Raw genomic sequence first — 99,304 nt, forward strand, 5'->3', positions numbered from 1 at the left:
AACTGATTTTAATACGCTGATTCAGTATCACACTACGTTGCAACACTGAGTAAGATGGTGCATCCGGGAGGATTCGAACCTCCGACCGCTCGGTTCGTAGCCGAGTACTCTATCCAGCTGAGCTACGGATGCAAAATGGCGGTGAGGCGGGGATTCGAACCCCGGATGCAGCTTTTGACCGCATACTCCCTTAGCAGGGGAGCGCCTTCAGCCTCTCGGCCACCTCACCACACGCCTCTTACGAGTGCTTCGAAGAACTTGTTTAAGCTCATCGTCGCTGCGTGGCGCACATATTACTTTCTGAGACTTATAAGTCAAACAATTTTTCCGAACCTTTCATCGTTTGCACACTTCACGCGCAATTAGCCTGCAAAAACGGCAAAAAGGGTGTTTTATCAACAGCCAACCTGCGTCAGTACAGCTATGTCAGTGCGGCGGAATAAGGGGAAAAAACAATGAAAGACGGGGGTGAATAGTGGATTGCGTCTCACCACTTAGTGAGACGCAAGAACCTTAGTAACTGGACTGCTGGGATTTTTCAGCCTGGATACGCTGGTAGATTTCTTCACGATGAACAGAGACTTCTTTAGGGGCGTTTACGCCGATGCGTACCTGGTTACCCTTAACCCCTAAAACTGTCACAGTGACCTCATCTCCAATCATGAGGGTCTCACCAACTCGACGAGTCAGAATCAGCATTCTTTGCTCCTTGAAAGATTAAAAGAGTCGGGTCTCTCTGTATCCCGGCATTATCCATCATATAACGCCAAAAAGTAAGCGATGACAAACGCGCGGGCGCGTAAGCAGTCATGGCATCACATTCTGTTAAACGTAAGTTTAGCCGATATACACATTTTCAACCTGACTTTATCGTTATCGATACCGCATAGCAAGGCGCCATAACCCCTGAGTTTTGGCGCCTGCAAGCATTTATAGTTATTGCAGTTTTGTGCTCACCCAGTCTTTAACACTGGCCAGAGCTGCCGGGAGCGCAGCCGCGTCGGTACCACCGGCCTGAGCCATATCCGGACGTCCGCCCCCCTTCCCGCCTACCTGCTGAGCAACCATACCAATCAGTTCGCCTGCTTTGACACGGTCAGTAACATCTTTCGACACGCCCGCAATCAGAGAAACCTTACCCTCAGTCACTGTCGCCAGAACGATAATCGTGGAACCCAACTGATTTTTCAGGTCGTCAACCATCGTGCGCAGCATCTTAGGTTCAACGTCGGACAGCTCGCTAACCAGCAGCTTCACACCGTTGATATCGATGGCTTTGCTGGAGAGATTCGCACTCTCCTGCGCCGCAGCCTGATCCTTCATCTGCTGCAGCTCTTTTTCCAGCTGACGGGTGCGTTCCATGACGGTTCGTACTTTATCAGTCAGATTATGGCTGTCACCCTTCAGCAGTTGCGCGACTTCACTTAAAAGATCGCTTTCCGCATGCAGGTTAGCCATAGCCCCCTCACCGGTAACAGCCTCAATGCGTCGAACGCCAGCGGCAGTACCCGATTCGGAAGTGATTCGGAAAAGACCGATATCACCGGTACGGCTGGCATGAGTCCCGCCGCACAATTCTGTAGAGAAATCGCCCATGCTCAGAACGCGGACGCGCTCGTCATACTTCTCGCCAAACAGCGCCATCGCCCCTTTAGCTTTCGCAGCTTCAAGATCCATGATGTGGGTTTCGATTGGCAGGTTGCGGCGGATTTGAGCGTTGACCAGATCTTCCACACGACGAATCTCTTCCGGCTTCATGGCCTCGAAATGGGAGAAGTCAAAGCGCAGTGCTTTATCGTTAACCAGTGAACCTTTCTGCGCAACATGCGTACCCAGCACTTCGCGCAGCGCGGCGTGCATCAGGTGCGTTGCGGAGTGGTTCAGACGGATCCGTGCGCGACGCGCTTCATTAACATCGGCCTGTACCGCATCACCCACTTTCAGCGAACCGGTTTTCAGCGTACCAAGATGACCGATCGCCTGACCATATTTCTGTGTATCGCTCACAGTGAAGGTAAAGCTCGCTCCCTTCAGTTCGCCTTTATCGCCAACCTGGCCACCGGATTCCGCATAGAACGGCGTTTGATCCAGCACGACAACGGCGTCCTGGCCCGCGCTGACGCTATCAACGGCTTTGCCGTCGATAAACAGCGCAGTCACTTTACCGTTCAGTTCAAGGTGATCGTAACCTTTGAATTCTGACGCCCCGTCAACGCGAATCATCGCGTTATAGTCGGCGCCGAAACCGCTGGATTCACGGGCGCGACGGCGCTGTGCTTCCATCGCGGCTTCAAAGCCCGCTTCATCAACTTTGATATTGCGCTCGCGGCACACATCGGCGGTCAGATCCACCGGGAAACCGTAGGTGTCGTACAGACGGAAAGCGGTTTCGCCGTCCAGGGTATCACCCTTCAGTTTCGCCAGTTCTTCGTCGAGCAGCGCCAGTCCGCGTTCCAGCGTGCGGGCAAATTGCTCTTCTTCGGTTTTCAGCACCTGCTCAACCTGCGCCTGCTGGCGTTTCAGGTCTTCACCGGCAGAGCCCATAACCTCAATCAGCGGCGCAACCAGTTTGTAGAAGAAGGTGTCTTTCGCGCCCAGCATATTGCCGTGACGAATGGCGCGACGAATGATACGACGCAGCACGTAGCCGCGGTTTTCATTCGACGGAATAACGCCATCAGCAATCAGGAACGCACAGGAACGAATATGGTCAGCAATGACCCGCAGCGATTTATTGCTGAGATCGGTCGCCCCCGTCACGTGGGCAACGGCCTGGATTAGCTTGCTGAACAGATCGATTTCATAGTTGGAGTTCACATGCTGCAACACGGCCGCAATACGCTCCAGCCCCATCCCGGTATCAACGGACGGTTTCGGCAGCGGTTCCATGGTGCCGTCGGCCTGACGGTTGAACTGCATGAAGACGATGTTCCAGATTTCAATATAACGATCGCCGTCCTCTTCCGGGCTGCCCGGAGGCCCACCCCAGATATGGTCACCATGATCGAAGAAGATTTCGGTGCATGGACCGCACGGACCGGTATCACCCATCTGCCAGAAGTTGTCAGAAGCGTACGGCGCGCCTTTGTTGTCACCGATACGAATGATGCGTTCACGCGGAACACCGACCTCATTAGCCCAGATATCAAAGGCTTCATCGTCGGTTTCGTATACGGTCACCCACAAACGATCTTTCGGCAAGTTGAACCAGTTTTCGCCGGTTAACAGCTCCCATGCATAATTGATGGCGTCGTGTTTGAAGTAATCGCCGAAGCTGAAGTTACCCAGCATTTCGAAGAAAGTGTGGTGACGTGCAGTGTAACCGACGTTTTCCAGGTCGTTGTGTTTACCGCCCGCACGCACGCAACGCTGCGCCGTAGTCGCGCGGGAATAATTACGTTTGTCGAGACCAAGGAACACATCCTTGAACTGGTTCATCCCGGCGTTGGTAAACAGCAGGGTCGGATCGTTGTTCGGCACCAGGGAGCTGCTGGCAACAACCTGGTGTCCCTTGCTATGGAAAAAATCGAGAAACGCCTGACGGATCTCAGCGGTGCTCTTGCTCATAATTATCCTGAAATCAAGCTAACGAATTGCGCAGGTGCCGGTTGACCACTTTTTGAGCGGGTCAGCGTCCTGACGGAAAAAAGTGGGAATAAGATAAGTTTTCTTTAAAGGGAAGTAAAATCCCCGATGGGGTCAATCTGCAAAATTTCGCCATATTTCCTGGATATCTTCCATCAGATACCCCCGATAAAGCAAAAATCGCTGTACTTTTGCTTTTATCGCAAATTCCGTCGGCAATGGCTCGCCATATTTCCGCACAGCCTGCTCGCGCGCTTTTTCTGCCCAGTCCACGTCGCATTCATACAGGGCTAATTCGCTGATTTCGCGGGAAATCCCTTTTTGATTTAACTCCTGACGAATGCGTGACGGACCGTAACCTTTACGACTACGGCTGCTGATGAACTGGCGGGCAAAGCGCGCATCGTCAAGGTAATGGCTCTCTTTACACCAGTTAATGACATTTTCGATGTCGTCAGGTGTGGCATCCGTCTCTTCAGGGCCACTTTTTGTCATTATCGGTGCGGCAAGTTTGCGGCGAAGCTCTTGTTCACCATGATCGCGCATCGCCAGAATTCGTACGGCCCTGTCCAGCAGACGGGCATAAGCGGCGCGGCGTCCCGTAGATTCAGACATGATAAAACCCATCAGTGAGAAAAAACAAAAGGGCCGCATCAGCAGCCCTTTCTCTTTTTACAACGTTATCAGAAATCTTCGTTGGTTTCCTCTACACCTTCGCCGCTGTCATCAACAGCGAAGTCCGGCGTGGAAGACTGGTTGCCGAGCAGCAGCTCACGCACCTTTTTCTCGATCTCTTTCGCCGCCGCCGGGTTCTCTTTCAGCCAGCTAATTGCGTTAGCTTTACCCTGACCGATTTTGTCACCGTTGTAGCTGTACCATGCACCGGCTTTCTCGATGAGCTTCTCTTTCACGCCCAGGTCAACCAGCTCGCCGTAGAAGTTAATGCCTTCGCCGTAGAGGATCTGGAACTCGGCCTGTTTGAACGGTGCCGCGATTTTGTTTTTCACTACCTTCACGCGGGTTTCGCTACCAATGACGTTGTCGCCCTCTTTCACCGCACCGATACGGCGGATATCCAGACGCACGGAGGCGTAGAACTTTAGCGCGTTACCACCAGTGGTGGTTTCCGGGTTACCGAACATCACGCCAATTTTCATACGGATCTGGTTGATGAAGATCAGCAGCGTGTTGGACTGTTTCAGGTTACCGGCCAGCTTACGCATCGCCTGGCTCATCATACGTGCCGCGAGGCCCATGTGAGAGTCGCCGATTTCACCTTCGATTTCCGCTTTCGGCGTCAGCGCAGCAACGGAGTCCACAACGATAACGTCGACCGCACCGGAGCGCGCCAGCGCGTCACAGATTTCCAGCGCCTGCTCGCCGGTGTCCGGCTGGGAACACAGCAGGTTGTCGATATCAACACCCAGCTTGCGAGCGTAGATCGGGTCCAGCGCGTGTTCCGCATCAATGAAGGCACAAGTTTTGCCTTCACGCTGTGCGGCGGCAATGACCTGCAGCGTCAGGGTCGTCTTACCGGAAGATTCCGGCCCGTAGATTTCGACGATACGGCCCATCGGCAGACCGCCTGCACCCAGTGCGATATCCAGTGAAAGCGAACCGGTCGGGATGGTTTCTACATCCATAGAGCGGTCTTCACCCAGGCGCATGATGGAGCCTTTACCGAATTGTTTTTCGATCTGGCCCAGTGCTGCCGCCAACGCTTTCTGTTTGTTTTCGTCGATAGCCATTATTACTCCTGTCATGCTTTCATGCCGGGTGTTACCGGGTAAACTCTGTTTTGTTGAAGCAATTATACTGTACAATCATACAGTATCAAGTATTTTGTAGAAATTGTTGCCAGAGGGTATTTAGCGCGTAGGCAGTGGCCTGCCGGCGCACGGCATCGCGGTCACCGGCAAAGTGTTCACAACGCGTAATCCCCTGCCCGTTGGCGCAGGCGAAACCAAACCAGACGGTGCCCACCGGTTTCGCCTCGCTGCCGCCATCCGGCCCGGCAATCCCGCTGACAGACAGTGCGTAAGTGGCTCTCGCCGCCCGTAGTGCGCCGATGGACATTTCAACCACTACCGGTTCGCTGACCGCGCCATGCGCCTCCAGCGTTGCGCCGCGTACGCCAATCATCTGCTCTTTGGCTTCATTACTGTAGGTGACAAAGCTGCGCTCAAACCAGGCGGAGCTTCCTGCGATATCGGTGATCACTTTCGCAATCCAGCCGCCGGTGCAGGATTCCGCCGTAGTGACCGTTGCCCCCTGCGCCTTCAGCGCCAGCCCAATCTGTTCGCTCAGTTGCTTCAATTCTTGATCGGTCATGCATCACCCCGAATAGCCAAAAATGAGGAGCCTCACGATACCACTTTCCACACGAAGATGGGGATGAGGTGAAGATTTTACGAGGAGGCTTCAGAAAAATCGTCCGCAACGCCCTTTCCACCTGCAGAAAGGGCGCATGAGGATTACTGTACGCGCGCCAGCGCTACGGCCTGGCCCAGTTGCCAGACAGCCATCGCATAGTGCGTACTGTGGTTATAGCGGGTGATGGTGTAGAAGTTCGGCAAGCCGTACCAGTACTCATAACCGGTGCCGACATCCAGACGCAGCAGGCTCGCCTGCTGATGATTCCCCAGCGACTGTGTGGGCGACAGCCCCACCGCCGCCAGTTGCGAAATTCTGTAGTTGGTTTTGAAGCCGTTCGCAAGGCCCGGCGCCTGGCCCATCGCCGGTACGGCCACGGTGTCGCCCGCCACCCAGCCGTGCTGTTTGAAATAGTTAGCCACACTGCCAATGGCGTCTTCCGGGTCCCACAGGTTGATGTGACCGTCACCGTTGAAGTCAACCGCATACTGTTTATAAGAGGACGGCATGAACTGACCGTAGCCCATCGCCCCGGCAAATGACCCTTTCAGATCAAGCGGATCATCCTGTTCGTCACGCGCCATCAGCAGGAACGTTTCCAGCTCGCCGGAGAAGTACTCCGCGCGGCGCGGGTAGTTAAAGGAGAGCGTCGCCAGCGCGTCGAGAATACGGGTTTTGCCCATGATGCGCCCCCAGCGGGTTTCGACGCCGATAATGCCGACGATGATTTCCGGCGGCACGCCGTAGACCTGCCAGGCGCGGTTCAGCGCGTCCTGATACTGGTTCCAGAACGCCACACCGTTTTGTACGTTATCCGGGGTGATGAACTGCTTACGGTAACGCAGCCACGCGCCATTAGGCCCGGTCGGAAGCTGTGCGGTGGGTGCCTGTCGGTCCATCAGACGCAGCACGTAATCCAGTCGTTTGGCCTGTGACAAAATGTCGTGCAACTGTTCCCGGTTGAAACCATGCTTACTCACCATCTTATCGATGAACTGTTCCGCCGCCGGGTTGTTCGCGAAATCGCCGCTCATCACCATCACATTGTGCTGTGGCTCCAGCAAAAATCTGCCAGAAGACCCGGGGGCATTTGCCGTTTGCGGGGCGGTGGTTTTCGGTGAGCTGCTGCAGGCAGCGATCAGAACGGCAAGGGGGAGCAAAACCAGGAAACGACGCTTCAACATGGGATATCCATTCAACAAATTTCGGCAAGAAATGAGTATGGTAAAGCATCCCACCGCCGACAAGGAAGCAGTACTCTCCCCGACCCGCCATTATTTCTTCCCTCCTAACAATCTTTCAAATTAAAAGATTTATCTTTCATTTTGAGATCGCAATAACACTTTTAAATCTTTCAAAATGATTAAAATGACTCGCGAGATGAAAAATAAAACCTCTGAAGGAGATAATAATGATAGAAACCATTACCCATGGTGCCGAATGGTTCATCGGGCTGTTTCAGAAAGGCGGGGAGGTGTTTACCGGGATGGTGACCGGCATCCTGCCGCTGCTGATCAGTCTGCTGGTGATCATGAACGCATTGATCAACTTTATCGGTCAACACCGAATCGAAAAGCTGGCGCAAAAGTGTGCGGGAAATCCAATTAGCCGTTACCTGTTATTGCCTTGCATCGGCACCTTTGTGTTCTGTAACCCAATGACGCTGAGCCTCGGCCGCTTTATGCCAGAAAAATACAAGCCCAGCTACTACGCCGCAGCCTCCTACAGCTGCCACTCCATGAACGGTCTGTTCCCGCACATCAACCCCGGCGAGTTGTTTGTCTATCTCGGCATCGCCAGCGGTCTGACCACGCTCGGTTTACCCCTCGGCCCGCTGGCCGTCAGCTATCTGCTGGTCGGTCTGGTGACGAACTTCTTCCGCGGCTGGGTCACCGACCTGACTACCTCAATTTTTGAGAAAAAGATGGCCATTGAGCTTGAGCAGAAAGTGCATTTAACAGGGGCAACATCATGACGCGCATTCGTATAGAAAAAGGCACAAGCGGCTGGGGCGGCCCGCTGGAACTGGACATAACCAACGGGAAAAAGATTGTCTATATCACGGCGGGAACGCGTCCGGCCATTGTTGACCGACTGGCTGAGCTGACCGGCTGGCAAGCGGTTGATGGCTTTAAAGAGGGTGAACCGCCGGAAAATGAAATCGGCGTGGCGATCATCGACTGCGGCGGTACGCTGCGCTGCGGGCTCTATCCGAAGCGTCGTATTCCTACTATCAATATCCACGCCACGGGTAAATCCGGCCCGCTGGCGCAGTACATCACCGAAGATATTTATGTCTCCGGGGTGAAAGAAGAGAACATTCGTCTCACCGGCGACGCCCCACAGCAGGCACCGCAGCCCGCTGCCAAAGCTGCGCCGCGCGAATACGACACCAGCAAAAAAATCACTGAACAGAGCGATGGTTTGCTGGCCAAAGTCGGGATGGGAATGGGCTCTGCGGTGGCAGTACTGTTCCAGGCCGGACGCGACACCATCGATACGGTGCTGAAAACCATTCTTCCTTTTATGGCCTTCGTGTCGGCGCTTATCGGGATCATCATGGCGTCGGGTCTTGGCGACTGGATTGCGCACGGACTCGCACCGCTTGCAAGCCATCCGCTGGGTCTGGTGACGCTGGCGCTCATTTGTTCCTTCCCGTTGCTGTCGCCTTTCCTCGGGCCAGGCGCGGTCATAGCGCAGGTTATCGGCGTATTGATTGGCGTGCAGATTGGTCAGGGCAACATTCCGCCGCATCTGGCGCTGCCCGCTCTGTTTGCCATTAACGCTCAGGCGGCGTGTGATTTTATTCCGGTTGGACTGTCGCTGGCGGAAGCGCGCCAGGAAACTGTGCGTGTGGGTGTGCCCTCCGTGCTGGTCAGCCGCTTCCTGACCGGGGCACCAACCGTACTGATTGCCTGGTTTGTCTCTGGATTTATTTATCAATAAGAGGTTCCGAAATGACTGTCATTTACCAGACCACGATTACCCAAATTGGCGCCAGCGCATGTCTGGCGCTGGAAGACAGCATGTTAATCACCTTTCGCGAGGGAGCGCCTGCCGATATCGAGGAGTACTGCTTTATTCACTGTCATGGCGAGCTGTCCGGCTCGCTACATGCCGGGGCAGCACTGGAACTGGGTGAGCATTGCTATCCGGTAACCGCGGTCGGTGACGTCGCGGAACAAAACCTGCGCGAGCTTGGCCACATCACGCTGCGCTTTGACGGGCAAACCACGGCGGAGTTCCCGGGCACCGTTCATGTTGCCGGTCCGGTTCCGGTTGCAATCGCACCGGGCTGCATTCTGAAATTTTTAGCTTAAGTTGTAAGGAGAAAGAGATGAGTCAGGTTGCCGTTGTCATCGGTGGAGGACAAACGTTAGGCGCATTTTTGTGCCACGGGCTTGCTGCTGAAGGGTATCGTGTGGCGGTGGTAGATATTCAAAGTGAAAAAGCCAACCACGTCGCACAAGAAATTAACGCTCAATATGGCGAGGGAATGGCGTATGGTTTTGGTTCGGATGCCACCAGCGAAGCCAGCGTTCAGGCGCTCTCCCGGGGAGTTGATGAAGTTTTCGGCCGCGTTGATTTACTTATCTACAGCGCAGGGATCGCGAAAGCCGCGTTTATTAGCGACTTTACGTTAGGGGATTTTGATCGGTCGTTGCAGGTTAATCTGGTGGGCTACTTCCTGTGCGCCCGCGAGTTTTCCCGACTGATGATCCGCGACGGCATCGCCGGGAGGATCATTCAGATCAACTCGAAATCCGGCAAAGTAGGCAGTAAACACAACTCCGGGTATAGCGCCGCGAAATTTGGCGGCGTCGGGCTGACGCAGTCGCTGGCGCTCGATTTGGCGGAATACGGCATTACTGTGCATTCGCTGATGCTGGGTAATCTGCTGAAGTCACCGATGTTCCAGTCACTGCTGCCACAGTATGCGGAGAAACTGGGTATCGCGCCGGATGAAGTCGAGCAGTATTACATCGACAAGGTTCCGCTAAAACGCGGTTGCGACTATCAGGATGTACTGAACGTGTTGCTGTTCTACGCAAGCCCGGGGGCCGCGTATTGCACCGGACAGTCGATCAATATCACCGGCGGACAAGTGATGTTCTGATAAAATCGGCCCCGCTATGGGGCCGATATTACAAGGAGGGCAGCATGGTTTCTGCATTAATCACGGTGGCTGTTATCGCCTGGCTTTTACAGATGGCGTTAGGCGGCTGGCAGATCCACCGGTTTAATCACGCATTCGACACGCTCTGCCAGCAAGGCCGCGTAGGCGTGGGGCGTTCGGGTGGGCGCTTCAAACCTCGTGTTGTGGTGGCGATAGCGCTGGATAATAACGATAACGTCGTCGATACGTTGATGATGAGAGGCCTGACTGTTTTTGCCAGACCGAAAAAAATTGCCGGTCTGGAAGGAAAACCCCTCAAGGAATTGCAGCCTGATGTGATCTTTCCCCATGATCCGCTCTGTCAGAATGCACTATCATTAGCGCTTAAATTGAAACATGGATAATTTCGTTTCGAACGTTTATATCTTGCGAAATTATCATTGTGAAATCTGAACGCAGGATACTAACGCCTATGAAACCACGTCAGCGCCAGGCAGCGATCATCGAATATCTGCAGGCGCACGGAAAAGGTTCGGTTGAAGAGCTGGCACAGCACTTTGACACAACCGGCACAACCATTCGAAAGGATCTGGTGGCTCTCGAACATGCAGGCACGGTCATTCGCACCTACGGCGGTGTCGTGCTGAATAAAGATGAAGCGGATCCACCTATCGATCATAAGACGCTGATCAACACCCACAAAAAAGCGCTGATTGCTGACGCGGCAGTCCGTTTCATCCACGATGGTGATTCGATCATCCTCGATGCGGGCAGCACCGTGCTGCAAATGGTCCCGCTTCTCAACCGCTTCAGCAATATCACCGTCATGACCAATAGCCTGCATATTGTCAATGCGCTTGCAGAGTTTGATAACGAGCAGACAATCCTGATGCCGGGCGGCACCTTCCGCAAAAAATCAGCGTCGTTTCACGGCCAGCTGGCGGAAAACGCCTTTGAGCAGTTCAGCTTCGACAAACTGTTCATGGGCACCGATGGTCTTGATTTAAACGCAGGCGTCACCACCTTTAACGAGGTGTATACGGTCAGCAAAGCGATGTGCAACGCGGCTCGCGAAGTGATCCTGATGGCCGACTCGTCGAAGTTTGGCCGCAAAAGCCCGAACATTGTCTGCGGTCTGGAGACCGTCGACAAAATTATTACCGACGCCGGTATCGAGCCGGCATTCCGCGAAGCCCTCGAAGCGAAGGGCATTGAAGTCATTATTACCGGAGAACCTCATGAGTAATGTTCTGCTGAACACCGGGCGTCAGACGTTGTTACTGGAACTACAGGAAGCCAGCCGACTCCCGGATCGCCTCGACGAAAGCTTCGTGCGCGCGGCGGAAACCATCATTAACTGCAAGGGCAAGCTGATTGTCTCCGGCATTGGTAAATCCGGGCACATCGGGAAAAAACTGGCCGCCACCTTCGCCAGTACCGGCACGCCCGCGTTTTTTGTTCACCCGGCGGAAGCGCTGCACGGCGATCTGGGGATGATCGACAGTCGCGACGTGATGCTGTTTATCTCCTACTCAGGCAGCGCAAAAGAGCTGGAGCTGATTATTCCCCGCCTCGAAGAACGCAACGTGACACTGCTGGCGATGACCGGCAAATCGCAGTCGCCGCTGGCGCTGGCCGCCGCCGCGGTGCTGGATATCTCCGTCGGGCGGGAAGCCTGCCCGATGCATCTCGCGCCGACCTCAAGCACCGTCAATACCCTGATGCTGGGTGATGCCCTGGCAATGGCGGTCATGCAGGCGCGCGGTTTCAGTGAAGAAGATTTCGCCCGTTCGCACCCGGCGGGGGCGCTGGGCGCACGTTTGTTGAATCATGTGCATCATCTGATGCGTAAGGATGAAGCCGTACCGCAGGTCCACAACAGCGCCAGCGTGATGGACGCGATGCTCGAGCTGAGCCGTACCGGGCTGGGTCTGGTGGCGGTCTGCAATGAAAACGGCGGCGTGGACGGCGTCTTCACCGACGGCGATCTGCGTCGCTGGCTGGTCAAAGGCGGCTCGCTCAATGATGCCGTGAACACGGCAATGACCCGTGGCGGCGTGACATTGCAGGCGCAGGAGCGCGCCATTGACGCCAAAGAAATCCTGATGCGCCACAAAATCAGCGCCGCGCCGGTGGTTGATGAACAGGGTCGGCTGTGCGGTGCCATCAACCTGCAAAATTTCTATCAGGCCGGTATTCTCTAAGGCTTCATCCCCAGACGTTTCGCCAGCCGGTGCAGGTTGGCGACGTCCATCTCCAGTGCACGAGCGGCTGCCGACCACGTCTGTTGGTTTGCCGCCAGCGCCCGCGCAATCGCTTCACGCTGAAATGCCTCCGTCGCCTCGCGCAGATTCTGCGGCTCCGACAGCACAGCTAATTTGATGTCAGCAACGCCGCTCTCATCGCTCAGCTGGAAATGGTGCGGCTCCAGCACCACCTCATTCCCGGCCCGTGTGGCGCGTGCCAGTACCACAGCGCGATGAATCGCATGTTCCAGCTCGCGCACGTTGCCCGGCCAGCCATACGCCAGCAGTCGCGCCCGCGCTCCAGGGCTAAGCACCACCTGCGACAGACTGAACCGCAACCGGCACTGCTCGCAAAAATAGCCCGCCAGCAGCAACACGTCATCACCGCGCTCGCGCAGCGGCGGCACGGACAACGGAAACACGCTCAGACGATGAAACAGATCGGCACGAAAACGGCCTGTAAGTACCTCTTCACGCAGATCACGGTTAGTGGCGGCCAGCACACGCACGTTTACGCGCAGGCTGCGATCGTCACCAACACGCTGAATATCGCCATATTGCAGGACACGCAGCAGCTTGGCCTGTAGTGCCAGCGACAGCTCGCCAATTTCGTCAAGGAACAACGTACCATTATCAGCCGTCTCAAACTTGCCGCTGCGGTTGCTGATAGCGCCGGTGAATGCCCCTTTAACATGACCAAACAACTCACTCTCGGCGACGCTCTCAGGCAGCGCGGCGCAGTTGAGATAAACCAGCGGATTCGCTGCTCGCGGCGAACCTTCGTGGATCGCTTTCGCCACCAGTTCCTTCCCGGTACCGGTTTCGCCGCTAATCAGCACGTTAAGATCGGATGCCGCCACAATCTCTATCTCTTTTTTCAGCTGTAGCATGCGATCGGAAAGGCCAATTATTTCCTGTGCTGCTGGCTCGCTGTAGCTGATGGAGGTGACCGGCAGCACGTTCTGGCTTTCGAGACGGGCTATCAGCAGCGCATTATTCAGCGCACCTGATACCAGCGCCGCGATCAATCGCAGTTCTTCATCGCTGAAACTGTCGAACTGATCCGCCGACATGCCGTCCAGCGTCAGCGCGCCAATCAGATTTTGCCCGGCAAACAGGGGCAGTCCGAGACAAGCGTGAACTTTCAGGCTTTCATGACCTGGGATCAACCCGTCGTAGGGATCGGGCAGCGCGCTGTCAGCAGGAAAACGCACCACATCCCCTGCCCGCGCGATGGCTTCGAGGCGCGGATGACCGGCAAGGGTAAAGCGTCTTCCCAGCACGTCTTTCGCCAGACCGTCGATAGCCAACGGAATAAACTGGTGCGCCTCGTAGCGCAACAGCGCCGAGGCATCGCAGCCCAGCACTTCACGCAGCGTGGTGATAAGCCGTGCAAAACGATCCGGATGACCGATATCACTCTGTAAATCGATGGCGATTTTCGCCAGTACGTCAACGGAAAAACTCATAGCCGCCTCGTTGTCATTTTGACTATTCATATTGTCATATTGACGAAATCAATAATAGTCGTTTTGACTGTCACAACATCTCACAGAACAGCTTAGTCTTTTAAAATCAACAAAATAAAAACTGGCACGCCATTTGATAATAGACATTTATCTTTTTCAACGATACAGAGAACACTGAGATTGTCATGGCTATTCATGTAAAAAATAACATTCATTGGGTTGGACAACGTGACTGGGAGGTGCGCGACTTCCACGGGACGGAATACAAAACGCTCAGAGGCAGCAGCTATAACAGCTATTTGATCCGCGAAGAAAAAAACGTGCTGATCGACACTGTCGACCACAAATTCAGTCGTGATTTCGTCCGGAACCTGCGTGCGGAAATCGACCTCGCTGATATCGACTACATCATCATCAATCATGCTGAAGAGGACCATGCCGGGGCACTGACCGAGCTGATGGCATGTATTCCTGATACGCCGATTTACTGTACTGCCAACGCTATTGATTCCATTACCGGTCACCACCACCACCCGGAATGGCACTTTAACATCATCAAAACGGGCGACAGCCTGGATATTGGCAACGGCAAGCAGCTGATCTTCGTGGAAACGCCGATGCTGCACTGGCCGGACAGCATGATGACTTACCTGACCGGTGACGCGGTGCTGTTCAGCAACGACGCCTTCGGCCAGCACTACTGCGATGAACGCCTGTTCAATGATGAAGTGGATCAGACGGAACTGTATGAGCAGTGCCTGCGTTATTACGCCAACATCCTGACGCCGTTCAGCCGCCTGGTGACACCGAAAATCAGCGAAATCCTCGGTTTCAACCTGCCAGTTGATATGATTGCCACCTCGCACGGCGTGGTGTGGCGCGACAACCCGACGCAAATCGTTGAGCAGTACCTGAAGTGGGCCGCGGATTACCAGGAAGACAGGATCACGATTTTCTATGACACCATGTCCAACAACACCCGCATGATGGCCGATGCTATCGCTCAGGGGATTAATGACGTCGATCCTCGCGTGGCAGTGAAAATCTTTAACGTCTCCCGCAGCGATAAAAACGACATTCTGACCAACGTTTTCCGCTCTAAAGGCGTGCTGGTCGGCACCTCAACCATGAACAATGTGATGATGCCGAAGGTTGCCGGTCTGGTGGAAGAGATGACCGGCCTGCGTTTTCGTAATAAACACGCCAGCGCGTTTGGTTCGCACGGCTGGAGCGGCGGCGCGGTTGACCGTCTGTCGACCCGCCTGCAGGATGCCGGTTTTGAGATGTCACTGAGCCTGAAAGCTAAATGGCGTCCGGATCAGTATGCGCTGGAAGTCTGCCGCGAGCATGGTCGTGACATCGCCCGTCAGTGGGCGCTCGCTCCGCTACCTGTTGATGAGAAAGCCACAACGACAGAAGTTTGTGCCTGTGCCGCTGCGACCATCGCCGACCTGGGTCCATCCATGCAATGTAGCGTGTGTCAGTGGGTTTACGATCCTGCGAAAGGCGAGCCCAATCAGAATGTGGAGCCAGGCACACCATGGAATGACGTGCCGGACAGCTTCCTGTGTCCGGAATGTTCGCTGGGCAAAGAGGTCTTTGACGTGCTGGCTACGGAGGCAAAATGAGCCACGGTATCGTGATAATTGGTTCAGGCTTCGCCGCCCGCCAGCTGGTAAAAAATATTCGTAAACAGGATGCTGCGATCCCCCTCACCCTGATTGCGGCTGACAGTGTGGACGAATACAACAAACCGGACATCAGCCACGTGATCAGTCGCGGCATGCAGGCCACCGATCTCACACTACAATCCGCCGGGGATTTCGCCGAACAGTATAACCTGCGTCTGTTTCCGCACACCTGGATAACCGACATCGACGCCGACGCCCATGTGGTGAAATGCCGCGATAAGCAGTGGCATTTCGACAAACTGGTACTGGCGACAGGGGCCACGCCGTTTATTCCGCCCGTTCCTGGCCGTGAGCTGATGCTGACGCTCAACAGCCAGCAGGAGTATGCAGCTTCGCAAACGCAACTGCATGACGCGAAGCGCGTGCTGATCGTCGGTGGTGGTCTGATTGGCACTGAACTGGCGATGGATTTCAGCCACGCGGGGAAAGCGGTCACGGTGGTGGACAACGCTGCCAGCCTGCTCGCCTCGCTGATGCCGCCGGAAGTCAGTAGCCGGTTGCAGCACCGTCTGACTGACATGGGCGTCCAGCTGCTGTTGAAAAGCCAGTTGCAGGCGCTGGAGAAGTCGGCCAGCGGCATTCTTGTCATGCTCGATCGTCAGCGGATCATTGAAGTCGATGCGGTGGTTGCCGCCGCGGGTCTGCGCCCGGAAACCACCCTCGCCCGCCGCGCCGGTTTACAGACTCGTCACGGCGTCAAGGTCAACGACATATTGCAGACCAGTCACCCGGACATTTATGCACTGGGCGACTGCGCGGAGATCAACGGTCAGGTACTGCCGTTCCTGCAACCGATTCTGCTGAGCGCCATGACGCTTGCCCGCAACCTGCTGGGCCAGCCAGGCGCACTGAAACTGTCGCCAATGCTGGTAAAGGTCAAAACGCCGGACGTACCGCTGCACCTGGCAGGAGATACCCGTCGCGCCGATCTGACCTGGCATATCGTCAGAAACTCGCAGGGTATGGTGGCGAAAGGTGTCGATACCCAAGAAAAACTGCGCGCTTTCGTGGTCAGTGAAGGTCACATGAAAGAGGGTTTTGCGCTGCTGAAGGCACTATCGCTGTAATCCTTATTACCCTCAGACACAGGGACGTGCAGCAGCAATCACTGCCTGACCGAAAGCAATCGCGCCATCACCTGCCGGTAAACGAGACGGGAAAAGCAGCGTGAAATCGCTAAGGTAAGCCGACAGTTGCGCGCATAGCAGGCGGTTGTGCATCACGCCGCCGCTGAACACCAGCGTCTGAATGCCACGAGACTGCGCATGGTGGCGCATCAGCACGGCAAATCCCTGCGCCAGCGCATCATGAAACGCCCAGGCTTTTTGTGCGGGCGTCGCCTGCCAGTGCAGCCACTGCTGCCAGAACGTGGCGAGATCCAGTACGCCTTCCCGGCAGGGCAATGTCACCGGGTGCTCGCGGTCCTCACAGGATGCGGCCAGCGCTTCCAGCAGACAGGCAGCCTCGCCTTCGTAACTCAGAGTCTCGGGCGCGCAATCCAGCGCACAGGCGACAGCATCAAACAGTCGCCCACAGGAAGACGCCTTCGGCGCATTAATGCCTTTTTCAATCGCCCGTGCCACCACCGGCCAGTTATAGCCCCGCAACTTCTGCAACGTCGGTTCCTGCTGCCAGTCAGGAATGAACGCCAGACTCTGCGCCAGCAGGTTTCGCCACGGTTGACGCGCGGCCAAATCGCCCCCCGGCAGTGCCACCGCAGGGAGTCCGCCGAGACGTTCACATTCGCAATAATTAACGCGCAGACACTCTCCGCCCCACAATGTGTCGTGTTCCCCCATCCCGGTGCCGTCGAGCGTCAGGGCGATCACATCACCACCCGCGAGCGGCCAGCCGTGTTCGGCAAGACAGGCAGCGGCATGGGCATGATGATGTAATACGGTCTGCACCGGCAGCGCCATTGATGCCGCCCATTGCGATGAACAATAACCAGGGTGCGCATCTGCCACAACCATCTGTGGCGTGAAATCGTAGATGTCCTGCATCAGCGTCAGCGCATCGCGCCACTGCTTTTCAACACCCTCATCGCTCAAATCGCCGAGATGCTGGCTCAGTACTGCCTGGTCACCACGCACCAGGCAAAAGGTATTTTTCAGATCGGCACCCAGACACAGTATTGGCGGAACATCGGCAAACCCTGGTGGCAACGGCAGCGCATCCGGCACGTAACCTCGCGAACGGCGCAGCATTTCGCCACTGGCGCGGATAACCGAATCATCCATGCGCTGCACGATATCGCGGTTATGCATTAAAAACCCGTCAGCGATCCCGTGTAAATCGGCCAGCGCCTGTTCGTTAGTTATGGCGGGCGGTTTGCCGCTCAGGTTACCAGAGGTCATCACCAGCGGGCGCCGGAGCGCCTGCATCAGTAAATGCTGTAACGGATTCGCCGCCAGCATCACGCCCACTTCATCCAGCCCCGGCGCAATGGCATCGCTGAGATCAGGCACGCAGGATTTCGCCACCAGCACAATGGGCGCGGCAGGCGTCGTCAACAACTGGCGCGCTTCAGGCGGAACGGTACCGGCATCCGGGATCATCACCGCCAGTGGTTTGGCCGGACGATGTTTGCGGGTGCGCAGCAACGCGACCGCAGCATCGTTACCGGCATCACAGGCGAGATGAAAACCACCGATACCTTTGACAGCAACAATGCCGCCTGCGCGCAGCAGGTCAATCGCGGCCTGCAATGCGGCTTCTTTATGTTGCGTCTGCATTCCCTGTTGCCACATTAGCTGCGGCCCACAGACAGGGCATGCCACTGGTTGAGCATGGAAACGGCGATCTGCCGGATTACGGTATTCGGCGTCGCAGTCGGCGCACAACGGAAACACCGCCATTACCGTAAAGGGGCGGTCATAGGGCATAGCGTTGATGATGGTAAAGCGCGGACCGCAGTGGGTGCAGTTGATAAAGGGGTAACGGTAGCGGCGATCTCGCGGGTCATTCATTTCGGCGACGCATTCCGCACAGGTAGCCGCGTCCGGGACAATCTGCGTCGCCATGCTGCCGGCGCCACTTTCGCGGATCGTAAAATCAGTGGGGATCGGCGACCAGTCAAACGGCGAACGTTCCACGCTGTCGATTTTCGCCAGCGGCGGACAGTGCGCCTGCAACCGAGTGATGAAATCCCCTTCTTCGCCCAGCAGGCGGATCAACACGCCCTCGCCATCATTACAGACATCGCCCACACGCTGAGACTGACAGGCCAGTTGCCAGACAAAAGGTCGAAAACCGACTCCCTGCACTTTGCCGCGAATGCGCAGCTGTACGCCGTTACTGTTCATGTGCCTCGCTTATGTCGTCGCTACCTGCCCTTTCACGCCGACATTAGCGCGGTTGAGGGAAATTTAAAAGGGGAGCGACACACGGGTGTCGAGCGCCGCACGGCGTCGTTTTTCCGCACTAAGCTGTTCGAGTTTATTGCGGTCGACACACACCAGCGCATGCGTCGGGCACGCCGCCATACAGGCAGGACCATCGACACGATGGAAGCAGAGATCGCACTTGTTGGCTTCGGCTTTTTCCGCCCGTATTTTAAGCCCCGCACCGCTGTTGCGGATCACCGGGCGAACCACGACTTCCATCGCGCCATACGGACAGGCAACTACGCAGGTTTTGCAGCCGATGCAGCGTTCCTGCATCACATGTACAAAGCCCTGATCGCGACTGATAGCACCGTTCGGGCAGACATTCGCGCAGGGTGCGTCTTCGCACTGACGGCAGGCGGTCGCCGTAGAAATATTCACGCCTTTAATCACATGAATTCGTGGCAGGAAGGTTTGTGGCGTCAGGGCCGCACAGTCCTGATTTTCCTGATGGGAAACCACGCAGGCCACTTCACAGGTGCGGCAGCCAATACATCTGCTCGCATCAGCGATGATGAAACGGTTCATCCAGTTCTCCAGCATTAACAGTTAATGCCGGGAGAATGCATAAATCACGCCATCTTTTAACTTATTGATTTATTAAAGAATTGCAATGTGGAGGCGCTGTCATCGACACAAGTGTCGATGACAGCTGACGACATCAGGCGTATGGACCGTTAGCGACGGAATCGCGTGGGATCAGTTCCCCGGTAAAGCGCTGTTGTATTTTAAACTCGCCACCGTCGAGCATAAAAATCACCCGGCCAATCGTCTCTTTGATCATCTCGGTGACGGGAATTCGGACGCTCGCCAGCGACGGGATCATATAAGGCGCCAGTGCGATGTCATCAAAACCGATCACCGACACCTGCTGCGGTATCCGGATGCCGTGGTGATGCAACTGCCTGAGGACGCCGACGGCCATATCGTCGTTGCTGGCGACAATCGCGCTGAACGTCTCCTGCCGCGCCAGCAGTGTATCCACGGCCTCCGTACCGCTGGCGGGGGTCCATTTACCTGAGACAATCAATGACTCACGCAGCGGGATGTTATGCCGGGAGAGCGCCTCTTTGTAACCCGAAAGACGTTCAACGCCAGTCGGTGAATCGAGCGACCCCGTCACGAAAGCAATGTCACGGTGCCCCAGCGCAATCAGCTGCTCGACCGCCACCTGGCTGGTGGCTTTGTGATCGCAGAATACGCTGTGGCTACTGTTATGCCGCAGGCGGCGGTTCAGCACTACAATCGGCCGCGAGTGGCTCTCAACGATCTCATCCATTTCTTCGACGCTGAGAAAACGGGGATAAATCACGATCGCGTCGCAGCGCATATCAAGCAGATACTGGATAGCCTCGCGCTCTTCTTCAGCACTGTGCTTACCGTCCGCCAGAATCAACTGACGTCCCTGGTCTTCCGTCATCCGCGCGGCATGAAACAGCAGCTCACTGAAATAGACGCCGTGATAAAGCGTGTTGGTGACCACCAGCCCGAGGGTCTGGGTTTTTTGCGTTGCCAGATTACGCGCCAGCAAATTCGGGCGATAACCGCTCTCTTCGATGGCATGAAAAACGCGATCTTTGGTCTCCTGGCTGACATAGCCATTCCCCGAAAGCACCCGGGAAACCGTGGCCTTCGAGACCCCGGCACGCTTTGCCACTTCCAGCATCGTTGCCATGTTGCGTATCCCTATGAAATTAATCTTCGCAGTGTACTTCAGCCGTTGTGCTTTTTCAGCACCCTGCTGCAATTGACGATCTGAATCACAAAACGAAAAAATGATTTTGCAGATCTCTTGCCACAAAAACTGAAACTCATCATGATTTTGTGGAACCGGTTTCCTACGTGATATTCGTACCCTTAAAACAGGATGACAATCCGATGTCCAAAAATTATCCGGCTCTGGCCCGCGCCGTCATCGATGCTCTCGGTGGCGTCGATAACATTACCGCAGTTACCCACTGCATGACCCGCCTGCGCTTCGTGGTGAAAGATAACGACCGCGTCGACAGCGCAACGCTGAAAGGCCTCAACGGCGTGCTGGGTGTGGTGCGCAGCGACAATCAATGCCAGGTGATTATCGGCAACACGGTTTCCCAGGCTTATCAGGAAGTGGTCGCTCTGCTGCCGGGGGATCTGAAACCTGCGGAGTCGACGGAAAAACCGAAACTGACATTACGGCGCATCGGCGCCGGGATCCTCGACGCGCTGATCGGCACCATGTCGCCGCTGATCCCGGCCATTATCGGCGGCTCGATGATCAAGCTGCTGGCGATGGTGCTGGAAATGTCCGGTGCGCTGCCAAAAGCGTCGCCCACGCTGACCATTCTGACGGTGATCGGCGATGGTGCATTCTTCTTCCTGCCGCTGATGGTCGCCGCCTCAGCTGCACTGAAATTCAAAACTAACATGTCGCTGGCGATTGCCATTGCCGGCGTACTGGTGCATCCGGCGTTTATCGACCTGATGGCGAAAGCCGCTCAGGGTGAACAGGTTCAGTTCGCGCTGATTCCAGTCACTGCAGTGAAATACACCTATACGGTTATCCCGGCGCTGGTGATGACCTGGTGCCTCTCGTATATCGAACGCTGGGTCGATAAAATCACCCCTGCGGTGACTAAAAACTTCCTCAAACCGATGCTGATTGTGCTGATTGCCGCACCGCTGGCTATCCTGTTAATTGGGCCGATTGGCATCTGGATCGGGAGCGCGATCTCTGCGCTGGTGTACACCATTCACGGCTATCTCGGCTGGCTGTCGGTGGCCATTATGGGCGCCCTTTGGCCATTACTGGTAATGACCGGTATGCACCGTGTGTTTACTCCGACGATTATTCAGACCATTGCCGAAACCGGTAAAGAAGGCATGGTTATGCCGTCTGAAATCGGCGCAAACCTGTCGCTCGGCGGCTCTTCGCTGGCGGTGGCATGGAAAACCAAAAACCCGGAACTGCGCCAGACGGCCCTGGCTGCGGCGGCATCCGCCATTCTGGCGGGGATTTCTGAACCGGCGCTGTACGGGGTAGCGGTTCGCCTGAAACGCCCGCTTATCGCCAGCCTGATCAGCGGTTTTGTCTGCGGCGCGGTCGCCGGTGTCGCCGGGCTTGCCAGCCATTCGATGGCGGCGCCGGGCCTGTTCACCAGCGTCCAGTTCTTTGATCCGGCCAACCCGATTTCCATCGTCTGGGTGTTTGCCGTGATGGCGCTGGCGGTTGTGCTGTCCTTTGTCCTGACGCTGCTGCTTGGCTTTGAGGATATCCCGGTTGAAGAAGATGCAGCGAAAGCCCGGGCGCTGCATGCGGCGGATGCAAAAGCGGCAAAAGCCTGAATTAACACAGTAAAGAGGTAACGGATGTCGAGTTTTCCGCAAGGATTTTTATGGGGCGGCGCACTGGCCGCCAACCAGTCTGAAGGCGCGTATCAGGAAGGCGGTAAGGGATTGACCACCGTCGATATGATCCCGCACGGCGCAGGCAGAATGCCGGTTAAGCTGGGTCTGGAAAAGCGTTTTCAGTTGCGTGACGACGAATTTTACCCAAGCCACGTGGCGATCGATTTTTACCATCGCTACAAAGAGGATATCGCCCTGATGGCGGAGATGGGGTTCAGCGTGTTTCGCACCTCCATCGCCTGGAGCCGACTGTACCCGAACGGTGACGAGCCGTTTCCCTGTGAAGCGGGGATCGCCTTTTACCGTTCGGTGTTCGAAGAGTGCAAAAAGTACAACATCGAACCGCTGGTTACGCTGTGCCATTTTGACGTACCGATGCATCTGGTAACGGAATATGGCTCGTGGCGCAACCGCAAGATGATCGACTTCTTCACTCGCTATGCGCGCACCTGTTTTGAAGCCTTTGACGGTCTGGTGAAATACTGGCTGACCTTCAATGAAATCAATATCATGCTGCACAGCCCCTTCTCCGGTGCCGGACTGGTGTTTGAAGCCGGTGAAAATCAGGATCAGGTGAAGTATCAGGCGGCACATCACGAGCTGGTGGCGAGCGCGCTGGCGACGAAAATCGCCCATGAGGTCAATCCGGCCAACCAGGTCGGCTGCATGCTGGCTGGCGGCAACTTTTACCCGTACTCCTGCAAGCCGGAAGATGTCTGGACGGCGCTGGAGAAAGATCGCGAAAACCTGTTCTTTATTGATGTACAGGCGCGCGGTGCTTATCCGGCCTATTCCGCGCGAGTGTTTCGTGAAAAAGGGGTGGTGATTGTTAAAGATCCGGGCGACGACGAAGTACTGAAAAACACCGTCGATTTCGTCTCCTTCAGCTATTACGCCTCCCGCTGTGCGTCAGCAGAAATGAATAGCAATAACACCAGTGCGGCGAACGTCGTTAAGTCGCTGAAAAACCCCTATCTCGAAGCCAGCGACTGGGGCTGGGGCATTGATCCGCTGGGGCTGCGCATCACCATGAACATGATGTACGACCGCTACCAGAAGCCGCTGTTTCTGGTGGAGAACGGGCTCGGCGCGCGTGACGAGCCTGATGCCAACGGAGAGATCAACGACGACTACCGCATTAATTACCTGCGCGAGCATATCAAAGCGATGCGCGACGCCATTGATGACGGGATCCCGCTGATGGGGTACACCACCTGGGGATGCATTGATCTGGTGGCCGCTTCGACCGGAGAAATGAGCAAGCGTTACGGTTTTGTCTATGTTGATCGCGATGACGAAGGCAACGGCACGCTGGCGCGTACACGCAAGAAATCGTTCTGGTGGTATAAGAAAGTGATTGCCAGTAACGGCGCGGATTTAGCGTAGTGTTTTACGCCCGGTAAGCGCAGCGCCACCGGGCTAAAACTTAAAGCGGAAGAAATCCGCCGCTCCCTTCCCACCCTGCCAGCCGTGAATAAATCGTTTCCACTGCCGCTTTAATGTTCGGCGTCATTGGGTAGTAAAAACCGACAATATCCGGTTGAATACCGACAAAAATCACGTCGCCAATGTCTTCTTTCAGTTGATCCACCAGGTAGTTCAGCGGCATGTTGTGCGTGGTCATCAGGAACATTTCCGCGATATCGTCCGGGTCGATAATGCGAATTTCGCCGGGATCGAGCCCCATATCAGTAGCATCGACGATCATCAGTCGCTGCGGCCGGAGTTCACGAATCGCCGCCACGTCTCGTTCCGGCGCGCTCCCCCCGTCGAAAACAATCCACTCTCCCTGCGGTGCGGCGGCACACATTTCCGCCAGCAGCGGACCGGCACCGTCGTCACCCATCATGCTATTGCCGACACACAGTAATACGCTGGTCACATTCACTCCCCACCTGTATCCATCTTAATTGAAGAAACCCCTACTGATATCAACGAAACATCAGCGCTGAATATCTTATATTGCACGCTGCGCATGAGTAATGATCTTAAATAGTATTGCCGAATCATTGCTACTATCAGACGATACCAATCGAACAGGCTGAACAGATGAATGATGTAAAGAAGCTGTCAGGCAAGAAAATAAGAACGATTCCCATTTCGAATGAAGAGTGGAATAAGCATCTGATAGCGATGATTAATTCCGGCGTTGAACCGGAACTACTGGAATTCTTTCATCAGTTAAAAGACGAACGTGACGAATATCGTATTCTGGTGGATATCACCAACTCGGTGCTCGCGCATCTCGACCGGGACGGAATGGTTGCCGCCATCTCAGAAGATATTCACCGTTACTTCGCCATTCCTTCAGTTTCAATCGCTTTTCTGGACGGCGGCAACGCTGTCCACTTTCCGGTCATCCACTGCCTGTGGAAAGAGGGTAAAGGCAACTATTGCGAGCAGAAAAATTATCCACTCGCGGAGAGCGATATACAAAACCGGCTTCAGCACCCGCAAGCCGTTGCCCTGAACGCAGAAACCACCGAACCGCTGCTGCACGATCTTTATTCCGTCGGCATGCAGGTCGCGTTGCTGTTACCGCTGACCTTTAATTCTCACTCACCGGGTATTCTGATCCTTGCCCACACTGATATTGGCGCTTTTACCCCTGCCGTCTGTTCGTTGTTAGGGCAAATCGCTTCACGAATCAGCATTGGCGTGGATAATTCCAACGCATGGAATGAAATAACCCGACTTAAAGATGCGTTAAAACAGGAAAATACCTGGCTTAACGAACAAATTCAAAATGCCGAAAGCCTGAACGACATTATTTTCCAGAGTACGGCGATGAAAAACTTGCTCCGTCAGGTGGAAATTGTCGCCACCAGCGACAGCACGGTGTTACTTCTCGGGGAAACGGGCACCGGCAAGGAACTTATCGCCCGTGCGATCCATAAACTCAGCCCGCGTTCTGCCGGGCCGCTGGTGAAAATTAACTGTGCGGCGATCCCCGCAAGCCTGCTCGAAAGTGATCTGTTCGGCCATGAGAAAGGGGCGTTTACAGGCGCCACCAGTACTCATATCGGACGGTTTGAAATGGCGAAAGGCGGGACACTGTTTCTCGACGAGATTGGCGACATGCCGCTTGAGCTACAGCCAAAATTGCTGCGGGTTTTGCAGGAGCGTGAAATTGAGCGCGTGGGCGGACACCAGGTGATCCCGGTAAACGTGCGCGTAGTGGCTGCCACTAACCGCAACCTGAAGCAGATGGTTGAAGAAAAAACGTTCCGCAGCGATCTCTTTTACCGCCTGAACGTCTTTCCGGTGGAAGTGCCGCCGCTGCGCGATCGCCCGGAGGATATTCCGCCACTGGTGACCAGCTTTACCCGCAAACTGGCAGCGCGCATGAATAAAACCATCGATACCGTTCCTGCTGCCGGAATTCAGGCGCTGTGCCGCTACCCGTGGCCGGGCAACGCGCGGGAACTGCAGAATGTCATTGAACGCGCAGTGATCCTCACCGAAGGCAGTACGCTGAATCTGCAGCTCAATGAGCTGAAAATACCGCCTGCAGCGGCACCGATAGCGACTGTCCACGTTACGCCCCGTAAATTACCCGCCATGTTCAATCCGCAGACGCCGGAAAACGACGATGACGAACGAGCACGTATTTTGCAGGCGTTGCGTGAAACCAACGGAATTGTCGCCGGGCCAAAAGGGGCTGCCAACAAGCTGGGGCTGAAGCGCACCACGCTGCTGTCGAGGATGCAGCGGCTGGGAATTAACACGCGGGAGCTGTAACGGCTCCCGCGCAGAGCGGTTTTAGTGGCGCTTCGCGATGAGGTAGATTGCCGGTTCGCGCTCAATTTCTCCCAGCAGTTCAATCAGGCGCCGGCTCCAGCTTCTGAAAGGCTCCGCGCCGGTTTTACTCAGCGCATCAACGGTATAAGCCAGAAGCGAGGTGTGTGTCGAATCAATGGTGATTTCGCCGAACTTCAGCAGTCCGCTCAACTTGCGACGCCCTTCTCCTTCCGGCAGTAACGCCAGCCACTCGTTGTACCCTTCCAGCGGGCATTGCAGTTCCGTTTTCAGACAATCAATCATGCCGACGTGGTGACCAATCGCCAGCGAGTAATACATCACCTGCTGGCTTTCGGCGGGAATATCGTCATCGCTGTCGACAAACTTCTGGCGCAGCGACCAAAAGGTCACTTTTCCTGATTCACTCATGCCACCACCTGCCCGGCCACAATGCCCGTCAACCGTTGCACAATCTCCGCCAGCCGGGGATCATTTTCCTGCTTAAGCCAGGCTTCAACACCTGCAGTCTCCTGATGTTGCAGGAGTTCAAGGAAACGGTGGCTTATTATTTTCCCCTGTCGGTAGCCCGCCATTCGCCGCGCTTCGCGCTCAACCGAAACGCGCAGGCTCAACGGAATATCAGGCAGGATCAGCGCCGGTTTTTCGTCCTCCCCCTGAACGTGCTCAACACCTTTGAGTTTTTGCTCCAGCAGACCGAGCGCCACGGCAAAGCCATGAATAGTGGCTGCAGGCGTCGGCGGGCAGCCCGGGATCCATACATCCACTGGCACGATGGTGTCACTGCCACCCCAGACGCAGTAGAGATCGTGGAAGATCCCGCCACCAACGCCGCAGGCGCCGTAAGAGATGCAGATTTTCGGATCCGGTGCCGACTCGTACGCCCGCAGCGCAGGCATGCGCATAGCGCGGGTGACGGCGCCGGTAAACAGCAGAATATCGGCATGGCGCGGTGAAGCCACCACTTTGATGCCAAAGCGTTCGGCATCAAAGACTGGCGTAATCGCGGAAAAGATCTCGATTTCACAGCCGTTGCAACCGCCGCAGTCGACGCGGTAAACGTAGGCTGAACGCTTAATATCTTTCAGCAGCGTTTGCTTCATCCGCGCGACATCGTCGGTCAGCGTAATCGGCTGACTGACGTGATGATTAAATTCACTCATGGCGCTCCTCCGCAACGGTAAAACTGATGGGTTGCTGATCGTGGCTGGCGAGCGTCTGTTTGCGTTTACACGCCGGACAGGTACTCAACTGTGTACTCATGCCTGCCAGCGCCTCATCGCTGACCCCGGACTGACGTAACAGCTCCACAGCATACTGCGCCGATTTTTCCGGCGTAAAGGGCTGATGGCACGCCACACAGTGCTGCAGACGAAACACCGCTTTTACATATAAATCAGCTTTGTTAGTCACCGCCAGTTCGAAGTCCTCCGACAGCCGAATAGCGCCTGTCGGGCATACTTCTTCGCAGCGGCCGCAGAAAATGCAGCGGCCGATAAACAGCTGCCAGATGCGCTCGTTACTTTCCGGATGAGTTTCCATGGTCAACGCATTGGCCGGGCACGCCATGGTACAGGCCGCGCAGGCGATGCACTGCTGTGGATCCAGCTCTGGTTTGCCACGAAAGCCCGGGCACACCTCCAGCGGTTTGAACGGGTATTTCACCGTCGGTTCACCCGCTTTCAGAATGGTTTTAAACAGTTTCAGCATCGTTCAATCCTTACTTAAGCGGTGACTGTGAACGCTCAATGCCATACCGTTCAATCTCCTTGTAAGGCACAGTGGTGGACTTGCGTTTACGCACATCCACTAAGGTCACGCGATCGGTACAGGAGTAGCATGGGTCGAGGCTCCCGATGATCAACGGCGCATCGGAAACCGTATTGCCGCGCAGCATGTAGCGCAGCACCGGCCAGTTCGCGTAGGTTGCCGCACGGCAGCGCCAGCGGAACAGCTTCTGGTTGTCGCCAAGCATGCTCCAGTGAACATCTTCGCCTCGCGGCGCTTCGACATACCCCAGCGCAAACTTGTGCGGCTGGTAGGTAAAGCCCTCGGTCAGCAATGGCCCTTCCCCCATAGTTTCCAGCGCGTATTCGATCATCGCCAGTGAGTCGAAGGTTTCTTTCACTCGAACCATCACGCGGGAGAACACATCGCCGCCATCAAAGGAGAACAGGGTCTTCGGCAGGTTGCCGTAATCGGCATACGGGTGGTCGAAGCGCATATCGCGTTTAAAACCACTACCGCGGATCAGCGGGCCGACCGGGCTGTAATCCCGCGCTACTTTGCGATCGAGGATCCCGACGCCCTGAGTACGCTGTTCAATGTTTGGCGTCGCCAACAGCATCTCAACCAGGTCGCTGACCTCGGCCCGCATCTCGCGCACCAGTTGCAGAGTTTTAATCCGCTGCTCTTTCAGAATGTCGCGGCGAATGCCGCCAATCAGGTTGAGGCCATAGGTTTTGCGCGAGCCAGTGAGCAGTTCCGCCATGGTCATCGACTTCTCACGCACACGGAAGAACTGCATAAAACCGGTGTCGAAACCAACAAAATGGCTGGAAAGCCCGATATTCAGCAGGTGGCTGTGCAGGCGTTCGACTTCCAGCAGCACCGAGCGAATGGTGTGCGCCCGCTGTGGTACCACAATGCCTAACGCATTTTCGACCGACGTGGCGTATGCCACGCTGTGAGCAAAGCCACAGATACCGCACACACGGTCAGAAAGGAAAGTGACTTCGTTATAGCCCATTCGCGTTTCCGCGAGTTTTTCCATACCGCGATGCACGTAGAACAGGCGGTAATCGGCATCCACAATCTGCTCGCCATCCACAAACAGCCGGAAGTGGCCTGGCTCATCTGAGGTGATATGCATCGGGCCCACGGGGACGACGCGCGAACGCTTGTCGCCATCGTTGATGAACGGGTAGGTTTCGGTCTCCGTGGTCGGTGCCGGGCGCTGGCGATAGTCCATGGTGTCTTTACGCAGCGGGTGCATATCGTCCGGCCAGTCATCCGGCAGCACCAGACGACGCTCATCCGGCAGGCCAATCGGCTTCAGGCCAAACATGTCACGGATTTCGCGCTCGCCCCACACTGCCGCCGGAACGCGGGGTGTGACTGACGGAAATTCAAGAGAGTGATCCACCAGCGCCTTCACCACCACCCAGCACTTCTCGCCCTCTTCCATCGACAGCGCATAGTAAACGGCGAAATGGCCGTTAAGGGTGCGCTCGTCGTTACCAAACAGCACCGGCAACCAGCCGCCGCACTGATAGTAGAGAAACTCGACAATCTCCGGCATCACGTTCATTTTGACGGTGATGGTGAGCTGGTCGTTGGTCTGACGCTCTTCATCGATAATGGCGCCGGGGAATTTCTCCCGCACCGCCGCCACATAGCCCATACCACGGAGATCGCCCTGCGCAAGACCGTTCATATATTGTTGATAACTCACTTCATTTCTCCAGCACACTCGCGGGTGCAATCACTGTGATTCGAGGATGTGGCGCGACTCACCGCCCATGGCCACTGATACGTCTGTTGCGGGGAGGCTTTCATTACCACCGTGGTCGCGTTCTCCAGCATGTGGCTGACTGGCTGTGGAATATGCGTCCCCATCAGCAGCATCAGCGCCAGCAGGATCGCCATCGGCAGCGTGGTCAGCAGACCAAGCTCACCGCGGCTGGTGGCCTCCGGGGCGGCGCCAAACAACAGGCAGGCCACCATGCGCACCAGACCGCCGAGCACCACGGTTAACAGCAACAGCAGGATGAGGGTCAGCCACAAATGCCCGGCCGCAAGCCCGGCGGTCACGGTCATAAATTCACTGAGGAAAATGTTGAATGGCGGCATCCCGGCGAGCGCCAGCGCACCGCCGGCCAGCAGCACCGCGCTGAACGGCATCAGTCTGAGCATGCCACGCACAACGCCCAGATCGCGGGTGCCGTACTTGAGCAGCACGTTGCCGGAACCGCAGAACAGCAGCGTTTTCGCGAGGCTGTGGTTCAGGGTATGCAGCAATGCCGCCAGTACGCCCAGCGGGCCGCCAATCCCCAGCGCGACAGCGATAAGCCCCATGTTTTCCACGCTGGAATAGGCCAGAAGACGTTTAACGTCGTGTTGTACCAGAATGAAGAATGCCGCCACCGCCACCGACAGCAGACCGAAGATCAGCAACAGTGTGCTGGGGAACTGCGGGCCGATGGCCTGGCTGATGATGATGTAGAAGCGAATGATCACCAGCAACGCGCAGTTGAGCAGTACCGCCGACAGCAACGCACTGGTGGGGCTTGGCGCTTCACTGTGCGCGTCCGGTAGCCAGGCATGCATCGGGAACAGGCCGGTTTTGGTACCAAAGCCAATCAGCACGAAGACAAACGCCAGGTGCATCAGCGTCGGGTCAAGCTGCCCGGCATGTTTCAGCACTTCGGTCCAGAAAATGGCGTTACCCGGATCCGGCATAAAGCTCGCCGCATTGGCATACACCAGAATGGTGCCGAACAGGCCAAACGCCACGCCGACGGTACAGATGATGATGTACTTCCACGCCGCTTCCAGCGAAGAGCGTTGGCCGTAAATCCCCACCAGAAACGCCGAACTGAGCGTGGTGGCTTCAATCGCCGCCCACATCACAATCAGGTTATTACTGGTGACCACCAGCATCATGGTGAACAGGAACAGATGGAAGAAACCGTAGTAGTTGCACAACGTGGCGACGGAGATTTCCCCCTCGTCCACCTCATGACGCATATACCCCATCGAGTACAGCCCGGTCAGGAAACCGATGAGTCCAAGGATGGCGAGAAACAGGGCGCTCAGGCTGTCCACGTGCAGCCACAGGTTGCTGGAGAAAATTTCCCCCTGCAGATACACCGCGCGAACAGCACAGAACGTCACGCCCAACAGCGCAAGGATGCCGAGGCTGTGCAGCAAAGTTACCGCCGAACGAGCCGCCGCGCCGAGCGTTCTGCAGGCAAACGCCAGCAGTGAAAACAGCAGCGGCGTGAGGATGAGTAAAGTGAAAATAGCATTATGACTCATGGTGTTATCCCTTCAGCGCTGTCAGTTTGTTAACATCCAGCGTGCCGAGCGTGCGCCAGATTTTCCTCACCAGCAGCACCATGACGATCACCGCGAAGATGGCGTCGGTGGCAATCCCAATCTCAACCAGTTCCGGCGCTTTATACGCCAGCAGAGCGAGAACCAGATGCGAACCGTTTTCCATCAGGCAGTAGCCAAACACCTGCTTAAGGATGTTGCGTTGAGTCACGATGCACAGCAGTCCCAGCAGGAAGTGGCCCAGCGCCACCGCCAGCGCAGGTTTCAGTTCATGCAGCAGCGGCAGCGCCACCGGACTAACGACAAACCAGCACAGCACCACAATCACTGCCGCGGCGACCATCAGCATCGCCGGGCTTATCAGGCTCACATCCGCCGTCGGGTCGGCAAGCTTACGCAGCGCATACCCCATGATCAGCGGTACCAGCACGACCTTAGTGAGGAACGCGCTGAACGACCACATCAGCAGTTGTTCGGAATCCAGCGTTCTGGAAAGCGTGAAAAAAATCAGCACCAGCACCAGCGACTGCAGGGCGTAGAACCAGCAGGAGCTGCGCGGATGTCTGGCACCAATCACCAGCAGCGATGTCACCATCATCAGCCCGGCGAGATTATTAACAATTAAGGTTCCGGTCATCATCGACTCCCTTAGTTAAGCCAGAGGGCAGCAATCACGCTTGAGCACAGCGACATCACTACCAGCACGACCAATACCACACGCATTGCCAGCGGCAGTGGCGACATCTGCGCCACTTCCGGACTCGGCTCCCCGGGCACAACGCGACCAAACCAGTAAATCAGCCAGCCGAAACTTGCCACCGACTCAATCAGCACCAGTACCATGACCGGGATGAGTGCCCAGTCGTGGGTGGAGAGTGAGAAACCAGCGGCAAAAATCGGGAATTTACTGAAGAAACCGTTGAACGGCGGCACACCGGCAATCGCCAGTGCGGCGACGCAAAAGCCGATACCGAGCAGCGGCGATTTGCCTATCACGCCACGCAGTTTCGGCAACAGACGCGTACCACAGCTGTAGCTGAATGCCCCGGCCACCAGGAAGAACAGGCTCTTGGCGAACGCGTGGTTGAAGATGTAGGCAATCCCACCGTCGAAGGCTTCTTTTGAACCCAGCACCGCCAGAGACAGCGCGAGGAAGATGTACGCGAGTTGGGTGATGGTGGACCACGCCAGCAGGCGTTTCATGTCTTTCTGCGGCAGGTACATCATGAAGCCGTAGATCAGCGTGATGGTGGCCATGACGATCCCGACCCAGCCAATCACGTGCGGCACATTGCCACCCTCGATAATGGCGCGGGCAAAAATATAGACACCCACTTTCACCATGGACGCAGCATGCAGGTAAGCACTCACCGGGGTAGGCGCTTCCATCGCGTCCGGAAGCCAGGCCTGCAACGGCAGTTGTGCCGATTTCCCCCACGCAGCGAACAGGATCCCACCGTAGACGATATAGCTGGCACTGCCCGAAAGCTGGCTCAGCGCACTCAGTTCAAAGGTGCCAGTGTTGAGGAACAACGTGGCGGCAGCCAGATACAGCCCCAGCGACGCAACGTGCGTGATCAGCAGCGCTTTCATCGCCGAACGCTGGGATTTTGGCGTCTGGTAGTAGCCAATCAGCGCCCAGGAACAGCCGCCGGTAATTTCGAAGAACAGCAGTTGCCCGAGCAGCGTGGATGAGAGCACCAGCCCCGCCATCGCGCCAATGAAGATAAGCAGAAACGCGTAGTAACGGTTGCCGCCATCATGCGGATGTTCACGGTTACCGGTGGTCAGATAGCCGGTGGAGTACAGGCTCACCAGCAGGCCAAGGAACACCACCGCGAAAACAATCAGCGTGCTTATCCGGTCAATGGTGAAGCCAAAGAGTGCCATACCGTGATAACTCACCAGCGTCCAGGTTTCTGCAACCTTTCCGCCTGTCAGAAACTGCCAGCCGAGCGCCACCGTGCCAAGCGTCGCCAGCAACGCAAACAATGTACAGACGATGCGCGCCCGGCACTGCGGCAGGCAGGCCGTCAGCAGTGCGCCGATAAACGGCAGTAGCAGGGTCGTCAGCGCTATTTTTTCCATCATTAGCGGCGCTCCTTACAGACCGGTAAAGTAAAAGACGAAGGCCAGCACCGCGATGCCGAAGCCAAGCCAGGTCACGCGATGGGTCAGCAGGAAGCGTCCGCGCGCCAGTGAGTTCTCAATGATGGAGGCCAGCACAAAGACCACCACCAGCTTGATAATCATCACCACCAGCGCCAGTAACAGCGCCGATGCCGAAAGGCTCGCCGCTTTACCAAACGGAATGAACACCGCGAGGAACATCTCGGCTACCACCACCTGCTTGAGACCAATCCCCCACTTCACCAGCGCAAAGTCTGCGCCGGAATATTCGGTGAGCGGCCCTTCCTGCAATTCCTGCTCGGCTTCCGCCACGTCGAAGGGGATTTTGCCCATCTCGATAAACGCGGCGAAACCGCAGGCCAGGAAAGCCATGAAAATCGCCAGTGGCGAGGACCACCCCTCTGACAGCACCGCACTGATGGTGCCAATGTTGGTGGAGCCGACAATCAGTGCCACCACCAGCAGGCCGAGGATCAGAATCGGCTCAACCAGAATGCCGAGGGTTAACTCGCGGCTGGCACCAATTCCGGCGAAGGTACTGCTGCTGTCGAGCCCGGAGAGCGAAAAGAAGAAGCGGAACAGGGCGAACAGATACAACAGGGTGATCAGGTCTCCCGCGCCACCGAACGGCGAGGTACGGGTAAAGACCGGCAGCGCCATCGCCACCAGTAACATGCTGCTGAGCAGCACCCACGGCATCACGCGGAACATAGCGCCGGATTGTTGCGGCCCTACTGGCTGACGCTTCATCAGCTTGCCGAGATCCCGATAGTCCTGAAGAATGCCCGGGCCACGGCGCGACTGCATCCGCGCGCGGATCTGGCGGGAAATACCGGTCATCAGCGGCGTCAGCGCCAGCAATACTGCCGCCTGACAGAGCGCAAACAGCCCCATTCCCCACTCTGGCGTTTGTTGGATTAACATCTCATTCTCCTCACAGGGCCACGGTCAGTAACAGAACAATCAGCGCCACCACTACGTACAGGCAGTAGAGGCGGAAGTCCCCGCTCTGCATCCGCTGGATACCGGCCCCCATCCGCTGAACCAGACGCACCAGCGGCCAGATAATACGGTCGTCCCAGAACGGCTCGACCGCCGCAGCCCCTTCGGTCACTTTTGTCAGGCTGCGGTTCAACGCTGTCGACGGATCAAGCTGCTTACGCATGCGGTATAGCGGTGCGAACATCACACGCAGCGGCTGAGTAAAGCTGCCTGCGGATGCGGACATCGCCTCTTCCCATGCATAGCCGCAAGCCCACGGTTCTCCACGGCGGCGAAATGCGCCGCGATCGCCACGCAGTGCCCACCACACCGCGAGCGGCAGCACCGGAAGCGCAATCAACAACAGGAAAGAAACCGCCGGAGAGAGCATCGCCTGCGCGCTGTCGCCCGGCTGGAGCAGCATGTTGCTCGCCACGGTCACGTCAGCACCGTGAGTCAGCGAGGTCGCCACCTGCGCCAGCACCGGGGCGACAAGGGAAGCACCCACGCCCAGCGCGACGCACAGCAGCGCCATTACGATCATCGCCGTTGTCATCGGCCATGGCACTTCACGCGCATGTTCCGCCTGTTCGCTGCGCGCACCGCCGCAGAAGCTGATGCCGTAAACTTTCACGAAACACATCGCCGCCAGCGCGCCGGTGATCGCCAGCATGACGATCGCCACCGGCCCGGCCAGACGCATGGCGAAATCGCCGTCATGACTCATGGTGAAAAGCGACTGATAGGTAAACCACTCGCTGACGAAACCGTTCAGCGGCGGCAGCGCAGAAATGGACATACAGCCAATGAGAAACGCGGTACCAGTAAGCGGCATCAGTTTCGCCAGACCACCCATTTTTTCCATATCACGGGTGTGAACGCGGAAGATCACCGCCCCGGCGCCAAGGAACAAAAGCCCTTTGAACAGTGCATGGTTGAGCAGGTGGAACAGTGCGCCGAGCAGGCCGATAACCGCCAGCAGCGGATGATGGCTGGCAATGCCGACCATCCCCACGCCGACGCCCATCAGGATGATGCCGATGTTCTCGACTGTGTGCCAGGCCAGCAGGCGTTTGATATCGTGCTCAGCAAGCGCGTAGAGCACGCCGAGCACAGAGGAAACCGCACCAAAGGCCAGCACCAGAATGCCCCACCAGCTCTGGCTTGCACCAAGCAGATCAACACCCACTTTGATGATGCCGAAGATCCCCACCTTCACCATCACCCCGGACATTAACGCGGAAGCATGCGAAGGCGCCGCCGGGTGCGCTTTCGGCAGCCAGCTGTGCAATGGCAACATACCGGCCTTGGCGCCGAAGCCGAGGAAGGCAAGAATAAAGACGACGGAGGCCATTACCGGACTCAGGCTCAGGTGGCGAAACGACTCAAACTCCAGGCTGCCGCTTTCGCGCCACATCAGGAAGAAGGCCACCATAATCAGCACCGAACCAGCGTGGGCGATGAAGAAGTAGAGCAGACCGGCTTTGATGGACTCTTCGCTCTGGTCGGCGATCACCAGGAACCACGACGCCAGCGACATCATTTCGAACAAAATGATGAACCAGAAGCCGTTATCCATCACCATCAGGCCTACCATCGAGGCGATGAACAGATTCATAAAGAAGCCCATCGACGCGGCGCCTTTGCCCAGATACTCCTCCATATAGGAGAGCGAATAGAGCGCGCAGAGGGTCACCAGCAGTGAAATGACCGTCACCATAAAGGCCGCAAGACTGTCCATACGCAGGCTGAAAGGAGCAAAGGAGAACGGCCCCGTGGCGCTCCAGGTCAGCACTTCTCCGCCGAGCAGTACCGGCAGAGCGCTTAAAAGGCCGAGGATACCCCCGGCGATGGCGCACAGTCCGGCGATGCGGATAGCGCCCCGCTCGTGATTTTGCATCAGCAATGAAATCACCCCACCGGCGACGTACAGCACTACAGACCACATCAGTAATTGCAGTGAATCCATCAGTTTTGCTCCCCAGTGAGATAATCCATGCCTGGCAATTCATCCGGCATCGACAGGGCCGTCAACGCCCGGCGCTGCTGCGCCAGCGCATCAACCGACTCAGGTTCGATAAGGTGCAGCGCGTGTGTCGGGCAGGCGCGAATGCAGGCCGGTCCTTCCGGCAGGAAGTGGCACAGGTCGCATTTCACCGCGACGGTACGGACACCGGCGTTCCAGCTCAGGAAGGGGTTCATTCCCTCCGGGCTTGCCGGGACATCACCGAGCAGCCCGGCGGGCACGACGTATTCATATTGCGCAGGCACATCCACCGGCGAACTGCCTGCCGGCGTAATCGCGCCAAAGGGGCAAACCAGACCGCACAACTTACAGCCGATGCACAGGCTTTCATTGAGCAGAACGCCGCCGTCCTCAAAGGCGATGGCGTTCACCGGACACACCTGCTTGCAGGGCGCGTCTTCGCAATGACGGCAAAGCACCGGCGCGGTACTGCTTTCGGTTCGCGTCATCGCAAGCCTGGGGTGTTGCTGTAACCCCTGCGCTTTGTGGACATCAGTGCAAGCTGCGAGGCAGGTATTGCATCCGATGCACCACTGAGGATCCGCAATCACAAAGCGGTTCATGTGTATTCCTCTGAAGCTGAAGAAAATGATCTCGCTTGATTAGCAAATCCCATGCCACTTAATTAATTCATTTAAAATCAATAATATAAACAAAAACAACCGTCCTGACTGCGTGTCGTCGACAGTGTGACGACGTTTCTGACGATCGCTGTTTTCCGCCAGTATCCGGTCACCGTCATTCGTGGCGACAGATCGTCATAAGTGTCATTTTTACCGTGTCGCTTTTGCTCTTTATTACAAAAATCAAATGGATAAAAGATGGTCTGCATTTTGCATTTCTGCGACGAATGAAAGATGGAGGCACTATGCATGAAATTACGCTTTGCCAGCGGGCGATAGAAATCGTCGAACAGCAGGCCGCGGCGAATGGCGCGAAACGCGTAATTGCGGTCTGGATCAAAATTGGGGCTTTTTCTTGCGTAGAAAGCAGCTCACTTCGCTTCTGTTTTGATCTGGTTTGTCGCGGCACGCTTGCGGAAGGCTGTAAACTGCATATTGAAGAGCAGCAGGCCGAGTGCTGGTGCGAACGCTGTCAGCAATACGTTCATCTGCTGTCACAACACGTTCGCCGCTGCCCGCAGTGTCAGAGCGACGCGCTGCAGATCGTGGCGGATGACGGGATGCAGATCCAGCGAATTGAAATTGATCAGGAGTAAGTTATGTGTACCACTTGCGGTTGCGGAGAAGGCAACCTCTATATTGAAGGTGACGAACACAATCCTCATTCGGCGTTTCGTAGCGCCCCGTTCGCCCCTGCTGCGCGCCCTGCGCTAAGCATCACCGGGATCAAAACGCAGGATTTCACCCCCACGCAGTCTGAGCATGGCGATCTACACTATGGTCATGGCGAAGCGGGCACCCATGCGCCGGGCATGAGCCAGCGCCGGATGCTGGAAGTTGAAATCGACGTGCTGGATAAAAACAACCAGCTCGCGGCCCGCAACCGCGCGCGTTTCGCTGCGCATCAACAACTGGTGCTGAATCTGGTCTCCAGCCCCGGTTCCGGTAAAACCACCCTGCTGACCGAAACCCTGCAACGGCTGAACGGCCGCGTGCCCTGCGCGGTTATCGAAGGCGATCAGCAAACGGTCAACGACGCCGCGCGCATTCGCGCCACCGGCACGCCTGCCATTCAGGTCAATACCGGAAAAGGCTGCCACCTCGATGCACAGATGATTGCCGATGCCGCGCCACGCCTGCCGCTCGACGATGGCGGCATTCTGTTTATTGAAAACGTCGGTAACCTTGTCTGCCCGGCAGGGTTTGATCTCGGCGAGCGTCATAAAGTGGCGGTGCTGTCAGTCACTGAAGGGGAAGACAAACCGCTGAAATATCCGCATATGTTTGCTGCTGCTTCGCTGATGCTGCTCAACAAAGTCGACTTACTGCCCTACCTCAGTTTTGACGTAGAAAAATGCATGGCGTATGCGCGGGAAGTGAACCCGAACATTGACATTATCCTTATCTCTGCCACCAGCGGCGAAGGCATGGAACAGTGGCTAAACTGGCTGGAGGCACAGCGATGTGCATAGGCATTCCAGGCCAGATTTGCGCCATTGACGGCAGCATGGCGAAAGTTGACGTCAATGGCATTCGCCGCGATGTCGATCTCACTCTGGTCGGTCACGTTGATGACACCGGCGCATCGCGCCTCGGTCAGTGGGTGCTGGTGCATGTCGGTTTCGCTATGAGCGTGATTAACGAAACCGAAGCCCGCGACACGCTGGCGGCACTACAAAACATGTACGAGGTGGAGCCGGATGTCGGCGCCCTGCTGTATGGGGAGGAGAGATAATGCGTTTTGTGGATGAATATCGCGCCCCCGAACAGGTGATGAAACTTATCGCTCACCTCAGCGCGCGCGCTGAACTTCTCGATTACAGCGCGGCGCGGCCGCTGCGTATCATGGAAGTGTGTGGTGGGCATACCCACGCCATCTTTAAATTTGGTCTCGATCAGTTATTGCCGGAAAACATCGAATTCATCCACGGCCCGGGTTGCCCGGTGTGTGTGTTGCCGATGGGGCGCATTGATACCTGTACCGAAATCGCCAGCCACCCTGAAGTGATTTTCTGCACCTTTGGCGACGCGATGCGCGTGCCGGGCAAAAACGGCTCGCTGATGCAGGCCAAAGCGCGCGGCGCAGATATTCGTATCGTCTATTCGCCCATGGATGCGCTGAAACTGGCGCAACAAAACCCGCAACGCAAAGTGGTGTTCTTTGGCCTTGGGTTTGAAACCACCATGCCCACCACCGCCATTACCCTGAAGCAGGCGCGCGAGCAGAATGTCGATAACTTCTTCTTTTTCTGCCAGCACATCACCTTAATTCCTACCCTGCGCAGTCTGCTGGAACAGCCGGATAACGGCATTGACGCGTTCCTCGCGCCGGGACATGTCAGCATGGTGATTGGCACTGACGCCTACGGGTTTATCGCCAGCCAGTATCATCGCCCCTTAGTGGTCGCCGGATTTGAGCCAATGGATCTGCTGCAGGGCGTCTGCATGCTGGTCGAGCAGAAAATCGCGGCGAAAAGCGAGGTGGAAAACCAGTACCGTCGCGTGGTGCCGGACAGCGGCAACCCGCTGGCGCAGGCCGCCATCGCCGAGGTGTTTACCGTCAGAGGCGACAGCGAATGGCGCGGACTGGGGCTGATTAACGACTCAGGCGTCCGTTTAACCGACGACTACCAGCGTTTTGATGCCGAAGCGCATTTCCAGCCAGCTCCGCAGAAAGTATATGACGATCCGCGCGCCCGCTGCGGCGAAGTGCTGACGGGCCGTTGCAAACCGCATCAGTGCCCGTTGTTTGGCAATACCTGTAACCCACAGAGCGCGTTTGGCGCGCTGATGGTCTCTTCCGAAGGCGCGTGCGCCGCGTGGTATCAATATCGAAGTCAGGAATGTGAAGCATGAAAAGCGTCCAGATAGCGCACGGCAGCGGCGGCCAGGCGATGCAGCAGTTAATCCACGATCTGTTTATGCAGGCGTTTAACAATCCGTGGCTGGCGGAGCAGGAAGATCAGGCGCGGCTTGATCTGGCGCAGTTCACCGCCCAGGGCGATCGGCTGGCGTTTTCTACCGACAGCTATGTTATCGATCCGCTGTTTTTCCCTGGTGGCAACATCGGCAAGCTGGCGGTGTGTGGAACCGCCAATGATGTCGCTGTCAGCGGCGCTATTCCCCGTTTTCTCTCCTGCGGATTTATCCTTGAAGAAGGGCTGGAGATGGCGACGCTGGAAGCGGTAGTCAACAGCATGGCGCAGACGGCCAAAGCGGCAGATATTGCCATCGTTACCGGCGACACCAAAGTGGTGCAGCGCGGTGCGGCGGACAAACTGTTTATTAATACCGCCGGGCTGGGCGCCATTCCGGCAGATATCCACTGGGGCGCGCAGACACTGACGCCCGGTGACGTGTTACTGGTCAGCGGTACGCTTGGCGATCACGGCGCGACTATCCTTAACCTGCGTGAACAACTGGGGCTCGACGGCGAGCTGGTCAGCGATTGCGCAGTACTGACGCCGCTTATTCAGTTGCTGCGTGGCATTCCCGGCGTGAAAGCCCTGCGCGACGCCACCCGTGGCGGCGTGAACGCGGTGGTGCATGAATTTGCGGCCGCCAGCGGTTGCGGTATTGAACTCAACGAACAGCAGTTGCCGGTCAATGCAGCAGTGCGCGGTGTCTGCGAACTGCTCGGTCTGGAAGCCCTCAATTTCGCTAACGAAGGCAAACTGGTGATCGCTGTCACCCGTGATGCCGTAGAAAGCATACTGGCGCAGTTGCGTTCGCACCCGCTCGGCCAGCATGCGGCGATGATTGGTGAAGTGGTGGAGCGCCGTGGCGTTCGTCTGACAGGTCTGTACGGCGTGAAGCGTACGCTGGATTTACCGCATGCGGAGCCATTACCCAGAATCTGTTAATGCTTTTATTCAAAAACGATATTAATCATTAAGTCACAATAAAATTCGCCGCTTTCCCGCGTCATTTTTTGGATGAGTGCAATGTCATATACCCCCATGGGGGATCTCGGGCAGCAGGGGCTGTTCGATATCACCCGCACGTTACTACAGCAGCCGGATCTTACCGCGGTCAGCGAGGCGCTGTTGCGGCTGGTAAAGCAGTCCGCGCTGGCGGATCGGGCGGCAATTGTACTCTGGCATCCCGGTAATCACCGGGCCAGCTACTACGCCACGCCGGTGACCGGGAAATCTATCGCTTATGAAGATGAAACGGTGCTGGCGCACGGGCCATTGCGTCGTTTGTTGTCGCGACCGGATGCGTTGCAATGCAGCTATCAGGAATTCAGCGACACCTGGCCCCAACTGGTGACGGAGCCGCTCTATCCGGCATTCGGCCGTTACTGCCTGTTGCCGTTGGCCGCTGAGGGGCGCATTTTTGGCGGCTGCGAATTTATTCGCAACGATGACAGACCGTGGACGGAGCAGGAGTATCAGCGCCTGCATGTTTTTACCCAGATCGTCGCTGTTGTCACCGAGCAGATCCAGAGCCGCGTTACCAATAACGTCGATTACGACATGCTGTGCCACGAGCGCGATAACTTCCGCATTCTGGTGGCGATCACCAACGCTGTTCTGTCACGTCTCGACATGGACGAACTGGTCAGCGAAGTGGCGAAAGAGATCCATCACTATTTTCGTATTGATGCCATCAGCGTGGTGTTGCGTAGTAACCGCAAAGGCAAGCTCAATATCTACTCTACCCATTACCTCGACGACCATCATCCTGTACACAATCAGAGTGAAACCGACGAAGCGGGAACGCTGACGGAGCGAGTATTTAAAAGCAAAGAGATGTTGCTGCTCAACCTGCACGAGCGCGACCCGTTTGCCCCCTACGAGCGGATGCTGTTTGAGATCTGGGATAACAAGATCCAGACGCTGTGCCTGCTACCGCTGATGTCCGGCGAGACCATGCTGGGCGTGCTGAAGCTCGCGCAGTGTGACGAAAAGGTATTTACCACCACCAACCTGAAATTGCTGCGCCAGATTGCCGAACGCATCTCCATCGCCGTGGATAACGCGCTCGCGTACCAGGAAATTCATCGCCTGAAAGAGCGGCTGGTGAATGAAAACCTGGCGCTCACAGAACAACTCAATAGCGTCGAAAGCGAATCTGGCGAGATCATCGGTCGCAGCAACGCCATGTACAGTGTGCTCAAGCAGGTCGAAATGGTGGCGCAAAGCGACAGTACCGTACTGCTCCTCGGCGAAACCGGCACCGGCAAAGAGCTGATTGCCCGCGCGATCCACAATCGCAGCAGTCGCAACAGTCGCCGGATGGTGAAAATGAACTGTGCCGCGATGCCTGCCGGGCTGCTGGAAAGTGACCTGTTTGGCCATGAGCGAGGGGCTTTTACCGGGGCCAGCGCGCAACGTATCGGGCGGTTTGAGCTGGCAGACAAAAGCTCATTGTTTCTTGATGAAGTAGGTGACATGCCGCTGGAACTACAGCCAAAATTGCTGCGGGTTCTGCAGGAGCAAGAGTTTGAGCGCCTCGGCAGCAACAAACTGATTCAGACCGACGTCAGGCTGATTGCCGCCACCAACCGTGACCTGAAGCAGATGGTGGCCGACAGAGAGTTTCGCAGCGACCTTTACTATCGCCTTAATGTGTTTCCCATCCACCTGCCGCCACTGCGCGAACGCCCGGAGGATATTCCCCTGCTGGTTAAAGCCTTCACCACAAAAATTTCCCGTCGTCTGGGGCGTAACATCGACAGTATTCCGGCAGAGACGCTGCGCGCACTCAGTCGCATGGAGTGGCCGGGGAACGTGCGTGAGCTGGAGAACGTAGTCGAGCGCGCCGTACTATTGACGCATGGAAATGTACTGCAACTGTCGCTGCCGGAACTGACCACAGAGATGCTTGCCATGCCACTGACCGCCACAGAGCAGGCGCAGGACGGCGAAGATGAATATCAGCTGATTATTCGGGTACTGAAGGAGTCAAACGGCGTGGTCGCCGGGCCTCGCGGCGCGGCGCATAAGCTGGGACTGAAACGCACCACCCTGCTCTCACGCATGAAGCGACTTGGCATAGATAAAGACGCGCTGGCATAGGCGCACAGATTACTTTTTCGGTCGGTATTTCTCAGGTAATTCCGGCACCGGACGGCGATCATCAATCAGATGACGGATGGTCAGGATCGGATGGCGCCACAACATGCGTGGCCCCGCCCAGCGCATAATCTGCTTCATCTCTTCCCGTTTAGCCGGTTGATAGCAATGCACCGGACACTGCTTACAGGCCGGCTTTTCTTCACCAAAGATACATTTATCAAGGCGCTTATCGGCATACGCGTTTAGTGCCTGATAATGCCCAGGCTCTGCAGAAGCCCCGGGACATTGCCGTGCATAGAGCGCAATCATCCTGCGAATCGTCAGCTTCTCACGATCAAGACGTTCACCCACCGTTGCGCCCTCGGCAAAAAATAAGTTGCATCAATAATACTCCTTTCTCTTTTTCCGCACCAGCCGAGAAAGATTCTGAGAGTCTAAACCTGGACTGTCTTTTCCTTGAACAAATAATAAGCAGAAATTATTATCCTCCTACTTTCCGACAGCACCCGATGGATATCGCGTAAGGAATCCCTTTTTCTTCTTTTATATATTGATGGTTTGTTATGTATTTTAAAAAATTGATCCCTGCAATGATTGTTATTGCAACATCCATGCTGGCAGGTAATGCCAGCGCTTTTAATTTGCCTTCTGAATTAGTATCGATGGATAAATACCAGCCGTCGATATATACACTGCCTTCGCCGAAAGGAAATATTAAAAGCAAAATACTGTCCCAATATGCTAAATGGAAAGGGACGCAATATCGCTGGGGCGGTCAGTCACGCAATGGCATTGACTGCTCTGCGCTAATGCAGAAAATTTTCCGCGGTTCGCTGCAAATGGAGCTGCCACGCACTACAGGCGAGCAGATCAGAGGTGGCTACCGCATCACGCAGGATGAGCTTAAGCCGGGCGATCTGGTATTCTTCAAAACCTCGCCGGCCGACCGTCACGTGGGAGTCTACATTGGTCACGATAAATTTATCCACGCATCAAAAAGCCAGGGTGTGACGGTGTCAGAGCTGACTGACAGCTACTGGCAAGACCATTATGAAACCGCACGACGTATTACTGAAAATGTTTAATTCCTGATTCACCCTCTTTGCTTTTTATCAGAGGGTGAAATTCTGGAAAGCGCCTCGCATTTATTCTCCTGAATTTATCCTTATTTTATTCGACGTTATATCATGCCCCGGCAATCATTCTGAAAATCGCCGGAGAGAATATGCATAATACAAACGTCACCACCTCTTCCCCTGTTTTGAATCCCCTCCGCCAGTTAACGGTCAGCTATGTTCGTAAGCGCCATATCGATCTCGACAGCGGGCGAGCCACCCGAGTGTCATGCAGCCCAAGCCTGGTGCTGAGCGGTAAATGGCTGGAAGCCGCCGGGTTTTCCACCGGCACCTCAGTCAGCGTTGCGGTAGAGACCGGCCTGCTGATCATCCGTTCGCTGCCACACGAAGAGAATCGTTAACCGATGTTGATGTGGGGAGACTTTTTAATGCGCCCCACCTTTTTTTCATGCGACAATACTTGTCATCACGTGCAGGTGAAATGAACAGATCTTTTTGATTTTCAATGAAAATGGACATCCGGATTCCATGACCACTATCGACAATTTCGACGCCCATACACCCATGATGCAGCAGTACCTGAAGATAAAGGCTCAGCATCCCGAGATCCTGCTGTTCTACCGCATGGGCGACTTTTACGAGTTGTTTTATGACGATGCGAAACGCGCCTCACAGTTACTCGATATTTCGCTGACGAAGCGTGGCGCATCGGGAGGCGAGCCGATACCGATGGCGGGCGTTCCGCACCATGCCGTGGAAAACTACCTGGTGAAGCTGGTGAATCTCGGCGAGTCGGTGGCGATTTGCGAACAAATTGGCGATCCCGCCACCAGCAAAGGCCCGGTTGAGCGTAAAGTCGTCCGCATCGTGACGCCTGGCACCATCAGCGACGAAGCGCTGTTGCAAGAGCGCCAGGACAACCTGCTGGCAGCGTTGTGGCAGGATAGCAAAGGCTATGGCTACGCCACACTCGACATCAGCTCCGGGCGTTTTCGTCTCAGCGAACCCGCCGATCGTGAAAGCATAGCCGCTGAGCTACAACGTACTAATCCCGCAGAATTACTCTATGCGGAAGACTTCGCCGAGATGGCGTTGATTGAAGGCCGCCGTGGCCTGCGTCGTCGCCCGCTGTGGGAGTTCGAAATCGACACTGCGCGTCAGCAACTGAACATGCAGTTTGGCACCCGTGATCTGGTCGGTTTTGGGGTCGAAAACGCGCCACGCGGTCTGTGTGCCGCGGGCTGCCTGCTGCAGTATGTGAAAGACACCCAACGCACCGCGTTGCCGCATATTCGTTCCATCACCATGGAACGCCAGCAGGACAGCATCATCATGGATGCCGCCACCCGCCGTAATCTCGAAATCACCCAGAATCTGGCAGGCGGTACAGAAAACACGCTGGCGTCAGTGCTGGATCGCACCGTAACGCCGATGGGCAGCCGCATGCTGAAACGCTGGCTACACATGCCCGTGCGCGATACCCAAATTCTGGAGGATCGTCAGCAAACCATCGCGGCGTTACAGGATCGCTACAGCGAGCTGCAACCGGTGTTGCGTCAGGTGGGCGATCTGGAACGTATTCTGGCGCGCCTCGCGCTGCGTACCGCTCGCCCGCGCGATCTCGCCCGCATGCGTTATGCCTTCCAACAGTTGCCGGAACTGCGTGCGCAACTGGCTGATGTCGACAGCGTACCGGTACAGCGCTTGCGCGAACAGATGGGTGAATTTACTGAACTGCGCGAACTGCTCGAACGTGCCGTGATTGAATCGCCGCCGGTGCTGGTGCGTGACGGCGGTGTGATCGCCCCGGGTTACAATGCCGAGCTGGACGAATGGCGCGCGCTGGCAGACGGCGCGACGGATTATCTCGACAGGCTGGAGATCCGCGAACGCGAGCGTCTCGGACTCGACACACTGAAGGTGGGTTATAACGCCGTTCACGGTTATTACATTCAGATCAGCCGCGGGCAAAGTCATCTCGCGCCGATCCACTACGTGCGGCGCCAGACGCTGAAAAACGCTGAACGCTACATCATTCCTGAGCTGAAAGAGTACGAAGACAAAGTCCTCACCTCGAAAGGCAAAGCACTGGCGCTGGAAAAACAGCTGTATGACGAGCTGTTCGACCTGCTGTTACCGCATCTGGCTGATCTGCAGTTGAGCGCTTCCGCGCTGGCGGAGCTGGACGTGCTGGTCAATCTGGCCGAGCGGGCTTATACGCTCAACTACAGTTGTCCGGTGTTCAGCAATAACCCCGGCATTCGCATCGAAGAAGGCCGCCATCCGGTGGTGGAACAGGTGCTGAATGAACCGTTTATCGCCAACCCACTGAATCTGTCACCGCAGCGCCGGATGCTAATCATCACCGGTCCGAACATGGGCGGTAAAAGTACTTATATGCGTCAGACCGCACTCATTGCGCTGCTGGCGTATATCGGCAGCTATGTTCCGGCGCAGAAAGTGGAGATCGGCCCCATTGACCGCATTTTTACCCGCGTGGGCGCGGCTGATGATCTGGCCAGCGGACGCTCCACCTTCATGGTGGAAATGACCGAAACCGCCAATATCCTCCACAACGCCACCGAGTACAGTCTGGTCCTGATGGATGAAATCGGCCGCGGTACGTCGACTTATGACGGTCTGTCTCTGGCCTGGGCCTGCGCGGAAAATCTGGCGAATCGCATCAAGGCGTTAACGCTGTTTGCGACGCACTATTTCGAACTGACGCAATTGCCGGAAAAAATGGAAGGTGTGGCGAACGTTCACCTTGATGCGCTGGAGCATGGTGACACCATCGCTTTTATGCATAGCGTGCAGGACGGCGCAGCCAGCAAAAGTTACGGTCTGGCGGTTGCCGCGCTGGCGGGCGTGCCGAAAGAGGTGATCAAGCGTGCGCGTCAGAAACTGCGCGAACTGGAAAGCATTACGCCAAACGCCGCCGCCACGCAGGTTGACGGAACGCAGATGTCGCTGCTTGCAGCACCGGAAGAGACGTCACCGGCGGTTGAAGCGCTGGAGAATCTTGATCCAGATTCACTGACGCCACGCCAGGCGCTGGAATGGATCTACCGGCTGAAAAATCTGCTGTAACCTACTCGTTACAGCAAAAGAAAAAGGCCAGTCATTACGACTGGCCTTTTTTGATGAAAACTCGCTTATTCGCGGAACAGCGCTTCGATGTTCAGCCCTTGCCCCTGCAGAATTTCACGCAGGCGACGCAGACCTTCGACCTGAATCTGGCGAACGCGTTCACGCGTCAGACCAATTTCACGGCCAACATCTTCAAGCGTTGCGGCTTCGTACCCCAGCAACCCAAAACGACGCGCCAGTACCTCACGCTGTTTGGCGTTCAGTTCGAACAGCCATTTGACGATGCTCTGTTTCATGTCATCGTCCTGCGTGGTGTCTTCCGGACCGTTCTCTTTTTCATCGGCCAGGATATCCAGCAGCGCTTTTTCGGAATCGCCACCCAGTGGGGTATCGACCGAGGTGATGCGCTCGTTGAGACGCAGCATACGACTGACATCATCAACCGGTTTATCAAGCTGCTCGGCAATCTCTTCCGCGCTCGGTTCGTGGTCCAGCTTATGGGACAACTCACGCGCGGTACGCAGATACACGTTCAGCTCTTTAACGATGTGAATCGGTAAACGAATTGTACGGGTTTGATTCATGATAGCCCGTTCAATCGTCTGGCGGATCCACCATGTCGCGTAGGTCGAGAAGCGGAATCCGCGCTCCGGATCAAACTTCTCCACGGCGCGAATCAGCCCCAGATTCCCCTCTTCAATCAGATCCAGCAACGCCAGACCACGATTGCTGTAACGACGGGCAATCTTAACCACCAGACGCAGGTTACTTTCTATCATCCGACGGCGGGAAGCGACATCTCCGCGCAGTGCACGACGTGCAAAATAGACTTCTTCTTCGGCTGTTAACAGAGGAGAGTATCCAATCTCTCCAAGGTAAAGCTGAGTCGCGTCCAGTACACGCTGTGTGGCACCCTGCGATAACAGCTCTTCCTCAGCCAGGTCGTTATCACTGGGTTCCTCTTCATTCAAGGTTTTCTCGTCGAAAACCTCCATTCCGTTCTCATCAAATTCCGCGTCTTCATTTAAATCATGAACTTTCAGCGTATTCTGACTCATAAGGTGGCTCCTACCCGTGATCCCCTGACGGAACATGCAAGTAAAGCCATATTCCGTCGAATTATCGCTGCGGCAAATACTGCAGCGGGTTTACGGATTTCCCCTTGTAACGAATTTCAAAATGCAAGCGTGTTGAACTGGTTCCGGTGCTACCCATGGTAGCGATTTTCTGCCCCGCCTTAACTTCTTGTTGTTCCCGGACCAGCATAGTGTCGTTATGGGCGTAGGCGCTCAGGTAATCATCGTTATGTTTGATGATGATAAGATTACCGTAACCGCGCAGTGCGTTACCGGCATAGACGACGCGCCCATCTGCGGTCGCGGCGATAGCCTGTCCCTTACTGCCTGCGATATCGATACCTTTATTCCCGTTATCAGAGAATTTCTCGATAATGTTGCCATCAGTCGGCCAGCGCCATGAAGAAATCGGCGAACTGGTAGACATACTGCTTGCAGTCGGTTCGGTTGTGCTTGCAACAGGTGCCGTAACAGGCGCTGTGACCGGAGTCGCAGGCTTATTGTTAGGCAACATTTTGTTAGCACTTTGTTCACCTGAATCTTCAGAATACGTAATTGTTGGTTTAGAAGCAACCACCGCGCCGGAATTTTGTGCAGGTTTTGAGGTAAGGCCCTGCGAACCGCTACTGGCCTGTACGCTTGCTTGCGCAACAGGATTGTTGCCTGTAATGGGCTGTCCAGCTGCGTTTCCGATCTGTAACGTCTGGCCTACATTCAAACCGTAAGGTGCAGAAATGTTGTTACGTTGTGCAAGATCGCGGAAATCGTTGCCGGTTATCCAGGCGATGTAAAACAGCGTGTCGCCACGCTTGACGGTATAGGTACTGCCGCCCGTGTAGCTGCCTTTAGGAATGTCGCCGTATTTACGGTTATAAACAATGTGCCCATCGGCGTTAGTTTGCACTGGCTGCGACATCGGTTGTGTCTGTACAGGTTGCGTTTGTACCGGCTGTACAGACTGAATTTGCGGTTGCGACGGCTGTGCCGTCGAGTTCCCCATCTTCGGCGGTGGGGTGATCAACATGCCGGAATCGGTGCCGGAAGAGGCGCTTCCGCCCACCGAGCTCACTGGGGCTGGTGCGTTATCAGAACTTGTACAACCTGCAAGCCAGACGGAGACCAGCGATAGCGCCGCAATACGGCTTAAGGTAAATTTTGGGCTTCCCGCGCTCATTTATCCCCCAGGAATGTGTTAACTGCCAGTGATTTCATTACCGCGCAACGCGCCGGCGCAAGCACTGGAAATGTGCCTACCCTACGCCCGAACACGCGCCGAATAAACCAGGAAAACTCCTGTTATTACGCCAGTTCCCCTTTGACCAATGGCACAAAGCGAACGGCCTCCACGGTATCGATAATAAATTCGCTTCCCCGCCGACGAACCCGTTTTAACCACTGGTGTTCATCGCCCACGGGCAAAACGAGAATGCCGCCTTCATCCAGTTGCGACATCAGCGCAGCCGGAATTTCCGGCGGTGCGGCTGTGACAATGATAGCGTCAAACGGCGCACGCGCCTGCCACCCCTGCCAGCCATCGCCGTGGCGGGTAGAAACGTTGTGTAAATCAAGTTGCTTGAGACGACGGCGCGCCTGCCACTGCAGACCTTTTATACGTTCCACCGAACAAACATGATGAACTAAATGTGCCAGAATTGCCGTCTGATATCCGGATCCGGTGCCGATCTCCAGCACCCGTGACGCCTCGGTGAGTTCAAGAAGCTCGGTCATTCGCGCAACCATATATGGCTGTGAAATGGTTTGCCCCTGACCTATTGGCAATGCGACGTTCTCCCACGCTTTGTGTTCAAACGCCTCATCAATGAATTTTTCACGCGGTACCTGAGCTATCGCTTCAAGCACGTGCTCATCATGAATACCCTGAGTACGTAGTTGATCAAGAAGGCTTTGTACGCGTTTGCTTACCATTGCGCATCGACTCCCACGCGTTCTAACCAGCCGGAAACTACCTCATGCGCGCTGTGTGCGGTTAAATCGACATGCAGCGGTGTGACCGACACATAGCCTTCATCCACCGCAGCAAAATCGGTGTCCGGCCCTGCATCGCATTTTTCACCCGGCGGGCCAATCCAGTAAAGCGTATTTCCGCGCGGATCCTGCTGCGGAATGACTTTGTCCGCGGGATGGCGACTGCCGCAGCGCGTCACGCGGATCCCCTTGATTTGATCCAGCGGGAGATCGGGAACGTTAATATTCAGAATACGCCCAGTGCGCAGCGGTTCGCGCGACAATGCGCGCAGAATCGAGCAGGTGACCGCGGCGGCGGTTTCGTAATGCTGATGACCGTCCAGCGAAACGGCAAGCGCCGGGTAACCGAGATGTCGCCCTTCCATTGCCGCCGCGACAGTGCCGGAATAAATGACATCGTCGCCGAGATTTGGCCCGGCGTTGATGCCCGAGACGACGACATCCGGTTGCGGGCGCATCAGCGCATTGACGCCAAGGTAGACGCAATCGGTCGGGGTGCCCATTTGCACGGCAATATCGCCGTTTTCAAACGTAAAGGTACGAAGTGAGGATTCCAGCGTCAGGGAATTTGACGCGCCGCTGCGGTTACGATCAGGCGCGACCACCTGCACCACGGCGAATTCCCGCAGGGCTTTCGCCAGCGTCTGAATGCCTGGGGCATGGATCCCGTCATCGTTACTCAGCAATATTCGCATAATCACCTGTTGTCTTGATCAGTTCCCTTACCACACTGGTGGCAAAACTGCCCGCAGGCAGCCAGAAACGTAGCTCAACGGTCACATCATCCCACCAGTTCCAGCGTAGCTGTTGCGGATAAAGCAGTATCGCACGGCGCGCTGCTTCGACCTTTTCCCGTACCAGCAACGCCTGTAGCAGCGTCTCCTGCGCCAGCGTATTTTCTTCAAAAGCCAGTGCGGCACGCTGGGTTCCCCAGTCACCGCTGCCGGGCAATGCTGCGGTGATCATCAGTTCCCGGTTATCGACTCGCGTTTGCAGTTCGTCGCGCTCGTCTTCCGTCGCCACAAACCAGCTGCCACGCCCCGCTAATTGTAGCGCATCGCCGTCAACAACTTGATTAAAGTCTGGTTTTTTTAATTTATCGCTGACAATCTGATTAAACAAGGCACTCCGCGCCGCAGAGAGCCAAAAACTGCGTTTGTTGCGATCGCGCACCGGCCCACCGTTTTCCGCCCAGCGCAGTGCGCCATGCAGATTGCTGCCGCCAATGCCAAAACGTTGTGCGCCAAAATAGTTCGGTACGCCACGCGCCGCAATGGCCTGCAATCGGGTTTCGACGTCATCGCGGTGCGATACTTCACGCAGAATAAGCGTGAAATAATTCCCTTTCAGCGCGCCCGGTCGCAGCTTGCGTTTATGGCGGGCGTACTCCAGCACCTGACAGCCTTCCAGCGTGAATTTGCTGAGATCCGGCATCTCTTTGCCGGGCACGCGGGCGCAGAGCCACTGTTCAGTGACTGCATGTTTGTCTTTTTGCCCGGCGAAGCTCACTTCGCGGGCGTGGATCTTGAGGAATTTCGCCAACGCATCGGCGACAAAGCGGGTGTTGCAACCGTTTTTGAGGATCCGCACGAGGATATGCTCGCCCTCGCCATCCGGCTCAAAACCCAAATCTTCCACTACCAGAAAATCTTCCGGGCTGGCTTTCAACAGGCCCTGCCCCTGCGGTTGACCATGCAGGTAAGTCAGGTCGTCAAATGCAATCATGCTTTGGCCTTATGCAGCAACGCCACCGCTTCACAGGCAATCCCTTCGCCACGGCCAGTGAAACCCAGTTTTTCTGTGGTGGTTGCCTTCACATTGACGTCATCCATATGGCAGCCGAGATCTTCGGCAATAAAGACCCGCATTTGTGGAATGTGCGGCAGCATTTTGGGTGCCTGCGCGATGATGGTGACATCGACGTTGCCGAGCGTATAGCCTTTGGCCTGAATGCGACGCCAGGCTTCACGCAGCAGTGCGCGGCTGTCGGCGCCTTTGAAGGCCGGGTCGGTGTCCGGGAAAAGCTTGCCGATATCGCCCAGCGCCGCCGCGCCCAACAGGGCATCGGTCAGAGCATGCAACGCGACATCGCCGTCAGAATGGGCCAGCAACCCCTTTTCGTAAGGGATACGTACGCCGCCAATGATAATGGGACCTTCGCCACCAAAGGCATGTACGTCAAAACCGTGTCCAATTCGCATTACGCCTTCTCCTGATAGTCAGATCGGGTGAGGTAAAATTCCGCCAGCGCCAGGTCTTCCGGACGCGTGACTTTAATATTATCCGCGCGCCCCGTCACCAGCTCAGGATGAAAACCACAATATTCCAGCGCGGACGCTTCATCGGTAATGGTTGCGCCGTCATTAAGCGCGCGGGTCAGGCAATCAATTAACAATTCGCGGGGGAAAAACTGCGGGGTCAGCGCGTGCCAGAGATCGTTTCTGTCGACGGTATGGGCAATGGCGGTGGCGCCAGGCTCGGCGCGTTTCATGGTGTCACGCACCGGCGCGGCAAGAATGCCGCCCACGCGACTGGTTTCGCTGAGCGCCAGCAAACGCGCGAGATCGTCCTGATGCAGGCAAGGGCGTGCGGCATCGTGCACCAGCACCCATTCCCCTGTGGCGGCGTTCAACCCGGCAAGGACGGAATCAGCGCGCTCTGCGCCGCCTTCGACAACGGTAATTAGAGGATGCGAGGCCAGCGGTAATGACTGAAAACGGTCATCGCCTGCGCTGACGGCTATGATTACACGCTGGACGCGGGCATTTGCCAGCAGCGCGTCCACCGCGTGTTCGAGAATCGTTTTGTTACCGATTGAGAGATATTGTTTTGGGCATTCCGTTTGCATGCGGCGGCCAAATCCGGCTGCCGGGACCACGGCGCAAACGCCCGGAGTAGTTGCTGCCATGTTTTAATCCTGGGAGTGTCTATCGATTATTCTGCCCTGAAGCCTGATTGCGTTTTGACGCATCCGGAACCAGACGATAGAACGTTTCGCCCGGGCGGGTCATGCTAAGTTCATTGCGTGCGCGTTCCTCGATCGCTTCCTGACCGCCATTGAGATCGTCAATTTCGGCGAAAAGTTGATCGTTTCGCGCTTTGAGTTTGGCGTTCGTCGCCTGCTGTGCGGCGACATCTTCACTGACCCGGCTGTAGTCATGAATACCATTCTTGCCGAACCACAGCGAATATTGTAGCCAGACCAGCAAAGCCAGCAATAGCAGCGTTAGTTTACCCATCCTGCCCCCTGAAAAACGGCATCATCATCCCATATCTTGACCGGGTACTCCACCCCGGCGCGGACGATGCCGCGTCATCGCGGGAAATGTACCACATTTTCCCCGCAAATACGTACGCCTCGTTGCCGCACAGCCGCGGATCACCCCATCAACCACAGGAAAAGCAGGCCGAAAAGCGCCATCACCGTAAGCACGGTAACAGGAAGACTATAGAGCAGTTTGCTGTCGAGCAGTGAGTGCAGCGCCACACCAATTAATACCGCGACAGGCATGAGCGCCAGAAAGAAGGGCCACGTGTAGAGCAGAAAAAACAGCGTATTGCTGCCGTAGATCAGAAACGGGATGCCCAGCGCCAGCAACCATGCAATGAAACCCACTGCCGCGCCCGGCAGCGTCCATGTGGTTTCCTCACTTTCAGCAAGCGATTTGGTGGAAGTGAGGCTTATGTTCTGGGTATCACGCATATCAAATCCTGTTACCTGACTGGCCGGAAGATGAATACATCCGGCGCTGTCTTAGGATCTGATGATATCGTCCCGCCTGAGGAGATCTAATAATTGGTTAACCAAATTTGTTACCAATTGTTCGCCCTTAAGGTGAATCTCAGGCGCTTCGGGGGATTCATAGGCTGAATCAATACCGGTGAAATTCCGCAGCTCGCCGGCACGTGCCTTTTTATACAATCCCTTAGGATCGCGAGCTTCGCAAATCGCCAGCGGCGTGTCGACATGGACTTCATAGAAACGCCCGTCGCCGATCAATTCGCGCGCCATCTGACGCTCCGCGCGGTGCGGAGAAATAAACGCCGTCAATACAATCAGCCCGGCATCAACCATCAGTTTCGCCACTTCACCGACGCGACGAATATTCTCTTTGCGATCGGCATCGCTGAAACCTAAATCGCGACATAGCCCGTGACGCACGTTGTCGCCATCCAGCAAGTAAGTGCTCACGCCAAGCTCGTGCAGCGCCTCTTCCAGGGCCCCGGCGATGGTGGATTTTCCGGAACCAGACAGCCCGGTAAACCACAGCACAACGCCACGGTGACCGTGACGTTGTTCGCGTTGCTCCCGGGTAACCGGATGGGGGTGCCAGACGACGTTTTCGTCATGCTGCGCCATTACCGGCCTCCCAGCAAATCACGCGCGCCCCAGTGCGGAAAATGTTTACGCACCAGCGCATTCAGCTCCAGCTCAAACGCGCTGAACTCAGATGTCTGTACCGTGGCTTCGGTCTGCGGTTCATGCACCAGCCCTGCGCCCACGGTGACGTTCGACAGTCTGTCGATGAATATCAGCCCGCCGGTGACCGGGTTATCCTGATATTTATCGAGCACCAGCGGCTCATCGAAAGTCAAATCCACCAGCCCGATGCCGTTCAGCGGCAGCGAGTCCACCTCACTGTGGGTCAGATTGTTGATATCGACCTGATACTGGATCGCATCAACACGCGCGCGGGTTTTCTTGCCAGCAATTTTAATGTCGTAGCTCTGGCCGGGTTGTAGCGCCTGTTCAGCCATCCATACCACATTGACGCTGGCGCTCTGCACGGCAGGCAGCGATGCGCTCGCCTCCACCAGCAAATCACCGCGACTGATGTCGATTTCATCTTTCAATACCAGGGTAATCGCTTCACCCGCCTGCGCCTGCGGCAGATCGCCGTCAAAGGTGACGATGCGCGCGACGGTCGATTCCACGCCAGATGGCAGGACTTTGACCCGCTGGCCGACGCTCACGCTACCGGATGCCAGCGTCCCGGCGTAGCCCCGAAAATCGAGGTTTGGCCGGTTCACATACTGCACCGGGAAGCGCATAGGCTGGCTGTCCACCGTACGCATGATCTCTACAGTTTCCAGCACTTCCAGCAGCGTCGGACCACTGTACCACGGCATATTTTCACTCTGGCCGGCGACGTTATCGCCCTCCAGCGCCGACAATGGCACAAAGCGGATGTCGAGGTTTCCCGGCAGTTGCTGAGCAAACGTCAGGTAGTCTTCGCGAATATCGTTGAAACGCGCTTCGCTGAAATCCACCAGATCCATTTTATTCACCGCCACCACCAGGTGCTTGATCCCCAGCAGCGTGGAGATAAAGCTGTGGCGACGGGTCTGATCGAGCACGCCTTTACGCGCGTCAATCAGCAGGATCGCCAGATCACAGGTAGACGCCCCGGTCGCCATGTTGCGGGTGTACTGCTCATGCCCGGGGGTATCGGCGATGATAAATTTGCGTTTTTCGGTCGAGAAATAGCGATACGCCACGTCGATGGTAATGCCCTGCTCGCGCTCTGCCTGCAGACCATCCACGAGCAGCGCCAGATCCAGCTTTTCGCCCTGGGTCCCGTGACGTTTGCTGTCATTGTGCAGCGAAGAGAGCTGATCTTCATAAATCTGACGGGTATCGTGCAGCAGGCGACCAATCAGCGTACTTTTACCGTCATCAACGCTGCCGCAGGTCAGAAAACGCAGCAGGCTTTTGTGTTGCTGGGCGTGCAGATACGCCTCAACGCCGCCTTCATCGGCGATTTGTTGTGCAATAGTGGTGTTCATGGCGGCTCCTTAGAAATAACCCTGACGTTTCTTCAGCTCCATCGAGCCTGCCTGATCGCGATCGATAACGCGCCCCTGCCGTTCACTGGTGGTGGAAACCAGCATCTCTTCGATGATCTCTGGCAATGTCTGCGCCTCAGATTCCACCGCGCCGGTCAGCGGCCAGCAGCCAAGCGTACGGAAACGGACCATCCGTTTTTTAATCACCTCGCCCGGCTGCAGATCAATACGGTCATCATCGATCATCATCAGCATGCCGTCACGCTCCAGCACCGGACGCTCCGCCGCAAGATACAGCGGAACAATGTCGATATTTTCCAGATAGATGTACTGCCAGATATCCAGCTCGGTCCAGTTGGAGAGCGGGAACACGCGTATGCTTTCGCCTTTGTTGATCTGGCCGTTGTAGTTGTGCCACAGCTCCGGGCGCTGGTTTTTCGGATCCCAGCGATGGAAACGGTCACGGAAGGAGTAGATGCGCTCTTTCGCCCGCGATTTCTCTTCATCGCGACGCGCGCCGCCGAACGCGGCGTCAAAACCGTATTTGTTCAGCGCCTGCTTCAGCCCTTCGGTTTTCATGATATCGGTGTGTTTGGCGCTGCCGTGGACAAACGGATTAATCCCCATCGCCACCCCTTCCGGGTTTTTATGCACCAGCAGCTCACAGCCGTACGCTTTCGCGGTCCGGTCACGGAACTCATACATTTCGCGGAATTTCCAGCCGGTATCGACATGCAGCAGCGGGAACGGCAGCGTCCCCGGGTAAAACGCCTTACGCGCCAGGTGCAGCATGACGCTGGAGTCTTTGCCGATGGAATAGAGCATCACCGGATTCGAAAATTCGGCGGCGACTTCACGGATAATATGGATGCTTTCCGCCTCCAGTTGCCGCAAATGAGTGAGTCGTTTTTGATCCATTACCGTTCCTTAAGCCTGTCTTTACGTACTTTGCGTATAGAGAGGGACTATAGGGTGCGGCTTAGATCAAATGAAATTACGAAATGGAATGACTAGTTCCTCAAAGGAATAACCCGCCAGGAATGCAAATATCAAAAAGTGCTTAACGCCAGCCTTTTCGGGGATTTAAGCGCAAATGAAATTGTGTAACCCGGTTCACAGTTTCATACTAGTGCGTCGTTTTTTTGTATGTGTAAGGACACGTTATGTTTTCCGCGTTGCGCCGCTCTCTGCTTCCACTGACGCTCGGTGCATGTTTTTCTTTTCCGGCGCTCGGCGCAACGTCACCTGTCGGTGATATCGCAAATACACAAGCACGCCATATCGCGACCTATTTTCCTGGTCGTATGACAGGAACGCCAGCCGAAATGCTGTCAGCGGATTATCTGCGCCAGCAGTTCGCACTGATGGGTTACCAGAGCGATATCCGCACCTTCAACAGCCGCTATATCTATACCGCGAAAGACAACCGCCGTAACTGGCATAACGTAACCGGTAGTACAGTAATTGCCGCGCATGAAGGCCAGTCCCGTCAGCAGATCATCGTCATGGCGCACCTTGATACCTATGCCCCGCGCAGCGATGCCGATAACGAAAACAATCTTGGCGGCCTGACGTTACAGGGCATCGATGACAACGCACTGGGGCTCGGCGTAATGCTGGAACTGGCGGAAAGGCTGAAAGATACCCCCACGCAATACGGCATTCGTTTTATCGCCACCAGCGGTGAAGAAGAAGGCAGACTCGGTGCCGAAAACCTGCTCAAACGCATGAGTACGGAAGAGCGAAAGAACACGCTGCTGGTGATTAATCTCGATAACCTCGTGGTGGGTGACAAACTCTATTTCAACAGCGGTAAACAGACGCCCGCTTCAGTACGCAAATTAACCCGTGATCGGGCGCTGGCTATCGCGCGTAACCACGGCATTAGCGCTGCCATGAATCCAGGGTTGAACCCGGCTTACCCAAAAGGGACCGGCTGCTGTAACGACGCGGAGATATTTGATAACGCGGGCATTCCGGTGCTTTCCATTGAGGCAACTAACTGGACGCTGGGGAAAAAAGACGGCTACCAGCAACGCGCGAAATCCCGCGCCTTTCCGAACGGTGTAAGCTGGCATGACGTACGTCTGGATAATCAACAGTATATCGATAAGGCACTGCCAGGGCGCATTGAGCGCCGCAGCCGCGACGTGATGCGGATTTTGCTGCCGCTGATGAAAGAGCTGGCGAAAGCCTGAGTGACCCCACTCCCGACCGGGAGTGGGACAACGATATTACCCTTCGTGCAATCCGCACTCGCGTTTCAGGCCAAAGAAACGCGTCTCTTCTTCCGCCATACCGGGTTCCCATTTGCGTGTGGTATGGGTATCGCCCACCGACAAATAGCCCTGATCCCATAGCGGATGATATTTCAGTCCATGTTTTTGCAGATACTGGTAAACCGTACGGTTATCCCAGTCGATAATGGGCAATACTTTGAACACGCCGCGCTGAATGGCGAGTACTGGCAATGTCGCCCGGCTGCCGGACTGTTCACGGCGCAGCCCGGCAAACCAGGTTTGCGCGTTCAGTTCACGTAGCGCCCGGTTCATCGGCTCGACCTTGTTGATGTCGTTGTACTTCTCAATTCCTTCAACGCCCTGCTCCCACAACTTGCCATAGCGCGCCTCCTGCCAGGCCGGACTGGTTTCAGCGCGGTAGACTTTCAGATTCAGATTAAGCTTCTCCGTAAGCTCATCAATGAACTGATAAGTTTCCGGGAACAGATAACCGGTATCAGTGAGGATCACCGGGATATCCGGGCGGATCTGATTCACCAGATGCAGACTCACCGCCGCCTGAATACCGAAGCTTGAAGAGAGCACATAGTCGCCAGGCAGGTTTTCCAGCGCCCAGGCGACGCGTTCTTCCGCGCTCAGCTTTTCCAGTTGCCCGTTGGTTTCCGCCAGTGCCAGCACACGTTCGACTTTTGGTAAGTCATTGAGCGCCTGTAAATCGAGAATCGCCATACGTACCTCTCGTTATTCCCAGAAATCCCGGGCAGGGTCGAGCACCGGGCGAATGATGCCCATACGCACCGTGAAGTCACCGAAGCCTTCCCCTGCTTCGCGCTCTTTCGCCCAGCGCCCGACCAGTTCGTCGATATTGTCGAGAATTTCTGATTCGGTAATATTTTCCCGGTACATGCGGGGGATCCGCGTTCCCTCACGGTTACCGCCGATATGCAGGTTGTAGCGGCCCGGCGCTTTACCCACCAGGCCAATTTCCGCCAGCATCGCGCGGCCGCAGCCGTTCGGGCAGCCGGTCACGCGCAGGACGATATGATCATCGCCAACGCCATGCTTGCCCATCACTGCTTCAACTTTGTCGACGAACGACGGCAGGAAACGCTCGGCTTCAGCCATCGCCAGCGGACAGGTCGGGAATGACACGCAGGCCATCGAGTTTTCACGCTGCGGTTTGACGGCATTCATCAACCCATGCGCCCGCGCCAGCTTTTCGATCTTCGCTTTCTGACTTTCCGGCACGCCCGCGACGATCAGGTTCTGATTAGCCGTCAGGCGGAAGTCGCCTTTGTGGATCTTCGCGATTTCCAGCAGGCCGGTTTTCAGCGGTCGCCCCGGGTAATCCAGTATACGTCCGTTTTCGATAAACAGCGTCAGGTGCCATTTGTCGTCGATGCCTTTGACCCAGCCAATGCGATCGCCGCGGCCGGTAAATTCATACGGGCGGATCGGCTCGAATTTGATCCCCGCGCGGCGTTCAACTTCGGCTTTGAAGGTCTCCACGCCAACGCGTTCCAGGGTGTATTTGGTTTTCGCGTTCTTACGGTCAGTACGATTACCCCAGTCGCGCTGCGTGGTGACCACCGCTTCCGCTACCGCCAGGGTATGTTCAAGCGGCAGATAGCCAAACTCGCTTGCCGTGCGGGCATAGGTTTTCTTGTTGCCATGTTCGATGGAAAGACCACCGCCCACCAGCAGGTTAAAGCCCACCAGCTTGCCGTTTTCGGCAATCGCCACGAAGTTCATGTCGTTGGCGTGCAGATCGATATCGTTCTGCGGCGGGATCACCACTGTGGTTTTGAATTTACGCGGCAGATAGGTTTTGCCGAGAATCGGCTCCTCGTCAGTGGTCGCTACTTTTTCCTGATCGAGCCAGATCTCCGCATAAGCACGAGTGCGCGGCAGCAGGTGCTCAGAGATTTTCTTCGCCCACTCGTAGGCTTCGGCATGCAGCTGCGACTCAACCGGGTTAGAGGTGCAGAGTACGTTACGGTTCATGTCGTTGGCGGTCGCCAGTGCGTCAAGCCCTACCTCGTGCAGCATCTGATGCGCCGGTTTGACATTTTTCTTAAGCAGACCGTGATACTGGAATGTCTGGCGGTTGGTCAGACGAATACTGCCGTAAATGGTATTTTCACCGGCAAACTTGTCGATTGCTTGCCATTGTTTCGTGGTGATCACCCCGCCCGGCAGGCGGCAGCGCAGCATCATCGCGATGCGCGGCTCCAGCTTCTGCTCAGCGCGTTCGGCGCGAATATCGCGATCGTCCTGCTGATACATGCCATGAAAGCGGATCAGCAAAAAGTTGTCGCCGTTAAACCCGCCGGTCAGGCCGTCATTTAAATCCTCCGCAATCGTCCCGCGCAGATAATTGCTTTCGGCTTTCATGCGCTCGGCATCGCTCAGTTTGCCTTCGACCACTAAAGGGCCTGGGTGTTTTTCGCTCATTAGTAGACATCTCGCTGATAACGGCGCTCAACGCGCAGCTCACTTAAATATTCATCCGCCGCTTCGGCATCCATCGCACCAAATTCGGCAATCACGTCCAGTAAAGCCTGTTCGACATCTTTCGCCATGCGATTAGCGTCGCCACAGACATAAATGTGCGCGCCGTCGTTGATCCAGCGCCACAGCTCTGCGCCCTGTTCGCGCAGTTTGTCTTGTACGTAAATTTTTTCTTTTTGGTCTCTCGACCAGGCGAGATCGATGCGGCTCAGCACGCCCTCTTTGACGTAACGCTGCCATTCCACCTGATAGAGGAAATCATCCACAAAATGCGGGTTGCCAAAGAACAACCAGTTTTTACCTTCCGCGCCATCGGCGGCACGCTGCTGCATAAAGGCACGGAACGGCGCAATACCCGTACCCGGGCCAATCATGATCACCGGTGTCTGCGGGTTGGCAGGCAGACGGAAGTTGTCGTTATGCTCAATGAAAACGCGGACTTCGCCTTCCTCTTCCACGCGATCGGCAAGGAAGCCAGACGCGCCGCCGCTACGGGCGCGGCCTTCAATGTCATAGCGTACAACACCAACAGTGATGTGAACTTCGTTTTCCACTTCAGCCTGTGCAGAGGCGATGGAATAAAGGCGCGGCGTCAGCGGGCGCAGCAACCCAATTAACGCGTCGGCATCCAGTTGTGCCGGAGAAAAACGCACCATGTCGACAATCGGGGTGGTAGCGGCATAATGCTGGAGCTGAGCCTTATCGCCCACCAGCGGCAGCAGGCTTTCACTGCGGGTCAGGGTCGCGTAGTTTTCCACGATGTTGCCAGTGTTGACCGTCAGTTCAAAATGCCACTGTAGCGCCTCAGCCAGCGGCAGCGTTTTACCGTCAACCATCACCGGCTCATCGCCTTTCAGCCACAGCAGTTCGACCAGCTCTTTAACCAGCGCCGGATCGTTCTGATACCAGACGCCGAGCGCGTCGCCAGGCTGGTAGCGCAGACCGGAATCGCCAAGATCGATTTCGATATGACGCACATCTTTTTCCGAATCGCGGCTGGTGATTTTCTGATTGACCGACAATGTGGCGGTCAGCGGCGCTTCTTTGGTATACGGGCTGGAGTGGACTTCGTTGAATACCCCGGTTGCCGCTACGGCCGTCGGCGTCGCAGGGGCAACAGGCGCACGCGCTTTCAATATCTCTACCACGCGAGCACGCCACTGGGCGGCCGCCGTCTGATACTCCACATCAGCATCAACGCGATCAAGCAAGCGCTCGCCGCCGAGCTCTGCCAGTTTGTTGTCAAAGTCTTTTCCGGACTGGCAGAAAAATTCGTAAGAAGTATCCCCGAGGCCAAAGACGGCAAAAGCGGTATCGTTCAGTTTTGGCGCTTTTTTCGAGAACAGGAACTTATGCAGCGCAACGGCCTCTTCCGGCGGCTCGCCTTCCCCTTGCGTTGAGGTGACGACAATCAGTAGTTTTTCTGCGGCGATTTGCTTGAATTTATAATCCCCGGCGTTAACCAGATTGACGTTGAGTTTTTCTGCCAGCAGATCATCACGAAGCTGTTCCGCCACGCGGCGCGCATTGCCCGTCTGCGAAGCAGAAAGCAGAGTGATTGCCGGGGCTTCAGCAGCGACAGGCGAGGTCGCTGTCACTGTGCCGGGATGCTGATTGAGCATGCCCCAGAAATAGCCAGAAACCCAGGCCAGCTGGGTCGGAGAAAAATCGGTTGTTGCCGCCTGCAGGCGGGCCAGTTGCTCCGGATTAAGCGGAAGGAGACTGGAAGGTGGGGCCTGTGTCGTCATGCGTTGTTATGTTCCAGTATTAAAGCGGTAATTTTGCAAAAAAATCCAAACTGAAGGTAAGGTTAACGGCGAGGATAATAACAATTAAAGAAGGGATGGAAATAATAAATAACCAAATCGACTAACCTGTTTTACTCATACCTGTTAACAGGAAAATCGATTAATTAACTTACTGAATATTATGATGAAAAATACATCTTTCGCCATATCATCGGCTGGTAGCCATGAAGGGCTGTTTTAGGTAATGAGAAAAAATGTGCTTTCCGGTATGATTTTCCGGTTTTTCGTCTTATTTGAGAGTTCACCATGTCCACCACGTTGTTTAAAGATTTCACCTTTGAAGCCGCTCACCATCTGCCGCATGTGCCTGAAGGTCATAAATGCGGGCGCCTTCATGGTCACTCCTTCATGGTTCGTCTGGAGATTACCGGTGAGGTCGATCCGCATACCGGCTGGATTATGGATTTTGCCGATCTGAAAGCGGCGTTTAAGCCGACGTACGATCGCCTCGACCATTACTATCTGAACGAGATCCACGGTCTGGAAAACCCGACCAGTGAAGTGCTGGCAAAATGGATTTGGGATCAGGTTAAGCCGGTTGTCCCGCTGCTGAGCGCAGTGATGGTAAAAGAAACCTGTACGGCGGGCTGCGTTTATCGCGGCGAGTAAGCTTACGCTGCCGGGCGGGGGTGTTACCCGGCATCATCGATTCGTCAGGCGATATTTAAATACTTGTGCGTCTGCATCGACAGGCGCCAGTTACGGGCGATACAGGTTTCGATACACAGTCGCGTCGCGTCGTCTTTCTGGCTGATCGGCTGAAGCGCAATCACCCGTTGCTTATCGTCAGTCAGCGTTGCCAGTAACTCATCCAGCGCTTCGATGTCGCGCACGCGGCCTACCGGGTGTTTGATCTCATCTGCCCGTTGCAGCGCCTGGGACAGCACGTTATAGCCGCCACGCATATTCACTTTTGGCGATACCGTCACCCAGGTGGCGTGAGAGCAACGCACTTCATGCGTGCCGCTGGTTTCTATCTGGCAGCTACAACCGTTATGTTCCAGTAGCGTCGTCAGTAGCGTGAGATCGTGAATGCACGGCTCACCGCCGGTGATCACCACGTGGCGCGCTGTCCAGCCCTGACGGCCGATGATCGCCAGTAAATCTTCTGCGCTCGCCGCGCCCCACTTATCGCTTTCTTTGGTTTTCGCCAGAATGCTGAACAGCGACACTTCCCGATCGGCGAGCTTATCCCAGGTATGTTTGGTGTCACACCACGCACACCCGACCGGGCATCCCTGTAAGCGAATAAAAATAGCGGGAACGCCGGTGAAATAACCCTCGCCTTGCAGGGTCTGGAACATCTCGTTAATCGGGTACTGCATAATCATCTCAGTAAAAGGGGTAAACGATAAGTATCGCAGATCCCGCCGGGAGGATCATGCGCCATCGGTGCTTTGCGCGTGAATTGCCGCGACAAACCGCGCGGTGATCTGCTGCGGACGAGTGATTGCCCCGCCAACCACCACGGCATGAGCCCCCAATGCCAGGCATCGAGCGGCCAGTTCAGGTGTCCCGACGTTGCCTTCGGCAATCACCGGTACCGAGACGGCGGCGATCACCTCACGCAGCAGGCGGCAATCCTCTTCCGGTAGTCGATGCCCCGCCGTTGCTGGCGTGTAGCCATAGAGCGTTGTGCCCACACAATCAAAACCGAGCGCCTGTGCGGTTTTTGCTTCAGCGACAGTCGAAACGTCCGCCATCAACAACACTGACGGATAGCGGGCACGGATTTGCGCTACCAGTTCGCTCAGCGTCAGCCCGCCGGGGCGCACTCTGTCCGTCGCATCGAGGGCGATAATCTCCGGCGCAACGCGCATCAGCTCATCCACTTCACGAAGAGTGGGCGTGATGTACACCTCGCTGTCGGGATAATCGCGCTTGATGATGCCAATCAACGGCAGCGGTACCTGCTGTTTGATTGCCTCGATATCCACCACGCTATTGGCGCGGATCCCGGACGCGCCGCCCTGCTCCGCCGCGACAGCCATTCGCGACATGATAAACGCGCTATGTAGTGGTTCATCCTCCAGCGCCTGACATGACACCACCAGCTTACCTTTAAGTCTGTTCAATATTGTTTGCATCCGCACCGCCTTCCTCTTTTTGAGTTTCATCCATTCGCTTTATTTGAAAATATTTATCATAAATAAAATTAAGGATGAAAATTATCACCAAAAAAGAAGATACTGATCATACTTTTTCAAAAGGGCTGGTATTCTGTTACGGCTTTCACGATGGCTATGACTCATAAGGATCCTGCATGTCAGAAAAACAAAATCTGCTGCTCAGACTGCGGCAGAACGTTTCCGGATACAGTCCCACGCAGCAAAAACTGGGGGAATTTGTGCTGCACGATCCTGCGAATGTGCTCTATATGACTATTACCGAGCTGGCGAGGGAAAGTGGCACCAGCGAAGCCAGCGTGACGCGGCTGTGCCGTGCGCTGGGCTGTAAGGGCTACAACGAATTCAAAATGGCGCTGGCACTGGATACAGAAAATGCATCACCGAATCAGCCGGTTGCGGATGAGATCGATCATATCGTGAATGAATCAGTGCAGGCGCTGCATGACACCGCGAAACTGCTGGACCGCACGCTGCTCACCTCGGCGGTGGAAGCGCTGCATGAGGCACGATCGGTGCAAATATACGGCGTCGCGGCCAGCGCTATTCTGGGGGAATATCTGCACTATAAGCTGTTGCGGCTCGGGAAACCGTCACAGCTATTCAGCGACATGCATCGCGCAGCCATGAACGCCACAACGCTGTCGCAAGAGGATCTGGTGGTGGCGATTTCCAGTTCCGGCTCAACCCGGGATCTACTTCATGTGGTCACACAGGCACGCAAACGCGGCGTGAGTGTGCTGACGCTCAGCAACACCCCCAGCAGCCCACTTGCTTCCCTGAGTGATATCCTGCTGGTGGCCGCAAAACCGGAAGGCCCGCTCAGCGCCGGAGCACTCAATGCCAAAGTGGGCGTGATGTTGCTGGTGGAATTGCTTACCACCTCGCTGATGGCGTGCGACCCGCATTACGCCGAGACGAATCAGCTGACGGCCAGTGCGACATTGCCACTTCTGTTATAAATAGCAGACACAAAAAAACCCGCCGAAGCGGGTTTTTTATCGGACCGAAGAGCAGGATTATGCCTGGCCTTTGATCTCTTTACGACCGTTGTACGGTGCTTTTTCACCCAGCGCTTCTTCGATACGAATCAGCTGGTTGTATTTAGCAACGCGGTCAGAACGGCTCATAGAGCCAGTTTTGATCTGGCCTGCTGCAGTACCTACCGCCAGGTCAGCGATGGTTGCATCTTCAGTCTCGCCTGAACGGTGAGAGATAACAGCGGTATAGCCAGCATCTTTCGCCATCTTGATAGCAGCCAGAGTTTCGGTCAGAGAACCAATCTGGTTGAATTTAATCAGGATGGAGTTAGCGATACCTTTTTCGATACCTTCTTTCAGGATTTTGGTGTTGGTTACGAACAGGTCGTCACCCACCAGCTGGATTTTGTTGCCCAGCACTTTGGTCTGGTAAGCAAAGCCGTCCCAGTCAGACTCGTCCAGGCCATCTTCGATGGAGACGATCGGATACTGTTTGGTCAGCTCTTCCAGGAAGTGAGTGAATTCTTCAGAGGTGAACGCTTTGTTGCCTTCGCCAGCCAGAACGTATTTACCGTCTTTGTAGAATTCAGATGCTGCGCAGTCCATCGCCAGAGTGATGTCCTGACCCAGTACGTAGCCTGCTGCTTTAACCGCTTCAGCGATAACAGCCAGTGCTTCAGCGTTGGAGCCCAGGTTCGGCGCATAGCCACCTTCGTCACCCACCGCCGTGTTCATGCCTTTGGATTTCAGTACTTTAGCCAGGTGATGGAACACTTCAGAGCCCATACGTACGGCTTCTTTCAGGGTTTTCGCGCCAACCGGCTGAATCATGAATTCCTGAATATCAACGTTGTTGTCTGCGTGCTCACCACCGTTGATGATGTTCATCATCGGAACCGGCATGGAGAATTTGCCTGCGGTACCGTTCAGTTCAGCGATGTGCTCATACAGCGGCTGACCTTTAGAAGCCGCTGCTGCTTTGGCGTTAGCCAGAGAGACCGCCAGAATTGCGTTCGCACCGAAGTTAGATTTGTTTTCAGTACCGTCCAGGTCGATCATGATCTTGTCGATACCAGCCTGGTCTTTAGCATCTTTGCCCAGAACTGCCTGAGCGATCGGGCCGTTAACCGCTGCAACAGCTTTGGTTACGCCTTTACCCAGGAAGCGGGATTTGTCGCCATCGCGCAGTTCCAGCGCTTCGCGGGAACCCGTAGAAGCACCTGACGGCGCTGCTGCCATACCGACGAAACCACCTTCCAGGTGTACTTCGGCTTCAACAGTCGGGTTACCACGGGAGTCGATGATTTCACGACCGATGACTTTAACGATTTTGGACATTAGGTTTTCCTCAGTACAAGTTAAACTAAAACTCCAGACAAACAATGCACCCCGGAGGGTGCACTGCTGTTCTAACTTTTCTTACTTCTCCTGACGCTTCTGGTACTCGCCAGCGGCTTTCACAAAGCCAGCAAATAGCGGGTGCCCATCACGCGGCGTAGAAGTAAACTCCGGGTGGAACTGACAAGCCACGAACCATGGATGGTTCGGCACTTCGATGATCTCGACCAACTGATCATCCCCGGAACGGCCCGCAACACGCAGGCCCGCAGCTTCGATTTGTTTCAGCAGCATGTTGTTAACTTCGTAACGATGACGATGGCGTTCGGTGATGACTGGTGCGCCGTACAGCTTACGAACCAGGCTGTCATCAACCAGCTGGCAAGCCTGCGCGCCAAGGCGCATAGTGCCGCCGAGGTCGCTTTTCTCGGTACGCACTTCCACGTTACCGTCTTCGTCACGCCACTCGGTAATGAGCGCCACCACCGGGTACTTACAGTCTGGCACAAATTCCGTTGAGTTGGCGTTTTCCATACCTGCTACGTTGCGCGCAAATTCCATCAGCGCAACCTGCATACCCAGACAAATGCCCAGATAAGGAATATTGTTTTCACGCGCATAGCGTGCAGTGGCTACTTTGCCTTCTACACCACGGTAGCCAAAGCCACCCGGGATCAGAATCGCGTCCAGACCTTTCAGAATATCGACACCGCGGGTTTCTACATCCTGCGAATCAATAAGTTTGATGTTGACGGTCAGACGGTTCTTCAGGCCACCATGTTTCAGCGCTTCAATCACCGATTTGTAGGCGTCCGGCAGTTCAATATATTTGCCGACCATACCAATAGTGACTTCGCCTGCCGGATTGGCTTCTTCATAGATAACCTGCTCCCATTCGGCCAGGTTTGCTTCCGGACAGCTCAAGCTGAATCGTTTACAAATATAATCGTCAAGACCCTGTGATTTCAACAGGCCCGGGATTTTATAAATAGAATCGACGTCTTTCAGAGAAATAACGGCTTTTTCCGGTACGTTGCAGAACAAAGCAATCTTGGCGCGTTCGTTAGCAGGAACAGCGCGATCAGAACGGCAGATCAGAATATCCGGCTGAATACCGATAGAGAGCAGTTCTTTGACAGAGTGTTGCGTCGGTTTGGTTTTGACTTCACCCGCAGCGGCCATGTACGGCACCAGCGTCAGGTGCATATACAGGGTATGTTCGCGGCCCACTTCAACCGCCATCTGCCGAATCGCTTCAAGGAATGGTAATGATTCGATATCACCCACCGTACCGCCGATCTCCACCAGCACAACATCATGGCCTTCGCCACCAGCAAGGATGCGCTCTTTAATGGCATTAGTGATGTGTGGAATAACCTGAACGGTTGCACCCAGATAATCGCCACGGCGCTCTTTGCGCAGGACGTCAGAGTAAATACGACCCGTGGTGAAGTTGTTGCGGCGCGTCATTTTGGTACGGATGAAACGCTCATAGTGACCCAGGTCCAGGTCGGTTTCAGCGCCGTCTTCAGTAACGAACACTTCCCCGTGCTGAATTGGGCTCATGGTACCCGGATCGACGTTGATGTACGGATCGAGTTTCATGATGGTCACGTTGAGGCCACGGGCTTCGAGAATGGCTGCGAGGGAGGCTGCGGCAATGCCTTTACCCAGAGAGGAAACTACCCCGCCGGTCACAAAAATATAGTTCGTTGTCATGCTGAACCTGAGAAGTTAGGTTTAAAAGACGATGGAATAACCAGGACGGGAAAGTAGTATACCCGAACATGGCAGGCGCCACAAACATTCATTATCCCTCCTTTTCCTCAGGTTCACACGATACGGGGAGGGAGAAAATAGCCGCTTTCGGCGAAATGTTTTTGACGTAAATCAAGCGCTTGTTATTTTAAAAATCACACAAATTGCGCTTGACCATGAAAAATCGTTAGAGATCAGTTTCCTGTTGTTTTACCTGCTGCCAGACGGCTTCCATGATATCGAGATCTACCCCGGTCATTTCCAGGCCACGCTCTGCAACAATCCTTTCCACTTCTCGGAAACGACGCTCAAATTTCAGGTTCGCTTTTTGCAGCGCCACTTCAGCTTTTACTCCAAGATGACGGGAAAGATTCACTGTGGCGAACAACAGATCGCCCACTTCTTCTTCCAGTTTTGCCTCATCAATGACGGCCTGCTGCGCTTCATACATCACTTCGTCAATCTCTTCATGCACTTTATCCAGCACCGGACCAAGCGTGGTCCAGTCAAACCCCACCGCCGAGCAGCGGCGCTGAATTTTCTGCGCACGCATTAGCGCAGGCAGACTGTGGGGAATATCGTCCAGCGCCGAGTGCTGGGCTTTTTCGGCACGCTCCGCGCTTTTGATCTGCTCCCAACGGGCCAGTACTTCCGTACTGTTACCGGCCGTCGCGTCACCAAAAATATGCGGGTGACGACGCTCCAGCTTGTCGCTGATGGCAGCGCAGATGTCGTTAAAATCAAAGCGCCCTTCTTCCTGGGCCATCTGCGCGTAAAACACGACCTGGAACAGCAGATCGCCCAGTTCACCACGCAGATCGTCAAAATCTTCCCGGTTGATAGCGTCCAGCACTTCATATGTTTCTTCGAGAGTGTATGGCGCGATCGTAGAAAACGTCTGCTCCCGGTCCCACGGACAGCCGTTTTCCGGGTCACGCAGGCGCTGCATAATGTCGAGCAGGCGGTCTATATTTTTACCCTGGGAGGTCATTTGTAATATCTCCTGACAATGTTTGACAGCACGGGGAAGAGTCTGCTAACCCTCGGGCTCATAAGCGCCAGACTAATAAACTTTGCAGAATGACAAATATAAGCACTCCATATTGCACTGAAATATAGCGAGCTAACCCCATGGATCTAATGAATTCTATACCATACCAATGGTAACCCGTCACATCATAAAAAACCACAGTGATTTGCATTACCGACAACATAATAATCAACAAAATAAATAACACTCTGAAAACGTTGTTATTAAGAAAAAAAACAATGCGCCGAACATGATATAAACCCAAAAGAATTAAAATTGAGCACAAAAAAAACAAGAAAACTGGCAACCAGTTATTTTGTGGAAACAAAAGGTTATCAATCATGGGACAACCTTATTTATCGACCTGAATAGCAGGCAACACAGATATTACTGTGGTGACATCGCTGACCACCTCGAGTAATAAAGCTGGTTTACTCATTTCTTGTATACCTCGTATGTAATCAGTCTGATGTGATTTTATACCAAAGAGACTCCATGATTTTTCTCTGGGTGTGGGTATATGCCTTGCCAGCCCATACCCGGAAAAAACAAGATCGGCTACCCCATAGGCTGCATCCGCATAAGGGTCTAATCCCATTTTATTAAAAGAATATCGGTATGCTTCTCTTAACGGGCCTGACGCCTCTTCATAAGCAACCAGATAATAACCATTTTCATAGATATTATTGATACCCTGGATAATCATTGCTGTTCCTGTTGCGGCTCCCATGCCTTCAGAGATAATACAAATGCCTGTTCCCGTGGCTGTCTGACCAAAACCGGCCAGAAACCCGACTATTTTTGTAAATAGCGTCTGAAGTTCTTTCTTCCTTTCCTCTTTGTATGCCAGCTCAGCAAGATGCCTTGAATATATTTTGTTATTAACGACCATTCTTTTTTGGTAACGCAAAACTTGAGCTTTATATTTCAAGACATCAACCCCACCAGTCAATGAAAAACAATTTCGTTGAATATCCTCTTCGACAGACCGAATAACCTCTCTGACTTTTATCATCATCTTTGCTTGTTCAAAGAGAAATGGATCACTCCCCCATAATTCCAACGAGGCACGTAGATACTCTTTTTTTGCTTGTTCAAAATTTTCTTTCATAACATCCCACATCATGAACCGCCTATTCATAGAAGTAATAATTATGCGACAAGCATTACATTCGGCAATAATAAAAAGACACACCAAATGAACATATCGGATTGTTATACTCTTTATGAAAGAAATTTTAAATATATCTATTCTGGAGCAAGAAATAAAAAGGAACTCTGGTAAAAAGTTACCTGAGTTCCCTTTTTAAATATCACCCGCCGTGCAAACGGCGCGCATCGATCACATCTGATACCTGATTCAGTTTACCGAGCACGCGGCCCAGCACCTGCAGGTTGTAGATTTCGATGGTCATGTCGATGGTCGCCAGTTGCTGTTTAGTGTCGCTGCGGCTGGCAACGCCAAGCACGTTGACCTTTTCGTTGGCAAGAATAGTGGTGATATCGCGCAACAGGCCACTGCGGTCGTTAGCGACTACCCGAACCACCAGCGAATACCCGGCAGAGTAACTCTCTCCCCATACCGCGTCGACGATGCGCTCCGGCGCGTGAGATTGCAGCTCCGCCAGTTGGTCGCAGTCCGCACGGTGCACAGAAATCCCCCGGCCCTGAGTAATAAAGCCGACAATCTCGTCGCCGGGAATTGGCTGGCAGCAACGGGCGATATGGTGCATCAGATTACCAACGCCTTCGACCACCACTCGCCCGTTATCTTTACTTCGGGCCTGCGGGGTGTACGTTTTCTGCTGAAGCTGTTTCAGCGCGGCAGCATCCTCTTCCGCCGCACTCGGTTTGTTGAATTGCGACTGCAGGAAGTTGACCATCTGATTGAGACGAATATCGCCGCCGCCGATGGCTGCCAGCAGTTCGTCAACCTCGTTGAAGTTGTAGCGCGGCAGCAGATGTTTTTCCGCTTCTTTCAGGCTGATGCCCAGCCGTTCCAGCTCTTCATCGAGAATTTGACGGCCAGCAAGAATGTTTTTATCGCGATCCTGTTTGCGGAACCAGGCATGAATTTTCGAGCGTCCGCGGCTGGTCGTGACATAGCCCAGGTTCGGGTTTAGCCAGTCACGGCTTGGGTTCGGTTGCTTCTGGGTGATGATTTCGATCTGATCACCCATTTGCAACTGATAGGTAAACGGCACGATGCGTCCACCAATTTTCGCCCCGATGCAGCGGTGCCCCACATCGCTGTGGATATGGTAGGCAAAATCGAGTGGCGTAGAACCCGCCGGGAGATCCACCACGTCGCCTTTTGGCGTAAAGACGTAAACCCGATCGTCGAAGACCTGGCTGCGAACTTCATCCAGCATTTCGCCGGAATCAGCCATCTCTTCCTGCCAGGCGATCAGTTTACGCAGCCACGCAATACGATCCTCATGACCTGTCCGCGCGCCAGCGGCTGTCCCCTCTTTATATTTCCAGTGCGCCGCTACACCGAGTTCAGCGTCTTCATGCATCTGCTTCGTACGGATCTGAATCTCGACGGTTTTACCGCCGGGGCCAAGCACCACAGTATGAATGGACTGATAGCCGTTTGGCTTCGGGTTAGCGACGTAGTCGTCAAATTCATCAGGAAGATGGCGGAAGTGAGTGTGCACTATCCCTAGCGCGGCGTAACAATCCTGCAAACGTTCCGCGACGATACGCACCGCGCGTACGTCAAACAGCTCGTCGAATGCGAGATGCTTTTTCTGCATTTTGCGCCAGATGCTGTAGATATGCTTCGGACGCCCGTATACCTCGGCCTTAACGCCCTCTTCTTTGATAGAGGAGCGCAACTGGCCGACGAATTCATCGATGTAGTGTTCCCTGTCTATACGGCGTTCATGCAGCAGCCTGGCGATGCGTTTGTATTCCGCCGGATGGAGATAGCGGAAACAGTAATCTTCCAGTTCCCACTTCAACTGGCCGATACCCAGACGGTTCGCCAGCGGCGCATAGATGTTGGTACACTCTTTCGCCGCCAGCACGCGCTCATCTTCCGGCGCGTCCTTCACTTCCCGCAGATGGGCGATACGCTCGGCAATTTTTATAACCACACAACGGAAATCATCCACCATCGCCAGCAGCATCCGGCGCACGTTATCCACCTGCTCAGAGGAGACGGCATCCGTATGCGTGGCTTTTAGCTGGCGGATAGCGGCCATATCACGGACGCCGTGAATCAGATCCACCACCGATTTTCCAACGCTCTCGGTCAGCACCTCTTCACTGACCACACCGCTGTCGACCAGCGGGAAGAGCAGCGCCGCGCGCAGCGTATCGATATCCATACTCAGCGTGGAGAGAATTTCCGCCATTTCAACGCCACGCCACAGCAGTAAATCGGCATCCGTATGTCCCTCGGTGTGCTCACGACAATATGTCCATGTCTCGGCTAAGCGCTCACATGACTGCTGGCTGGTAATTCCCAGACTTGCGATCCACTTCTGCGGATCAAATTCTCCAGCCTTATTTAAATGTGCACTTCGTACCGCAACCATTGTCCTCTCCTTTTGGGACCGGGCCTGCCGGAGTCGACAAGCCGTCAACTGTCTGTCAGTTATCCACGCACAAATAGCACCATGGATTCCAGGTGCCCGGTGTGCGGGAACATGTCGAGCATTGCCGAGCGTTTAATTTGATAGCCAGCCTGTAACAAAGCATCGCTATCCCGCGCAAGCGTCGCAGGATTACATGAAACATAGACCACGCGTGTCGGCGCAAGTTTGATAATATGCGCCATTACGCCGGGTGCACCAGCGCGGGCCGGGTCGAGCAGCACTTTATCAACGCCATGTTTTGCCCACGCCTGGCGAGTGACATCTTCCTCCAGATTTTCATGAAAGAAGGTCACATTCTGTAAATGATTTAATGCGGCGTTTTCCCGCCCTTTTTCCACCAGCGCGGGAACCCCTTCCACACCGATGACCTCTGCCGCATGTTGCGCCAGAGGCAGCGTAAAATTACCCATGCCGCAAAACAGGTCAAGCACACGATCCTCTGGCTGCACCTCCAGCCAGGCCAGCGCTGTCGCCACCATTTTCTGGTTGACGTCATCGTTCACCTGAATAAAGTCGCGCGGGCTGAACGTTAAGCGTAGACCGTTTGAGGTATACCAGGGCACATCACCGCTGATTCGCTCCAGTGTCTCACTCTGCGGTGCCAGATACAGCGCAACGTCATGCGTATGCGAAAAGCATTCCAGTTTTTCTTTATCTGCTGCTGGTAACGCGGCCGTATAGCGCAATACCATCAGCGGGCCGTTATCCGCCAGCACCAGCTCAACGTGCCCCAACTGGCGCGCCGATTTCAGGCTGCTCAGACAATCGTGCAACGCCGGGAGCAGTGCCTCAAGACGGGGCACCAGAACGGGGCATTGCCGGACATCAACGATCTCGCTGGCATTCGCCTTGCGAAAACCCATCTGTAATTGTTGGGCCTTCGGTTGATAATTCAAGCTCAGACGCGCACGACGACGATAGCCCCAGGGCGTGCCGGCGATAACCTCGTCCACGTCATGTTTCATCATCCGCTGGAGTGCGTTGCGTTTGCTTAGCTGTTGCAGGGCGACGGACGCGTGTTGCTGCTGACAGCCGCCGCAGACGCCAAAGTACGGGCAGCGCGGGGTTTCACGTTCCGGGCTATCATTGAGTCGACGTTTGACCTGACCGCGGGCATACTGTTTCTTATCCTCGGTGAGCGTGATGTCCGCGCTCTCCTGCGGCAGTAAGCCATTCACAAATAGCGCTTTTCCGTTATGTCGGGCAACGCCCTGACCAAAGGGATCGAGGTCATTGACTGTCACGGTTATGATCTCACGCGTCGTCACGCGTCGTTTTGCAGAGTAGAATTGCGCCATTGTAGAGATTGTCTCATACGAACATATTGACTCTCATTCTCCCATAACGGAACTCCATGACCAACTACAGCCTGCGTGCTCGCATGATGATTCTGATCCTGGCGCCGACCGTACTGATTGGCTTGCTGCTCAGTATTTTCTTTGTCGTTCACCGCTATAACGATCTACAGCGTCAACTGGAAGACGCCGGAGCCAGTATTATTGAACCGCTTGCGGTCTCCAGCGAATACGGCATGAATCTGCAAAACCGTGAATCCATTGGTCAGCTCATCAGCGTTCTGCACCGCCGCCATTCGGATATTGTCCGGGCCATTTCGGTCTACGATGAACAGAACCGCTTGTTTGTCACCTCAAATTATCAGCTCGATCCCAGCGAGCTGCGGCTACCGAAAGGAGTACCGCTTCCCCGCAGCCTTAGTGTCTCACGACGCGGCGATATCATGATCCTGCGAACACCGATAGTGTCGGAAAGCTATTCCCCTGATGAATCCCCCGGCGCTGAGGCTAAGCCGCCGCTAAATATGCTCGGCTATGTCGCACTGGAGCTGGATCTCAAATCGGTGCGCCTGCAGCAGTACAAAGAGATTTTTATCTCCAGCGTAATGATGCTGTTCTGTATCGGCATTGCGCTCATTTTCGGCTGGCGGCTGATGCGCGACGTGACCGGCCCGATTCGCAACATGGTGAATACCGTCGACCGCATCCGCCGCGGGCAGCTCGACAGCCGCGTGGAGGGCTTTATGCTCGGCGAGCTGGATATGCTGAAAAACGGCATTAACTCGATGGCGATGTCGCTCGCCGCCTACCATGAAGAGATGCAGCATAACGTCGATCAGGCGACGTCTGATCTACGCGAAACACTGGAGCAGATGGAGATCCAGAACGTTGAACTGGATCTGGCGAAAAAGCGCGCCCAGGAAGCGGCGCGAATTAAATCCGAGTTCCTGGCGAATATGTCGCACGAACTGCGCACGCCGCTCAACGGCGTGATCGGCTTTACCCGACTGACGCTGAAAACCGATCTGACCACTACCCAGCGCGATCACCTGAATACCATCGAACGATCGGCCAACAATTTGCTGGCGATTATTAACGACGTGCTCGACTTCTCGAAACTGGAGGCCGGGAAACTGCTTCTCGAAAGTATTCCGTTCCCGTTGCGCAGTACGCTGGATGAAGTCGTCACACTGCTGGCGCATTCAGCTCACGACAAGAGTCTTGAGCTGACGCTGAATATCAAAAGCGACGTGCCGGATAACGTGATTGGCGATCCGCTGCGTCTGCAACAGGTGATCACCAACCTGGTGGGTAACGCCATTAAGTTTACCGAGAGCGGCAACATTGATGTGCTGGTGGAGAAACGCGCCATCAGCAATACCAAAGTACAGATTGAAGTGCAGATCCGCGATACCGGTATCGGTATTCCGGAGCGCGACCAGTCGCGTCTGTTTCAGGCGTTTCGTCAGGCGGACGCCAGCATTTCGCGCCGCCACGGCGGCACCGGACTTGGGCTGGTCATCATGCAAAAACTGGTCAAAGAGATGGGCGGGGATATCTCCTTCCACAGCCAGCCGAATCGCGGCTCGACCTTCTGGTTCCATATTAATCTCGATCTCAACCCGAACGTGATTTCCGATACCCCGGTGATGGACAGTCTGGCCGGTAAACGCCTTGCCTACGTTGAGGCTAACGCGGCTGCCGCGCAATGTACGCTGGATCTGCTGTCGACCACGCCGCTGGAAGTGGTGTACAGCCCGTCCTTCTCCGCCCTGCCACAGGATCATTACGATATCCTGCTGGTGGCTATCCCGGTGTCGATGCGGGAGCTGAACCTGCATAAGGAGAGACTGGAACAGGCCTGTGCGATGACGGATTACCTGTTGCTGGCGCTGCCGTGTCATATTCAGGTCAATGCGGAAGCGCTCAAACGCAACGGTGCGGCAGCCTGTCTGCTGAAACCGCTGACCGCGACGCGCCTGCTCCCGGCATTAACTGAATACTGCCGGTTGAATCAACCAGCAGTGCCGCACCTGGTCGACGACAGCAAACTGCCAATGACGGTAATGGCGGTGGATGATAACCCGGCCAACCTGAAACTGATTGGCGCGCTGCTGGAAGATCAGGTGCAGCAGGTGGAGCTTTGCGAGAACGGGCAACAGGCTATCGATCGCGCCAAACAACTGCAGCTCGATCTCATTCTGATGGATATTCAGATGCCTGAAATGGATGGCATCCGCGCCTGTGAGCTGATCCGCCAGTTGCCGCATCAACAACTGACACCAGTGATTGCAGTGACGGCACACGCCATGGCCGGGCAAAAAGAGAAATTGCTCAGCGCCGGGATGAACGATTACCTGGCGAAGCCTATCGAAGAAAGTAAGCTGCGAAGCCTGCTGCTGCGCTACAAGCCGGGCCTGGCGACGCCGGTAACCGCTACGCCACCGGAGCTGCCGGAACCGCCGGTCAACCTCAACGTCACTCTCGACTGGCAACTGGCGCTGCGTCAGGCGGCGGGGAAAACCGATCTGGCGCGCGAGATGCTACAGATGCTCATCGCCTTCCTGCCGGAGATCCGCAACAAAGTGGAAGAACAACTGGTGGGTGAAAACCCGGAAGGGTTGATCGATGCTGTCCATAAGCTGCACGGTAGTTGCGGCTACAGCGGAGTGCCGCGGCTAAAAAATCTGTGCCATCTGATTGAAGGTCAACTGCGTAGCGGAACATCGGCGGAGGAACTCGAACCTGAGTTTCTGGAACTGCTTGATGAGATGGATAACGTGACCCGCGAAGCGCGAAAGATGCTGGGTTAAAACGCATCGGCCAGGCACTCGCCGGGCCGATGTTTTTAGCGTTCAGAATCGCGGAGATGCGCCAATATTCAGCACCGCAGCAATGTTTCGCGCCGCCATGCGCACATTGTCGCCCGCATGCGTCAGCGCCTCTTCCAGCGTACAAATGGTGTAGATGACGCTGAACACCGCATCGATGCCGTGCTGGTGCACAACGCCAACATCAGCGGTCAGACTGCCCGCAATCCCAATCACCGGCACGTTATGCCGCTTCGCAATTCTGGCGACGCCCACCGGCACTTTACCGTGGACCGTCTGGCTGTCGATGCGCCCTTCGCCAGTGATTACCAGATCCGCGTCGGCGACCTGCTCATCAAGTTTCAGCGCATCCGTGACGATCTCAATCCCCTGACGTAAACGCGCGCTACAAAACGCATACAGCGCAGCCCCCATCCCGCCTGCCGCGCCACCGCCTTCCAGATTCAGCACGTCGATGTCCAGATCGCGGGCAATGATCCGGGCATAACGCTCCAGCGCCTGATCCAGTTGCACAACCATCGCCTCCGTCGCCCCTTTTTGCGGGCCGAACACCGCGGTGGCGCCTTCCGGGCCGGTGAGAGGATTGGTGACATCGCAGGCGACATCAATCTGACAGCTTGCCAGACGCGGGTCGAGATGGCGGATGTCAATGCGATCGAGCTTATCCAACGCTCCGCCGCCGTGGGCGATTTGCTGCCCGTCAGCAGTCAGCAACTGTGCGCCCAGCGCCTGCATCATGCCAGCGCCGCCATCGTTGGTCGCGCTACCGCCGATGCCGATGATTATCTGTCTGACGCCCGCATTCAGCGCATGGCGGATTAATTCGCCGGTACCCCACGACGTCGTTTTCAGCGGATCGCGTCGGGCGACTGGCACTTGTTCGAGACCACTTGCGGCGGCCATTTCAATAAACGCGCACTCACCGTCGCCGGAAATGCCGTAAAACCCATGCACCGTTTCGCCAAGCGGCCCCGTCACATCGACATTGACCCGCCGTCCTTGCGTCGCGGCAATCATCACCTCCACCGTACCTTCCCCGCCATCTGCCATCGGCAGTTTGACGTATTCCGCTTCCGGATAGATTTCCCTGAACCCCTGTTCAATCGCAGTGGCGACTTCCAGCGCGCTCAGGCTTTCCTTGTATGAATCCGGTGCGATAACTATCTTCATAGGCTGTCCTTACGGGTCTGTACGGCATACTGCCGCCCCACCCGGGGCGGCTAATACTGATTAACGCACCATGCAGGGGCGTTTATTATCAAACTTCCAGTTCGGGATCAGATACTGCATTCCCATCGCGTCATCGCGCGCGCCGAGACCGTGTTTTTTGTACAGCTCGTTCGCCTGCATAACGCGATCCATATCCAGCTCGACACCAAGGCCAGGGGTTGTCGGTACCTGTACCATGCCGCCTTTGATTTCAAACGGCTGCTTCGTGAGACGCTGGTTGCCTTCCTGCCAGATCCAGTGCGTATCAATAGCGGTGATCTGCCCCGGTGCCGCGGCGGCAACATGGGTGAACATCGCCAGCGAGATGTCAAAGTGGTTGTTAGAGTGAGAGCCCCACGTCAGACCAAAATCATGACACATCTGCGCGACGCGTACCGACCCCTGCATCGTCCAGAAATGCGGGTCCGCCAGCGGAATATCAACCGATTGTAATGACAAAGTATGGCCCATCTGACGCCAGTCGGTGGCAATCATATTGGTCGCCGTCGGGAGCCCCGTCGCGCGACGAAATTCCGCCATCACTTCGCGACCTGAGAACCCCTGTTCAGCACCGCAAGGATCTTCGGCATACGCCAGCACACCTTTAAGCTGTTTACCTATTTTAATCGCTTCATCCAGCAGCCAGGCACCGTTCGGATCAAGCGTCACGCGCGCCTGCGGGAAACGCGAAGCCAGCGCAGTGATGGCTTCAGCTTCTTCTTCGCCCGCCAGCACGCCGCCTTTCAGTTTGAAATCGTTGAAGCCATATTTTTCATACGCGGCTTCCGCCAGACGCACCACGGCCTGCGGGGTCATTGCTTCGTCATGACGCAGACGGTACCAGTCGCAGGCGTCATCTGGCTGACTCTGGTATGCCAGCGGTGTTTGCTTCCGGTTGCCGACAAAGAACAGATAGCCGAGCATTTCCACTTCGCTGCGCTGCTGACCATCGCCCAGCAGGGAAGCGACATTCACGCCCAGATGTTGACCGAGCAGATCAAGCAGTGCCGCTTCGATACCGGTCACGACATGAATAGTGGTCCGTAAATCAAAGGTTTGCAATCCGCGCCCACCCGCATCACGATCTGCGAAGGTATTACGCACAGCGGTGAGGACATTTTTATAGTCGCCGAGCGTTTTGCCCACCACCAGCGGTACGGCGTCCTCCAGCGTCTGGCGGATCTTCTCACCACCCGGAATTTCCCCCACGCCGGTATGGCCCGAATTATCTTTAATGATCACAAGGTTACGGGTGAAAAACGGCGCATGCGCGCCGCTCAGGTTCATCAGCATGCTGTCAAAACCGGCAACCGGGATCACCTGCATGGTTGTCACAACGGGGGTGGAATGTAGCGTTGTCATGAATCAGTCCTTTTATTAACTACGGCCAAAAACCGGGCGTTTACGATCAAAAGTCCAGCCAGGGATCAGGTATTGCATCGGACCTGCGTCATTACGCGCACCGCCCGGCAGTCGTTTGTAGGCTTCGTGAGCCTTGTGCACCTGATCCCAGTCCAGCTCAATGCCAAGCCCTGGCGCATCGGGAACAGCAATCTTGCCGTCTTTTATTTGCAGCGGATTTTTCGTCAGGCGGGCATCCCCTTCCTGCCAGATCCAGTGTGTATCAATGGCGGTTGGCGACCCTGGCGCTGCGGCACCGACATGGGTAAACATCGCCAGCGAAATATCGAAATGGTTGTTGGAGTGACAGCCCCAGGTCAGCCCCCAGTCGTCACACAGTTGAGCGACGCGAACGGCACCGGACAACGTCCAGAAATGCGGATCTGCGAGCGGGATGTCGACCGCATTGAGCATCACTGCGTGACCCATTTCACGCCAGTTGGTGGCGATCATGTTGGTGGCGACCGGTAGCCCCGTCGCACGGCGGAATTCCGCCATCACTTCGCGACCCGAGAAGCCCTGCTCAGCGCCACAGGGATCTTCGGCGTAGGTCAGCACATCCTGCAACCCTTTGCACAGTGCAATAGCTTCCTCAAGCAACCAGGCGCCGTTTGGATCGACAGTGATCCGCGCACCTGGGAAGCGTTTTTTCAGCGCCCGTACGGTGTCGATTTCCTGCTCGCCAGGTAACACCCCGCCTTTCAGTTTAAAATCTTTAAAACCATAGCGATCCTGCGCCGCTTCCGCGAGCCGTACCACCGCATCGCTGTTCATCGCTTCCTGATGACGCAAGCGATACCAGTCGTGAGAACCCGGCGTGGCGTCAAGATAGGGCAGATCCGTTTTCGTGCGGTCGCCGATGTAAAAGAGATAGCCGAGAACCGTCACCGCATCACGCTGTTTACCCGGGCCAAGCAGTTCACAGACCGGCACGTTGAGCGCTTTGCCGAGGAGATCCAGCAGCGCCGCTTCGAGGGCGGCGACTGCATTGACGCGCAGTTCAAACGTCCACGCGCCTTTGCCGAAGGTATCAAAATCGGCCGCCTGGTTGCCTTTGTGCACGCGCTGCACCACGCGGTTCAGGCGAGCCACCTCCTGACCAAGCACCATCGGAATGGCATCAACCAGCGTCTGGTAAATCACCTCGCCACCAGGCGCTTCGCCCACGCCGGTATTCCCGGCGTTGTCACTCAGCACCACGATGTTGCGCGTAAAATATGCATTATGCGCCCCGCCGATATTCAGAAGCATGCTGTCGTGACCGGCGACGGGGATCACTTTCATCTCAGTAATTACGGGGCTGGATTGTGTGTTCATCATTCACGTCCTGTCACTGGTTTCAGTTCAATACGTTTGATATCACCGACCACCACCAGGTAGCTCAGTACCGCCACCAGCGCGTGGATCCCGACGTAAATCAGCGCACCGTTGAAGGAGCCGGAAACCCCGACAATGTAGCCAATCGCAATCGGCGTCACGATGCCGGAAATGTTGCCGAACATATTGAACAACCCGCCGGAAAGACCACTGATCTCTTTCGGCGCCGTGTCAGCCATTACCGCCCAGCCCAGGGCGCCAATGCCTTTGCCGAAGAAGGCCATCGCCATGAAACCGATGATCATCCATTCCGTATCAACGTAGTTACAGAACACCATCGTCATGGAAAGCAGCATACCGAGCACAATGGGGGTTTTACGGGCGACGTTGAGCGATCCGGTGCGTCGCATCAGCCAGTCGGAAATGATCCCACCCAGTACGCCGCCGATGAATCCACATACTGCCGGGATCGAGGCGACAAACCCGGCTTTCAGAATCGACATACCACGCGCCTGCACCAGATAAACCGGGAACCAGGTAATAAAGAAGTAGGTCAGTGCGTTGATACAATACTGTCCGATGTACACGCCGATCATCATGCGTGAGCTAATCAGCTGTTTGATTTGCCCCCATTTTTCGCTCATCGGTACGTGCGGCTTCGTGCTTTTCTGATCCATGTTGATCAGCGCCCCGCCCTGAGCAATGTACTCCAGCTCTTTTTTGTTTACACCAGGGTGTTGATTCGGTTCGTGGATCACTTTCAGCCAGATAAAACTGATGATGATCCCGAGCCCGCCCATAAAGAAGAACACATGCGACCAGCCCACTTCGTGCGTCAGCCAGCCCATGATCGGTGCAAAAATGACAGTGGCGAAATACTGCGCCGAGTTAAAAATCGCCACCGCAGTTCCCCTCTCCTGCGCCGGGAACCAGGCCGCGACGATGCGACTATTGCCGGGGAAAGAAGGAGCTTCCGCCAGGCCGACGAGAAAGCGCAGGGTAAACAGCGCCACAATAATGCCAAAGCCGCTGAATACATCGACGAAGCCCTGCAAAAGCGTAAAGAGCGACCAGACGAAAATAGACCAGAAATAAACTCGTTTCGAACCAAAGCGGTCAAGCAGCCAGCCGCCGGGGATCTGACCGATGACATAGGCCCAGGAAAACGCGGAGAAAACATACCCCATGCCAACCGGATCAAGACCAATTTCTTTGGCCATCTCCGAACCGGCAATGGATAGTGTGGCACGGTCACCATAGTTGAAGGAGGTGACGATAAACAGCATCACCACTATCCAGTAGCGGGCGTTAGTGCGCTTTTCGACTGCGCTCGCCTCGTGACTTAATGAACTCATTGTTGTACTCCTGAATCATAGCTTTGCTTTGAGCTACATCCATTCTGAACAGCACAACCGGTAGGGTAATCAGAATGACGGTTTATGTTTTTTTATTGCAGCGCCGTACGAAAAGAGGCTGCTTTATGAACTGGCAGCAGAAAGTATAAAAACAGGAGGTCGGGTGCTCACCGTGCAATAACACAGCATTAACAAGTCTGGCTAAGGAGATTTGTGGCTTATGCCCAACCGTGTGGGGGCTGGTTCACGGAAATCAGAGGAAATGTGAGATATGCCCTTCGACAGAAGGGCGAACGGAACGGTCAGTTGAGCAGTGTTGCCCAGTGCTCGACCCAGGGGTTGGAGAGGCTTTCTGGCTCAGGATCTTCGCTGGCGTCGATCATCAGCATTTCGCCGATGCGCTGCGCGCCCTGCTCCTGCAGGCGTTCGTCGAACTTTTTACCGCCGCCGCAGAAGTTGGCGTAGGTGCTGTCACCCAGCGAAATAATGCCGTAACGCATGTGTGGCTGGTACATGTCTTTCATCCCTTCAAACAGCGGAACGATGCTGTCTGGCAGATCGCCTTGCCCGGTAGTCGAGGTGACGACTAGCGCGTATTTCCCGGTATACGCTTCCCAGTCACTGATTTCGGGATCTTCAAAAACGGTCGCTTTATGCCCAAGCCCTGTCAGGATGCTTTCCGCCTCTTCGGCGACCAGCAACGCGTTTCCATACATGGTGCCGACAAAAATACCCACTTCTGCCATGTTCAACTCCCTGATGTTGTATCGATAGCGTCATCCTGACCGCTGCCGCCCACAAACTCAACCCTTTCGTTTATCGGGAGAAAGCCGCGCCAATCAAATTGTGTCAGCGCCTGCATCCAGACGTCGTCGAAACCGGCATGCAGCGTTAACGGTTCGCCGGTAAAGGGATGTGTCAGCGACAACGTGCTGGCATGCAGCATCAGCCGGTGGCAGCCAAAATGGTCAGCGGCGCTGCGGTTCTGACGTAAATCGCCATGTTTGCTGTCGCCGATGATCGGATGACGAAGATGTTTAAGATGGCGGCGCAACTGGTGCTTACGGCCCGTTTTGGGTTCCAGCTCTACCAGGCTATAGCGCGTCGTCGGATAACGGCCGGTGGCGACGGGCATTTCCACCGTCGCCAGCCCACGGTAGTGGGTCACAGCAGGCTGCGGGTCTTTGTCGTCGCGGGCAAATTTATCGGCGATTTTGTCCAGTTCCTCAACCAGCGGGTAATCCAGTAGATCTTCACCTGTCAGCCAGCCACGGACGATCGCGTGATAGCGCTTCTGGATCTGATGCTGCTCAAACTGTTGCGCCAGCAGGCGACCCGCCTCACTTGACAGCCCCATCAACAGCACGCCGGAAGTCGGACGGTCAAGGCGATGGGCGGTAAAAACATGCTGTCCGATTTGATCGCGCACGGTCTGCATCACCACCACTTTTTCATCGCGATCGAGCCAACTGCGGTGTACCAACCAGCCGGACGGTTTGTTCACCGCCACCAGCCATTCATCCTGATAAATGATTTCCAGCATCAGGCGTTATCGTCCGCAAACAGAGCGTCAAGCGCCAGTAGCTCCGGTAGCACACGCTCACGCAGCGGATGGCTGGCGTCAAGAGCCACTTCATAATAGGGGGCGATAGCAAAATTTTGCGGCAGCGGCTGACCATTGTCGAGCAACTGGTGCATCCGCGGGATCAACACCCATTGCAGCCATTCCAGTGGTGCCAGGGTGTCCATGCAAAACGGCTGATCGCTGTTGAAAGCGCTGGCGTCAGGTGCGTCGCTCTGCCAGTGCTGATGCAGACGCATCACGGTTTCAATGGCGCGCAGTTGCGCACGGACGTTGTCGTGAAGAGTCATGAGAACCTCGGTGCAAAAAAACGGTGACGCAGGATACCACTGGCGGCGGAAAAACAAAAAAAGGGAGCACTGTCGAAACAGTGCTCCCGGTTCGTTTCGCAGCAATCCGGCTACTCAACGTGCTCCCTGCTCATCCTTGACAACTTTTCCTGGGGTCTCCTGACCCATGTTCATCCGTAAACGCGTGCATCCTGCTTCACACCACCCCGATGTGAATATACTCATCCTTAAGCATTCCTTGATCTTCCTGATCCACCGAACATCCCGACCGGCTCTCGTTCTCCCTCCTGGAGGTGTCCTTTAACGCATTCCTGCGTTTTCCTTTCGCTTCATCCTGAAGCCTTTCCCTGTAGCACCGTCCTGGTGTGTTCCCTGAAGCGTCATCATCCTGATGTTCGCTTCTTTTGTGTGACTTCCTGTCGACGAACATAGGATCGCTTATTCCGCTTCGTCTTACAACCCCGCCGTAAGACAAATCCGTAAGCCGATCTTCATATGAAAGTAGATAGAAAGAATTATAACTTATTGATATTAATAGAAACCAATAACTTTTTTAAGCCAGTCTCTCACCTGTCTCAAGGCGATCTCTCACAGCGCGTGTAAGAGATGTCTCACAAGTCCTGTAGTAATCTGGATTACAAAAGCGGTTCAAGCTGGTTGAGGAAACTCGCAAGTGAGGGGGAAAGTACCGTACGCTTCGGTGTACCGAGGGTTTCTTTGACGACCTCGCCGGTCAGGTTACACACCGATATCACGTCCAGTTCGCTGTCCAGAGTCGCGATAAATAACGTCGGCGACAGCTTCAGACGTTTCTGAGTGACCAGGTGACCAATAAGGTTTTCCTGAACACGCCGGAAGTCATCCGGACTCCAGGTTTGCAGCAACAGCAGAGGTTGCCCCATAAACGTTGCTGACATATCACCCGCATATTGGGTGGTGTAGTACGAATGAAGCGGCTTTTGTATCACAATGTCCAGGGCGCGTTCAACCGCGTTTACATTCGGCGTCAGATCAAACGATTGCGGCTGCCAGAAAACGGCTTCGTCGGTGGTGGAGATCGTGCAGGGAGACGGCACGCCGTAGAGATCTTCACTGCGCGGCCAGGAGTCATATTCACGCCGCCATGCGTCGCAATACCGTTGGGTAAATGCCTGAAGCGCTTCTGCAGTCTGGTTATCCACCGATTTCTCTCTTCTCATTAGCCAGTATACAATTGCGCCATAGTGTACCTGCTTTATTATGGTGAAACATGTCTTCTTATGAAAATCATCAGGCGCTGGCTGGCCTGACGCTCGGCAAAGCGACCGACTATCGCGACACCTACGATGCCTCGCTGCTGCAGGGCGTTCCGCGCAGTCTGAATCGAGATCCTCTCGGCCTGCATGCCGACAATCTGCCCTTCCACGGCGCGGACATCTGGACGCTCTACGAGTTGTCGTGGCTCAATGCGAAAGGGTTGCCGCAGGTGGCAGTGGGCCATGTCGAACTCGACAACACAACGGTAAATCTGGTGGAGTCGAAAAGCTTTAAGCTCTATCTCAACAGCTTTAACCAGACGCGTTTTGCCGACCAGGAAGCGGTTCGTACTACGCTTGAGCGCGACCTCAGCGCCTGTGCGCAGGGCAAGGTCAGCGTGGCGCTGTACCGTCTGGAAGAAATCGAAGGGCAGCCCGTCGCCCACTTCAACGGCACCTGCATTGATGATCAGGATATCGACATCGATAACTACCAGTTCAGCGCCGACTACCTGCAGGGTGCCGCCAGCGGCAAGCGCACAGAAGAGACGCTGGTCAGCCACCTGCTGAAATCCAACTGCCTCATCACACATCAGCCAGACTGGGGGTCAGTACAAATCCAGTATCGCGGCGCGAAAATCGACCGTGAAAAGCTGCTGCGCTATCTGGTTTCATTCCGCCATCACAACGAATTTCATGAACAGTGCGTGGAGCGTATCTTTAACGACATCATGCGCTTCTGCCAGCCGGAAACGCTGAGCGTCTATGCCCGCTACACCCGCCGCGGCGGTCTGGATATCAACCCCTGGCGTTCGAACACTGACTTTGCCCCCGCCACCGGACGACTGGCTCGTCAATAAGAAATATTTACGCAAAATGCGCGGACAATTCCGCGCATTACCTTGTGGAAACAGAACTGACGAGGCTATTGTAATCCATAGGGAAAGCTGATTATTGTCCCGTAAGGAGTTCTCTTGATTACACACATTAGCCCACTGGGCTCTATGGATATGCTGTCGCAGCTGGAAGTAGACATGCTGAAACGGACAGCCAGCAGCGACCTGTACCAACTGTTTCGTAACTGTTCCCTGGCGGTGCTTAACTCCGGCAGCCTGACCGACAGCAGCCAGGAGCTGCTTTCTCGCTTCGAGAGCTTTGACATCAACGTATTGCGCCGCGAGCGCGGCGTTAAACTTGAACTGATTAACCCACCGGAAGACGCTTTCGTTGACGGGCGCATTATCCGCGCGTTGCAGGCTAACCTGTTTGCCGTTCTGCGCGACATTCTGTTTGTCTATGGGCAAATCCATAACACTGTCCGCTTTCCGAATCTGGATCTCGCCAGCTCAACGCATATCACTAACCTGGTGTTTTCGATTTTGCGTAACGCCCGCGCGCTCCACGTTGGCGAAGCACCGGGAATGGTGGTGTGCTGGGGCGGCCACTCCATCAACGAAACCGAATACCTATACGCTCGTCGCGTCGGTACCCAGCTTGGTCTGCGCGAACTGAACATCTGCACCGGCTGCGGTCCTGGCGCGATGGAAGCGCCGATGAAAGGCGCGGCGGTCGGCCACGCGCAACAGCGCTACAAAGAAGGGCGTTTTATCGGTATGACCGAGCCGTCAATCATCGCCGCTGAGCCGCCAAACCCGCTGGTGAACGAACTGATCATTATGCCGGACATCGAAAAACGTCTGGAGGCGTTTGTGCGCCTCGCGCACGGCATCATCATCTTCCCGGGCGGGGTGGGTACGGCGGAAGAGTTACTCTACCTGCTCGGCATTCTGATGAACCCGGCCAACAAAAATCAGGTACTGCCGCTGATCCTGACCGGCCCTAAAGAGAGTGCCGATTACTTCCGCGTGCTGGATGAGTTTATCGTTCATACGCTGGGGGAAAACGCGCGTCGCCACTACCGCATTATCATTGACGACGCCGCTGAAGTGGCCCGTCAGATGAAAAAGGCGATGCCGCTGGTGAAAGAAAACCGCCGTGACACCGGAGATGCTTACAGCTTCAACTGGTCGATTCGCATCTCGCCGGATCTGCAACAGCCGTTCGAACCGACCCACGAGAACATGGCAAACCTAAAACTCTACCCGGATCAACCCGTCGAAGTGCTGGCGGCTGACCTGCGTCGCGCCTTCTCCGGTATCGTTGCAGGTAACGTGAAGGAAGTAGGCATTCGCGCTATTGAGCAGTATGGTCCGTACAAAATCCATGGTGACAGCGAAATGATGCGCCGGATGGACGATCTACTGCAGGGCTTCGTGGCCCAGCACCGCATGAAACTTCCAGGTTCTGCTTACATCCCCTGTTACGAAATCTGTTCCTGATCACCCGGGCGGCTTACGCGCCGCCCATTTCTTTTTCTTACCTAAACTTTCCAGAATCCGCCTTTCTGCCGCAGGTTAAGCTACGTTAATCGCACAAAATTTTGATAAGTCATCAGAAACCGCCATTTCTGCATTTTTTTGCAGATGAAAACGCGGTATTACGCCTGTGTGCTTTTCCCGTATATCCTGCTGGTGTTAGCCTTTGCGCCAATAAAATTCTGGCATGGCAAAAAAGACAGAGCGATGGTCTAAAAACTGTCATATCCGGAGCTGATTATTGCAATTGGGATCGAGATCACTGATACATCGATAAGTTAAATGTATCTTTCCGGCCCCATAAGATTGACGGTAAAAAATCATCAAAAAAACGTCATTAAACGAATTTCAGACCAGTAATTTTTATTTTTTAAATATATTTTGTTGATTCTTCCAGGAGATACAGATGGAAAGCACTCAAACCAGCACTATTGCTTCGATTGAAAAAAGAAGCACATGGCGTAAAACGGATACCATGTGGATGCTGGGCCTTTACGGCACTGCCATCGGCGCAGGCGTTTTGTTCCTGCCGATTAACGCCGGCGTTGGCGGTATGATCCCGCTGATTATCATGGCAATTCTCGCCTTCCCAATGACGTTCTTCGCGCACCGCGGCATGACCCGCTTCGTGCTGTCCGGTAAAAATCCGGGCGAAGATATCACTGAGGTGGTTGAAGAACACTTTGGTATTGGCGCAGGTAAAATCATTACCCTGCTCTATTTCTTCGCCATCTACCCGATCCTGCTGGTATACAGCGTGGCGATCACCAACACCGTCGACAGCTTCATTACCCATCAGTTGGGCATGACTGCACCGCCGCGCGCGATCCTGTCGCTGATCCTGATCGTCGGTATGATGACTATCGTTCGCTTTGGTGAGCAAATGATCGTCAAAGCGATGAGCATTCTGGTATTCCCGTTTGTGGCAGCATTGATGCTGCTGGCGCTGTACCTGATCCCACAGTGGAGCGGCGCGGCACTGGAAACCCTGTCTCTGAGCAACGCATCCACCACGGGCAATGGCCTGTGGATGACCCTGTGGCTGGCGATCCCGGTCATGGTCTTCTCCTTCAACCACTCACCGATCATCTCCTCTTTCGCCGTGGCGAAACGTGAAGAATACGGTGATGGCGCAGAGAAAAAATGCTCCAGCATCCTGGCGCGTGCGCACATCATGATGGTGATTACCGTGATGTTCTTCGTCTTCAGTTGTGTACTGAGCCTGTCTCCGGCTGACCTGGCCGCAGCGAAAGAGCAAAACATTTCTATCCTGTCTTACCTGGCAAACCACTTTAACGCACCGCTGATTGCCTGGATGGCACCGATCATCGCGATGATCGCCATCACCAAATCCTTCCTCGGCCACTATCTGGGCGCACGTGAAGGTTTCAACGGGATGGTCATCAAGTCCCTGCGTAGCAAAGGCAAAACCATTGAACTCAGCCGTCTGAACAAAATCACTGCGCTGTTCATGCTGTTAACCACCTGGGCGGTGGCGACGCTGAACCCAAGCATTCTGGGGATGATTGAAACGCTGGGCGGCCCGGTTATCGCCATGATTCTGTTCCTGATGCCGATGTACGCGATTCAGAAAGTCCCGGCAATGCGCAAATACAGCGGCCACATCAGCAACGTTTTCGTTGTCATCATGGGCCTCATCGCCATCTCCGCGATTTTCTACTCCCTGTTCAGTTAAGTTAATCCCCGGCGCCACCTGTGTGTGGCGCACTTCTTTTCAGCCATGGATGCATCATGATCAGCGTTTTCGATATTTTCAAAATCGGCATTGGTCCCTCCAGTTCACATACTGTCGGGCCAATGAAAGCGGGCAAACAATTCACGGACGACCTAATTGCACGTGGGATCCTCAATGATATTACCCGCGTGGTCGTCGATGTGTACGGCTCGCTCTCTCTGACCGGTAAAGGTCACCACACCGATATCGCCATTATTATGGGTCTGGCGGGAAACCTGCCGGATACCGTCGATATCGATTCCATCCCTGGTTTTATTCAGGATGTGAATACCCACGGCCGTCTGCTGCTGGCAAACGGCGAGCACGAAGTCGAATTTCCTGTCGATCAGTGCATGAATTTTCATACCGATAACCTCTCTTTGCATGAGAACGGTATGCGCATCACCGCTCTGAGTGGCGGCAATGTGGTGCACAGCAAAACGTATTACTCTATCGGCGGCGGGTTTATCGTCGACGAAGAACATTTCGGTCAGGTTGACAGCGCTCCCGTGCAGGTGCCTTACCCGTACAAATCCGCAGCTGACCTGCAACGTCATTGCCAGGAATCCGGGCTGTCGCTCTCCGGCCTGATGATGAAAAATGAACTGGCACTGCACAGTAAAGAAGCGCTTGAGCAGCATTTTGCTAACGTCTGGGAGGTCATGCGTAGCGGCATTGAGCGCGGCATCACCACCGAAGGCGTTCTGCCGGGCAAACTGCGGGTTCCGCGCCGTGCGGCGGCACTGCGTCGTATGCTGGTAAGCCAGGACAAAACCACCAGTGATCCGATGGCAGTCGTTGACTGGATCAACATGTTCGCGCTGGCGGTAAATGAAGAGAATGCCGCCGGTGGTCGTGTGGTCACCGCGCCAACCAATGGCGCCTGCGGAATTGTCCCGGCGGTGCTGGCCTACTATGACAAGTTCATCCGGGAAGTGAATGCGAACTCACTGGCGCGCTACATGCTGGTCGCAAGCGCTATTGGCTCGCTCTATAAAATGAACGCGTCTATTTCTGGCGCCGAAGTGGGCTGTCAGGGAGAAGTCGGCGTGGCCTGTTCCATGGCGGCGGCGGGGCTGGCGGAACTGCTGGGAGGAAGCCCGACGCAAGTGTGTATTGCTGCGGAAATAGGTATGGAGCACAACCTCGGGCTGACCTGCGATCCGGTCGCCGGACAGGTTCAGGTACCGTGCATCGAGCGTAACGCGATTGCCGCGGTGAAAGCGGTCAACGCGGCGCGTATGGCGCTGCGTCGCACCAGTGAACCGCGCGTCTGCCTCGACAAGGTTATCGAAACCATGTACGAAACCGGTAAAGATATGAACGCCAAATACCGCGAAACCTCGCGCGGCGGCCTGGCAATGAAGATCGTCACCTGCGATTAACTCCAAAAGAAGCCTCGTTTTGCGAGGCTTCTTCCTGAATTATTCTCTGTAAATAGCCTCACAGACATCACGATGTTACCCTTAGCGCTCTTGCTCAAGGAGGATTTCCGTGGCCGTTCATCTGCTCATTGTCGACGCGCTAAATCTGATTCGCCGCATTCACGCCGTCCAGGGGTCGCCCTGCGCGGATACCTGCCTGCACGCGCTGGAACAGCTGCTGGTTCACAGCCAGCCGACGCACGCGGTCGCCGTGTTTGATGACGACGCGCGCAGCCACGGCTGGCGACACCAGTTATTGCCGGATTACAAAGCCGGACGCCCGCCAATGCCGGACGATCTGCATGCCGAAATGCCTGCGCTGCGGGCGGCGTTTGAAGGGCGCGGCATACGTTGCTGGGAGTCTGCCGGTAATGAAGCTGACGATCTGGCGGCCACGCTGGCGGTAAAAGTGGCGCAGGCCGGGCACCAGGCCACGATTGTTTCGACCGATAAAGGCTATTGTCAGTTGCTCTCCCCGACCATTCGCATTCGCGACTATTTTCAAAAGCGCTGGCTCGATGCGCCGTTTATTGCCAGCGAATTTGGCGTCACGCCGCAGCAGTTGCCGGATTACTGGGGGCTCGCGGGGATCAGCAGTTCGAAAGTGCCGGGCGTGGCAGGGATTGGCCCGAAGAGCGCCACGCAGTTGTTAACGGAGTTCGAAAATCTGGAGGGAATTTACGCCCGCCTGAATGAGGTACCGGAGAAATGGCGCAAAAAACTGGAAGCGCATAAAGCGATGGCGTTTACCTGTCGCCAGGTCGCTCAGCTGCAAACAGACTTACAGCTGGACGGGAATTTGCAGCAGTTACGTGTAGGCCCGGTAAGCGTAGCACCACCGGGCAATCATACCGACTAGCGTTCGTCGCGACGCCCGCCAACGGCGGCCCAGATACGGCGAATATGCACCGTCACCTCTTCGCGATCATGATACAACTGACGGGCCTGAATCTGCGCATTAATGCCATGCTCGTTCAGTTGCTCCTGAATATATGCCAGATTCTGCGACACCTCTTCATAGCGCTTTTTCATCGGCAGCTTGAGGTTGAAAATGGTTTCGCGACACCAGCCGTTCACCAGCCACTGCGCCATCAGCGCCGCCACTTTCGCTGGCTTCTCCACCATATCGCAAACCATCCATGAGATGTTGTTGCGGTTAGGACGATAGCGGAAACCATCTTCACGCAGCCAGGTGACCTGCCCGGTGTCCATCAGACTTTGCGCCATCGGGCCGTTATCTACCGAATAAACCCACATGTTGCGTTTCACCAGCTGATACGTCCAGCCGCCTGGACAGGCTCCGAGATCGACCGCGTACATACCGTTAGCCAGACGCTCATCCCATTCGTCAGCCGGAATAAACACATGCAGCGCTTCTTCCAGTTTCAGCGTGGAGCGGCTCGGCGCATCGGCAGGGAATTTCAGGCGCGGAATACCCATATAGAACGGAGAATTGTTGTTCGGGTACGAATACCCGACGTAACAACAACCTGGCGCAATGAAAAAAACATGCACCACCGGGCGTTTCGGTGTTTCATAGTGAGTGAGAATTTTTGCGTCGCGCAACGCTGCGCGCAGCGGCACAGTGAATTTGCGGCAAAACTTCATCAGCTCTTTGCTTTCGTTGGTATCAGCCACTTCAACGCGCAGGTCGCCACCTTTTTCCACCACACCCTGCAACATGCCGACGATCGGCGTGATGCGATCTTCCGGGGGAAGATTCTGCAACAGCTCGCCCACCACCAACATCTGACGGGCAAAGATCAACGAGCTGTAAGGCAGTTCACGAGCCAGTTTATCCGCCTCTTTCGGCTGATAGCACTCAAAAACGACATAACCCGCATTCTCTTTTACGCGGGCAAACCCATATACCTCAAGGCGCGCGGCCTTGTCGGTAATTTCTGCAGCACACTCTTTCTCAAAGCCCGGGCGGCAATAGAGAACAACCTTATTCATGAACGACGCCCTTACGCTTCAGACGAATTGCACCAATTAACATTAATACCCAGCCTGCGAGGAAGCTGACGCCCCCCACCGGCGTAACGAACGCCCACAGACGAAGGTGAGAGAGGGCGAGGCAGTATAAACTGCCGCTGAACAGCACGGTTCCCAGCGCCAGAAAAACGCTGCTCCAGTAGAACCAGATGCTGATGCGACGCTGCATGGCGACCGAGAGCCCGAAAATCGCCAGCGTGTGGAATGCCTGATATTCAAGGCCGGTCTGGATCCACCCCATTTCCACAACACCCAAAGATTTACTTAACACGTGCGCGCCAAACGCACCCAACGCCACAAAAATAAAACCGCTAATGGCGGCAAAAATCAGCATAAAACGACTTGTCATGTTCCTACCCTAAACTGATTTACACTTCATCATGCGAGCGGCCCCCCATTGCCGCCTGCATGATCGTGTGTTTATTGTTCATAACGAAAGCGGAATTTCTCTTGTTCACTTGCAGCTTTCGCCAGAATCCATTGCCGGAAGGCGGCTATTTTACCCAGTTCCGCCTGACTGTCATGGCAAACCAGATAAAAAGCGTTTTTACTGACCAGCACATCATTAAACGGGCAGACCAGACGGCCTGCTTCAATTTCAGACTGCGCCATCACATTGTTGGCGAGTGCGATACCCTGTCCATGGATTGCCGCCTGCAGCACCATCGCGCTGTGGCTAAAAATCGGTCCCTGTTGAACGTTAAGATTGAGGCCCAACTGACGCGTGTACGTCTGCCAGTCACGGCGCGATGCATCGTGTAATAGTGTATGTTGCGCCAGATCGGCAGGGGTTTTCAATGGCTTCTCGCCAGTGAGCAGGAGCGGTGAGCAAACAGGAATCAGATATTCTGCGTACAGCTTCTCCACACGCAACCCCGGCCAGTTACCGCGCCCGTAGAAAATCGCCACATCGACATCATCTGCCAGTTTATCTTCCTGGCGGTCCACTGCCTGGATCCTGACATCAATTCCCGGATAAGCTGAGTTAAAGCTGGAGAGTCTCGGTACCATCCACTGAATGGCAAAGCTGGGCAATAAACTGACGGTCAGCGCCCCTTTCGCACTTCGCGCCTGCAGTTTACGCGTCGCTTCGGTTAATTGCGAAAAGATCTCTTTGATGTCCTGAAAATAGCTCTGGCCTTCTTCGGTCAGAAGAAGAGAACGATTGCGTCGGCGGAAGAGCTTCAGCCCCAGAAAATCCTCCAGAGACTTGATTTGATGGCTGACTGCGGCCTGCGTCACAAAAAGCTCATCGGCAGCGCGAGTGAAGCTTAAGTGCCGTGCTGCTGCATCAAAAACACGTAATGCATTCAGAGGTGGTAATCGCTTTGACATGGTTCTCTGGCTTAGATGTTAACTCGATTTAACAAACAGGAAACAACGTTTAACCTATTAGTTTTTTTTATCTGAGCCATTATAATTTGTCCGTTGAGGAACTACCAGCAAATACCTATAGTGGCGGCACTTCCTGAGCCGGAACGAAGAGCTTTTTTCGGAATGCGTGTTCTGATGAGCTTTTGGCTTACGGTTGTGATGTTGTGTTGTTGTGTTTGCAATTGGTCTGCGATTCAGACCACGGTAGGAAAGCTACCCTTTTCACTTCCTGTACATTTACCCTGTCTGTCCATAGTGATTAATGTAGCACCGCAAACTGCGGTGCTTTTTTTTCGCTACTTCAACCGTTATTTCTCAAGCGCGACCATCTCTTTCACGTCACTACGGTTGATCTGCTGTTTGTTGCCGTTAGCATCTTTATACGAAATCATGCCCGTCTCATCATCGGTTTTCGGTTTACCGTCAGAGACGATGGCCCGTCCATCCGTTGTGTGCATTACGTAGTTCGGACCGGAGCAGGCGCTCAGGGCAAAAGTCAGCATACAGGCAGAGATAATGGCAGTAGTCTTGTTCATGTTCTTCTCCTTCTGGCTATTTATGCTATAGAAAGCGACTTTCCTGACAGGCTAAAACATTCGCCTAACACTCTATAGCATAACGTACTATTTTTACCCTGCCAGAATTACCGGACTATTCCGAGGGACATTTGCTCCCCTTGCCCTTGCGGGCAAATTGCGCGACGATCTATGGATCGTAACGAGGAATTCCATGAACGCATTTAATCCCGCGCAATTTCGCGCCCGTTTCCCCGCACTAAGTGATGCCGGTGTCTATCTCGACAGCGCCGCCACCGCGCTGAAACCACAGGCCGTGATTGACGCGACGACACAATTTTACAGCCTGAGCGCTGGCAATGTGCATCGCAGCCAGTTTGCCGAAGCGCAACGCCTGACGGCACGCTATGAAGCGGCCCGCGAACGGGTCGCCGAATGGCTTAACGCGCCGGACAGCAAAAACATCATCTGGACGCGTGGCACCACCGAAGCCATCAATATGGTGGCCCAAAGTTATGCGCGACCGCGTCTGCAGCCGGGCGATGAAATTATCGTCAGTGAAGCCGAACATCATGCCAATTTTGTGCCGTGGCTGATGGTGGCGGAGCAGACCGGCGCCCGCATCGTCAAACTGCCGCTGGGCAGCGATAACCTGCCGGATGTTGTCCGTTTGCCCGCGCTGATTACTCCACGCAGCCGTATTCTGGCACTGGGGCAAATGTCGAATGTCACAGGCGGCTGCCCCGATCTCGCGCAGGCCATTCGCCACGCGCATGCCGCAGGAATGGTGGTGATGGTGGACGGCGCCCAGGGCGCGGTGCATTTCCCGGCGGATGTGCAGAAACTGGATATCGATTTCTATGCCTTTTCCGGGCACAAACTGTATGGCCCGACTGGCATCGGCGTGCTGTACGGTAAAAGCGAACTGCTGGAAGGCATGTCGCCGTGGCTTGGCGGCGGCAAGATGATCACCGAAGTGACCTTCGACGGTTTCAAAACTCAGGCGCTGCCTTACCGGCTTGAAGCAGGCACGCCGAACGTCGCCGGGGTGATTGGCCTCAGCGCCGCGCTGGAATGGCTGGCGGAAGTGGATCTGGCGCAGGCCGAAAGCTGGAGCCGTGGGCTGGCGACGCTTGCGGAAGCGGAACTGGCAAAACGCCCCGGTTTCCGCTCATTTCGTTGTCAGGATTCCAGCCTGCTGGCGTTTGATTTCGATGGTGTACATCACAGCGACATGGTCACCCTGCTCGCCGAATACGGCATTGCGTTGCGGGCCGGGCAGCACTGTGCGCAACCGCTGCTGGCAGCACTCGGCGTCAGCGGTACGCTACGCGCGTCATTCGCGCCCTATAATACACAGGATGATGTCTATGCGCTGGTCGCCGCCGTTGACCGCGCCCTTGAACTACTGGTGGATGAATGACAAACCCGCTCTACGCCGGACACCCGTTCGGCACAACCGTCACCGTAACGTCATTGCAGCAGCTTTTCACGCCATTACAGGCGTGGGAGGACAAGTATCGCCAGTTGATTTTGCTGGGCAAGCAACTGCCGGCTCTTTCGGATGAACTGAAAGCGCAGGCGAAGGAGATCGCCGGTTGTGAAAACCGCGTCTGGCTGGGCACCGTAGTGACGAACGACGGCAAACTGCATTTCTTTGGCGACAGCGAAGGGAGAATCGTCCGTGGTCTGTTGGCGGTATTGCTGACGGCGGTGGAAGGCAAAAGCGCGGCGGCGTTGCTGGCGCAGGATCCACTCACACTGTTCGACGAACTGGGGCTTCGCGCTCAGCTCAGCGCCTCACGCAGTCAGGGGCTGACTGCGCTGGGCGAGGCCGTGAGCACTGCTGCGCGTCAGCATCAGGCCTGACGTGCCGCTTTTGCCATCATTTTTTTAAGGGCATGGGAGACCGCGACAAAACCAAAGGTGGCGGTCACCATCGTTGCCGCGCCAAAGCCTGAGGCGCAGTCCATCCGTTTTGGCCCTTCCGCCGTGCTTTTCATAGCGCAAACGCTACCATCAGCCTGCGGGTAAACCAGCGCTTCCGTTGAAAATACGCAGTCCACGCCCAGTTTGCCTTTGCTGTTTTTCACCACGCCATACTCGCTTTTCAGCCGTTCACGCAGCTTAGCCGCCAGCGGATCCTGGATGGTTTTCGCCAGGTCAGCGACCTGAATCTGCGTCGGGTCTGTTTGCCCGCCCGCCCCGCCAGTGGTAACCAGCGGCACTTTATAGCGACGGCAATAGGCGATAAGCGCCGCTTTTGGCCGCACGCTGTCGATGGCATCGATAACATAGCTGTACCCGGCGCTCATGTACTGGGCCACGTTATCAGGGGTGACGAAATCGTCGATGACATTCACCCGGCATTCCGGGTTGATCTGGCGAATACGATCGGCCATCACCTCGGCTTTGGCGAGCCCCACGTTGCCGCCGAGCGCGTGGATCTGGCGATTGGTGTTGGTGACGCACACGTCATCCATATCAATCAACGTGATCGCACCGATACCGGTACGCGCCAGCGCTTCCGCCGCCCAGGATCCGACACCGCCAATTCCCACCACGCAGACGTGCGCATCGGCAAACCACTGCAGTGCATTTTCACCGTACAAACGTGCCGTGCCGCCAAAGCGCTGGCGCCAGGCATCGCTGATTACCACAGACATAAGACCTCAATTAACCGCTAAAGACGTTGCCGGCTCCCGGGGCGTTTTTCAGCACCCAGACACGACCATAGTGATTGTACCACCCTGCGCGGTGTCCGGCATCCGGGCCAATGCCCTGGTAGATATCAAAGTGCTGGCCTTTAATCGCCCCGCCGACATCCAGCGCCACCATCAGGCGCAGCTCATACTGACCGTTGAATTTGCCGTTGTTGTCGAGCAGCGGCACTTCCGCCAGCAGCGTGGTTCCCGCCGGAATAATACTGCGGTCAGACGCCACCGACGCGCGACCGATTAGCGGGACAGCGCTGGCGCCTTTCACTGGCGCGAAGGATTGAGGTTTAAAGAAAACAAAGGAGGGATTCTGCTCCAGCAATTCGCGTACTTCCGCTTCGCTGTGTGTTTCCCCCCAGTGGCGGATGGCCTGCATCGACATATCTTCTTTCTTCACTTCGCCGCGATCAATAAGCACTTTACCGATACTGCGATACGACCAGCCGTTTTTCCCGGCATAGCTAAAGAAGTTGAGCGGCGAGCCGTCGCCAAAATCAATATAGCCGCTGCCCTGCACATCCATAATAAAGTTGTCCATCAGCGAGTTGCTGTAAGCGAGAACGTAGTTATCGCTCAGCGCGCCAGCATAAATTTCAGCGCGGGACGGCAGTCGGCCGCGCTTCGGCGGCATGCGGTAGATAGGGTATCTGAACTCCCCTTGCGGCGTGTGACGCGCCTGCACAACCGGTGTGTAGTAACCGGTGAACTGAACGTTACCGTAGTTATCGGCACCCTGCATCTGCCAGGCGTCAATACCGTACTGGCGCAGCGTGCGGGTATCGCCGCCGGAACGGAGCCATTGCTGTACGGCGTTATAGACGTTGCTTTGGCTGCCATAAAGACGTGGCGAGGCGTCACGTATCTGATTTACCTGCTCGGCAAAATCGCCAGCGTTGATTGGCGCACCAATCGCGTCAGGCTGGTTAACCAGTGAGAAAGGCTGTGTGAATTTGCCGTCACTGTACTGCTGACCACGGTCGGTCGGTTTAGAACTGCAGGCTGCCAGTAATGTCAGCAGCGTTCCCGTTACCAGATATTTTGCCCAACGTCCTTTCATGATGTCTCATCTTTTACTTAAGCCGAATCCGTGATGAAGATAACAAACCGTCAGGGGTAAAGAAATGCGCTGGCGTAGTCAAAACGGAATTCCGCACACAAAACAGACAATCTGACAGGTTTTTGCGCAATTACCTGCAAACTTAACCGTTTAGTTAAAAAAAAGGTTGCAACAGAAAGTCAGCAGAGTATAGTGCGCATCCACGGACGCGGGGTGGAGCAGCCTGGTAGCTCGTCGGGCTCATAACCCGAAGGTCGTCGGTTCAAATCCGGCCCCCGCAACCAATTAAAATGTGAAGAAAAGTTTATACGAAGTCAGTATAAAGACGGACG

The 99,304-nt window shown here is 55.3% G+C and carries 91 protein-coding genes and 3 tRNA genes; 33 read left to right on the forward strand and 61 right to left on the reverse strand.

Translation table 11 applies throughout. From position 1 onward, the window contains the following. Positions 1 to 55 precede the first annotated feature (55 nt). The 8 genes from GTGU_RS12410 to mltB all read right to left on the reverse strand — a co-directional run bounded on the left by GTGU_RS12410 (position 56) and on the right by mltB (position 7,142). Positions 56 to 132: transfer RNA gene (locus GTGU_RS12410), tRNA-Arg, on the reverse strand. Between the two features lie 4 nt (positions 133 to 136). Then, positions 137 to 229: transfer RNA gene (locus GTGU_RS12415), tRNA-Ser, on the reverse strand. Between the two features lie 284 nt (positions 230 to 513). Next, a complete protein-coding gene (gene csrA, locus GTGU_RS12420) occupies positions 514 to 699 on the reverse strand; it encodes a carbon storage regulator CsrA (RefSeq protein WP_000906486.1) in 186 nt (61 codons plus the stop codon). A 237-nt stretch (positions 700 to 936) separates the two neighbouring features. Further along, positions 937 to 3,567, reverse strand: coding sequence for an alanine--tRNA ligase (alaS, locus tag GTGU_RS12425; protein WP_038157476.1), 2,631 nt, complete (start codon positions 3,565 to 3,567; stop codon positions 937 to 939). A gap of 132 nt (positions 3,568 to 3,699) precedes the next feature. Next, positions 3,700 to 4,200 carry a recombination regulator RecX gene (recX, locus tag GTGU_RS12430; protein WP_038157678.1) on the reverse strand — a complete coding sequence of 167 codons (501 nt, stop codon included), beginning with the start codon at positions 4,198 to 4,200 and terminating at the stop codon, positions 3,700 to 3,702. Between the two features lie 68 nt (positions 4,201 to 4,268). After that, positions 4,269 to 5,333: a recombinase RecA gene (recA, locus tag GTGU_RS12435; RefSeq protein WP_038157481.1), complete on the reverse strand. Its 1,065-nt coding sequence runs from the start codon at positions 5,331 to 5,333 to the stop codon at positions 4,269 to 4,271. An 85-nt stretch (positions 5,334 to 5,418) separates the two neighbouring features. Further along, the gene (gene pncC / locus GTGU_RS12440; protein WP_038157483.1) at positions 5,419 to 5,916 is read right to left on the reverse strand and encodes a nicotinamide-nucleotide amidase; all 498 of its coding nucleotides are present in this window, start codon (positions 5,914 to 5,916) and stop codon (positions 5,419 to 5,421) included. 143 nt (positions 5,917 to 6,059) lie between these two features. Beyond that, positions 6,060 to 7,142 (reverse strand): lytic murein transglycosylase B, encoded by a 1,083-nt coding sequence (gene mltB / locus GTGU_RS12445; RefSeq protein WP_038157485.1) that lies wholly within the window; start codon positions 7,140 to 7,142, stop codon positions 6,060 to 6,062. 227 nt (positions 7,143 to 7,369) lie between these two features. Here mltB and srlA point away from each other — a divergent pair, with 227 nt between their 5' ends. From srlA to gutQ, 7 genes are all read left to right on the forward strand, one after another. Further along, positions 7,370 to 7,933, forward strand: coding sequence for a PTS glucitol/sorbitol transporter subunit IIC (gene srlA / locus GTGU_RS12450; RefSeq protein ID WP_038157487.1), 564 nt, complete (start codon positions 7,370 to 7,372; stop codon positions 7,931 to 7,933). Next, positions 7,930 to 8,904, forward strand: a complete 975-nt coding sequence (gene srlE / locus GTGU_RS12455) for a PTS glucitol/sorbitol transporter subunit IIB (RefSeq protein ID WP_038157490.1) — start codon at positions 7,930 to 7,932, stop codon at positions 8,902 to 8,904. The genes srlA and srlE overlap by 4 nt, the downstream gene beginning before the upstream one ends. An 11-nt stretch (positions 8,905 to 8,915) precedes the next feature. Continuing rightward, on the forward strand, positions 8,916 to 9,278 hold the full coding sequence (gene srlB / locus GTGU_RS12460) for a PTS glucitol/sorbitol transporter subunit IIA (RefSeq protein WP_038157494.1): 363 nt from the start codon (positions 8,916 to 8,918) through the stop codon (positions 9,276 to 9,278). 17 nt (positions 9,279 to 9,295) lie between these two features. Next, positions 9,296 to 10,075: a sorbitol-6-phosphate dehydrogenase gene (srlD, locus tag GTGU_RS12465; protein WP_038157496.1), complete on the forward strand. Its 780-nt coding sequence runs from the start codon at positions 9,296 to 9,298 to the stop codon at positions 10,073 to 10,075. Between the two features lie 44 nt (positions 10,076 to 10,119). Continuing rightward, positions 10,120 to 10,479: a transcriptional regulator GutM gene (gene gutM / locus GTGU_RS12470; protein ID WP_038157499.1), complete on the forward strand. Its 360-nt coding sequence runs from the start codon at positions 10,120 to 10,122 to the stop codon at positions 10,477 to 10,479. 68 nt (positions 10,480 to 10,547) lie between these two features. Further along, positions 10,548 to 11,321 (forward strand): glucitol operon DNA-binding transcriptional repressor SrlR, encoded by a 774-nt coding sequence (gene srlR, locus GTGU_RS12475; protein WP_038157501.1) that lies wholly within the window; start codon positions 10,548 to 10,550, stop codon positions 11,319 to 11,321. After that, positions 11,314 to 12,279 carry an arabinose-5-phosphate isomerase GutQ gene (gutQ, locus tag GTGU_RS12480; protein ID WP_038157504.1) on the forward strand — a complete coding sequence of 322 codons (966 nt, stop codon included), beginning with the start codon at positions 11,314 to 11,316 and terminating at the stop codon, positions 12,277 to 12,279. The genes srlR and gutQ overlap by 8 nt, the downstream gene beginning before the upstream one ends. Here the strand turns inward: gutQ and norR are convergent. Beyond that, positions 12,276 to 13,790, reverse strand: coding sequence for a nitric oxide reductase transcriptional regulator NorR (norR, locus tag GTGU_RS12485; protein ID WP_038157506.1), 1,515 nt, complete (start codon positions 13,788 to 13,790; stop codon positions 12,276 to 12,278). The genes gutQ and norR overlap by 4 nt on opposite strands. A gap of 185 nt (positions 13,791 to 13,975) precedes the next feature. Between norR and norV the strand changes: the two genes are divergently transcribed. Beyond that, positions 13,976 to 15,418: an anaerobic nitric oxide reductase flavorubredoxin gene (gene norV, locus GTGU_RS12490; RefSeq protein ID WP_038157509.1), complete on the forward strand. Its 1,443-nt coding sequence runs from the start codon at positions 13,976 to 13,978 to the stop codon at positions 15,416 to 15,418. Further along, the gene (gene norW / locus GTGU_RS12495; RefSeq protein ID WP_038157512.1) at positions 15,415 to 16,548 is read left to right on the forward strand and encodes an NADH:flavorubredoxin reductase NorW; all 1,134 of its coding nucleotides are present in this window, start codon (positions 15,415 to 15,417) and stop codon (positions 16,546 to 16,548) included. The genes norV and norW overlap by 4 nt, the downstream gene beginning before the upstream one ends. A gap of 12 nt (positions 16,549 to 16,560) precedes the next feature. Here the strand turns inward: norW and hypF are convergent, their stop codons facing one another. The 3 genes from hypF to GTGU_RS12510 all read right to left on the reverse strand — a co-directional run bounded on the left by hypF (position 16,561) and on the right by GTGU_RS12510 (position 20,542). Continuing rightward, entirely contained in the window at positions 16,561 to 18,786 is a 2,226-nt protein-coding gene (gene hypF, locus GTGU_RS12500; protein WP_038157516.1) for a carbamoyltransferase HypF, read from the reverse strand. A 63-nt stretch (positions 18,787 to 18,849) separates the two neighbouring features. Then, on the reverse strand, positions 18,850 to 19,395 hold the full coding sequence (hydN, locus tag GTGU_RS12505) for an electron transport protein HydN (protein ID WP_038157519.1): 546 nt from the start codon (positions 19,393 to 19,395) through the stop codon (positions 18,850 to 18,852). Positions 19,396 to 19,528: 133 nt separating this feature from the next. Further along, a complete protein-coding gene (locus tag GTGU_RS12510) occupies positions 19,529 to 20,542 on the reverse strand; it encodes a LacI family DNA-binding transcriptional regulator (RefSeq protein ID WP_038157680.1) in 1,014 nt (337 codons plus the stop codon). 203 nt (positions 20,543 to 20,745) lie between these two features. Between GTGU_RS12510 and ascF the strand changes: the two genes are divergently transcribed. After that, positions 20,746 to 22,191: a PTS cellobiose/arbutin/salicin transporter subunit IIBC gene (gene ascF, locus GTGU_RS12515; RefSeq protein ID WP_038157522.1), complete on the forward strand. Its 1,446-nt coding sequence runs from the start codon at positions 20,746 to 20,748 to the stop codon at positions 22,189 to 22,191. A 24-nt stretch (positions 22,192 to 22,215) separates the two neighbouring features. Further along, positions 22,216 to 23,640, forward strand: coding sequence for a 6-phospho-beta-glucosidase (locus GTGU_RS12520; protein WP_038157525.1), 1,425 nt, complete (start codon positions 22,216 to 22,218; stop codon positions 23,638 to 23,640). A 40-nt stretch (positions 23,641 to 23,680) separates the two neighbouring features. Here the strand turns inward: GTGU_RS12520 and hycI are convergent, their stop codons facing one another. Then, complete coding sequence (hycI, locus tag GTGU_RS12525) at positions 23,681 to 24,136, reverse strand: hydrogenase maturation peptidase HycI (RefSeq protein ID WP_038157681.1); 456 nt, start codon at positions 24,134 to 24,136, stop codon at positions 23,681 to 23,683. Between the two features lie 167 nt (positions 24,137 to 24,303). Between hycI and GTGU_RS12530 the strand changes: the two genes are divergently transcribed. Then, positions 24,304 to 25,995 carry a sigma 54-interacting transcriptional regulator gene (locus tag GTGU_RS12530; protein ID WP_051857335.1) on the forward strand — a complete coding sequence of 564 codons (1,692 nt, stop codon included), beginning with the start codon at positions 24,304 to 24,306 and terminating at the stop codon, positions 25,993 to 25,995. A gap of 21 nt (positions 25,996 to 26,016) precedes the next feature. Here GTGU_RS12530 and GTGU_RS12535 read toward each other — a convergent pair whose 3' ends face one another. The 10 genes from GTGU_RS12535 to GTGU_RS12580 are packed head-to-tail and all read right to left on the reverse strand — an operon-like array spanning position 26,017 to position 36,771. Next, positions 26,017 to 26,424 (reverse strand): formate hydrogenlyase maturation HycH family protein, encoded by a 408-nt coding sequence (locus tag GTGU_RS12535; protein WP_038157528.1) that lies wholly within the window; start codon positions 26,422 to 26,424, stop codon positions 26,017 to 26,019. Further along, a complete protein-coding gene (locus GTGU_RS12540; RefSeq protein WP_038157531.1) occupies positions 26,421 to 27,176 on the reverse strand; it encodes an NADH-quinone oxidoreductase subunit B family protein in 756 nt (251 codons plus the stop codon). The genes GTGU_RS12535 and GTGU_RS12540 overlap by 4 nt, the downstream gene beginning before the upstream one ends. Beyond that, positions 27,169 to 27,723, reverse strand: coding sequence for a hydrogenase 4 subunit H (gene hyfH, locus GTGU_RS12545; protein ID WP_038157534.1), 555 nt, complete (start codon positions 27,721 to 27,723; stop codon positions 27,169 to 27,171). Before hyfH ends, GTGU_RS12540 begins: the two co-directional genes overlap by 8 nt. 10 nt (positions 27,724 to 27,733) lie before the next feature. Beyond that, entirely contained in the window at positions 27,734 to 29,467 is a 1,734-nt protein-coding gene (locus GTGU_RS12550) for a hydrogenase large subunit (RefSeq protein WP_038157536.1), read from the reverse strand. Continuing rightward, positions 29,464 to 31,053 (reverse strand): hydrogenase 4 subunit F, encoded by a 1,590-nt coding sequence (locus GTGU_RS12555; protein ID WP_038157538.1) that lies wholly within the window; start codon positions 31,051 to 31,053, stop codon positions 29,464 to 29,466. Before GTGU_RS12555 ends, GTGU_RS12550 begins: the two co-directional genes overlap by 4 nt. 4 nt (positions 31,054 to 31,057) lie before the next feature. After that, positions 31,058 to 31,708 (reverse strand): hydrogenase 4 membrane subunit, encoded by a 651-nt coding sequence (gene hyfE / locus GTGU_RS12560; RefSeq protein ID WP_038157539.1) that lies wholly within the window; start codon positions 31,706 to 31,708, stop codon positions 31,058 to 31,060. An 11-nt stretch (positions 31,709 to 31,719) separates the two neighbouring features. Continuing rightward, positions 31,720 to 33,162 carry a hydrogenase 4 subunit D gene (locus tag GTGU_RS12565; protein WP_038157541.1) on the reverse strand — a complete coding sequence of 481 codons (1,443 nt, stop codon included), beginning with the start codon at positions 33,160 to 33,162 and terminating at the stop codon, positions 31,720 to 31,722. Between the two features lie 12 nt (positions 33,163 to 33,174). Then, positions 33,175 to 34,125, reverse strand: coding sequence for a respiratory chain complex I subunit 1 family protein (locus GTGU_RS12570; RefSeq protein ID WP_038157543.1), 951 nt, complete (start codon positions 34,123 to 34,125; stop codon positions 33,175 to 33,177). 10 nt (positions 34,126 to 34,135) lie between these two features. Beyond that, positions 34,136 to 36,151, reverse strand: coding sequence for a hydrogenase 4 subunit B (gene hyfB / locus GTGU_RS12575; RefSeq protein ID WP_038157545.1), 2,016 nt, complete (start codon positions 36,149 to 36,151; stop codon positions 34,136 to 34,138). Further along, positions 36,151 to 36,771, reverse strand: coding sequence for a 4Fe-4S dicluster domain-containing protein (locus GTGU_RS12580; RefSeq protein WP_038157547.1), 621 nt, complete (start codon positions 36,769 to 36,771; stop codon positions 36,151 to 36,153). Before GTGU_RS12580 ends, hyfB begins: the two co-directional genes overlap by 1 nt. A 305-nt stretch (positions 36,772 to 37,076) precedes the next feature. On the opposite strand from GTGU_RS12580, the gene hypA reads away from it, so the two are divergent. From hypA to flhA, 6 genes are all read left to right on the forward strand, one after another. After that, positions 37,077 to 37,427 carry a hydrogenase maturation nickel metallochaperone HypA gene (gene hypA / locus GTGU_RS12585; protein WP_038157549.1) on the forward strand — a complete coding sequence of 117 codons (351 nt, stop codon included), beginning with the start codon at positions 37,077 to 37,079 and terminating at the stop codon, positions 37,425 to 37,427. A gap of 3 nt (positions 37,428 to 37,430) precedes the next feature. Next, a complete protein-coding gene (gene hypB / locus GTGU_RS12590; RefSeq protein ID WP_038157552.1) occupies positions 37,431 to 38,303 on the forward strand; it encodes a hydrogenase nickel incorporation protein HypB in 873 nt (290 codons plus the stop codon). Next, complete coding sequence (locus GTGU_RS12595; protein ID WP_038157553.1) at positions 38,294 to 38,566, forward strand: HypC/HybG/HupF family hydrogenase formation chaperone; 273 nt, start codon at positions 38,294 to 38,296, stop codon at positions 38,564 to 38,566. The genes hypB and GTGU_RS12595 overlap by 10 nt, the downstream gene beginning before the upstream one ends. Next, positions 38,566 to 39,687 (forward strand): hydrogenase formation protein HypD, encoded by a 1,122-nt coding sequence (gene hypD, locus GTGU_RS12600; RefSeq protein WP_038157555.1) that lies wholly within the window; start codon positions 38,566 to 38,568, stop codon positions 39,685 to 39,687. The genes GTGU_RS12595 and hypD overlap by 1 nt, the downstream gene beginning before the upstream one ends. After that, on the forward strand, positions 39,684 to 40,694 hold the full coding sequence (hypE, locus tag GTGU_RS12605; protein WP_038157557.1) for a hydrogenase expression/formation protein HypE: 1,011 nt from the start codon (positions 39,684 to 39,686) through the stop codon (positions 40,692 to 40,694). Before hypD ends, hypE begins: the two co-directional genes overlap by 4 nt. A gap of 81 nt (positions 40,695 to 40,775) precedes the next feature. Next, the gene (gene flhA, locus GTGU_RS12610; protein ID WP_038157559.1) at positions 40,776 to 42,854 is read left to right on the forward strand and encodes a formate hydrogenlyase transcriptional activator FlhA; all 2,079 of its coding nucleotides are present in this window, start codon (positions 40,776 to 40,778) and stop codon (positions 42,852 to 42,854) included. 9 nt (positions 42,855 to 42,863) lie between these two features. Here flhA and GTGU_RS12615 read toward each other — a convergent pair whose 3' ends face one another. Next, the gene (locus GTGU_RS12615; RefSeq protein ID WP_038157563.1) at positions 42,864 to 43,205 is read right to left on the reverse strand and encodes a nitrous oxide-stimulated promoter family protein; all 342 of its coding nucleotides are present in this window, start codon (positions 43,203 to 43,205) and stop codon (positions 42,864 to 42,866) included. 212 nt (positions 43,206 to 43,417) lie between these two features. On the opposite strand from GTGU_RS12615, the gene GTGU_RS12620 reads away from it, so the two are divergent. The 3 genes from GTGU_RS12620 to mutS all read left to right on the forward strand — a co-directional run bounded on the left by GTGU_RS12620 (position 43,418) and on the right by mutS (position 47,020). After that, positions 43,418 to 43,939, forward strand: coding sequence for an NlpC/P60 family protein (locus GTGU_RS12620; RefSeq protein ID WP_038157567.1), 522 nt, complete (start codon positions 43,418 to 43,420; stop codon positions 43,937 to 43,939). 140 nt (positions 43,940 to 44,079) lie between these two features. Continuing rightward, positions 44,080 to 44,331 carry a SymE family type I addiction module toxin gene (locus GTGU_RS12625; protein ID WP_038157570.1) on the forward strand — a complete coding sequence of 84 codons (252 nt, stop codon included), beginning with the start codon at positions 44,080 to 44,082 and terminating at the stop codon, positions 44,329 to 44,331. A gap of 127 nt (positions 44,332 to 44,458) precedes the next feature. Continuing rightward, the gene (gene mutS, locus GTGU_RS12630) at positions 44,459 to 47,020 is read left to right on the forward strand and encodes a DNA mismatch repair protein MutS (protein WP_038157572.1); all 2,562 of its coding nucleotides are present in this window, start codon (positions 44,459 to 44,461) and stop codon (positions 47,018 to 47,020) included. Between the two features lie 65 nt (positions 47,021 to 47,085). On the opposite strand, the gene rpoS is transcribed toward mutS, so the two are convergent. The 12 genes from rpoS to cysD all read right to left on the reverse strand — a co-directional run bounded on the left by rpoS (position 47,086) and on the right by cysD (position 56,787). Further along, positions 47,086 to 48,078: an RNA polymerase sigma factor RpoS gene (gene rpoS, locus GTGU_RS12635; protein ID WP_038157575.1), complete on the reverse strand. Its 993-nt coding sequence runs from the start codon at positions 48,076 to 48,078 to the stop codon at positions 47,086 to 47,088. A 61-nt stretch (positions 48,079 to 48,139) separates the two neighbouring features. Continuing rightward, positions 48,140 to 49,270 (reverse strand): murein hydrolase activator NlpD, encoded by a 1,131-nt coding sequence (gene nlpD, locus GTGU_RS12640; protein WP_038157578.1) that lies wholly within the window; start codon positions 49,268 to 49,270, stop codon positions 48,140 to 48,142. A gap of 125 nt (positions 49,271 to 49,395) precedes the next feature. Then, on the reverse strand, positions 49,396 to 50,022 hold the full coding sequence (locus GTGU_RS12645) for a protein-L-isoaspartate(D-aspartate) O-methyltransferase (protein ID WP_038157581.1): 627 nt from the start codon (positions 50,020 to 50,022) through the stop codon (positions 49,396 to 49,398). Next, positions 50,016 to 50,777 carry a 5'/3'-nucleotidase SurE gene (surE, locus tag GTGU_RS12650; protein WP_038157583.1) on the reverse strand — a complete coding sequence of 254 codons (762 nt, stop codon included), beginning with the start codon at positions 50,775 to 50,777 and terminating at the stop codon, positions 50,016 to 50,018. Before surE ends, GTGU_RS12645 begins: the two co-directional genes overlap by 7 nt. Beyond that, positions 50,758 to 51,807, reverse strand: a complete 1,050-nt coding sequence (truD, locus tag GTGU_RS12655) for a tRNA pseudouridine(13) synthase TruD (protein ID WP_038157586.1) — start codon at positions 51,805 to 51,807, stop codon at positions 50,758 to 50,760. The genes surE and truD overlap by 20 nt, the downstream gene beginning before the upstream one ends. Then, positions 51,804 to 52,283, reverse strand: a complete 480-nt coding sequence (gene ispF / locus GTGU_RS12660; RefSeq protein WP_038157588.1) for a 2-C-methyl-D-erythritol 2,4-cyclodiphosphate synthase — start codon at positions 52,281 to 52,283, stop codon at positions 51,804 to 51,806. The genes truD and ispF overlap by 4 nt, the downstream gene beginning before the upstream one ends. Beyond that, positions 52,283 to 52,990 carry a 2-C-methyl-D-erythritol 4-phosphate cytidylyltransferase gene (gene ispD / locus GTGU_RS12665; RefSeq protein ID WP_038157591.1) on the reverse strand — a complete coding sequence of 236 codons (708 nt, stop codon included), beginning with the start codon at positions 52,988 to 52,990 and terminating at the stop codon, positions 52,283 to 52,285. Before ispD ends, ispF begins: the two co-directional genes overlap by 1 nt. 19 nt (positions 52,991 to 53,009) lie before the next feature. Continuing rightward, positions 53,010 to 53,321, reverse strand: a complete 312-nt coding sequence (gene ftsB, locus GTGU_RS12670) for a cell division protein FtsB (protein WP_038157594.1) — start codon at positions 53,319 to 53,321, stop codon at positions 53,010 to 53,012. Between the two features lie 140 nt (positions 53,322 to 53,461). Beyond that, positions 53,462 to 53,785 carry a DUF3561 family protein gene (locus GTGU_RS12675; RefSeq protein ID WP_038157596.1) on the reverse strand — a complete coding sequence of 108 codons (324 nt, stop codon included), beginning with the start codon at positions 53,783 to 53,785 and terminating at the stop codon, positions 53,462 to 53,464. 51 nt (positions 53,786 to 53,836) lie between these two features. Beyond that, positions 53,837 to 54,442, reverse strand: coding sequence for an adenylyl-sulfate kinase (gene cysC / locus GTGU_RS12680; protein WP_038157598.1), 606 nt, complete (start codon positions 54,440 to 54,442; stop codon positions 53,837 to 53,839). Then, entirely contained in the window at positions 54,442 to 55,869 is a 1,428-nt protein-coding gene (gene cysN, locus GTGU_RS12685; protein ID WP_038157601.1) for a sulfate adenylyltransferase subunit CysN, read from the reverse strand. The genes cysC and cysN overlap by 1 nt, the downstream gene beginning before the upstream one ends. A gap of 9 nt (positions 55,870 to 55,878) precedes the next feature. Beyond that, the gene (cysD, locus tag GTGU_RS12690; RefSeq protein ID WP_038157604.1) at positions 55,879 to 56,787 is read right to left on the reverse strand and encodes a sulfate adenylyltransferase subunit CysD; all 909 of its coding nucleotides are present in this window, start codon (positions 56,785 to 56,787) and stop codon (positions 55,879 to 55,881) included. 245 nt (positions 56,788 to 57,032) lie between these two features. Here cysD and GTGU_RS12695 point away from each other — a divergent pair, with 245 nt between their 5' ends. Then, positions 57,033 to 58,067 carry an aminopeptidase gene (locus tag GTGU_RS12695; protein WP_038157607.1) on the forward strand — a complete coding sequence of 345 codons (1,035 nt, stop codon included), beginning with the start codon at positions 57,033 to 57,035 and terminating at the stop codon, positions 58,065 to 58,067. 36 nt (positions 58,068 to 58,103) lie between these two features. Here the strand turns inward: GTGU_RS12695 and cysH are convergent, their stop codons facing one another. The 3 genes from cysH to cysJ are packed head-to-tail and all read right to left on the reverse strand — an operon-like array spanning position 58,104 to position 62,368. After that, the gene (cysH, locus tag GTGU_RS12700) at positions 58,104 to 58,838 is read right to left on the reverse strand and encodes a phosphoadenosine phosphosulfate reductase (protein ID WP_038157610.1); all 735 of its coding nucleotides are present in this window, start codon (positions 58,836 to 58,838) and stop codon (positions 58,104 to 58,106) included. Between the two features lie 12 nt (positions 58,839 to 58,850). Next, complete coding sequence (gene cysI, locus GTGU_RS12705) at positions 58,851 to 60,563, reverse strand: assimilatory sulfite reductase (NADPH) hemoprotein subunit (protein ID WP_038157611.1); 1,713 nt, start codon at positions 60,561 to 60,563, stop codon at positions 58,851 to 58,853. Next, positions 60,563 to 62,368: an NADPH-dependent assimilatory sulfite reductase flavoprotein subunit gene (gene cysJ / locus GTGU_RS12710; protein WP_038157614.1), complete on the reverse strand. Its 1,806-nt coding sequence runs from the start codon at positions 62,366 to 62,368 to the stop codon at positions 60,563 to 60,565. The genes cysI and cysJ overlap by 1 nt, the downstream gene beginning before the upstream one ends. Positions 62,369 to 62,674: 306 nt before the next feature. Between cysJ and queD the strand changes: the two genes are divergently transcribed. Beyond that, entirely contained in the window at positions 62,675 to 63,037 is a 363-nt protein-coding gene (gene queD, locus GTGU_RS12715; RefSeq protein WP_038157616.1) for a 6-carboxytetrahydropterin synthase QueD, read from the forward strand. A 44-nt stretch (positions 63,038 to 63,081) separates the two neighbouring features. Here the strand turns inward: queD and queE are convergent, their stop codons facing one another. Next, a complete protein-coding gene (queE, locus tag GTGU_RS12720) occupies positions 63,082 to 63,753 on the reverse strand; it encodes a 7-carboxy-7-deazaguanine synthase QueE (protein ID WP_038157618.1) in 672 nt (223 codons plus the stop codon). A gap of 54 nt (positions 63,754 to 63,807) precedes the next feature. Further along, positions 63,808 to 64,515 carry an N-acetylmannosamine-6-phosphate 2-epimerase gene (locus tag GTGU_RS12725; protein WP_038157620.1) on the reverse strand — a complete coding sequence of 236 codons (708 nt, stop codon included), beginning with the start codon at positions 64,513 to 64,515 and terminating at the stop codon, positions 63,808 to 63,810. Positions 64,516 to 64,691: 176 nt separating this feature from the next. Between GTGU_RS12725 and GTGU_RS12730 the strand changes: the two genes are divergently transcribed. After that, complete coding sequence (locus GTGU_RS12730) at positions 64,692 to 65,516, forward strand: MurR/RpiR family transcriptional regulator (RefSeq protein WP_038157622.1); 825 nt, start codon at positions 64,692 to 64,694, stop codon at positions 65,514 to 65,516. Positions 65,517 to 65,573: 57 nt separating this feature from the next. On the opposite strand, the gene eno is transcribed toward GTGU_RS12730, so the two are convergent. From eno to rlmD, 6 genes are all read right to left on the reverse strand, one after another. Beyond that, positions 65,574 to 66,872, reverse strand: coding sequence for a phosphopyruvate hydratase (gene eno / locus GTGU_RS12735; RefSeq protein WP_038157623.1), 1,299 nt, complete (start codon positions 66,870 to 66,872; stop codon positions 65,574 to 65,576). An 81-nt stretch (positions 66,873 to 66,953) separates the two neighbouring features. Further along, entirely contained in the window at positions 66,954 to 68,591 is a 1,638-nt protein-coding gene (gene pyrG, locus GTGU_RS12740) for a glutamine hydrolyzing CTP synthase (protein WP_038157625.1), read from the reverse strand. Between the two features lie 226 nt (positions 68,592 to 68,817). Further along, positions 68,818 to 69,621 (reverse strand): nucleoside triphosphate pyrophosphohydrolase, encoded by an 804-nt coding sequence (gene mazG, locus GTGU_RS12745; RefSeq protein WP_038157627.1) that lies wholly within the window; start codon positions 69,619 to 69,621, stop codon positions 68,818 to 68,820. 391 nt (positions 69,622 to 70,012) lie between these two features. Next, positions 70,013 to 70,771, reverse strand: coding sequence for a DUF4225 domain-containing protein (locus GTGU_RS23980; protein ID WP_169741179.1), 759 nt, complete (start codon positions 70,769 to 70,771; stop codon positions 70,013 to 70,015). Positions 70,772 to 70,973: 202 nt separating this feature from the next. Beyond that, on the reverse strand, positions 70,974 to 73,205 hold the full coding sequence (relA, locus tag GTGU_RS12760) for a GTP diphosphokinase (RefSeq protein ID WP_038157629.1): 2,232 nt from the start codon (positions 73,203 to 73,205) through the stop codon (positions 70,974 to 70,976). 59 nt (positions 73,206 to 73,264) lie between these two features. Continuing rightward, positions 73,265 to 74,563 carry a 23S rRNA (uracil(1939)-C(5))-methyltransferase RlmD gene (gene rlmD / locus GTGU_RS12765; RefSeq protein ID WP_038157632.1) on the reverse strand — a complete coding sequence of 433 codons (1,299 nt, stop codon included), beginning with the start codon at positions 74,561 to 74,563 and terminating at the stop codon, positions 73,265 to 73,267. A gap of 56 nt (positions 74,564 to 74,619) precedes the next feature. Between rlmD and barA the strand changes: the two genes are divergently transcribed. Beyond that, positions 74,620 to 77,373, forward strand: coding sequence for a two-component sensor histidine kinase BarA (gene barA, locus GTGU_RS12770; protein WP_038157634.1), 2,754 nt, complete (start codon positions 74,620 to 74,622; stop codon positions 77,371 to 77,373). A 42-nt stretch (positions 77,374 to 77,415) separates the two neighbouring features. On the opposite strand, the gene GTGU_RS12775 is transcribed toward barA, so the two are convergent. From GTGU_RS12775 to syd, 8 genes are all read right to left on the reverse strand, one after another. Beyond that, positions 77,416 to 78,561: a glycerate kinase gene (locus tag GTGU_RS12775; RefSeq protein ID WP_038157637.1), complete on the reverse strand. Its 1,146-nt coding sequence runs from the start codon at positions 78,559 to 78,561 to the stop codon at positions 77,416 to 77,418. Between the two features lie 60 nt (positions 78,562 to 78,621). Beyond that, complete coding sequence (gudD, locus tag GTGU_RS12780) at positions 78,622 to 79,962, reverse strand: glucarate dehydratase (protein ID WP_038157640.1); 1,341 nt, start codon at positions 79,960 to 79,962, stop codon at positions 78,622 to 78,624. A 15-nt stretch (positions 79,963 to 79,977) separates the two neighbouring features. After that, positions 79,978 to 81,318, reverse strand: coding sequence for an enolase C-terminal domain-like protein (locus tag GTGU_RS12785; protein WP_038157643.1), 1,341 nt, complete (start codon positions 81,316 to 81,318; stop codon positions 79,978 to 79,980). Next, the gene (locus GTGU_RS12790; protein ID WP_038157645.1) at positions 81,318 to 82,673 is read right to left on the reverse strand and encodes an MFS transporter; all 1,356 of its coding nucleotides are present in this window, start codon (positions 82,671 to 82,673) and stop codon (positions 81,318 to 81,320) included. The genes GTGU_RS12785 and GTGU_RS12790 overlap by 1 nt, the downstream gene beginning before the upstream one ends. Positions 82,674 to 82,975: 302 nt before the next feature. Continuing rightward, positions 82,976 to 83,419 carry a flavodoxin gene (locus GTGU_RS12795; RefSeq protein ID WP_038157648.1) on the reverse strand — a complete coding sequence of 148 codons (444 nt, stop codon included), beginning with the start codon at positions 83,417 to 83,419 and terminating at the stop codon, positions 82,976 to 82,978. A 2-nt stretch (positions 83,420 to 83,421) separates the two neighbouring features. Next, positions 83,422 to 84,216, reverse strand: coding sequence for a tRNA pseudouridine(65) synthase TruC (gene truC, locus GTGU_RS12800; protein WP_038157651.1), 795 nt, complete (start codon positions 84,214 to 84,216; stop codon positions 83,422 to 83,424). Next, on the reverse strand, positions 84,216 to 84,545 hold the full coding sequence (locus GTGU_RS12805; RefSeq protein WP_038157653.1) for a YqcC family protein: 330 nt from the start codon (positions 84,543 to 84,545) through the stop codon (positions 84,216 to 84,218). Before GTGU_RS12805 ends, truC begins: the two co-directional genes overlap by 1 nt. Positions 84,546 to 85,180: 635 nt before the next feature. Continuing rightward, complete coding sequence (gene syd, locus GTGU_RS12815) at positions 85,181 to 85,726, reverse strand: SecY-interacting protein (RefSeq protein WP_038157658.1); 546 nt, start codon at positions 85,724 to 85,726, stop codon at positions 85,181 to 85,183. Between the two features lie 68 nt (positions 85,727 to 85,794). On the opposite strand from syd, the gene queF reads away from it, so the two are divergent. The 5 genes from queF (at position 85,795) to xni (ending at position 92,173) form a co-directional block, all read left to right on the forward strand. Continuing rightward, complete coding sequence (gene queF, locus GTGU_RS12820) at positions 85,795 to 86,640, forward strand: NADPH-dependent 7-cyano-7-deazaguanine reductase QueF (protein WP_038157660.1); 846 nt, start codon at positions 85,795 to 85,797, stop codon at positions 86,638 to 86,640. Between the two features lie 114 nt (positions 86,641 to 86,754). Beyond that, positions 86,755 to 88,119, forward strand: a complete 1,365-nt coding sequence (gene ppnN / locus GTGU_RS12825; protein ID WP_038157661.1) for a nucleotide 5'-monophosphate nucleosidase PpnN — start codon at positions 86,755 to 86,757, stop codon at positions 88,117 to 88,119. A gap of 442 nt (positions 88,120 to 88,561) precedes the next feature. Further along, positions 88,562 to 89,851: an HAAAP family serine/threonine permease gene (locus tag GTGU_RS12830; RefSeq protein WP_038157662.1), complete on the forward strand. Its 1,290-nt coding sequence runs from the start codon at positions 88,562 to 88,564 to the stop codon at positions 89,849 to 89,851. Between the two features lie 56 nt (positions 89,852 to 89,907). Continuing rightward, positions 89,908 to 91,275 carry an L-serine ammonia-lyase gene (locus GTGU_RS12835; protein ID WP_038157663.1) on the forward strand — a complete coding sequence of 456 codons (1,368 nt, stop codon included), beginning with the start codon at positions 89,908 to 89,910 and terminating at the stop codon, positions 91,273 to 91,275. Positions 91,276 to 91,384: 109 nt separating this feature from the next. Continuing rightward, the gene (gene xni, locus GTGU_RS12840) at positions 91,385 to 92,173 is read left to right on the forward strand and encodes a flap endonuclease Xni (RefSeq protein WP_038157665.1); all 789 of its coding nucleotides are present in this window, start codon (positions 91,385 to 91,387) and stop codon (positions 92,171 to 92,173) included. On the opposite strand, the gene rlmM is transcribed toward xni, so the two are convergent. From rlmM to GTGU_RS12860, 4 genes are all read right to left on the reverse strand, one after another. Continuing rightward, complete coding sequence (gene rlmM / locus GTGU_RS12845) at positions 92,170 to 93,270, reverse strand: 23S rRNA (cytidine(2498)-2'-O)-methyltransferase RlmM (protein ID WP_038157667.1); 1,101 nt, start codon at positions 93,268 to 93,270, stop codon at positions 92,170 to 92,172. The two genes, xni and rlmM, sit on opposite strands and share 4 nt — an antisense overlap. Further along, entirely contained in the window at positions 93,263 to 93,658 is a 396-nt protein-coding gene (locus tag GTGU_RS12850) for a DUF423 domain-containing protein (RefSeq protein WP_038157669.1), read from the reverse strand. The genes rlmM and GTGU_RS12850 overlap by 8 nt, the downstream gene beginning before the upstream one ends. Positions 93,659 to 93,729: 71 nt before the next feature. Next, entirely contained in the window at positions 93,730 to 94,644 is a 915-nt protein-coding gene (gcvA, locus tag GTGU_RS12855; protein WP_038157671.1) for a glycine cleavage system transcriptional regulator GcvA, read from the reverse strand. Positions 94,645 to 94,991: 347 nt separating this feature from the next. Then, the gene (locus tag GTGU_RS12860; RefSeq protein ID WP_038157673.1) at positions 94,992 to 95,219 is read right to left on the reverse strand and encodes a YgdI/YgdR family lipoprotein; all 228 of its coding nucleotides are present in this window, start codon (positions 95,217 to 95,219) and stop codon (positions 94,992 to 94,994) included. 193 nt (positions 95,220 to 95,412) lie between these two features. Between GTGU_RS12860 and csdA the strand changes: the two genes are divergently transcribed. Together csdA and csdE are read left to right on the forward strand one after the other, a co-directional pair. Next, positions 95,413 to 96,621, forward strand: coding sequence for a cysteine desulfurase CsdA (csdA, locus tag GTGU_RS12865; RefSeq protein ID WP_038157674.1), 1,209 nt, complete (start codon positions 95,413 to 95,415; stop codon positions 96,619 to 96,621). After that, positions 96,618 to 97,067: a cysteine desulfurase sulfur acceptor subunit CsdE gene (csdE, locus tag GTGU_RS12870; protein ID WP_038157675.1), complete on the forward strand. Its 450-nt coding sequence runs from the start codon at positions 96,618 to 96,620 to the stop codon at positions 97,065 to 97,067. Before csdA ends, csdE begins: the two co-directional genes overlap by 4 nt. Here csdE and tcdA read toward each other — a convergent pair. Then, on the reverse strand, positions 97,058 to 97,864 hold the full coding sequence (gene tcdA, locus GTGU_RS12875) for a tRNA cyclic N6-threonylcarbamoyladenosine(37) synthase TcdA (protein ID WP_038157676.1): 807 nt from the start codon (positions 97,862 to 97,864) through the stop codon (positions 97,058 to 97,060). The two genes, csdE and tcdA, sit on opposite strands and share 10 nt — an antisense overlap. A gap of 10 nt (positions 97,865 to 97,874) precedes the next feature. Then, entirely contained in the window at positions 97,875 to 98,972 is a 1,098-nt protein-coding gene (gene mltA, locus GTGU_RS12880; RefSeq protein WP_038157677.1) for a murein transglycosylase A, read from the reverse strand. Positions 98,973 to 99,179: 207 nt separating this feature from the next. Here mltA and GTGU_RS12885 point away from each other — a divergent pair. Then, a tRNA-Met gene (locus GTGU_RS12885) sits at positions 99,180 to 99,256 on the forward strand. The last annotated feature ends 48 nt before the right edge of the window (positions 99,257 to 99,304 follow it).

Origin of the sequence: Trabulsiella guamensis ATCC 49490, from assembly GCF_000734965.1 — a bacterium.
GTDB lineage: Bacteria > Pseudomonadota > Gammaproteobacteria > Enterobacterales > Enterobacteriaceae > Trabulsiella > Trabulsiella guamensis.

Bases quoted from the DNA above. Each gene is read 5' to 3' on its own strand.
- csrA (WP_000906486.1), bottom strand. From the start codon at position 699: ATGCTGATTCTGACTCGTCGAGTTGGTGAGACCCTCATGATTGGAGAT.
- alaS (WP_038157476.1), bottom strand. From the start codon at position 3,567: ATGAGCAAGAGCACCGCTGAGATCCGTCAGGCGTTTCTCGATTTTTTC.
- recX (WP_038157678.1), bottom strand. From the start codon at position 4,200: ATGTCTGAATCTACGGGACGCCGCGCCGCTTATGCCCGTCTGCTGGAC.
- recA (WP_038157481.1), bottom strand. From the start codon at position 5,333: ATGGCTATCGACGAAAACAAACAGAAAGCGTTGGCGGCAGCACTGGGC.
- pncC (WP_038157483.1), bottom strand. From the start codon at position 5,916: ATGACCGATCAAGAATTGAAGCAACTGAGCGAACAGATTGGGCTGGCG.
- mltB (WP_038157485.1), bottom strand. From the start codon at position 7,142: ATGTTGAAGCGTCGTTTCCTGGTTTTGCTCCCCCTTGCCGTTCTGATC.
- srlA (WP_038157487.1), top strand. From the start codon at position 7,370: ATGATAGAAACCATTACCCATGGTGCCGAATGGTTCATCGGGCTGTTT.
- srlE (WP_038157490.1), top strand. From the start codon at position 7,930: ATGACGCGCATTCGTATAGAAAAAGGCACAAGCGGCTGGGGCGGCCCG.
- srlB (WP_038157494.1), top strand. From the start codon at position 8,916: ATGACTGTCATTTACCAGACCACGATTACCCAAATTGGCGCCAGCGCA.
- srlD (WP_038157496.1), top strand. From the start codon at position 9,296: ATGAGTCAGGTTGCCGTTGTCATCGGTGGAGGACAAACGTTAGGCGCA.
- gutM (WP_038157499.1), top strand. From the start codon at position 10,120: ATGGTTTCTGCATTAATCACGGTGGCTGTTATCGCCTGGCTTTTACAG.
- srlR (WP_038157501.1), top strand. From the start codon at position 10,548: ATGAAACCACGTCAGCGCCAGGCAGCGATCATCGAATATCTGCAGGCG.
- gutQ (WP_038157504.1), top strand. From the start codon at position 11,314: ATGAGTAATGTTCTGCTGAACACCGGGCGTCAGACGTTGTTACTGGAA.
- norR (WP_038157506.1), bottom strand. From the start codon at position 13,790: ATGAGTTTTTCCGTTGACGTACTGGCGAAAATCGCCATCGATTTACAG.
- norV (WP_038157509.1), top strand. From the start codon at position 13,976: ATGGCTATTCATGTAAAAAATAACATTCATTGGGTTGGACAACGTGAC.
- norW (WP_038157512.1), top strand. From the start codon at position 15,415: ATGAGCCACGGTATCGTGATAATTGGTTCAGGCTTCGCCGCCCGCCAG.
- hypF (WP_038157516.1), bottom strand. From the start codon at position 18,786: ATGAACAGTAACGGCGTACAGCTGCGCATTCGCGGCAAAGTGCAGGGA.
- hydN (WP_038157519.1), bottom strand. From the start codon at position 19,395: ATGAACCGTTTCATCATCGCTGATGCGAGCAGATGTATTGGCTGCCGC.
- GTGU_RS12510 (WP_038157680.1), bottom strand. From the start codon at position 20,542: ATGGCAACGATGCTGGAAGTGGCAAAGCGTGCCGGGGTCTCGAAGGCC.
- ascF (WP_038157522.1), top strand. From the start codon at position 20,746: ATGTCCAAAAATTATCCGGCTCTGGCCCGCGCCGTCATCGATGCTCTC.
- GTGU_RS12520 (WP_038157525.1), top strand. From the start codon at position 22,216: ATGTCGAGTTTTCCGCAAGGATTTTTATGGGGCGGCGCACTGGCCGCC.
- GTGU_RS12530 (WP_051857335.1), top strand. From the start codon at position 24,304: ATGAATGATGTAAAGAAGCTGTCAGGCAAGAAAATAAGAACGATTCCC.
- GTGU_RS12535 (WP_038157528.1), bottom strand. From the start codon at position 26,424: ATGAGTGAATCAGGAAAAGTGACCTTTTGGTCGCTGCGCCAGAAGTTT.
- GTGU_RS12540 (WP_038157531.1), bottom strand. From the start codon at position 27,176: ATGAGTGAATTTAATCATCACGTCAGTCAGCCGATTACGCTGACCGAC.
- hyfH (WP_038157534.1), bottom strand. From the start codon at position 27,723: ATGCTGAAACTGTTTAAAACCATTCTGAAAGCGGGTGAACCGACGGTG.
- GTGU_RS12555 (WP_038157538.1), bottom strand. From the start codon at position 31,053: ATGAGTCATAATGCTATTTTCACTTTACTCATCCTCACGCCGCTGCTG.
- hyfE (WP_038157539.1), bottom strand. From the start codon at position 31,708: ATGACCGGAACCTTAATTGTTAATAATCTCGCCGGGCTGATGATGGTG.
- GTGU_RS12565 (WP_038157541.1), bottom strand. From the start codon at position 33,162: ATGATGGAAAAAATAGCGCTGACGACCCTGCTACTGCCGTTTATCGGC.
- GTGU_RS12570 (WP_038157543.1), bottom strand. From the start codon at position 34,125: ATGTTAATCCAACAAACGCCAGAGTGGGGAATGGGGCTGTTTGCGCTC.
- hyfB (WP_038157545.1), bottom strand. From the start codon at position 36,151: ATGGATTCACTGCAATTACTGATGTGGTCTGTAGTGCTGTACGTCGCC.
- GTGU_RS12580 (WP_038157547.1), bottom strand. From the start codon at position 36,771: ATGAACCGCTTTGTGATTGCGGATCCTCAGTGGTGCATCGGATGCAAT.
- hypA (WP_038157549.1), top strand. From the start codon at position 37,077: ATGCATGAAATTACGCTTTGCCAGCGGGCGATAGAAATCGTCGAACAG.
- hypB (WP_038157552.1), top strand. From the start codon at position 37,431: ATGTGTACCACTTGCGGTTGCGGAGAAGGCAACCTCTATATTGAAGGT.
- GTGU_RS12595 (WP_038157553.1), top strand. From the start codon at position 38,294: ATGTGCATAGGCATTCCAGGCCAGATTTGCGCCATTGACGGCAGCATG.
- hypD (WP_038157555.1), top strand. From the start codon at position 38,566: ATGCGTTTTGTGGATGAATATCGCGCCCCCGAACAGGTGATGAAACTT.
- hypE (WP_038157557.1), top strand. From the start codon at position 39,684: ATGAAAAGCGTCCAGATAGCGCACGGCAGCGGCGGCCAGGCGATGCAG.
- flhA (WP_038157559.1), top strand. From the start codon at position 40,776: ATGTCATATACCCCCATGGGGGATCTCGGGCAGCAGGGGCTGTTCGAT.
- GTGU_RS12620 (WP_038157567.1), top strand. From the start codon at position 43,418: ATGTATTTTAAAAAATTGATCCCTGCAATGATTGTTATTGCAACATCC.
- GTGU_RS12625 (WP_038157570.1), top strand. From the start codon at position 44,080: ATGCATAATACAAACGTCACCACCTCTTCCCCTGTTTTGAATCCCCTC.
- mutS (WP_038157572.1), top strand. From the start codon at position 44,459: ATGACCACTATCGACAATTTCGACGCCCATACACCCATGATGCAGCAG.
- rpoS (WP_038157575.1), bottom strand. From the start codon at position 48,078: ATGAGTCAGAATACGCTGAAAGTTCATGATTTAAATGAAGACGCGGAA.
- nlpD (WP_038157578.1), bottom strand. From the start codon at position 49,270: ATGAGCGCGGGAAGCCCAAAATTTACCTTAAGCCGTATTGCGGCGCTA.
- GTGU_RS12645 (WP_038157581.1), bottom strand. From the start codon at position 50,022: ATGGTAAGCAAACGCGTACAAAGCCTTCTTGATCAACTACGTACTCAG.
- surE (WP_038157583.1), bottom strand. From the start codon at position 50,777: ATGCGAATATTGCTGAGTAACGATGACGGGATCCATGCCCCAGGCATT.
- truD (WP_038157586.1), bottom strand. From the start codon at position 51,807: ATGATTGCATTTGACGACCTGACTTACCTGCATGGTCAACCGCAGGGG.
- ispF (WP_038157588.1), bottom strand. From the start codon at position 52,283: ATGCGAATTGGACACGGTTTTGACGTACATGCCTTTGGTGGCGAAGGT.
- ispD (WP_038157591.1), bottom strand. From the start codon at position 52,990: ATGGCAGCAACTACTCCGGGCGTTTGCGCCGTGGTCCCGGCAGCCGGA.
- ftsB (WP_038157594.1), bottom strand. From the start codon at position 53,321: ATGGGTAAACTAACGCTGCTATTGCTGGCTTTGCTGGTCTGGCTACAA.
- GTGU_RS12675 (WP_038157596.1), bottom strand. From the start codon at position 53,785: ATGCGTGATACCCAGAACATAAGCCTCACTTCCACCAAATCGCTTGCT.
- cysC (WP_038157598.1), bottom strand. From the start codon at position 54,442: ATGGCGCAGCATGACGAAAACGTCGTCTGGCACCCCCATCCGGTTACC.
- cysN (WP_038157601.1), bottom strand. From the start codon at position 55,869: ATGAACACCACTATTGCACAACAAATCGCCGATGAAGGCGGCGTTGAG.
- cysD (WP_038157604.1), bottom strand. From the start codon at position 56,787: ATGGATCAAAAACGACTCACTCATTTGCGGCAACTGGAGGCGGAAAGC.
- GTGU_RS12695 (WP_038157607.1), top strand. From the start codon at position 57,033: ATGTTTTCCGCGTTGCGCCGCTCTCTGCTTCCACTGACGCTCGGTGCA.
- cysH (WP_038157610.1), bottom strand. From the start codon at position 58,838: ATGGCGATTCTCGATTTACAGGCGCTCAATGACTTACCAAAAGTCGAA.
- cysI (WP_038157611.1), bottom strand. From the start codon at position 60,563: ATGAGCGAAAAACACCCAGGCCCTTTAGTGGTCGAAGGCAAACTGAGC.
- cysJ (WP_038157614.1), bottom strand. From the start codon at position 62,368: ATGACGACACAGGCCCCACCTTCCAGTCTCCTTCCGCTTAATCCGGAG.
- queD (WP_038157616.1), top strand. From the start codon at position 62,675: ATGTCCACCACGTTGTTTAAAGATTTCACCTTTGAAGCCGCTCACCAT.
- queE (WP_038157618.1), bottom strand. From the start codon at position 63,753: ATGCAGTACCCGATTAACGAGATGTTCCAGACCCTGCAAGGCGAGGGT.
- GTGU_RS12725 (WP_038157620.1), bottom strand. From the start codon at position 64,515: ATGCAAACAATATTGAACAGACTTAAAGGTAAGCTGGTGGTGTCATGT.
- GTGU_RS12730 (WP_038157622.1), top strand. From the start codon at position 64,692: ATGTCAGAAAAACAAAATCTGCTGCTCAGACTGCGGCAGAACGTTTCC.
- eno (WP_038157623.1), bottom strand. From the start codon at position 66,872: ATGTCCAAAATCGTTAAAGTCATCGGTCGTGAAATCATCGACTCCCGT.
- pyrG (WP_038157625.1), bottom strand. From the start codon at position 68,591: ATGACAACGAACTATATTTTTGTGACCGGCGGGGTAGTTTCCTCTCTG.
- mazG (WP_038157627.1), bottom strand. From the start codon at position 69,621: ATGACCTCCCAGGGTAAAAATATAGACCGCCTGCTCGACATTATGCAG.
- GTGU_RS23980 (WP_169741179.1), bottom strand. From the start codon at position 70,771: ATGAAAGAAAATTTTGAACAAGCAAAAAAAGAGTATCTACGTGCCTCG.
- relA (WP_038157629.1), bottom strand. From the start codon at position 73,205: ATGGTTGCGGTACGAAGTGCACATTTAAATAAGGCTGGAGAATTTGAT.
- rlmD (WP_038157632.1), bottom strand. From the start codon at position 74,563: ATGGCGCAATTCTACTCTGCAAAACGACGCGTGACGACGCGTGAGATC.
- barA (WP_038157634.1), top strand. From the start codon at position 74,620: ATGACCAACTACAGCCTGCGTGCTCGCATGATGATTCTGATCCTGGCG.
- GTGU_RS12775 (WP_038157637.1), bottom strand. From the start codon at position 78,561: ATGAAGATAGTTATCGCACCGGATTCATACAAGGAAAGCCTGAGCGCG.
- gudD (WP_038157640.1), bottom strand. From the start codon at position 79,962: ATGACAACGCTACATTCCACCCCCGTTGTGACAACCATGCAGGTGATC.
- GTGU_RS12785 (WP_038157643.1), bottom strand. From the start codon at position 81,318: ATGAACACACAATCCAGCCCCGTAATTACTGAGATGAAAGTGATCCCC.
- GTGU_RS12790 (WP_038157645.1), bottom strand. From the start codon at position 82,673: ATGAGTTCATTAAGTCACGAGGCGAGCGCAGTCGAAAAGCGCACTAAC.
- GTGU_RS12795 (WP_038157648.1), bottom strand. From the start codon at position 83,419: ATGGCAGAAGTGGGTATTTTTGTCGGCACCATGTATGGAAACGCGTTG.
- truC (WP_038157651.1), bottom strand. From the start codon at position 84,216: ATGCTGGAAATCATTTATCAGGATGAATGGCTGGTGGCGGTGAACAAA.
- GTGU_RS12805 (WP_038157653.1), bottom strand. From the start codon at position 84,545: ATGACTCTTCACGACAACGTCCGTGCGCAACTGCGCGCCATTGAAACC.
- queF (WP_038157660.1), top strand. From the start codon at position 85,795: ATGTCTTCTTATGAAAATCATCAGGCGCTGGCTGGCCTGACGCTCGGC.
- GTGU_RS12830 (WP_038157662.1), top strand. From the start codon at position 88,562: ATGGAAAGCACTCAAACCAGCACTATTGCTTCGATTGAAAAAAGAAGC.
- GTGU_RS12835 (WP_038157663.1), top strand. From the start codon at position 89,908: ATGATCAGCGTTTTCGATATTTTCAAAATCGGCATTGGTCCCTCCAGT.
- rlmM (WP_038157667.1), bottom strand. From the start codon at position 93,270: ATGAATAAGGTTGTTCTCTATTGCCGCCCGGGCTTTGAGAAAGAGTGT.
- GTGU_RS12850 (WP_038157669.1), bottom strand. From the start codon at position 93,658: ATGACAAGTCGTTTTATGCTGATTTTTGCCGCCATTAGCGGTTTTATT.
- gcvA (WP_038157671.1), bottom strand. From the start codon at position 94,644: ATGTCAAAGCGATTACCACCTCTGAATGCATTACGTGTTTTTGATGCA.
- GTGU_RS12860 (WP_038157673.1), bottom strand. From the start codon at position 95,219: ATGAACAAGACTACTGCCATTATCTCTGCCTGTATGCTGACTTTTGCC.
- csdA (WP_038157674.1), top strand. From the start codon at position 95,413: ATGAACGCATTTAATCCCGCGCAATTTCGCGCCCGTTTCCCCGCACTA.
- csdE (WP_038157675.1), top strand. From the start codon at position 96,618: ATGACAAACCCGCTCTACGCCGGACACCCGTTCGGCACAACCGTCACC.
- tcdA (WP_038157676.1), bottom strand. From the start codon at position 97,864: ATGTCTGTGGTAATCAGCGATGCCTGGCGCCAGCGCTTTGGCGGCACG.
- mltA (WP_038157677.1), bottom strand. From the start codon at position 98,972: ATGAAAGGACGTTGGGCAAAATATCTGGTAACGGGAACGCTGCTGACA.